Origin of the sequence: uncultured Aggregatibacter sp. (assembly GCF_938046485.1) — a bacterium.
Classification (GTDB): domain Bacteria; phylum Pseudomonadota; class Gammaproteobacteria; order Enterobacterales; family Pasteurellaceae; genus Aggregatibacter.
Window position 1 is genome coordinate 1 of sequence record NZ_CALIWN010000021.1, and the last position, 93,214, is coordinate 93,214.

Sequence of the window (93,214 nt, forward strand, 5' to 3'; positions counted from 1 at the left end):
CTCCATACGCATAGCGTATGGTTTTTATAGCCAGACTTTGGCTGGCTATAATAAAAAACCCTATTGAGGCATCAATAGGGTTTTTATTTTTTTACAATATTAATGTAAGGCAGTGACAACCACCATAAAGACTTTCAACAATGCCGCATTCACCAAGTCAATAAAGAAAGCACCGACCATCGGAACGATTAAGAAGGCTTTGTGAGAAGGTCCGAAACGGCTCGTTATCGCTTGCATATTAGCAACCGCGGTTGGCGTTGCGCCTAAACCAAAACCACAGTGACCGGCACTTAACACCACCGCATCGTAGTCTTTGCCCATCATGCGGTAGGTCACATAAATAGCAAAGGCTGCCATGAGTATCACTTGTAATGCCAAAATAATCATCACCGGTAATGCTAATCCGGCTAATTGCCATAATTTTAGAGACATTAACGCAATGGCGAGGAATAGAGATAAGCCGACGTTACCCAAGACATCCACGGCGGAATCCGCCACGTTAAATTTAAACACATGGGTAAGGGTGTTGCGAATGATTACACCGGTAAATAAACACCATACGAAGGTTGGCAGGGCTAACGCTGTGCCTTTGGTTTGCGCATCTAAAAATTGTCCCACCAACAAGCAACAAACAAGCATGGTGATGGTTTCAATTAATGAGCGGGTAGTAATTTTACGTTGGAATGTCGGATGCTCAAAAGCTTCTTGAATATCGCTATGTTCATCATTTTCAGGGCTTTCATCACGACGCATTTTCTTTAATAAATGGCGCGCGACCGGGCCACCAATCACGCCGCCGCAAACCAAGCCAAAGGTGGCACAAGCCATGGCTAATTCAGTGGCGCCTTGTAATCCGAAAGTTTCTGTAAAGGTTTTCGCCCAAGCCGCACCGGTACCATGCCCCCCGGTGAGGGTAACGGAACCGGCGATTAAACCATAGGCCGGATCAATATTCAGCAATAAAGAACCTGCGATGCCTAAGATGTTTTGTAAAGCGATTAAAATTGCGGCTGCAATAACAAAAATAATTAACGGCTTGCCGCCTTTTACTAAGCGAGCAAAGTTTGCACTTAACCCGATAGAAGAGAAAAAGACAAGCATCATGGCAGTTTGTAAGTTGGTGTCAAACGTAAAAGAAATGCCCCAACCTTGGTATAACACGGTCAATGCGATTGCGACTAAAAAACCACCGACAACGGGTTCAGGAATATTATAGTTTTTTAAAATGGAAATACGTTTTACAAGGAAATACCCAAGCAACAGCACAAAGCCGGCTAATGCGAGGGTTTCATAAGTATTAAAATTCATAGACTGTCCTCTTTTTTTGACGGTGATTTGCCTCAATCCCTATTGAAAGCTTCAGAATAAGAAAACTTATGCGATAAATAAATTTTTCTTATCAATCACGAAGGGACTTTCAATTTAACAGAAAAAATTCATCACTTCTATAGGCAATCCGTTGTTTTTCAGGGGAAATTCAAGGAATTTAACAAAAATGTGACGAATGTTGCATTTATTTTACAATTAGTTAATTAGGCGATTTTCATTGGCATAAATCTTTTTAATCTGTTGCAGTCGGGCTAGAATACGCCCAATTTGGGCTAAAGAATGGAAACTTCATCATGAATGTATTAGTGATTAGAAACGATAAATTGGGCGATTTTATGTTGGCGTGGCCGGCGTTTGCGATGTTAAAAGCATCGGATCCATCACTAAAACTGACTGCACTTGTGCCGCCTTACACCGCTGAACTGGCGCGCGCTTGCCCTTATCTGGATGATGTGATCATTGATGCGCCCAAAAACGACAAAATGGCATTTCAGCGTGTTGTAAGCGAGATCAAAGCACAGCAATTTGATGCGATGATCAGCTTTTTTTCCAATACACATAACGCCAAATTGGCGTGGAAATGCCGTATTCCTTATCGCTTGGCGCCGGCCACCAAATGGGTGCAGTTTTTCTATAATCATCGTTTAACACAACGCCGTTCCCAATCTGCCAAGCCGGAATTTGAATATAACTTGGATTTGGCCCGTGCATTTTTACGCGATCACAAGATCCCTGTGGTTGAACCGCACACACCGTATCTTTCCTTTGAGCAAAGTGCGGTGGATTTTCAGCGTAAATTTTTGTGCGACCAACTCAAAATCGACACCTCGAAAAAATGGATTTTTCTACACAGCGGTTCCGGCGGCTCCGCCAATAATTTATCGCTTACGCAATACGCACAATTAATCCAAGGTCTCTTGCGTCATTTGGATGTCTATGTGATTTTAACCGCCGGCCCAAATGAAAGTGAAAAAGCCCGTGAATTGGCAGGACGGGTACAGGATCCTCGGGTGGTGATTTATGACAAAAATAATGGATTAGTGGATTTTGCGCTTTCTTTAGCCTGTGCCGATGTCTTTATCGCCGGTTCAACCGGACCGTTGCACTTAAGTGGCGCGTTAAACGTGCCGACCATCGGATTTTACCCAAGTCGTCGTTCTGCCACCCCTTTGCGTTGGCAGCCGATTAATGATGCCCATAAGCATTTAGCGTTCTGTCCGCCGAATGATAAAGCCAGTCAAACGGATTTAACGCAAATTAAGATTGAGGAAAAGTTAGATGACATTATCCATTTTATGACGAAAGTATGGCACGCGGCTGATAAAAAATAGCGTATATTGCACTACCCAGCCTATGCCGAAGGCAAACATAAGCGTGCCAATGCCTAATACGCCGCCAAGCAGGAAACCGAAGACACAGACCAACACTTCAATAGACGTGCGCACGATGCCGATTTTCCAATGAAAATGTTGGCATAAGCCGACCATTAAGCCGTCACGCGGGCCGGGACCTTGGTGACAGGTTAAATAAAAGGCGGTGCCGATGCCGAACAGCAAGATGCCGACAATAGCATAAGCAAAACGGGCATAAAGTGCGGTGGGTTTTTGCAGCAAATACGTGGTTAAGCCCAAAACAAATGCAATCACAAAAATATTTATGACGGTGGCAAGCCCGGGTTTGAGCCTTAATGGAAACCATGCCAACATGACAATCATGCTGATCATCCAAGAGGCCCAACCTACGCTAAATTGTCCTTGTGTTGCTACACCTTGGGACAACACCGTCCAAGGTGCAGAGCCTAAATCCGACAATAATAGCAATCCCTCGCCGAATCCAATGACCGTCAGGGCGCATAACAAAACGCTAAGGGATTTAAATTCAATCGACCATAGCGATTTGGCGGCCCAAGCCGTATGTGGAAAAACGTGCGGTTTCTTCATGGCGTAATATTACTCGCGATTATTCGGGGATGGATTAAGGCATCCTATTCGACAATGCCTTAAGAAAGAAGATATGTTACAACAAACTACGCGGAAAGTACGCTAAAACGCAAGAGAAAACCCAAAATGCCTCTATGTTGGTGAATTCCTTTTCTGTCTCAGGTTGTTATATAATCGACTGCATTCAACCCTCTCTAAGGATCTTATATGCTTCCCATGCTTGGTATTACCGGTTACAGCGGTAGCGGCAAAACCACATTATTAGAAAAACTGTTATCGGCATTGCAACAGCGCAATTTACGCCCGGCCGTCATTAAACATAGTCACCACAATGCGCAAATTGACAAAGAAGGCAAAGACAGCTGGCGCATGAAAGAAGCGGGCGCGGCACAAGTCATTATGGCCTGTGATCAACGTTGGGCATTAATGACGGAAACACAACAAAGCGTCTCTCTGCCTTATTTAGCACAACAATTTGATCGTGCATTAACCGATTTTGTGTTGGTGGAAGGCTTTAAACAGGAACCGATTGAAAAAATTCTGCTTCACCGCCAAGGGATGACAAAGCCATTGCCGGCGCTTGACGACTATGTTCTTGCCGTGGCGACCGATTATTCGCTAGCCTGCGAAAAACCGGTTTTAGACATCAATCACATCGAGCAAATTGCCGACTTTATTGTGGCGTGGTATCAACACAAGTGCGGTGAAATTTAAGCGTATTTTTATGAGTCAGCATCAACATTACCGACACCTTGCCCTTATCGCCGCCATGGCATTGTTTATGCAATCCCTTGACGCAACGATTCTCAATACCGCGTTGCCGGCGATTTCCGCCAGCCTGAATGAATCGCCGTTAGAAATGCAAATGACGATCATCAGCTATTCACTCACGGTTGCCCTGTTCATTCCGCTCACCGGTTGGATAGCGGATAAATACGGCACGTTAAATGTTTTTCGTGCTGCCGTGGGTATTTTTGTGTTGGGATCGGTGGCTTGTGCCATGGCAAATTCGCTAAACGCCTTGATTTGGTCGCGGATTTTGCAAGGCATGGGAGGCGCGTTGATGATGCCTGTCGCACGTTTAACGATCATTCGGAATGTCCCTAAAACCCAGTTGGTTGCGGCGTGGAACGCCATGGCGATGGCGGGGCTTATCGGCCCCGTATTAGGGCCTATTGTGGGTGGCTGGTTGGTAACGCACGCCACATGGCATTGGATTTTCTTAATTAACATTCCCATTGGCGTACTCGGCATATTGTTTGCAGGCCGTTATATGCCAAATAGCACAGGAAAAATAAATAAGTTAGACTGGCGCGGCTTCATCTTATTCGCCGGCGGCTTGGCAGGCGTTACCCTCGGTTTAGATTTGCTGTCGGAAGAGCGTGTCAATCCGGGGATAACCACCGCAATTTTAGGCACCGGTTTCATTAGTTTTTTGCTTTATTATTACTACGCAAAACGTGCCAAAAATCCCTTATTACCGCTGAATGTCTTTCAGGTTCGCACGTTCCGCATCGGCATGATTGCCAACATCTTTATCCGTTTAACCGCCTCGGGCATTCCTTTCCTCATGCCTCTGATGTTACAGCTCGTCTTCCATTACAGCGCCGATATTGCCGGCTGGTTACTTGCTCCCATCGCACTTAGTTCCATTATCACGAAATCCTTTGCCGGCAAAGTGTTAGCGCGTTTCGGCTACAAAACAACGCTCATTTCCACCGCACTTTCTATGACGCTAGCAGTTGTTGCTATGAGCCTACTTCATCAATACACCGGATTATGGCTGCTTGTTTGCGTCTTGGCATGGTATGGTTGTTGTATGTCCATTATCTTCACTGCCATCAACACCCTCACCGTTTGTGAACTCAGCGACCACAATGCCAGCACAGGCGCCACGTACCTCAGCGTCATCCAACAAGTCGGCATCAGCATCGGCATCGCCGTCTCTGCCGTTATTTTAGATCGTTACCGCCATGTTATCGGCGAACAAGGCGAGCAACTACAACAGGCTTTCAGCTACACGTTCCTCACTTCCGCCCTCTTCGGCATAGCTTTGCTATGGACATTGCTTTACCTCAAAAAAAGCGATGGCGCAGGAAATTTTCACCACAAATAGACGATATTAACGACACTATCCCCCGTAGCGTGCAACTTGTTGCACGAATAAAAACACGCTCATGAGATAGATAGGTCGTGCATCAAGATGCACGCTACAGGGATAAATGAAAATACGCGCATGAGGAAAATCTATCGTGCATTAAAATGCACGCGACCAAGTGGACTATGCCTTTTCGCGTTATTCTTTTGCCACAAGATGTGGAAATCCACCGAGGGCTTTTAGGTGATTTACCATATAACAAAACAGCTCGGCAGTGCGTTCTGTGTCGTAAAGGGCGGAATGTGCTTGTCGGCTGTCGAAAGGAATATTTGCCGCTTGGCAGGCTTTGATCAGCACCGTTTGACCGAACATAAAACCGCTTAACGTGGCGGTGTCGAAGGTGGAAAACGGATGAAATGGGTTGCGTTTAGCATTGGTGCGCTGTGCGGCTGCCATAATAAATCCCTGATCAAAGGCGGCATTATGCGCCACAATAATAGAACGTTGGCAGTCCGCCTCTTTTTGCGCACGTCGCACCATTTTAAACATCTCGCTGATGGCAATATTTTCACTCACGGCGCCACGCAATGGGTTATCAACATCAATGCCGTTAAACTTAATCGCTTCCGGGTTGATATTGGCGCCTTCAAAAGGTTGAATATGAAAATGGCATTTTTGATCAGGTAAGAGATTGCCCTGTTCATCCATTTTGACCGTAATCGCTGCCAATTCTAATAGCGCATCGGTTTTTGCATTCAAGCCGGCGGTTTCCACATCAATAATGACCGGTAAATACCCACGGAAGCGGTGTTTTAATAAATGATAGTTGATGGTTTCTTGCGTGTCAGACATACCTATTCCTAAAAATAAAACGTGGATTATCGTTCATAATCCACGTTAAAAAACAGTTGAAATTTTCACCGCACTTTTCGCTTAGTTGCCTAAACCGGCTTGTGCGCTTTTATTTTCAATAAATTCAATTTTGTAACCGTCCGGATCTTCGACGAAAGCAATCACGGTGGTTCCGCCTTTTACCGGGCCCGGTTCGCGAGTAACATTGCCGCCCGCTTGACGCACAGCTTCGCAGGTGGCGTAAATATCATCAACCCCAATGGCGATATGGCCGTAGGCATTGCCCAAGTCGTATTTCTCGACACCCCAGTTATACGTTAATTCCAAGACGGACGCCTTGTCTTCATCATCGTAGCCTAAAAATGCTAAAGAATATTTATATTCAGGATTCTCGCTAGTACGCAATAAACGCATCCCCAACACGTCTTGATAAAATTGAATGGAACGTTGTAAATCACCGACACGTAACATTGTGTGTAAAATTCGCATTTGGTTTCCTCACTGTGAATAAATCTTGTCAATTATGCCACAGAATGAATGGATTTGCCTGATGAAATTCGTGCTAAAGGTTATCGTAGTTTGTCGTAGGAATACGCAAGGGGGCGCACTAAAAGCACAAAGTGCGGTGAAAATTCACCGCACTTTTAGCCCCGCTTTTTTATCGACTTACAACAAAATCTCTGCACACAAACCGATGCGTTCGCCGGCAGCATTTTTACGGTTAGAAAGGTTGAGTTGGTAATGATGCAATTCGGCAATGCGGCGAACAATGGACAATCCCAAGCCGCTGCCTTTTTCGTTTTGGCCGGCTGGGCGATAGAACCGTTGACCGAGTTTAGCCAGATCGGCTTCATCCACACCGCCACCGTTGTCTTCCACCAAAATCTTGTTTTTTTCCAACCGCACTTTGACCTGACTGCCCGCCGGGCAATAACGAATGGCGTTGTCTATCAGATTACGCAACATAAGCGCCAGCAACAACGGCTGCCCCATTTTTACCGGAGGCGCAGCAATTGGCTCAAATGCTAACGTGATTTGGTGTTTTTCCGCATGAAAATACAATTCCCCCATCAGCGACGGAATCAACTGTTCCCAATGAATTTCCTGTAAATTCTCCAGTTCTTTCAAATTATCCAAGCGAGAAAGAGTTAATAATTGCTCGATCAGCTGGGTTGCGCGATCGATACCTTTGGTCAGATTTTCCAATGCCTGTTCACGCAAGTGAGCGTCATCACCGGCAAGTTGCGCCACTTCCGTTTGAATACGCAAAGCGGCAAGCGGGCTGCGCAATTCATGAGCCGCATCGGAAGTAAAACGACGTTCACGCAATAAGGTGGCAGAAGTGCGGTCAAAAAATTGATTTAAATTTTGAATTAACGGCAAAATTTCCATCGGCAAATTGTCGGTCGGTAACAACGACGTGTCATCCGGCGGGCGTTTCGCCACTTGTTCGCCCACTTCTTTTAGGCTGCGCAATTCTCGGCGAATAATCAATCCCAGTGCCGCCAATAAAAACGGCAAACCGGCAAACCAAATCCACATTTGCCCGAATACCATTTGATTGATGAGATCATCGCGATATTCCAGCTCTTGTCCCACGGCGACCATTAAACGACCACCGGCAACAGGTAACCAGAAAATACGCCAGTCATCATCGTCCTCACGAATTTTACTGAGTGAAAAACCTTTTTTAGGCGCATAAATAAAGTTTTCGCCATTTTCGCCATCACTGAGCACGATGTTGCCGTCTGTGGTAAAAATCGCAAAGGCTAACGCGTCATCGTCAAAACGATGCTTTTTAAAAGGGTGGCGCGGTTGTGGGTTGTGACGATCGATTAAAAGATGGCGTAAATCAGAGGAAGCTAGCCGTTCGGCAAAGAGAATTTGTTGTGCATCAAAAACTTGATTCACTTCTTTACGGACTTGAAACCACGCTACCGCCGTAGAGATCAACCACACCAAAACAGACACCAAGGACAAGGTGGCAATTAATCGAAAACGGAGGCTACGCTTGTGCCAATTCAGTTTCTTCATCATTTTTTCCTAAGGCATAGCCCACGCCATGCACGGTGCGAATAAACTGTTTGCCGAGTTTTTGGCGCAAGTTGTAAATATGCACTTCCAAGGCATTGCTGTTGACTTCGTCATCCCAGTTGTAAAGTTTTTCTTCTATAAAATCACGGGTGAGGACGCGTTCTTTATTCAGCATAAACAGCTCAAGCAGTTTGTATTCGCGCGTGGTTAATGCAATTTCCTGCTCATTCAACAACACTTTACGTTGATTCGGATCGAATTTGACGCAGCTATGCTGAATAATCGGGCTGGCGTGTCCATAACGACGACGAATCAAGGCTTGCAATCGCGCCACCACTTCCGCCAGTGCAAACGGCTTGCATAAATAATCGTCCGCGCCTCGTTGTAAGCCTGTGATACGCTCATCTAAAGTATCTCGCGCCGTTAAAATCAACACAGGCACATCCTGCCCGTTTTTACGCCATGCCTGCAGCACGTCTAAGCCATCCATTTTCGGCAAGGTTAAATCTAACACCACCGCATCATAAGGCGCGCCTTGCGCTGCCGCCAATCCGCTTTTGCCGTCAGTAAACCAATCCACCGCAAAGCCCGACTTGGTCAAACCGATTTGAATGCCGTTGCCAATCAGCGCATCGTCTTCGATTAATAAAATTCGCATAGAAAAATCACCGCACTTTTCACTTGAGAGATCGCTATCATCAAAACAAACAAAAAGTGGCTCATCACCACTTTCTGTTTTTTGTCAGATTATTTTACAATTTTTTCGACACGATCAATATCCACTTCCGTTTTATTCCAAGATTTATCCACTTCGCCGTAAAGTTTCACTTCATCGCTTGGGGAAATATCCTGACCACGCCATGCTTTGCGGTCGATTTCTACTTGGAGTTCACCGCTGGCATCTTTGAAAATATAGTCATCTTTACCCACTTGTTTAACGATATTGCCTTGTAAAATCACATATTGATCGTCAACCCACGAAGTGGCGTCTGCTGCTTTGCTTAGTGTTTGTTCGCCATTAACAAACCCACCACGTTTAAAATCCCCTTTTTGATGGTGTTGTACTTGTGACGCATTAGGATCTTGGAAACCACCTTTGGCAAAAGCGCCGCTTGCGGCAACGGTTGCTAATACGAAAATTGTTGCTAAACTACGTTTCTTCATTTGAAATCTCCTTCATAAAGTTCATTATCACAAAGCCCCTTGCTTTGTTGAGAGCGATTAAATCAAGTAAAAATTAAGAAAAGATTAAGAAGCTTAAAATTTTCTAAAAAAAGAGAAAAAGGAAACATTATGCGTTACGACAACATGTCCGCTTTTATTGTGATGGATATTGTACGAGAAGCGGCAAGATACCCGAACGCCATTCATTTTGAAATCGGTCAGCCGGATTTACCGCCTTCCGATAAGGTCAAAGCCGCACTGCAAAATGCCGTGCAGCACAATCAATTTAGTTACACAGAAAGCCTTGGGCTTCTGGCATTGCGAGAAAAAATCGCCGCGTATTATCACCGCACTTATCAGGTGAAAATCAATCCTAATCGGATTTTGCTTACGCCCGGTACCAGCGGTGCATTCCTAGTAGCTTATGCCCTTACCTTAAATCACGGTGACAAATTGGGCTTAACGGATCCGTCTTACCCTTGCTATAAAAATTTTGCTTATATGATGGATATTCAACCGGAATTCATGCCGGTGGATAAACAGGATTGTTATCAATTAAGTGTAGAACAATTAAAACGCCATCAAATTAAAGCGTTACAAATTTCCTCGCCGGCAAACCCGACAGGCAATATTTACACCACCGAACGCTTGAAAGCGCTTAATGAATATTGCCGTGAACACGACATTGCGTTTATTTCCGATGAGTTGTATCACGGTTTGGTGTATGACGAAACTGCTGCAACCGCCTTGCAATTTAACGACAAGGCGTATGTCATTAACGGTTTTTCTAAATATTTCTGCATGCCGGGGTTACGCTTGGGTTGGGTCATCGTGCCGGAAGATAAAGTGCGTGAAGCGGAAATCATTGCGCAAAATATCTTTATTTCCGCACCGACATTAAGCCAATATGCGGCATTAGAAGCCTTCGATGACGTGCATTTAGCGCAGGTAAAACAGCAATTCCAAGCCCGTCGCGATTTTTTATATAACGCCTTAAAAGACATTTTTACCATTGAATTTAAACCGCAAGGCGCTTTTTATTTGTGGGCGGATGTGTCGAAATACACTAATGACAGCTATGAATTTGCCAAACAAATGCTCCATGAAATTCAGGTCGCCACGACACCGGGCATTGATTTTGGGCAAAACGGCACGAAACATTATTTGCGTTTTGCTTACACTCGCAACATCGATCATTTGCAAGAAGGGGTAAACCGCATTAAACGCTGGCTGGCAAATAAATAAAAATTACCCATTCCAGTCATTGAACCACAAAATTATGCGCCTATAATAGGCGCGAATTTTTACTTTCTATTAACAATAAACCCTAAAATTATGAGTATTCGAATTCTACCTGAAAATGAAATTAAACAAGCAGCCGCCTCTTATACTGCGCCACCGTTATTGTTTTCTAGCCCGAAAAATTTATATCAACGTCGCGCTGCGCGTTTAAGAGAGTTAGCCCAAGATCACCCGCTTGCTGATTATCTGCTATTCGCTGCAGCGATTGCTGATGCACAATTAGAACTGCTTGAAAATATGCCGATTCCGCAAGATCCGAGACTGGAAAAACTGTCCGGCGAACAATTGGCGCATCAACCGTTAAACGCACAACATTGGCAGCGTGATCCAATTTGGCGCAAATTATTGACCGCACTTTTAGAGAAATTAAAACCTTCTGCCAACGACCAGATTCTCACCACCATCGAATGGTTAGAAAAAGCGGCGGACAGTGAATTGGAAGAGCTTGCCGATAACGTCTTGGCACAAGAATTTGCCACCATTTCCAGTGACAAAGCCGTCTTTGTGTGGGCGGCATTATCCTTGTATTGGCTTCAATTAGTGCAACAAATTCCTCATAATGCGAAACAAGAAAGCACGGAAAACCTTCATTGTTGTCCGGTGTGTAACACCGCGCCAACGGCAAGTTTAGTGCATTTCGGCAGCCAACAAGGTTTGCGTTATTTGCACTGTGCGCTTTGTGAAAGCGAATGGAATATGGTGCGTAGCCAATGTTCTAATTGTGGACAAAACAAAGAATTAGATTATTGGTCAATTGATGATTATATGGCAGCCATTCGAAGCGAAAGCTGCGGCAGTTGTAAAAGTTATTTAAAAATTATGTTCCAAGAAAAAGAACCGAAAGTGGAAGTGATTGCCGATGATTTGGCTTCTCTTTTCTTAGACATGGAAATGGAAGAAAAAGGCTTTATGAAAAGTGGCTTAAATCCGTTTATTTTTCCGTCGGAATAAGCACGAATTTCTACCATGCGCCGTGCAGGATTTCGTTTTAAGCAATTTCATGTCAATCATGATCATTGCGCCATGAAAGTAGGTACTGACGGTGTTTTATTAGGTGCTTGGGCGGATGTAAATTCCGCCCAACAGATGTTAGATTTAGGTACCGGCAGCGGATTGATTGCGTTAATGTTAGCGCAACGCAGTGCCGCAGAAAGTCAAATTCATGCAGTTGAATTGGATCCTGCCGCTGCACAACAGGCACAGGAAAATGTCGCCGCCTCGCCTTGGGCGGAAAAGGTTCGTGTGTATCAACAAGACATTTTTACGTTTTGTCAGCAAACCCCATTGAAGTTTGATTTAATTGTGGCAAATCCGCCCTATTTTGAAAGCGGCATTGCTTGTCGAAATACACAGCGCAACACCGCACGCTACGTGACTCAATCTCATGTTGCCTGGCTGGAGGCGGCACATTCTTGCCTCACGCCACAGGGTAAAATCAGCTTTGTCTTACCCTTTGAAGCGGCCGAAACGTTGCTAAAATCCACCGCACTTTCTTGCATTGCCCGTTGCGATGTGGTGACGAAAGCCGGAAAAACACCTCAGCGCGTGTTATTGACTTTTTCTGCGCAAGCACAACAAACGGCATATCAACAACTGACGATTTATGATGCGCAGAATCAGTACCATGCCGATTTCATCGCATTAACGAAAGACTTCTATTTGGCGTGGTAAGTCATGGCAGGGTAAGCATCATGCGTTTTGCTTTGCCCGCGCCTCTTATTCAAACTCCAATTCCACCGCACTTTCACCAAGCAACGTCACAAGTTCTGTCAGCAATTCATCGGTTGGATTGACCGACCATTGCACGCCCATTTTGACTAAGGCTCTGCCTTGTGGGCTTTGGTAATAAATATGCACCGGCAGGGAATTGCCACTGTAAGGCTGTAAAATCCGTTTAAATTGCTTAATGAATTGCGGTGTGATTTGTTCTTGAGACAGGCAAATCGCAAGGCTTTTCGCATAACGTGCACGCGCTTCATCAATCGTCATCAAATCCCGCACAGACATACGCAAGCCTTGCGAGAAATCGTCAAAACTGACCTGTCCCGACACCACGATCACCTTGTCTTTTTGCAGTTTCTCACCAAATTTATCCAACGTTTCGCCGAACAAAGTCAAATCCAAACGACCGGAGCGATCATCAATGGTGGCAATGCCGATGTGGTTGCCTTTTTTGGTCACGGCAATACGCGTATTCACCACCAAACCGCTGGCGGTGCTCATTTGTCCGCGATAATTCGGCGTTAATTCTTTTAGACGCATTGGGCTATAATGGGACAATTCTTTCAAATAGCGACTCACAGGATGGCTGCTGAGATACAGACCGAGAGTTTCCCGTTCACCGTCTAAAATGGTCTTTTCCGACCAAGGCGCAATGTTGGCATAAGAATGTTCCACTTCCTCGTTGGTTTCTGTCAACACGCCAAACATATCCGTTTGCCCCAAGGCTTCGTCTTTGGCATGTTGATCGGAGGCACGTAGTGCATCTTCCAGATTTTGTTGTAACGCCGCACGATGTGGCCCAAGTTTATCGAAAGCACCGGATTTAATCAGGCTTTCAAAGGTGCGTCGATTGATTTTCTTTAAATCCACGCGGGCACATAAATCAAACAGATTTTTGAAAATACCGTCTTTCTCACGGGCTTCCACCAACGCCGCAATCGGCCCTTCACCCACGCCTTTAATGGCACCGATACCGTACACAATTTCGCCGTTTTCATTGACACTAAAATGATGTTTTCCGGTGTTAATATCCGGCGGAACGACCTTCAAGCCCATGCGCATACATTCGTCATACAAGCCAACGATTTTGTCGGTGTTATCCATTTCCGACGTCATGACTGCCGCCATGAATTCGGCAGGATAGTGTGCTTTCAACCACAGGGTTTGATAAGACACCAAGGCATAGGCGGCAGAGTGCGATTTGTTAAAGCCATAGCCCGCAAATTTTTCCACCAAATCGAAGATTTTCATAGCAAGATCGCCGTCCACACCATTTTTGATGGCGCCTTCTTTAAATACGGAACGCTGCTTCGCCATTTCTTCCGGCTTTTTCTTACCCATCGCACGACGCAATAAGTCCGCACCGCCTAGCGTGTATCCTGCCAACACTTGCGCAATTTGCATAACCTGTTCTTGATACAAAATAATGCCGTAGGTCGGTTCCAAAATCGGTTTGAGGGATTCATGTTGATAGTTCGCATCAGGGTAAGACACTTCTTCGCGCCCGTGTTTACGGTCGATAAAGTTGTCCACCATGCCCGATTGTAACGGGCCGGGACGGAATAACGCCACCAACGCGATAATATCTTCAAAACAGTCCGGCTTAAGGCGCTTAATCAAATCTTTCATGCCGCGCGATTCCAACTGGAACACTGCCGTGGTTTCGGCATTGAGCAACACTTCAAAAGATTGATGATCATCCAATGGAATGGCATTGATATCCACCAACGGTTTGCCTTCTTTTTCCATGCGCGCGTTAATCATATCCAGCGCCCATTTGATGATGGTTAAAGTACGCAGACCTAAGAAGTCAAACTTCACCAAACCGGCGTATTCCACGTCATTTTTATCAAAGTGGGTGACCGGATGTTTACCTTCCGAATCACAATACAGCGGCGAGAAATCCGTGATTAGCGTCGGCGAAATTACCACTCCTCCGGCATGCTTACCGGCATTTCGAGTGACCCCTTCCAACTTGCGTGCCATGTCAATAATGGCACGAACTTCTTCGTCGGCATCGTAAATTTCTTGCAGTTTTGGCTCGGCTTCAAACGCTTTGGCAAGTGTCATACCGGGATCAGGCGGTACTAGTTTAGAAATACGATCCACAAAACCATAAGGTTGTCCCAGCACCCGCCCTACATCGCGAATCGCCGCTTTTGCCGCCATGCTACCGAAGGTAATAATTTGCGACACCGCACCGCGTCCATACATTTCGGCGACGTGTTCAATCACGCGGTCACGCCCGTCCATACAGAAGTCCACGTCAAAGTCAGGCATGGAAACCCGTTCCGGATTAAGGAAACGCTCAAAAAGCAAATCGAATTCTAACGGATCCAAATCGGTAATTTTTAGCGCATAAGCCACTAAAGATCCTGCCCCGGAACCTCGTCCCGGCCCCACAGGGATATCGTTATCTTTTGACCATTGAATAAACTCCATCACGATCAAAAAGTAACCCGGAAAACCCATTTGGTTGATGACATCCAGTTCCACCTGCAAGCGTTCATCATATTCTGGGCGGCGTGCTGCACGCTCGTTTTCATCAGGGAATAACACCTTGAGACGCGCTTCCAAGCCTTCTTTGGCGCGTTTCACAAGGTAATCTTCGGTGCTTAAATCACCGGTTGGAAATTTCGGTAAGAAATATTCACCCAATCGAATGGTGACATTACAGCGTTGTGCAATCAGTAGCGTATTCTCCAATGCGCTAGGCACATCGGCAAAAAGCTCGCACATTTCTTGCTCGGAGCGAAAATATTGTTGATGGGTATAAAGTTTTGGGCGTTTCGGATCGTCTAACGTGAAACCGTTATGAATCGCTACACGAATTTCATGGGCTTCAAAATCTTCTGCCTGTAAAAAGCATACATCATTGGTCGCCACCACGGGCAACTGTTCCCGTTCAGCCAGCTCTAACGCGGCTTGAATATAACGTTCTTCATCGGGACGACCGGTGCGGGTAAGCGTCAGATAAAAATGATCAGGGAAAAGTTCGTGGTAAAAATCCACCGCACTTTTAAGTTCATCAGTATTGCTACGCAGTAATTTTTTACCTACATCGCCATTGACACCGCCAGATAAAACAATCACCCCGGCACGATGTTCTACTAGCCACTGCTGATCAATATACGGCACATCCGAATAACCGCGCTCATAGGCTTTGGAAAGCAACAAGGTGATATTTTTGTAGCCTTCGTTATTTTTTGCCAATAAGGTTAAACGGAATCTTTCCTCGCCACACAGATCGCTTTGCACCAGCACATCGGCACCGATAATCGGCTTCACGCCGGAAGACAATGCTTCACCGTAAAACCGCACCAAACCGCAGAAATTCGTGAAGTCCGTTAACCCCATCGCCACCATGTTATTTTCCACGCAAGCTTTTACCAACGGTTTCACTTTGGCGATACCGTCAATCATGGAAAAATCACTGTGAACCTGCAAATGAACAAAACGTGGCGGTGACATAAATATCCTTAAAATAACAAAAAGTGCGGTCAAAAAATCCAATGGATCTTGCGCGTTGGCTTGAGCAACGGTGGCAAAGCCATAGTGGGTAATTTTAGCGGTATTTTGGAAAATTGTAGAGAAAAAATACGTGGCTTATGACGTTCTTTCTCGGTATCAAAGGGAGACGGTATGGCATGGTTGAGATAAAAATACGGCGAAAAATACTGAGATTTTTCACCGCACTTTGCTTTTAGGTAAGGTAATTTAATGCAACGTGGTTACTTGACTTCGCGGAACATAATTTCGCTCGGAATCACCGATCCTTGCCAGTAAAGTTCGCTTGCCACTTTTTCGGCCAATTGCATGAAGGATTTGGCAATGTCGTCTTCAGGCGCAGCGATAACTGTCGGTTCGCCGCGATCCAAATCTTGACGCAGGCGAATGTGTAACGGTTGTTGACCTAATACTTTGATGTTGTATTTATCTGCAATGCGCTCTGCACCACCGGTACCGAAAATGGCTTCTTGGTGACCGCAGTTGCTGCAAATGTGCATGGACATGTTTTCCACAATACCTAATACCGGCACGGAAACGCGCTCAAACATGGAAATCCCTTTTACGGCATCCAATAGGGCGATGTCTTGTGGGGTTGTGACAACCACCGCACCTGTCACCGGAATTTGTTGGGATAGGGTAAGTTGAATGTCACCGGTGCCCGGAGGCATGTCGATCACAAGATAATCCAAGTCAGGCCATAGGGTTTCTTGCAAGAGTTGGCTTAATGCGCTACTTGCCATTGGACCGCGCCAAATAGTGGCGTTGTCTTCGTCCATTAAGAAACCAATGGAGTTAGCATACAAGCCGTGCGCTTCGATCGGGGTGATGTGTTGGTTATCCGGTGAGGTTGGGCGTTGATGCGGTGCACCGAGCATGTGTGGAATGGAAGGACCGTAAATATCCGCATCTAAAATCCCTACGCGCGCACCTTGTTGTTGTAATGCAATGGCAAGGTTCACAGAAACGGTAGATTTACCCACGCCGCCTTTACCGGAGCTCACCGCAATAATATTTTTAACGCCTTTCACCGCAGGATGGTTGTTGGCGCGTTTAAGAGTGGCAATTTGATAGTTAAGCTGCCATTTGACATTTTCTACTTCTGCCGCGGCTTTTAATGGTGCGGTTAACGCATCTTTTAATTCGGTAAATGCGGTGTTCCAGGCAAAAGGCATGGACAATTCCACGCGTAAAGTGTTTCCGCCTTTTTCGACTTTTTTCAGCGCGTTGAGTGAAACAAGATCTTTTTGCAGAGTAGCATGTTGAAAGTGTTTAAATAGCTGAACAATCTGTTCCTTTTGCTGTTCCGTTAAATTGTCGGAAAATAATGTCGCCATAATGCTTCCTTTTTTATGTCATAAATTCGTCGGGCGCTATTTAATCATGCACGCCTTTATCTGTTAAGTTAAAAATGCGTAAACTGTGATTAAACTAGAAAAAATACCCTCAATAAGGTAACATAAACGCCAATTTTTTTCTGTATTTTTAAGGATTTTGAAGGTCAATATTATGTCGAATTCCAAGCGTAAAATTTTAGTCACTTGTGCCTTGCCGTATGCCAATGGCCCTATTCATTTAGGTCATATGTTGGAACATATTCAGGCAGACATTTGGGTGCGTTTTCAACGGATGCGTGGCAATGAAATTTATTTTGTATGCGCCGATGACGCACACGGCACACCAATCATGCTAAAAGCCGACCAAATGGGCATTACGCCGGAGCAACTCATTGACGATGTACGCCACAAACATATGGCGGATTTTGCCGGTTTTAACATCAGCTTTGATAACTACCATTCCACCCATAGCGAAGAAAATCGCGAGTTTTCAGAATTTATTTACAACCGTTTAAAAGAAAACGGTTTTATTAAAAGTCGCACCATTTCCCAACTCTATGATCCGGAAAAAGGCATGTTCTTACCCGATCGTTTTGTGAAAGGTACCTGCCCGAAATGTAAATCGCCGGATCAATATGGTGACAACTGCGAAGTGTGCGCGGCAACCTATAGCCCGACAGAGCTCATTAACCCGCGCTCTGTGGTGTCAGGCGCAACGCCGGTCATGAAAGATTCCGAACACTTCTTCTTTGATTTGCCAAGTTTTGAAGCTATGTTGAAAAACTGGTTGGGCTCCGGATCTTTGCAGCCGGAAGTGGTGAATAAAATGCAGGAGTGGTTTGAAGCGGGGCTTCAGCAATGGGATATTTCCCGTGATGCACCCTATTTTGGTTTCCAAATTCCGAATACGGAAGGCAAATATTTCTACGTTTGGTTGGATGCGCCTATCGGTTACATGGCGTCTTTCAAAAATCTGTGCAAACGCGAAAATCATATTGATTTCGACAGTTTCTGGCGCAAAGACAGTGATGCAGAGCTTTATCACTTCATCGGCAAAGACATCATGTATTTCCACAGTCTATTCTGGCCTGCCATGTTAGAAGGTGCCGGTTTCCGTAAACCGAGCAATATTTTTGTGCACGGCTATGTGACGGTGAACGGTGAGAAAATGTCAAAATCCCGCGGTACATTTATTCAAGCAGCAACCTATTTGAAACATTTGGATCCGGAATGTTTACGTTATTACTACGCAGCTAAATTAAGTAATCGCATTGACGATTTGGATTTGAACTTGGAAGATTTTGTTCAGCGTGTGAATACGGATTTGGTGAATAAACTGGTGAATTTGGCTTCCCGCAACGCCGGTTTTATCCAAAAACGTTTTGACGGTAAGCTGGCGGCAGCATTAGATGATCAGGCTTTATTTAATGAGTTTATTGCACAATCAGAGCAAATCGCCGCTTATTATGAAAATCGCGAATTCGGCAAAGCCATTCGTGAAATCATGGCATTAACCGATAAAGCCAATAAATATATTGACGATAAAGCCCCTTGGGTGATTGCGAAAGAAGAGGGCAAAGACGCGGAGTTGCAAGCGGTGTGTTCCATGGGTCTTCAATTATTCCGCGTGCTGATGGGCTATTTGAAACCAGTGTTGCCGAAACTTGCGGAACGTGCAGAGGCCTTCTTGCAAGCAGAATTAACCTGGGCAAATTTAGCGCAGCCTTTATTAAATCACAAAATTGCACCGTTTAAAGCCTTGTTCTCTCGCTTGGATGGTAAACAAATTGAAGCAATGATTGAGGCATCTAAAGCGGAAAATGCGCAAGTGAATGCCGCGCCTGCTGCAAAAAGTGCGGTCAAAAATGCCAATGAATCTGCGGGAGCTATCGAACCAATTGCAGAGACGATCACGATTGATGATTTTGCTAAGTTAGATATGCGCGTGGCGAAAGTATTGAAATGCGAAGCAGTGCCGGAATCTAATAAATTATTGCGTTTTGAACTGGATTTGGGTGATCATAAACGCCAAGTTTTTTCCGGTATTAAAGCCGCTTATGATAAACCGGAAGAGCTGGAAGGACGCTTTGTGATTATGGTGGCAAACCTTGCACCACGCAAAATGAAATTTGGTGTGTCCGAAGGCATGATTTTAAGTGCGGGCACCGGCGGCGCGGATTTATTCCTGTTGTCTGCTGATGCAGGCGTGAAAGCGGGAATGCAGGTGAAGTAAGCATCATTCCACATTGTAGGGACAGACTTGATGTCTGTCCGACAATCTGATGATACGAATAGGACAGGCATAAAGCCTGTCCCCTACGGTTAAAGTTTGCGATTAAAGTGCGGTTGTTTTTCTGAGAGAATTTCTACTCGTACTCTTCTAACCACTTCAGCAAAATAGCTTCTAAAATCCCTTCGTTTGATTTTTGCGGATCATCGTCAAAATCGTCTAACTCACAAATCCAGCGGTGCAAATCGGTAAAACGCACGGTTTTCGGATCCAGCTCCGGATTGTTGTCATACAATGCTTCGGCAATGAGTTGAGCGTCCGTCCATTTCATTAGTGCGCCGCCTCGTTTGCATGGTTAATGTTGTATTTGGGAATTTCGACCACTAAGTCTTCACCCCCAACAATACATTGGCAAGACAAGCGGCTATCCATTTCTAAGCCCCAGGCTTTATCTAACATATCTTCTTCTTGATCGCTTGGTTCATTTAAAGAATCGCCTCCTTCACGCACCACCACATGGCATGTGGTGCAAGCGCAAGAGCCATCGCAAGCGTGGTGAATTTCTACGCCGGCGTTGTGGGCCACTTCAAGCAAATTGTCACCGGCAGCGGCATCAACTACCATGCCTTCCGGGCAAAATTCTTCATTGGGTAAAAAAATCACTTTTGGCATTTGAACATCCTTACTTTCCTACAATATCATCAACGGAGTGACCTGCTAGCGCGGTACGAATGGATTTATCCATACGACGCGCCGCAAATTCCTGCGTTGCTAAATCCAGCGCTTTGATACCTTGTTTGATAGCAAGGGAATCATCCTGCTGTTTTAATTGTTCCAACGAAATAATCGCGTTTTTGACCGCACTTAATTCGTCGTCATCTAATAAATCATAATCCTGTGCCAGAGCCGAGCGCACACTTTCCAGTACACGTTCCGCCTCTACGCGTTGTTCTGCCAATAAACGCGCTTGAATATCCTCTTTGGCATTTTCCATGGAGGCTTTCAGCATGTTGGCAATTTCATCATCTGTTAAACCGTAAGACGGCTTCACCTGAATCGAGGATTGCACGCCAGTGGTTTTTTCCATGGCGGTGACGCTGAGTAATCCATCGGCATCCACTTGGTAGGTGACGCGAATATGTGCTGCGCCCGCCGCCATCGGAGGAATGCCGCGCAACGTGAAGCGTGCAAGAGAACGGCAATCGTTAACTAGTTCCCGTTCACCTTGTACGATATGCACCGACATTGCGGTTTGCCCATCTTTGAAGGTGGTGAATTCTTGCGCACGCGCCACGGGAATAGTGGTGTTGCGTGGAATGATTTTTTCCACTAAACCGCCCATGGTTTCGATGCCAAGGGAAAGCGGAATAACGTCCAATAACAATAGCTCGGAATCCGGTTTATTGCCGGCGAGAATATCCGCTTGAATCGCCGCGCCAAGGGCGACCACTTTATCGGGATCGATAGAGGTCAGTGGTTGTTTTTGGAAAAATTCTCCCACTTGTTCGCGCACATAAGGCACGCGGGTAGAACCGCCTACCATCACCACTTCATTCACGTCTTCCACTTCCACGCCGGCATCTTTTAAGGCACGGCGACAAGCAAGTAGAGAACGTTTAACTAACGGTTGAATCAGTTCGTTAAACTGCTCTCGGCTGATGTTGCCAAGCCAATTACGATACTGAATTTTAGTTTCCGTTACGTTAGTTAATTTCACTTTAACGTGATTGGCTAATTCGATCAGTTCACGATATTGGCTGTCATTTTCCGGTTTTACGGCAGATTGTTCGATAATCCAATCGGCTAAGACCAAATCAAAATCATCACCACCTAGCGCCGTGTCGCCACCGGTCGCCAACACTTCAAACACGCCACGGGAGAGGCGCAAAATGGAAATATCAAAGGTGCCGCCGCCTAAATCATACACGGCAATCACGCCTTCTTGTTCGCTATCCAAGCCGTACGCAATGGCAGCCGCAGTCGGTTCGTTTAATAAACGTAGCACATTAAGTCCCGCTAATTTTGCGGCGTCTTTGGTACTTTGGCGTTGTGCATCATCAAAATAAGCCGGCACGGTGATCACTGCACCTACAAGGTCACCGCCTAAGCGTTGCTCACCAAGTGCGGTCAGTTTTTTCAGTATTTCTGCGGAAATTTCAATCGGACTACGTACACCCTGACGTGTGGCTAATAAAGGCAAACCGTTTTCACTAGCGACAAATTGATAAGGCAAATTCGGATAACGTTGTTGAATATCCGCAAGACTGCGACCGATTAAACGTTTGACGGAAATCACGGTGTTTTGCGGATCCTGCGCCGCAAGTTCGGCGGCTTCGTAACCAACAATCACTTTTTCATCTTTGCCAAAATGCACAACAGAAGGCAATAACGGACGATTTTGTTCGTCTAATAAAATGTCGCTGTGGCCGTTGCGTACGGTGGCAATTAGGGAGTTGGTGGTACCGAGATCGATACCCACGGCAAGTTTTTGTTGATGGGGTGCGGCACTTTGTCCCGGCTCTGCAATTTGAAGTAACGCCATGTTGTTTCTCGATATGCTTTACATTAAAAATCTAAAAGAGTCTCTTCAACTCGCTCAATTTCTGTTTGAAGTTTTTTGATAAAACGTAATTTGTCTGTGATTGCCCGTGCGATATCCCATTGTTGTGCATCAAGTGCGGTGGATAATTCGCTTAAAATGGCATGACGGATTTGGTTAATTTCTTGGGCAAATGCGGTTAATTCATCCGTGTCTTTACGGTTTTCAATATTTTCTAGGGTTTCACGCCATTCCATTTGCTGCATCAGAAAACCAATGTCTTTGTTGCTTTTTTCTTCCGGGTTTTCTTGTTCGCCGGTATTGAGGGCAATGATGCTGTCGGCGCGTGCAATGGGATCTTTTAAAATGCGCAGCGCATCATTAATTTCCGCTGATTTTTGTATCGCAAGACGTTGTTCTTGTGCAGAGGCTGCAGAAAAATTATCCGGATGAAGTGACTTCTGTAGGGCTAAATAACGCTCATTTAATAACGCGCTGTCCACCTGAAAAGCTACGGGCAAATCAAATAAAGCAAAAGGATTATTCATCATCGTCTCAATTACACGTTAAAACTTTCACCGCAACCGCATTCGTCTTTGACGTTCGGGTTGGTAAATTTGAAGCCTTCATTTAGGCCTTCTTTGACAAAGTCTAATTGGGTGCCATCTAAATACACGAGACTTTTGGTGTCCACGATCACTTTTACGCCGTGTTGCTCAAATACCTGATCGTCTTCGTTTAATGTATCCACGAATTCCAGCATATAAGACAAGCCGGAGCAGCCGGAGGTTTTGATCCCCAAACGTAAACCAATCCCTTTCCCGCGTTTTTCTAAAAATGTTCTGGCGCGATTTGCTGCGCTTTCGGTTAATGTGACTGACATATTTTATTTCTCCAAAATCAAATGCTACTTAATGGGGGCGCGGTGTTATAAGTAGACGGAAGTAACACTCAGGATATCAAAATACTCTATTCGTCATTATCGTCTTTCCTGATTAAGGAAAAGACAAAGTGCGGTTCGTTTTCTCAGCATTTAAAAAATGCGTTGAAAACTGACCGCACTTTTATTGTCTTAAGAGCCTTTTTTTGCTTTGTAATCAGCAATCGCCGCTTTGATGGCATCTTCTGCCAAAATGGAGCAGTGCACTTTCACCGGTGGTAATTCGAGTTCTTCAGCAATTTGGCTGTTTTTGATCGCGCCTGCTTCTTCTAAGGATTTACCTTTCACCCATTCAGTGATTAAAGAGCTGGAGGCAATGGCGGAGCCACAGCCGTAGGTTTTGAATTTGGCGTCTTCAATAATGCCTTCATCGTTCACACGGATTTGTAATTGCATCACGTCGCCGCACGCCGGTGCGCCGACCATACCGGTGCCGACGGCGCTGTCTTTTTTGTCCATAGAACCCACGTTACGTGGATTTTCGTAATGATCGATCACTTTTTCGCTGTATGCCATTTTTTGTTCCTTTCCTAAAATAATGTATTTATTGGGCGATTTTCACCGCCCGTCAAATTAGTGGGCAGCCCACTCAATGGTGTTTAAGTCGATGCCTTCTTTGAACATGTCCCAAAGCGGAGACAATGCGCGTAATTTTTCTACCGCACCTTTCATTAGGCTGATGGTGTAGTCGATTTCTTCTTCCGTGGTGAAGCGGCCTAAGGTGAAACGAATCGAGCTGTGCGCCAATTCATCATTGCGCCCTAACGCACGTAACACATAAGACGGTTCAAGGCTTGCTGAAGTACAAGCGGAGCCGGAAGATACCGCGATGTCGCGTAATGCCATCATTAAAGACTCACCTTCCACATAATTGAAACTGATGTTGAGGTTGTTGGCAACACGGTGTTCCATGGATCCGTTAACGTAGGTTTCTTCGATGTCTTTTAAACCGTTGTATAAACGATCACGAAGGGCTTTAATGCGTGGAATTTCTGTTGCCATTTCTTCTTTTGCGATGCGATAGGCTTCACCCATACCCACAATTTGGTGGACAGGTAATGTGCCGGAACGCATACCGCGCTCATGGCCACCACCGTGAATAATCGCTTCTAAGCGAATGCGTGGTTTGCGGCGAACGTACAATGCACCGATGCCTTTTGGTCCGTATAATTTATGGCTGGACATCGACATTAAATCCACTGGTAATTCGGCAAGGTTGATCTCCACTTTGCCTACACTTTGAGTCGCGTCCACATGGAAAATGGTTTTGTTGGCGCGGCATAATTCACCGATAGCTTGAATATCTTGAATCACACCGATTTCGTTATTCACGTGCATGATAGAAACTAAAATCGTATCTGGACGAAGTGCTGCTTTGAATTTTTCTAAATCGATTAAGCCGTCAGATTCCGGATCCAAATAGGTGACTTCAAATCCTTCACGTTCTAATTGGCGGCACGTATCCAACACTGCTTTGTGCTCGGTTTTGCAAGTGATAATGTGCTTGCCTTTGGTTTGATAAAAATGCGCTGCACCTTTGATTGCCAAGTTGTCTGATTCTGTTGCACCGGAAGTGAACACAATTTCACGGGAATCCGCACCAATGAGATCAGCAATTTGATTACGCGCAATATCAACGGCTTCTTCTGCTTGCCAGCCAAATTTATGGGAACGCGATGCCGGGTTGCCGAAAACGCCATCGATGGTTAGGTATTCCATCATTTTTTTCGCGACGCGTTCGTCCACCGGACAAGTCGCCGCATAATCCAAATAAATAGGTAATTTCATTATTCACTCCTAAATAGTTTTATTTTAAACCGCACTTCTAGCTATGTTGTGGGGTATTTGTAATCACGAGTAGATTTTCAAAATCCTCGTGTTTATGATGACGAACATTTTGTTTCTCTTTATGTTGAGACACCAATTCCGCCAAAGTAATTTCATTGAGAAAATCGGCAATGCGTTGGCTAAGTTTGTCCCATAATTTGTGTGTGAGACATTCGCTTCCATTTTGGCAATTACCTTTCCCTAGGCATTTGGTGGTATCGATATTTTCATTAACAGCAGCGATGATCATGCCGATGGAAATTTCATCAGGCGCATAACCCAATTTATAACCACCGCCCGGGCCGCGTACGCTTTTAACTAAATGATTGCGACGTAGCTTAGCGAATAATTGTTCTAAGTAAGAAAGAGAAATGTTTTGGCGCTCGGAAATATCAGATAAACTTACGGGCCCATCATTGGCATGAATGGCAATATCGAGAATTGCGGTGACTGCATAACGACCTTTTGAGGTTAATTTCATCTTTTATGTTCCTAAATAATAAACTAAACAAAGAAATCTTACATTGTTGACTTCTACAGTCAACTATTATTCTTTTACGATTTAAGCTTTTTTCTCACCGCACTTAGCATTCCGAGCAGAATATTGAGCTCTGTTTTTTCCAACTCGGCACGACCGTATAAACGACGGAGTTTTTGCATAACCCCTTGATTTTGAATAAAGCCAAGGGATTGATAAAGCTGTTCCGTATGATGATAAAAATATTCCAGCTCCTGCATCGATGGATAAATATCGGCATTGACGGATGTGGCTTTCGTTTCTGTCGTGGTGGCTAAATAAGCCATGCGTATTTCATAACTGATCAATTGCACTGCCATAGCAAGATTAAGCGACGCATAATCAGGATTGGCAGGGATAGTGACGTGATAGTGGCATTTGAGCAATTCTTCATTGGTCAACCCCACACGTTCACGCCCAAAGACAATCGCAACTTTTCCGTTTATTGCATGGTAAATGGCTTTTTCACCACATTCGCGCGGCTCAATGAGCGAGTTTTGCAAATGACGCAATCTTGCGCTGGTACCAATCACTAAAGAACAATCGGCAACCGCTTCGGAAAAAGTGTTGACGACAACCGCACTTTTCACGACATCTTCCGCACCGGCAGCCAGCGCAATCGCTTGATCGTCTATGCCTTGTTTCGGTGCCACCAACACCAAATCGGTTAATCCCATTGTTTTCATTGCCCGCGCTGCAGAGCCGATATTGCCACTGTGCGAGGTTTCAATTAAAACAATTCGAATATTTTCCAACATGATCATTTTTATCTTATTCAATAGCGGGGCGTATTCTACCATAAATACCCCTTGTTTTTAGTCAACAATTCTAAAAATTTTTCTGATAGCTATTTTCTTTTAAATCTCTTATAATTTCGCACCTAAATTGTTCTTTAAAATCCGGTGGAATCTATGAATCCTATGTTAAATATCGCGATTCGTGCAGCACGAAAAGCAGGCAATATTATTGCAAAAAATTATGAGCGTCGTGACGACATTATCACGATGGAAAAAGGTAAAAACGATTATGTGACTAATGTCGATAAAGCTTCGGAAGAAGCGATTATTGAGGTCATCAAAAAATCTTACCCTAACCACACCATCATCACTGAAGAAAGCGGTGCATTAGAAGGCAGTGATAACGATGTTCAATGGGTGATTGATCCGCTGGATGGCACCACAAACTTTGTAAAAGGTTTGCCTCATTTCTCCGTTTCTATTGCTATTCGTGTTAAAGGCCGCACCGAAGTTGGCGTGGTTTACGATCCTATCCGTAATGAATTATTCACTGCCGTACGCGGTGAAGGCGCAAAATTAAATGACCTGCGTTTACGCGTGGAAAATAAGCGTGATTTATCCGGCGCTGTACTTGCCACAGGTTTTCCGTTTAAACAAGCTAAATATATGCCAATGCAATTTCGCATGATGGAAAGTCTTATTCAAGAGGTGGCGGATTTTCGTCGTACCGGTTCTGCAGCGTTAGATCTTTGCTATGTGGCAGCCGGTCGTGTTGACGGCTATTTTGAATATGGCATTAAAGCCTGGGATGTGGCTGCGGGCGATTTAATCGTTCGTGAGGCAGGCGGTATCGTGACTGACTACAATGCCGGTCATAGTTACTTAAAAGCCGGCCATATTGTTGCCGCAGCACCACGCGTGTTAAAAGAAATGTTGAATAAAATTCAGCCTTGCTTAGCCGAAGATTTAAAATAAGACGAAAATCGACCGCACTTTCCACCGCAAAGTGCGGTCGTTTTTTTACGTTCCGTACGTGGTTTGTTCGTGCATCAAGATGCACGCTACGCACGAAATCGCGAATTACGCATCGAGGTTAATTATTCGTGCAACAAGTTGCACGCTACGCACAAAATCGTGAATTACGCATCGAGGTTAATAATTATTCGTGCAACAAGTTGCACGCTACGAGGAAGGACTCCATACGCATAGCGTATGGTTTTTATAGCCAGACTTTGGCTGGCTATAATAAAAAACGTGACAGCCATCACATTTCAAAAAGATATTTCCCGCCGATAGATTGCTGTCTGTTTACATCATTCGCCCACCACCCTACAATAGCGCCGCCTTACTCACTTTTGAGTAAATCGTTTAAATATCAATCTGAACCTGTTGTGTTGTAACCGGTTCTTCATATAGGAACTCTCATATGTTATGGTTTTTCTTCTGTATTTTGATGCTGCTTTTAGGCTACTTTGTTTATGGCAAAATCATTGAAAAGATTTTTGTCATTAATCCTAAGCGCCAAACACCTGCCTACCAAGTCAATGACGGCGTGGACTATATGCCCATGTCTAAAACCAAAATTTGGTTAATTCAATTATTAAACATTGCCGGTACCGGTCCGATCTTTGGTCCGATTCTCGGTGCGTTATACGGACCTGTCGCTATGTTGTGGATCGTTATCGGATGTATTTTTGCCGGTGCCGTGCATGACTATTTCTGCGGTATGTTAAGTATTCGTCATGGTGGTGCAACCATGCCTTACTTAGCCGGTAAATTCTTAGGCCGTCCGGTAAAAGTTTTTATCAACGTTTTAGCCCTTGTTCTTCTTTTATTAGTTGGCGTTGTCTTCGTTGCCAGCCCGGCACAATTAATGGGTACGATCACCATGGACATCATGGGCGCATCTCAAGGCGCATTGCAATTAGGCGATGCCGAAGCGGTTCACAAGGCTGTTGAAGCCGGTGGTTTGACAGTTTGGGGAATGGATAAAGCCACCATCGTTGCTGTATGGACTGCCATTATCTTCGCTTACTACATTCTTGCTACCTTGTTACCTATTGACAAAATTATCGGTCGAATTTACCCACTCTTTGGTGCGTTATTGCTCTTCATGTCCGTGGGTATGGTGTACGGTTTAGTGTCTGCCCATTTCAGTGCAGTAGATCCTATCGAATTCTTCCGTACGATTGATGCAGATGGTCAAGGTTTAACCTTAGAGAAATTCACACAAAACTTCCAAGTGAAAGGTGATGTACCGATTTGGCCATTATTGTTCTTAACCATTTCTTGTGGTGCATTATCCGGTTTCCACGCAACACAAACGCCATTAATGGCACGTTGTGCTGAAAATGAAAAAGAAGGTCGTTTCATTTTCTATGGTGCGATGATTGCTGAAGGTATTATTGCATTAGTATGGTGTATGGTGGGTCTTGCATTCTATGAAAACCCGCAAGCGTTACAAGATGCGATCGCCGCAGGTTCACCATCTAAAGTAGTATATGACAGCTCATTACACTTCTTAGGTTTCGTTGGTGGTATCTTTGCAGTGTTAGGTGTCGTTGTACTTCCAATTACTTCCGGTGATACGGCATTCCGTGCAGCGCGTTTACAATTAGCGGAAATTTTCAAAATTGATCAACGTTCATTGACAAAACGTTTGTTCATTGCCGTGCCATTGTTCGTATTAGGTTATTTTGTTTCAACCATTGACTTCAGCGTGTTATGGCGTTACTTCACTTGGGCAAACCAAATGACGGCAATGGTGATGTTATGGACAGCGGCAGCTTATTTATACCGCTATCATAAATTTCACTGGGTGGCATCTATCCCTGCATGGTTTATTACCACTGTCTGTGCAACCTATTTGTATTACAACAAAATCGGTTTCGGGTTAGACTATCAATTGTCCGTTTACCTCGGCTTTGCGACAACGATTGTTTGTGTTGTGTTGTTCTTCGCGTTGGTTAAACGCTCCGGCGAAGTGGATCCGGAAGCCTTAGTTAATACATAGGCGAAATAAACAAGCGCTTCCGCCAAATCGTAACGAACAAGTTGCACACAATTCTGACGGAAGCCAAATAACCGATAAAAAAATAGCACCATTTTAGGTGCTATTTTTTATTTAACGAGGAGATTAACAGATTAACGCGATAAAAATAACGCTGCCGCGCCACGTACGCCGCCGGAATCACCGTATTTGGCTTTTTTAATCACCGGTACTTTGGCGCTACGCATCAAATGCGGTGGTAACGCTTTTGGCAACGCTTCGTATAAATAATCGAAATTGGATAATCCCCCACCAAGCACCACAAGATGCGGATCGAAAGCCGTAATAATGTTGCCGATAGAAATCGCCGCAAGCTCCACAAAAACGCCGACAAAATCCACCGCACTTTTATCACCGGCATAGAAACGTTGAATGATTTCTTTTGCCGCTAACGCTTCGCCTTTCAAATCACGGTATAGCATTTCAAAACCACGGCCGGATAAATAAGTATCCAAACAAGCTTTATTGCCGCAACCGCAATCATAAATCGGTGCCTTATCCCAACCGAGCAGTTTTAACGCGTGGTAGTTCAGTTGTAAATGCCCTAATTCGCCTGCCATACCGGTTTGACCTGAGTAAACTTTTCCGTTAATCACAAAACCGCCACCAAATCCGGTTCCCAAGATTAGGCCTAACACAGAAGGATACTGCGCATTTTCTGCATCCCATGCTTCCGATAAGGCAAAGCAGTTTGCATCATTTTCAGCCCGCACTTCACGCTCTAACAATGCGGATAAATCACGCAAAATCGGTTTATTGTCCGCCACGCGAATATTGGTAATTTCCGCAATACCGGTGGATTGATTCACAAACCCCGGAATGCCTAATCCCACCGACCCTTTACAGCCAAATTTTTCATCGGCTTTTTTCACTAAATGAACAATGGTATTTAACCAATCTTCATAACTGCTTTTCGGTGTTTCCACACGTTCGGAATATTGTTTTTCCAACTGAGAATTGAACACTGCCAATTCAATTTTGGTTCCGCCGATATCTAATCCGTACAGCATTTGATGCTCCTTTAAAAATACCTAAAAAAACAACCGCACTTTTGGCTAAAAATTAGTGCTCCACCGGCTTAAAATAATTTTTCTTAGCCAAAAATTGAAAAATCCCTAAATGAATGAGCCAAGCAATCATAATAGAAATCAACAAATCAATTGGGTAATGCATACCGAAACGTAAGCGGCTGATGAGCATAAAAATCGCCCAAAGGCTCATAAAACCGACCAATACTTTTGCACGGCGGCTTTTGTTACCGATTAATTGCATGAAGCCCACCGCCAACATGAGCCAACTGGCAGCAAAAATGGTATGACCGGAAGGAAAAGAATACCCGACTTCTGCAGCATAATGCCCCTTGATCCATTCCGGCACATTACGTTGTGTTTGATAGAATTGGTCAACAATTTGCGCTCGTGCTTGACGATCTTGTGCATAAAACGCATCGGCACTGCTGCCGGTTTGTTCGGTGACATACGTCACGAAAGGACGCGGTTCGGAAAAGGCATTTTTTAAGCCGGATTTCACACCTTGGGTGATGACCATGGAAAAAGCCATAACAGCAACAGCTAAAATCCATTGTTTACGATTGGAAAATAATGGTAAAAATAGCAACGCAAAGACGCCGCAAGTAATGATGGCGTAAGGCACACTGCCGCTTTCCGTTAACCAATATAAAGGATGTTCGTAGCTCTCGAAGACGATATTGCCATTCCACTGCCAAGCGGACAGCCAGACAAAAAGAGGGACAAGGCAAAGCAATAATGTATATAATGACAATCTTTTTAACATATTTATAACCATAAATGATAATCGGACTGCCATTTTATCATCAGAACTCACTAAAAGAAAAAGAATCAGGACAAAAGGACAAGTTATGGCAAAAATTGAACTGGTCGCCCAAGCCAATTTACCGACAGAATTCGGTTTATTTAAAATCGTGGGCTTTGAATTTCCGGACACTAAAAAAGAACACGTTGCTCTCGTTTTAGGCGATATTCGCAACAGTGATGAGCCTGTATTGGCACGCATTCATTCCGAATGTTTAACCGGCGATGCATTGCACAGTTTGAAATGCGATTGCGGTTTCCAACTGGCTGCCGCGTTGCGTCAAATTAATCAAGAAGGACGAGGCGTATTAATTTATCATCGTGAAGAAGGACGCGGCATTGGGCTAATTAACAAAATCCGCGCGTATTCCCTGCAAGATCAAGGCATGGACACAATCGAAGCCAATCTTGCTTTAGGGTTTGCCGCTGATGAACGAAATTTCAGCGTGTGTGCCGATATTTTTGATTTACTTGGCGTAAAAAAAATTCGCTTGCTAACCAATAATCCGGAAAAAATCGACACCATGAAACAAGCCGGTATTAATGTCGTGGAACGCGTACCGCTAAACGTAGGTGAAAATCGTTACAACACCGCTTATCTGGATACCAAAGCTAAAAAAATGGGCCATTTTATTGTGCATAACGGTGAACAGCATTTAATGGAATGCCCGTATTGCCAAGAAGAAGTCCCGAAAAAATAAGCGAAAAAACGACCGTACTTCTCTGATAGATCAGATAGAAAATAGCTCGTTTCTCCCGAGCTATTTTTTTGACACAAGGCAATGCGCATTTATTTTATGCATTGATTAACTTCGTTCTAAAAAATCCATGAAAAACCTTTGTATTCCCCGTCAAATTTCTGTTATTTTTAACCTCTTTTTACTACTCGGTATGTTTATTTAAGGAAAATTTATGCCATATTTGCTCAAATTAACCCAATTTGTGAGTAAAACCTTTGCACTTTGGGTACTACTCTTTGCGTTCCTCGCGTTTGTTTCACCGGAAGCCTTCCTCGAAATCCGCGGATATATCCCTTACTTACTGGGCATTGTCATGTTTGGTATGGGCATTACGCTCACCTTTAACGATTTCAGCGAAGTCGTTAAGCACCCGAAATCCGTCATTGTTGGTGTGGTTGGACAGTTTGTGATCATGCCGGCTATCGCGTTTGCATTAGCAAAAGTCTTTGCGCTCCCAACGGATTTAGCCATCGGTGTGATTCTGGTAGGCGCTTGCCCGGGCGGCACCTCCTCCAACGTGATGACCTATTTAGCGAAAGGCAACACTGCACTTTCTGTCGCTTGCACCACCATTTCCACCTTGCTGGCACCGTTATTAACGCCGGTCATTTTCTATGTACTAGCCAGCCAATGGATTGATATTGATGCCTCCGCTATGTTTGCCTCGGTATTAAAAATGGTGCTCTTCCCAATTTTCTTAGGTTTAGTCATTCGCGCCTTATTAAAAAAACAAATGGCCCAAATCAGTCAAACCATGCCGTTGGTTTCAGTGATTGCCATTGTATTAATCCTTGCCGCCGTCGTCGCCGGTAGCAAAGACAAAATCATTGATTCCGGTCTATTAATTTTCGGTGTTGTTGTCTTGCACAACTGCCTTGGTTATCTCGTTGGGTTTCTCGCTGCCAAAGCCTTACGACTCAATAACTACGATAGCAAAGCGATTGCCATTGAAGTGGGGATGCAAAACTCCGGTCTAGGTGCTGCCTTAGCCACCGCGCACTTTAATCCGATTGCCGCAGTGCCAAGTGCCGTTTTCAGTTTTTGGCACAATGTTTCCGGCCCGATATTAGCCAACTATTTCTCCACGCTGAAAAATCAGCATGACGAAGATCCGTCATCATAATCCAAAGTTCTGCTAATACGACCGCACTTACCTCTCCCTCCTTTCGACAAAACCGGTAAGTGCGGTTAAAAACCCCGTTGTTTTTTGCTATAATCTCGCGCAATTTTGCTTCCAAGATTTTATGAATAAATGACTATGACAACGAATTATTCCGCCAACGAAATCACCGTTTTAAAAGACCTTGAACCGGTACAACTCCGCCCGGGCATGTACACCGATACCACACGCCCAAATCATCTCGCACAAGAAGTTATCGACAACAGCGTGGACGAAGCCCTTGCCGGTTTTGCCACAAAAATCGAAGTGATTTTGCATAAAGATCAATCCATTGAAGTGATCGATAACGGACGCGGTATGCCGGTGGATATTCACCCGGTGGAGAAAGTATCCGGCGTAGAAGTCATTCTGAGTAAACTGCACGCCGGCGGTAAATTCTCCAATAAAAATTACACCTTCTCCGGTGGTTTGCATGGGGTGGGAATTTCTGTGGTGAACGCCTTATCCGAGCGGGTTGATGTCACCGTTAAACGTAACGGCGAAGTGTATAAAATCGCCTTTGAAAATGGCAAAAAAGTGGAAGACCTCACCATTATTGGCACTTGCGGTCGCCGCACGACCGGCACTACAGTGCATTTCAAACCGAATCCGAAGTATTTCGACAGCGAAAAATTCTCCGTCAGCCGTTTGCGTCATTTACTCCGCGCCAAAGCCGTGTTGTGCTCGGGGCTTGAAATTAAATTTATCGATAAAGTGAATGACACCGAAGACACTTGGCTTTATCAAGACGGCTTGAACGACTATTTAATGGAAGCGGTAAACGGTTTAATCACCTTACCGGAACAACCGTTCATCGGTGAATTTAAGGGCGAAAAAGAAGCGGTGTCTTGGGCGTTATTATGGTTGCCGGAAGGTGGAGAACTCATCGGCGAAAGCTATGTAAACCTGATTCCGACCGCACTTGGCGGCACACACGTCAACGGTTTGCGTCAAGGGTTATTGGATGCCATGCGTGAGTTCTGCGAATTCCGCAATTTATTGCCGCGCGGCGTGAAACTCACCGCTGACGACTTATGGGATCGTTGTGCTTATGTGCTGTCCCTTAAAATGCAAGATCCACAATTCGCCGGACAAACCAAAGAACGCCTTTCCTCTCGTCAAAGTGCGGTGTTTATTGGCGGCGTTGTGAAAGATGCTTTCAGTTTGTGGCTCAATCAAAACGTTCAAACTGCCGAATTATTGGCGGATATGGCGATCAGTTCCGCCCAACGCCGTTTGCGTGCAGCGAAGAAAGTGGTGCGTAAAAAACTGGTGAGCGGCCCTGCGCTACCGGGCAAACTCGCCGACTGTAGCTCACAAGATCTCAATTTAACCGAATTATTCCTCGTAGAAGGGGATTCTGCCGGCGGTTCTGCCAAGCAAGCACGGGAACGTGAATACCAAGCGATTCTGCCATTGCGCGGTAAAATCTTGAACACGTGGGAAGTCTCACCGGAGCAAGTGTTAGCCTCACAAGAAGTGCATGACATTGCCGTGGCACTCGGTATTGACCCCGACAATGATGATTTATCCCAATTGCGCTACGGGAAAGTCTGTATTCTCGCCGATGCGGATTCGGATGGTTTACACATTGCCACCCTACTTTGCGCCCTCTTCCTACGCCATTTCCCGAAACTGGTAGAACAAGGCCATGTGTATGTGGCGATGCCACCGCTCTATCGAATCGACTTAGGCAAAGAAGTCTTCTATGCCCTAGATGAAAGCGAAAAAGACGCTATTTTGGATCGTCTCAAAGGAAAAAAAGGCAAGCCAAACGTACAGCGTTTTAAAGGACTGGGTGAAATGAACCCAATGCAATTACGCGAAACCACGATGGATCCGAATACCCGTCGTTTAGTGCAACTCACCTTTGAAGCGCAAGGCGAAGAAAGCCAAGAAACAATGGAAACTATGGATATGCTACTGGCCAAAAAACGCGCTGAAGACCGTAAAAATTGGTTGCAAGCGAAAGGGGATCAAGTGGATTTATCCGTATAATTAGGAGCAAAATATGGATTCTATTATTTCTTATTTTTTAATTTGCTGGCAAAAAATATTTGATTATAAAGGAAGAGCTAGACGGTTAGAGCTGGGTTCATTTATTCTTCTAACTATCATTATGGCTGCCGGATTCCAAATTACTGAACAATTCATCAAAGAATATATATATTCTTATTCTGATTTATTGCATTTCGATATTTTTAATATAACGACTAAAGATGATTATGTAACTAAACAACATATTTTTACTTTACATACAACAAGTTACGTTTATTTACTTCTAAGTATCATCCCATTGCTATCAACCACCGCGAGAAGACTGCAAGATCTCAATAAATCTAAATACTGGATTCTATATCTACTCTTTCCATTCTGGATGATTTTAATTGCCTTTATTGGATTATTTATCAAACTAAAATTTGGCACAGATATTTTAAATATACCATGGCTAGAAAAATACTGGCTTTACATCATAGTACCTTTCTTACTTTATGAAATTTTATTAATCTTAAAACTATTATTTCAAGAAGGTGAATCTGAGGAAAACCAATATGGTCAATCTCCAAAATAATTAAAAACAACCAAAGAAAAATAGGTTTCCCATCAGGCAAAAACCGATAGAAATTAATACAAAATTTAGTAAACAAGAAAATCAAATGACAACAGACTCCATCAACTACGAAGGCATTGAACAAATGCCACTACGCCACTTCACCGAAAGAGCGTACCTCAACTACTCCATGTACGTCATCATGGATCGCGCCTTGCCGTTTATCGGCGATGGTTTGAAACCGGTACAGCGACGCATTATTTATGCCATGTCCGAGCTTGGGCTGAATGCAGCGGCAAAATATAAAAAATCTGCCCGTACTGTGGGGGATGTGTTGGGTAAATTCCACCCGCACGGTGATAGCGCTTGCTATGAAGCCATGGTGTTGATGGCGCAGCCCTTCTCTTACCGTTACCCATTGGTTGACGGGCAAGGCAACTGGGGTGCGGTGGACGATCCGAAATCTTTCGCGGCAATGCGTTATACGGAATCCCGTTTATCTAAAATTTCAGAAGTTCTATTGGCGGAGCTCGGTCAAGGCACCGTGGATTACCAACCGAACTTTGACGGCACCTTAGAAGAACCGCAATATTTGCCGGCACGTTTACCACATATTTTACTCAACGGCACAACAGGGATCGCGGTAGGGATGGCAACGGATATTCCTCCGCACAACATTAATGAAATCGCCGATGCTGCAGTGATGTTGTTGGATAATCCGAAAACGACCTTGGATGATTTGTTGACTGTGGTACAAGGTCCGGATTTCCCGACAGAGGCGGAAATCATTTCGCCGAAAGAAGAAATTTGCAAAATATATCAACAAGGTCGCGGCTCTATCAAAATGCGCGCCGCATGGAAGAAAGAAGACGGGGAAATCATTATCAGTGCCCTGCCGCACCAAGCCTCGCCATCCAAAGTGATTGCGCAAATTGCCGAGCAAATGACCGCGAAAAAATTGCCGATGGTAGAAGATATTCGTGATGAAGCAGATCATGAAAATCCGGTACGCATTGTGATCGTGCCGCGTTCGAATCGAGTAGATACCGATGCCATGATGGCGCATTTATTTGCCACCACCGATTTAGAAAAAAGCTATCGTGTCAACATGAACATGATTGGTTTGGATTACAAACCAGCAGTGAAAAATTTGTTGGAAATCCTCACTGAGTGGCTGACTTTCCGTCGCACCACCGTGACCCGACGTTTGCAATATCGCTTAGACAAAGTGCTTGCCCGCCTGCATATCTTGCAAGGTTTGATGATTGCTTTTTTAAATATTGATGAAGTCATCGAGATCATCCGCCACGAAGATGAACCGAAAGCCGAATTAATGGCTCGTTTCAACTTAAGTGATGAACAAGCGGAAGCTATTCTGAACTTGCGTTTGCGTCATTTGGCGAAACTGGAAGAACATCAGTTGCAAGCGGAACAAGCTGAACTGGAAAAAGAGCGGTCATCTTTGGAAGAGATTTTAGGCTCCGAACGTCGTTTAAATACGCTGTTGAAAAAAGAAATTCAACAAGATGCCAAAACATACGCCAGCCCTCGTCGTTCGCCGTTAGTTGAACGAGCGGAAGCCAAAGCCATTGCAGAAAACGAAATGCTGCCGACAGAACCGGTGACGGTGATTTTATCGGAAATGGGTTGGGTGCGTTGCGCGAAAGGGCATGACATTGATCCGCAAGGCTTAAGCTACAAAGCCGGCGACAAATATTTGGCGCATGCCTACGGTAAAAGCAATCAACCGGCGGTGTTTATCGACAGCACAGGGCGCAGTTATGCACTGGATCCGCTAAGTCTGCCGTCTGCCCGCTCCCAAGGCGAGCCGCTCACCGGTAAACTTACCCTGCCGGCAGGCGCAACCGTTGATCAGCTACTCATTGAAAATGAAGATCAACCGTTGCTCATGGCATCAGATGCCGGCTATGGCTTTATTTGTAAATTCGCCGATTTAGTCGCTCGTAACAAAGCCGGTAAAGCGCTTATTTCCTTACCGGAAAATGCCAAAGTGTTACCGCCATTAACACTGAAAAATCCGACCGCACTTTTGGTGGCGCTTACCTCCGCCGGTCGAATGCTGATTTTCCCGGTGCAAGATTTACCGGAACTGTCCAAAGGCAAAGGCAACAAAATCGTCACCATTCCATCCGCCAACGCAAAAGCGCGTTCTGAATTGCTGGTGCGGTTATTGTTGATTGAGGAAAATTCCAGCCTGGTCTTCCATTCCGGGAAACGTAAAGTGACCTTAAAACCGGAAGATTTACAGAAATTCCGCGCCGAACGGGGTCGCAAAGGGACGCAGTTACCGCGCGGCTTGCACAGCAACGTGGAAATTGAAGTGGTGACACCGCAGGAATAAAATTCAATACACACGGGGCGCTCATGGCGCCCTTTTCTATCTCAAAGTGCGGTGTTTTTTTCGGTTCACGAAATCGTGAATATACGAAAGGGTTAAATAACATTCCGTGCGTAATTTTCGTGCATCAAGATGCACGCTACGTGAATTGTGCATCGAGGTTAATCACTCGTGCTGCAATCTCGCTAACCCCTGACTAATCAGCAAACATCCTTTCCAGCCCCAATAGATTCTATGTTGTTGAATGAGCCCGTTTTCGATTTCCATCAATTCTAGAATATCAATTTGCTCACCCTCATCCGTTTGCCTTGGATATTCCCAAACTAATAAACGCCCATTTGTGAGATAATCACCACGTCGAAACCATTTAACCAATTCGTTAGGACGACGCTTTGTTCCTTCCTGTAAGAAAAATTTGATGTCATCCTTGCCATTCAGTACGCCATTTGTCCTATCTAAGATAGCCGGAACCAAAGGACTTTCAAATACCGCATGATCCGCGTATAACGCAATTAACGCTTCAACATCCCGCGCTTTCGCATACTCATGCCATTTTTCGTATATGTATCGAATCTCATCCATTTATTGTATCCACTTAACCTTCTAATAACGCCAGACGCTCTTTTGCTTCTTCAGAAAAACGGCTTTTTTGTGCGATTAAATCTTTATAAATAGAAATCGCCATCGGTCGGTTACGTTTTGTGCCTTCGCCTCGTTCATACATTAACGCTAAACGGAAAATGGCTTCCTCATTGCCACGTTTCGCGCCTTTTTCTAACCACCGAAAAGCTTTGCTCAGGCTTTTAATCTTGTCCTCGTTGTAATACAACATGCCTAAAACTAACATGGCATGGGAATCATTGGCTGAGGCGGCTTTTTCCAATAAAGAGATGGCATGCGGAAGATTTTTTTTAATACCATAACCGCCGGCATATAAAATCCCTAAATTTGTTAACGCCATGGCGCTACCTTTTTCGGCCGCTTCACTAAACCACCAATAGGCTTTACCGTAATCTTGTGCCACACCATCACCACGGAAATAAAACCGCCCGAGATCAAGCTGCGCACGACGATCATCTTTCAGCGCCAAAATATGCATGGTATTAAATGCGGTACGTAAATCGCCGGCTTGTAAAAAGCGTTGCGCCAATTCCCTCAACTGGTCGTTCGTTAATTGATTACGTAACAACTTATCCATCTCTTGGACGGTATTTCCAACGGAAATTGGAAGTCCAAGATTGGCGTGGGTGAAACCGCTCAATAACCCGAATACGAGGGCAATATATTTCAATTGTTTTTTCATCATCTGTCTATCTTTTCATCATCTCTCTATTTTTCGCCCTTTATCTACAACGTGGCATAAAGTAAATTGGCAAAAAACAATAGGGAAATCCCCATTTCGGTGAAACCCACTTGTTTGACCGACATTTTTTTCTTCGGCAACCAAATGGCACGAATGAATGGCGGCACAAATGCTAACGCCATGAGATATTGTTCTACACAAATAAATCCAAGAATACAAAGCGCGTGAAAACCAATGGATAATTTTAAATACAACGGATTTTTACGCTCGCGCATAACGGATTTCACATATAAAGTGGTCCCAATAAAAAATAAGCTCGGATACAGTGCCACCAGCCAAATTTTGTCATCAAAAGTGCGGTCAGGAAAATAATAGGATCCCATACCGGCAATCGCAAAAATCACAATGCCTGCTAAATCATTTAAAAAAGCACGTTCATCTTTTTGCTTAATGTAATAAATACTGATCAACACGAACGGCAACATAGCCGCCACAAATAGCACCGTATGCCAGTTATAAATCAATACCGGAATGGCAAAAATGGCACAGGCGAAGAAATAAATCCACGACCATTTGATATATAGTTCCAAATTTCTGCCTTTAAATAAATTCAGAAACGGATAAGTCATTAAATACAAGGAAAACCACGCCAACAAAAAGAAAATATGTTGCCAAATCGGATGACTGAGCAACATTCCGTATAAAAATGGCATAAGCGCCATCACAATGGCACCGTGTTGATTCGAAATTAATAGCTTCATAAATCAGATGAATTATTGAATGGAAGGTTCAAGAATTTTAGAGGTTTTTTGTGAGAATTGGTATAATCTCTGAGAATTATTTTTATTCAGAGGAAGATGGTATGACACAAATTCAACGCATTGACACCAACGCTCGTCTTGCAGAAGCCGTAATTTATCAGGGTGTTGCTTATTTTGCAGGGCAAGTGCCGGAAACCAGCGTAGAACAGAATACCTACGAGCAAACGAAAGAAGTCTTGACGCTTATCGACAAGTTGCTGGAAAAAATACATTCCCATAAACACCGTATTCTAAACGCACAAATTTTTTTGGCGAACATGCAGGACTATGCGTTAATGAATCAAGCTTGGGATGAATGGGTTGATGTGCAAAATCCCCCAGCACGTGCTACCGTGGAAGCTAAACTTGCGGATCCTCGCTGGAAAGTAGAAATTGTGATCACGGCGGCGGTTTAATCTGCTAATTCCACCTCTAACAGCAACGGTGCATGATCAGAGCTTTCCGTGGGTTCTGTTGTGGCGTTCAACACATTCAATCCACGCACAAAAATATGATCGAGCGGATTGCCTAAAAAACGTAAGCGGTGATCTTGTTCAAAAGACACTTCCTCTAAACCAAATTCGTTGATCACTTTTCGGATGATTTGCGCGCGATAACCATTCCAAGAATTAAAATCACCGGATAACACAAGTGGGCCTTGATGTTGTGAAACTAACTGCATCAGTGTGCGAAGTTGTTCTTCATAAGTCGTGGGATTTATTTCAAAATTGATCAAATGCACGTTGACCAATAACAGCGCTTGCCCGTTGGACAGAGGCAAGCTCATCGCTGCGCCCACTTTGGGAATACGAATCCAAGGTTCGGATTTTGCGCCGGCACAGTAAAAGTGCGGTGCAAATTGAGAGAGAATTTCCACGCCGGATTGTTGTTGTAAATAAGCAAAGGCGCTGGCATAAAGTGCGGTAGGAAATCGCGATGAATATTGTGTTGCCAATTCTTGTGTGTTTAACACTTCCTGTAATAGCAACAGATCACGCCCCTGTGCCAAACGATTCAGTGCCTGTTGCCAACCGGCATCTTGTCCTTTATGCAAATTCCAAACCAACAAGCGAAATGTCTTCTGTGTGATTTCGCGTGGTGCCTGGTCTGCTTGATAACAAATTAACTCATCCTGTTTTTTTATCGGATGATAGGTGAGATTTGGCGTCGTGCTAAAGTGAATATTGACAGGTGAAAAAATAGTGATGCTATAAAGAAGATAGCCGCCAATCGCTGCCACCAGTAAAACGAAAAAAGCGATGAATTTAAGGGGGGGATTTTTCAACATCATTACACCGGACGAATACTTTTCACATCAACGCTACAATCAAATTCGCGTTCTAATAATTGCAATTTTTGATCCTGCAATAAATCTTGCTTCGCCTGCTCCCGTAATTGAGCATAAATTTTGCGGCGATAATCCGTTGGCGTTACATACTGTTCGTCATCATTGATTTCAACGGTCAATGTAATGGCTTTCCCTAACACCTGTGAAAGCGCCTGCTGCAATAATTTGCAATGCTTATCTTGATTCAAATGTGCATGGCTGGAACGCACACCCAATTTAAGCGAATCTTCGCTTTCCGTCCAAATAAAGGTATTTAAGGCAAATTCTTTGGTGAGATTTTCCACACCGCTTTGTTCAATTAACTGTGCCCAGCGATCTTGTTCTTCCGTTAAATGGACAATTTTTTGCTGTAGTTCAGGAGTGATGTCTTGCAGAATGGCAGCCTTAATATCCGAAGGTTTCGGGCCCTGCTCAACCTGTGCTAGCTCCGGGTTGCTCCACTCCCAACGGTAATCTTCGCCTAGCCCATCTGAATCGTTTTCTTCACTCTCCGATTCATTCGGATTTTCCACCGCACTTTTAGCACCCAAGGTGTCAGAAGCCTGAGAAAGTGCGGTCAGTTTTTCAGAGGAATGTTGTGCTAGGCGCTCAGACTTTTTTTTTTCTTGAGAAGGGCTACTCGGCATCGCATCCAGTTGGTCTAATCCGTTTAATGCGCCAAGTACAGGCGAACTCACCAAGGGTTCTGCCGATTGCGTGGATTGAGGTTGCGCTGTTTTTGCAACGGTTTCATTCGTAGTGGATTTTTTACGATCTTGATAATGGGCTTTTATCGCCTGAGAAACCACCGGCATTTCTATCGCCGCTGAAGCAGTTTGCCCTGAAGATTTAACATGATTTTCCACCGCACTTGATGGATTTTTTGGTGAACTTTCTTGCGTGCTGTTTTCAAGGTTTAGCGGTTGACCAATGAATTTCGGATGAAACGCCAACGCACGCAATAACACCATTTCTGCGCCCATGCGCGCTGTTGGTGCCAAACTTAATTCTTTCCGGCCGCTCACCACTACTTGATAGAAAAATTGCACGTCCTGTGGTGCGATATGTTTCGCTAAAAAACCTATGTGATCCGCTTCTGTTAACGAGGCTTGTGGTAATAATTGCTGCATTGCGATCTTGTGCAGATTTTCTGCGACTTCACGCAACAGCTCATCCCAATCACCTGCTTTATTCGCCACCTCACTCACAACCTGCATGAGTTTTTCACCATTACCTTGTTGCAAGGCATAAATCATCTCAATGGCTTGGGTTTCATCCAATAAACCCAACATTTCATTGACAATATTGAGCGTTATATTGCCGTTACTCATTGCAATGGCTTGATCTGTCAAACTGAGGCTATCGCGGATACTGCCTTGTGCCGCACTGGCGAGTTTATCTAATGCTAAAGACTCAAAGGGAATCTGTTCCTGATTTAGGATGTATCCCAAATGCTCGGCAATTTGTGATTGCTCCAAGGCTTTCAAATGGAACTGCATGCAACGAGATAAAATCGTCACCGGCAGTTTATGAGGATCGGTAGTCGCCAACAGGAATTTCACATATTCCGGCGGCTCTTCTAAGGTTTTTAAGAGCGCATTGAAAGAATGGCGGGAAAGCATGTGCACTTCATCGATAAGATACACTTTATAACGCCCCAACACCGGCTTGTATTGCACGTTATCCAACAGCTCGCGTGTATCTTCCACTTTGGTGCGGGAGGCAGCATCGATTTCAATTAAATCGATAAAATTGCCTTCTTCAATGGCTTTACAGTGTTCACATACACCACAAGGCTCAGCGGTCACACCATTAACACAATTCAGCCCTTTGGCAAATAAACGGGCAATGGAGGTTTTTCCCACGCCGCGCGTGCCGGAAAATAAATAAGCATGATGCAGGCGATTTTCACGCAAGCCGTTAGCAAGTGCGGTCAAAATATGTTGCTGACCGACAACATCAGCAAAGGTTTTTGGTCGCCATTTTCTTGCTAATACTTGATAACTCATGCTTTATCCCTGCCCGTTTAGAAAATTAATGACCGGCAAAATTAACTAAAGTATAAGGTTCTACGCCTAAATCGCGTAAGCGTTGTTCGCCGCCGAGATCCGGTAAATTGATCACGAATGCCGCATGCTTCACTTCGCCGCCCAAACGTTGTACTAATTTAACCGTGGCTTCAACAGTTCCGCCTGTTGCCAATAAGTCATCAATAATCAATACGTTATCACCTTTTTGAATGGAATCCACATGAATTTCCAAGGTGTCTTGTCCGTATTCCAATTCATAAGATTGCGCAATGGTTTCACGTGGTAACTTACCCGGTTTACGTACCAACACAAAAGGCACATTTAATGCCAATGCCACCGGTGCGCCAAAAATAAAGCCACGGGATTCCGTCCCAATGACTTTATTAATGCCTTTATCTTTGCAATGTTGCACCATCAAATCGATCGCAGCGCGAAACGCCGCCGGTTCTTCTACTAAGCTGGTAATATCACGAAAAATGATCCCCGGTTTCGGATGATCAGGAATGGATTTAATTGAGGAGGCAATGAGTGCAAGTTGTTTTTCCATTTTTTTACCTAAAAGTGCGGTTGTTTTTTCACACAAATTAAAATTATAAGTCGGCGCGCATATTATCATAAATCGACAGATTGCCGAACATTAATCATAAAGATCTTCGCCATTTTTTCGGGTGCGCAGAAGCTGCAAAATCCATACATATTGTTCCGGTGTTTCGGTGACAAAACTTTCGATTTCTGCGTTCATGGCGCGAGCAGATTGCTGCGGATCATCACTCAGTGTCATTGCCGGATGAATTTCCATTTGGTATTTACCCAGCTGCGCGTTATAACGCGGAAACATCGGGATCACAACGGCTTTTGCCAACTTCGCCATTTTATTAATCCCCGGCAAGGTTGCTTTGTAGGTCGCAAAGAAATCCACATACACGCTTTGTTCTTCACCAAAATCTTCGTCCGGCAAATAATAACCCATTTGTCCTTGTCGAATGTGGCTCAAAAACGGTTTGATACCATTTTGGCGCGCATGCATTTTGCCACCGAAACGTTGGCGTGCCAGCGTCCAAAGCCAATCCACCAGAGGATTGCGATGCGGGTTATACATGGATGTCATCGGAATGCCATGAGTGTGCAAAATAATCCCTGACGCATCAATTGCCCAACCGTGCGGTACTAGCAAAATCACATTTTTACCCTGCTCTTTTGCCTGTTTAATATGTTCAATGCCAATAAATTCACTGCGCTGTTGCAAATGTTTTTTTGAACGCACCGCAATTTCGCCGATTCCTAACATCACTTGCGCCAATACAACAAACATATCATCAATCACCTGTTCACGCTGTTGTTCAGACCATTGCGGAAAACAATATTGCAAATTAATTTGCGCGCGTTTGCGTTGTTTTTTCGCTTTATGTCCAACCAACAGACCAATCTTGGCGGCGAATTTATCGCGCAAACGAAAAGGAATAAACGCCAGTAACAGCAAAACCAAAATACCGAGCCAAATGCCCCAGTATTTAGGCTTTAAATAGGACCACGAGAAATGCGGCTCATAGCCGACACGTGCCGTTAAACGAATATTTTGTTGAGAATCTGTCATAAAAACGTTGCGGAAATTCACCGCACTTTATCCCGTTAGAAATTAAACCAGCCTTGATCAAAGGCCATTTTTATCGTCATGATAAAAGACATAACTACCACCATTGGGCGAATCAACGTTTTGCCTTTGGTCATCACCATTTTAGCGCCTAAATTGGCGCCAATAAATTGTCCCGCCATCATGGCCAAACCGACCGTCCATAAAATTTGCCCCCCAATAAGGAAAAAAATTAATGAAGCTAAGTTAGAGGTAAAATTCATGACTTTGGCATGGGCGGTGGCCTTGGCTAAATTAAAACCCAGTAATGTCACGCAAGCCAAGCTCATAATCGAACCGGTGCCCGGCCCGAAAAATCCGTCATAAAAACCCATCCATGTGCCGATACAAAAAGCGAAAATCGGATAAGACAGACGTTGTTTACGATCTTCATCGCCCAATTTAGGCGTCACTAAAAAATAAACACCGATGGCTAAAATTAAAAATGGCAGAATTTTTTTAATGACGGAGGCATCAATCAGCTGAATTAAAATCGTTCCGGCGACAGAGCCAAAGAAAATCATCAGCAAAATTAGCCAAACTTCCGAAAAATTGACCGCTCTTTTACGCAAAAAATAAAGACTCGCAGAAAAAGAGCCACCACAGGCTTGTAGCTTGTTAGTCCCCAACGCGAGCGCAGGCGGAATGCCTGTCATCAGCAACGCCGGAATCGTAATTAATCCGCCACCGCCGGCAATGGCATCAATAAAACCGGCAACAAAAGCGACCACAAATAAAATGGCTAAAATATCAAGACCGAATTCCATCCCTTACTCCAACCATTCACTCCGATTTGGTGAGTTCAAGATTTGTTGACACAAAAAAGGTTCTAGCGGTGTGACTTTGGGCTTACTTGGTGTTGCCCCGGGTTTTGGCGGTTCAAACCAAGAATAAAGTTCGCTATCGCAGCCATCTCCGGCCGGCACCGGTGCCTGATTTTCGCAGTGTTGTGCGCCTTGCGGGCAGGTGAGCCGCACATGAAAATGGGAGTCATGCCCAAACCACGGACGGATTTTGTGTAACCAAGCACGATCTGAACCTGCCGTTTCACAGAGTTTCAATTTAATCGCCGGATTCACAAAAATACGCGTTACTTTCGGATCTTCCGCGGCTAACTTAATCAATTTTGCGTGATTGGATGTCCAGATGCTCTCATCCACCCGTTGTGCTTTGCGGTTCACCACCAACAAACCTTTTCCATCTGAATTCAAGGCATCCGTGTCAGACATACTGCCCATGCGCAACCAAATGTCAGCATCTAACCCCATTTGATGACTGGCGTGCCCCGTCAAAAAACGTCCGCCCCCCGGCATGGCAATATCGCCTACTAACATCGTTGGTAAGCCAGCCGCCTTGACGCGTTGTCCAAGACGTTGCAAATAACGAATCATGTCAGGATGACCATAATAACGGTTTTTATTCATACGAATGACTTGATAGCCTTCGCCTTTATAAGGCAAGGGTTCCGCACCAATAATACAGCCGTTGGAATAGCTGCCAATCGCCTCGGCTTTACCGTTTTCTGCCGGGATCGGACGTTTGATTTGTTGCCAATCTTGTGGTGCGGCAAAAGTAGATAGCGCAAAAAAAACGCTGCTAAAAATGACCGCACTTTTGATGGCGTGATGAAGAATCTTACTCACTATGTATTCCCCTGTTGCAAATTATCGACACTGCGCTTGAAATCGTAACAAATGATCTAACAACACAATCGCCATCATCGCTTCGGCAATCGGCACGGCGCGAATACCCACACAAGGGTCATGACGACCTTTGGTCACAACCTCTACGGGTTCGTTATTAAGATTGACGGAACGCCCCGGAAGGGTGATGCTGGAGGTGGGTTTTAACGCAATGGTCGCAATAATCGGTTGTCCGGAGCTGATACCGCCTAAAATGCCACCCGCATGATTGGAAAGAAATCCCTCCGGCGTCATTTCGTCACGATGTTCACTACCACGTTGTTCGACGACGGCAAAACCATCGCCGATTTCTACGCCTTTTACCGCATTAATGCTCATGAGAGCATGGGCTAAATCTGCATCTAAACGGTCAAATACCGGTTCGCCTAAGCCCACCGGCACATTTTCAGCAATGACGGTTAATTTTGCGCCGATGGAATCGCCCTGCTTTTTCAATTCACGAATTAATTCATCGAATTTTTCCACCGCACTTTTATCCGGACAGAAAAACGGATTACTATTCACTTCCGTCCAATCGATGTTTGCAAGGGATTGGGGCGAGATTTTTACCTTGCCGATTTGGCTTAAAAAACCGCGAACTTCAATGCCGTATTGTTCACGTAAATATTTTTTTGCGATAGCGCCTGCCGCCACACGCATAGCTGTTTCACGGGCAGAAGACCGGCCACCACCGCGATAATCTCGAATACCGTATTTTTGCTGATAAGTAAAATCGGCATGGCCCGGGCGAAAACGATCTTTGATTTCGCTGTAATCTTGCGAACGTTGATCGCCATTTTTGATGATCATACCAATGCTGGTACCGGTAGTTTTGCCCTCAAAGACGCCGGACAAAATTTGCACTTCATCGTCCTCACGACGTGGCGTGGTATAACGAGAGGTACCCGGTTTACGGCGATCTAAATCCGGCTGAATATCGGCCTCCGAGAGCGCCATATTCGGTGGCACACCATCAACAATACAACCTAATGCGATGCCATGAGATTCACCAAAGGTGGTGACGCGAAACAATTGCCCAATCGTATTTCCTGCCATAATCTTCTCTCTTCCATTCGATTTATGATTTCACTTCCACCAACGGCATAATCGCGCCGGTATCTTGATTTTTGATAAAGACATCGAGCTGATTGAAAGCGATCTCAATGTTATTTTCCGCAAACAATTCGTTAATACGGCGGTTTAACGCATCAATGGTATTTGTACGCTCGGAGACTTGAGAAACATAAACCCGCAATTCATGATCTAAGGTGCTGGCACCAAAACTGATGAATAAAGCACTTGGCTCAGGTTCTTTCATTACATTAGCTTGCTCAGCCGCCGCTTGTAACAATAAGCGTTTAACCAAGTCTAAATCGGAACCATATGCCACACCGACCGAAATCACTAAGCGGGTAATGGTATTGGATAACGCCCAGTTAGTGACTTGTCCGGTCACAAAAGATTTATTCGGCACAATCACTTCTTTGCGATCAGGATCGATAATCGTAATTGCACGAATACGAATTTTTGCGACCGTGCCGGTCACATCGTTAATGGTCACGGTATCACCGACTCGAATCGGACGTTCAAATAAGAGAATAATACCCGACACGAAGTTAGCAAAGATTTCCTGCATACCGAAACCGAGACCCACAGAAAGTGCGGCGAATAACCACTGCAATTTAGACCATGACATCCCTAAGGTGGCAAACGCCCATGCGCCTCCAATAGCCACTAAGAGATAGGTTAATAAGGTATTAATCGTATAAGGCGTGCCTTGCGACAACTTCACACGGGAGAAGATCAACACTTCTAAAATCCCCGGCAGGTTGCGCACCAAAATGTAAGTAATACCGATAATTACTAAAGCAACAATTAAGTTAAATAGCGAAATACTTTCGGTTACCACACCGGCTTCCGTTGTGGTCGTTTGTTGCCATAAGGTAATGTCGCGTAAGTAACTGGCTACAGTAACTAAATCCGACCACACATAATAGAAAATCGCAAACAATGCCGTCCAAATGAATAAATCGCCAAAACGTAACAACTGACTGCGCACTTGGTTGACCGCCATGCCCTCTTCTTGTTCGCTCACCACCACGACATCCTCTGCAGAGGATCCATCATTGGCTTTCGTAGCTTTTTGCTGACGTTTTTCTTGCACGCGACGGTATGCTAAACGACGGGAGGAAACCGTAATCGCACGGTATATCGTATGGCGCGCCAACGACCAAACCACCCAAGCGATGTAGGTGTTAATCATATGGTTAATCAAGTTAAGTGCGGTGTAGTAATAACCGAGCGCAACCAATACAATCAATCCGACCGGCACTAATTGCAATAAAATGCGGACAATTTTTAAAATCAGTTCATCTCGGTGATCACGATTTGTCTGGCCTAATGTTTTTGAAGCTCTACGAAAACGTGGCGCAATAATGGCGATACAAAAAATCAAGGCGACCATGGTATTCAATTCGCCAAGCACATCATTGGCTAAACCGCTATCCATAACATTACTGAAAACCGAGGTATTCAATAATAATACTACCGCGACAATGATTCGTTTCGTCACCGCTCTCAGTTTTTCCGCTTCATCCTGAGAGAATCCAAAATGACGAACGGAGATACCATTCGGTCGTAAAAGTGCAAGCACAAAGCTAAAGAACCACCAATATGCCGCCATACTCAACGACCATTGCCAAAATTCCGCCGGATTTCGAACAAAGAAAAAGCCCAACAGTTGGCACACGGCTAAAAACCATAATGTGGATGGCAAAGCGATAATCGCCGTCAATAAAAGTGCCATTGGCGTATGCCACTGACTGTCGGAACGAAGTGTATTAATTTCACTGTTAATGGTGGCTAAACGTTGTTTAATCAGTGTTTTAAATCTGAAAATAATACCGCCAATCAGTACCAAAATTGCCACAAACATGAGCAAATAAGGCAAGTTATCAAAATTTTTCGGAAAACCTAATTTTTTACTAATTCCCTCAAATTGCTCACCAAGTGACATCGGTAACTGCTTAAACCACGCTAAATTAATCGGGTTATTGCTTTTGACCCAAAAGCTTTGCTGATCCAACTTCGCCTGAATTTGATCGCTAAGCTGTGTAATTTGCTGTTGTGTCAATTCTAAAGAAATCGCCAAATTTAATTGGTTATTTAAAGACTTGATCACATCGGAGGCAATTTTACGGCGCTCCGTCAACAAATTGATGAGTTGTGCTTTTTCCGCCTCAGTAAAGGTTTGATTCTGATCGGCTTGAACCTTCGCCAAATAAGCCTCCAAATCGTAAAGCTCATTGCGGCGTTGAGTCATATCAAAAATCTGCACACGCAAATCGGCAATTTGTTTTGATAATCCTTGGATATTCAAGTTTGTCGGCAATTTTTGTTTTTGCTGTTGAATAATCCGTGACAACACCAATGTGCCTTGCAACGCACTAATTTGTTCATCAATGGTGCGCTGCGTTTGCGTTAAGCTTTCTAGAACACTGCGCATACGCAATTCATCTTGCGTTAACGTGTTGGTTTTTTCCGTTTGTTCCAATAAAAATTGGCTCAGCTGGGCATTACGCTCTAATTCTTTCTGAATATAATTATTTTTGACCGCACTTTGACTTTGTTGCTGTACTTGCTCAACCTGATTTTGTGTTTGTGCCAAATGCTGTTGATTAATCGCCTCTTGAATGGCTGCAATCTGTTGTTGTAGCACTTGCGCACGAGCGTTTAATAAGTCATAACGGCTTTGATACAACACCGTCAGCTGATCGCTGTTTTTCAACAAAATTTGATTGTAATTATTTTTCAGATCAATCAGTTGTAACTCTAACTGAGCCTGCTGTTTCAATGCTGCTGAAGTCGTGCTATCGCCAAGCTTTTGATTAAGCTCTTGCGCACGCTTCAAATTGGCGGTTAATGTGGCTTGCGCCCGCTCAGATACGGAGCTTTGCCCCGCCAATTGGCTGTTCACAGTCCCTAACGCCGATTGTGTTTCCTGTTGTTGTTCGGTTAATTTTTCAAGCTGAGCCTGTAGATCCGCTAAGCGACGAGATTGATAATCTGCCGCTTTTACCGTATCCAATTGCTTTTTCAGCGTTTGTAACTCAGCACTATTTTTTTGAATTTCAGCATCTGCGCCATTCAAGGTAGCTTGTAGCGCCTCATTGGTCTTTTGCTGCGCTTGAATTTGTTGCAATAAATCCAAAGAGGTTTGAATGTCTGTGACCAACGTTTGCTTTTCATCGCCATCCGGCATTTTTTGTGCTGCGGCGAGATCTGCCTTGAGACTTTTTTCGGTTGGCAAAGACAGGGTATTTTGATCGGCAAAGGCGCTGTGTGAGACCGCCATGTTCAAAAATAAGGCAGCACAAAGTGTGGTTAAAAACGCGTTTATTTTCATATTTATCCTAATTGTTTCGCTAGCCAGCCTGCTAACGTTTTCCGAGAAACTTTGATTGCGCCGTCGCTTAAATTTAACGGCAATTCATAATAGGCAACGGGTTGTTTAAAACGTTCCAATCGCCCCTGTAAAAATACCTTCAGATTTTCCACCGCACTTTTTGTCGGCTCCCGCCATTCCACAATGGCTACCGGTCGTTGACCAAACTCCGGATCGGTGACAGGCAACACAAAAACCTGTTTGACTAAATCAGACTGTAAAATCAGTTTTTCAATTTCTTCCGGCTGAATGTTTTCCCCACCGGAAATAAACATATTATCAATTCGCCCTGAAATCACAAGTTCGCCGTCGTGCCACGCACCTTTATCTTTGGTGGCAAACCAACCTTGTTCGTTAAGAAGAGAAACGATTCTGCCCTGTTGCCAATAACCTAACGCCAAGCCTGCACCGCGCAACCAAATTTCCTCATTGTGCAAACAGTATTCACGTCCGGCTAAGGGCTGCCCTACCCCGTTTTTTTCATCGCTTTGTTTAGCAAACACCGTAGAAGCCATTTCTGTCATGCCATAACCGGAGTAACTTTTCACGCCAAGACGCTGCAAAGCTTGCGTCAGTGCTAACGGAATATGTGCCCCGCCAAGCAATACGGCGCGTGTTTGTCTCGTTGTAGGTTTTTCCTGCAAATACTGTAACCAGCGTTGCACTTGCGTTGGCACCAAAGAAACGTGGGTCACCTGATTGACTGCTGCATAAAAATCCTCACCGGGTAACACTAAAGTTGCCCCTGTTGTCAACCAACGCCACACAATGCCTTGTCCGGAGACGTGATACAACGGCAATGAAAGTAACCAGGAATCTGTCGCACCAAATTGCATCAAATCACATACGCCTTGTGCATTGGCCAAATGTGCTTGCACATTATGTACAACGGCTTTGGGTAAGCCCGTAGATCCTGATGTCAGCGTCATGGTAGCCGGTTGCGTCAAATTAACGGGAAAATCGCCAAAAGAGTCTATTTTCTCTGCCTGCTTTATGGCATCCGAAAAAGTAAAAAAACACCTGAAAATCTCACCGCACTTTTGGGATTCTGCAACACATTCTGCGTGGTCTGAGGTAAAGAAAAAATCCGCATTATAGGCTTGGCAAAGTGCAATACGTTTTTCCAGTGGAAACATGGGGTTGAGCATTAAAACACGGGCTCCGATTTGAATGGCCGCTAAATAAAACAGCACCAGTTCTAGGCTATTTTTCCCGCACAATACGACACCATTTTGTGGCTTCACACCGAGGTGTTGCAAATAAGTGGAGATTTGCTGTGTTTTTTCGAGGAGTTGATGCCATGTAAAGGCGTCGCCTTGCAAAACTTGCAAGGCGATTCGCTTGGAAAATAGAGGAGATTGTGCAAATTGCCGACCAAGTGCCATAAGCATTAATTTGCCGTAAAAAATGACCGCACTTGATCAATTAAGTATTCCGGCAAATGCATGGACTGCATCGCGCCTTCCAACATAAGCATTTTACGACCGCTGTTGGTATTTGTGATCACCCAATACGGCGTATCAGGAATTTGTTTTGGTTTCGTGTGATTCCCCGCCATCAGCAAGGTGCCTTCATCACGGGCAAAATAAACTCGAGTGCGTCCTTGCAATGACTCGGTGGCGAGGGCAAAGCCTTCAGGATTGGTGCGATATAAAATTGTCAGAATACTTAAGAAACGAATAACCGCTTTATTTTCTTGTTTAAATGCTTCTGAGTTGAGTAACGCTTCTAATTTCTCAATGGTTTTTTGCGTTACGGCATCAGGCTGCTTTTTCACAGCAGGCTTTATTGCATCGCTTGATTCCGGCGCTGCATTGACTTTTTTGGCGTCCTGTTTCGTGTTAGCGGAAGAAGAATGTTCAACTGGGGAAGATAAACTCTCGGCAAAAGGAACATAGCTGTTTTTCGTGGAAAGATTGAGCAAACGACGTAAAATATCCGAAGCGCTTTCACCAATTGATTGCGTATTACCGGCAATGTATTGATAAAGCTCTTCATCCACTTCGATAATTTTCATTTTCTCTCTCCACTTGCTTGATCTCTTTAACCTTTTGACACATTATAACGAGCTGTAAGCAAATTCTCCAGCCCCAAATTTAACTGATGAAAAAATTACTCAACTTCCAATTTAATGAATTAAAACAAGTAATTAATAAACCGGTTTTGGTGTTCATTCACGGTTTATTCGGCGATATGAATAACTTGGGCGTCATCGCTCGTGCATTCAGTGATGATTATTCCATTCTACGGGTGGATTTACGTAATCACGGCTTGAGTTTTCATTGCGAAGAGATGAATTACGATGCCATGGCAGAAGATGTCTTTGACGTGATTCATTCTTTGGGCATTCGTGAAGTGATTTTAATCGGGCACTCCATGGGGGGAAAAACCGCTATGGTTTGTGCGGCAAATTACCCTGAATTAGTAAAACGCTTAGTGGTGATTGATATTGCGCCTGTCGCGTATGGCGAACATGGGCACGATGATGTATTCAACGGTTTATTTGCTGTAAAAAATGCACAACCCCATACCCGTCAAGAGGCTAAGCCCATTTTAGCGCAATATATTCAGGATGAACGCGTACAACAGTTTATGTTGAAATCCTTTGATGCCTCAAGTGCCGATTATTTTCGCTTTAATTTGACCGCACTTAAACACAATTACCCTCACTTAATGGGCTGGGAATCACGCCACATCACACAACCTTGCTTGTTTATCAAAGGTGGCAATTCCTCCTACATTTTACCCGAATACACCGATCGGATTTTATCCCAATGCCCACACGCTGCCTCCTTTACCATTAACGGTAGCGGACATTGGGTTCATGCGGAAAAACCGCAATTTGTTATCCGTGCAATCACACATTTTTTAAATAGAATTGATAGTCACGGGGAATCTAAATAGAATTTCATTTGCTTGTTAATTATGATATAGTTTTCTCCCAAATTTGGTTGTGGCTTATCATTATCACTTCTGAAATAATTCTCTTTAGTTAGAATGGCAGAAGTCGACTTACAGGCCAGTGGTTAACAAAATGGCAAAACAAGATTCTGACTGTATTACTTTAGATTTATTTAGCGAAATTCGTAGAGTTGGACGTCCGAAAACCAATCCACTGAGTCGGGAACAACAAATCCGTATTAATAAGCGCAATCAATTAAAACGTGATAAATCCTGTGGATTAAAGCGTGTCGAATTAAAATTGCATGCGGACTTGGTTCAACAATTAGAAGATTTAGCATCCCTACGAAATGTGAATCGTGCCGAGCTTATTGGCGCAATTTTACGAGATTATTTTAACATTAATAAATAGGTAACAAGATGGCTATTGTCGGCTTATTTTATGGTAGTGATACTGGCAATACAGAAAACATTGCCAAAATGATTCAAAAACAATTAGGCAGCGAATTAGTTGATATTCGCGATATTGCCAAAAGTAGCAAAGAAGATATCGAGGCTTACGATTTTCTCTTATTCGGTATCCCGACGTGGTACTACGGCGAAGCGCAATGTGACTGGGATGACTTTTTCCCAACATTAGAGCAAATTGATTTTACGGATAAACTTGTCGCCATCTTTGGCTGTGGCGATCAGGAAGATTATGCAGATTATTTCTGTGACGCCATGGGAACCGTGCGTAATATTATCGAGCCGCACGGTGCGATTATTGTCGGACATTGGCCGACAGAAGGTTACAACTTTGAATCTTCACAAGCATTAGTTGACGATGATACGTTTGTTGGATTATGCATTGATGAAGATCGTCAACCGGAATTAACGTCTGAACGTGTCAACAAATGGGTTAAACAAGTTTATGACGAAATGTGTTTGGCTGAGTTAGCTTAATAGCAAAAAAGGAGCTGTTATGTCTGAAGAAAACATCAAATTATTAAAAAAAGCAGGATTGAAAATTACGGAACCCCGTTTGACGATTCTTGCTTTAATGCAAAAACACAGTGAACAGCATTTTTCCGCAGAAGATGTTTACAAAATGCTATTGGAGAATGGTTCAGACATTGGTTTAGCAACGGTATATCGTGTTTTAAATCAATTCGATGAAGCCAAAATCTTAATTCGCCATAACTTTGAAGGAAATAAATCGGTTTTTGAGTTGGCGCCAACCCAACATCACGACCATATTATCTGCACCGATTGCGGTAAAGTGTTTGAATTTAATGATGAATTAATTGAAAATCGCCAAAAAGAAATCAGTAAACAGCACGGCATTGAACTCTCCAGCCACAGTCTATATCTCTATGGCAAATGTAGTGACATTAATCAATGCCCAGAAAACAACAAAAAATAATGCCATAAAAAGAACCGAATGTACGATGCATTCGGTTCTTTTCATTTTAATCATCTTCTTTTGCTAAACTCGCCTTATTTCAACGTCACCAGCCAACAATTATGAATTTGCTTATTGCGTTCAAAATCCAACGGCAAGGTTTTGTGAGAAATTTCCACCGCACTTAAGCCGAATTCTTCCAACTTAGCAAAATCCATTTTGAAACCGCGTTTATTGTTAGAGAACACAATGGTGCCGTTCGGGCGCAGAATGCGTTTTAAATTCGTCATTAACTTAATATGATCCCGTTGTACGTCCCAACTGTCTTCCATACGTTTGGAGTTAGAGAATGTCGGCGGATCAACAAAAATCAAATCAAACTGACGGTCGCATTTTTCTAACCATTGTAGGCAATCCGCTTGAATCAGTTTGTGTTGTTTACCTTCAATGTCGTTCAACAACAAATTCTGTTCCGCCCAGTTGAGATAAGTATTTGACATATCCACGGTCGTGGTAGATTTTGCCTTACCCAACGCTGCATGTACCGTTGCCGAACCGGTGTAAGCAAACAAATTGAGGAAATCCTTACCTTGCGCCATTTCACCCAACATTTTACGGGTCAGGCGGTGATCCAAAAACAAGCCGGTATCCAAATAATCCGTTAAGTTCACCCACAACTTCGCGCCGTATTCGTTCACATAAAAATACTCGCCTTTGTTCGCCAATTTTTCATATTGATTAGTGCCTTTTTGTTTTTGCCGCACTTTTAAAATCAACTTATTGGTTTCAATGCCTGTAACGCTCAAGGTAGCATTCACCGCATCCAACAACCGTTGGCGGGCTTTATTTTCATCAATATTTTTCGGCGCGGCATATTCCTGTACCACAATGTGATCAGCATAGCGATCCACCGCCAAATTATATTCCGGCAAATCCGCGTCATATAAGCGATACGCGTCTAGCCCTTGCTGCTTCGCCCATTTTTCAATTTTCTTAATATTCTTTTGCAGGCGATTAGCGAAATCCACTGCCACCTCAGGTGTCACCGAAGAAGTGCGGTCAAATTCTAGGGCATTTTCTACCGCACTTTGCTCTGTGCGCTCGGCAATTTGATAATTTTTCTGGACACAATCCAACGGACCATTTTTCGCTTTAAACTGACGATGAGAACGTAAACGCAAACAATCCAATAGACTTGGTTCACCACTGAAAATAGAGGCGTTCCAGCCGGCAAATTGTTGTTTCAAGCGTTGCCCAAACACAGAATACAAGGCAATCAGCGCCGGCGTTGTACCTAAACGTTCGCCGTACGGCGGATTACAAATCACTGTGCCTGCTACGTTCGGACTTGGATTTTTTATCGCTGCCACATCGCCCTGTTGCCACTGCATCAAATGCGCCACGCCGGCATTTTTGGCATTTTGTTTAGCTTTTTGCAACACACGATGATCCAAATCGAAGCCATAAAAGTGCGGTGAGTTTTCACGTTGTTTTTCGGCTTCCGCCAAGGCTAAGGCCTCTCCCTTCACCTTTTCCCACGCTGCCTGATTATGCCCCTGCCAAAAATCAAAGCCCCAATGCAGACGATATAATTGCGGTGCGATTTGCGCTTCCATCTGTGCGGCTTCAATCAATAGCGTACCGGAGCCACACATCGGATCCACTAATGGCGTGCCTTTTTGCCAACCGGAACGCAGTACAATCGCAGCAGCCAAGGTTTCGCGCAACGGCGCTTTGCCGGTGTCTTCGCGATAACCGCGCATGTGCAGCGCATCACCACTTAAATCAAGCGACAGCACCACGTCATCATGATTTAAATACGCATGAATACGAATATCCGGTTGTTCTTTATCCACGTTTGGACGGGCCCGACCGTGGCGCTCAAAATAATCCACAATGCCGTCTTTCACACGCATCGCGCCGAATTGGGTGTGGCGAATTTCTTGGTTCGTACCGTTAAAATCCACGAAAAAATGCACTTTTTCATCAAAATAATCCAACCAATTCACGCCCACCACAGCAGAATATAAATCCAAATCGCTAAAGACTTTGGCTTGCACGATAGGCAATAAAATGCGTGAACTCAAACGGCTCCAAAGCAAAGTGCGATACAGGGTTTCATCATCCGCCCAATAATGCACGCCGCCTTGCGCGACTTTGGCATCCTGTGCGCCTAACTCGGCCAATTCGGATTTTAAAAGCTCTTCAAACCCACGGGCTGTGGTGGCAAAAAGTTGTTTCATAAGGTCTCAATGGTTGGAAAAAATTGGCGGGGATTATAGCAGTTTTAAGCGACGCAGTGTGTTGAAGTGCTGTGGATTTTACGGATATTTTAGATTCATCGCGAAAACTGACCGCACTTTTTTGCTGTTTTCTGTCTATTTTATAAAACCTACTAATTTGCTTTGTTATTATTTTTTGGTATTATCCTGCCCGTCGTAAATGACGATAAATGACTACCACTCTCTTTACTATATTGTAAATAAGGAGCACTAATGAATAAATTCAATTTATTTATTCTCGCTATTGTTACTGCATTAAGTTTATCCGCGTGCTCATCCAGCGGTAATGATTCAAATCATACGGATAACACCAACAACACCATCACTCAACCGGGAACTCCGAGCCAACCAAACAACCAAACAAATCAGCCGACAACACCAAGTCAACCAAGTAATCAAGTTACCCAACCAACAGCACCAAACCAGCCGAATAATCAGGTAACACAACCGACGACGCCAAATCAGCCTAATAATCAAGTGGCGCAACCAACTGAGCCAAACCAACCAAATAATCAAATTAAACAACCGACAACACCGACCCAACCATCAGATCCAAGCACACCGGTATCGATTGTGGGCATTCCAACCAGTGGAAAATATAATGGTGTCGCTTATGAATATAAAAGCGGTGATGTAAATGACAAAATTGTGAATCCCAAAGTACATCGTTTAAGTTCAAACAATATCGATGTATTAAACGTTGACGGGAAACGAATTGATATTGCACCCGAAGGTGTGAATCCAGGATACACTTATTTGGATAAGGACGGAGAAACTCGTTTAAGTACCGGTGCTTTTGTTAATGGATTAATCTTCATGTCCAGCACAAGAAACGGCATCTATCAAAACCAAAAAGACGGCAAAACCTATGTTTATGTACAAGGTGAATTAACCCCGGTAAATGAAATTCCACGTACAGGTGAAGTACGTTATCTTGGATTAAGTAGCTACCATGTCAACAACGAAACCCTAAATGAGGGAGCTTCCGACGTCAACCCGCCAAGATGGGGAATTGTCGGTATTGATATGACCGCTAACTTTGATGAGAAAAAAGTTAATGGCCAATTACTGGCAACCGGTTATCCGGATAACGTTGTTTCTAAACTGGAAGGTAAAATCTCCGGTAACCAATTCAGCGGAACAAAAGACGGCACAACCATGCAAGGAGCCTTCTTTGGGAAGGATGCTAATGAAATGGGCGGTATTTATACTAACCAAGAAAAAGGCTTCAGCGGTGCATTTTCAGCCAAAGCTAACTGGTCAAAATAAATCTTTCTATATCACCACATACCCACGCTCAACCGTGGGTATTTTTTATTTAAAACAGAAAAAGTACAGTTGATTTTTTCGTCGGTTTTAACTTTTTCGTGCCTGCAAATACGCGTTCAACCCACGCTCTCTCAAGACACAACTCGGGCATTCGCCGCAGCCGCCTTCGACGCCGTTGTAGCAGGTGCGGGTGTGTCGGCGGATGTAATCAAAGGCGCCGAGTTGATCCGCCAGCGCCCGTGGCGTTCAAAATAATCCACAATGCCTTCTTTCACACGCATCGCGCCGAATTGGGTGTGGCGAATTTCCTGGTTTGTACCGTTAAAATCCACGAAAAAATGGACTTTTTCATCAAAATAATCCAACCAATTCACGCCCACTACAGCGGAATATAAATCCAAATCGCTAAAGACTTTCGCTTGCACGATAGGCAATAAAATGTGTGAACTCAAACGACTCCAAAGCAAAGTGCGATACAGGGTTTCATCATCCGCCCAATAATGCACGCCGCCTTGCGCGACTTTGGCATCCTGTGCGCCTAACTCGGCCAATTCGGATTTTAAAAGCTCTTCAAACCCACGGGCTGTGGTGGCAAAAAGTTGTTTCATAAGGTCTCGATGATTGGAAAAAATTGGCGGGGATTACAGCAGTTTTAAGCGACTCAGTGCGTTGAAGTGCGGTGGATTTTTTAAGAGATTTTGAATCGATGATAAAATCTCACCACACCTAAGCGGACACCATAAAGGCACGTTCACTGTATTTTATTCAATGCCATTAGACCAAAATGTACTCTAATTTAATCTTCGTTAAACTTCCCAGCAAATCCTCTGCCATTCTTTTATAACTGAGCGTCTGTGGTTTTTCTACCATCACCGCACGGGTAATGTTTTCTACAGCTTCGCCACTTAATATCAGATAATTCAATGCCACCTGCATTGCCGGTAGGCTAGGGTTAAATGCCGCATTTTCCGCATAACTGCCGTGATAAATCTGTTGATCTTGCGTTTGTAATGCAATGCCATGGAAAGAGTTTGAATAAGGCGCATGTGCTTGGTTAGCCATCGCAAGAGCTTGTGAAATCACTGGGTCGTTGCTGTTCAAGGATAATTGATTATCATGTTGATCCAGCAAATGTAGCTGAATGTTTAAGTTTTTTGGCCCGAATGCATCGGGTAAATATTGGTGCAATGGATTATTCTGGCGATGCGGTAAATGAATTTGTAATTTTTCTGCGCTATTTAATTCATTCATAAACTGGCGACAATGGCCACATGGCGTGTAGTTGACGCTAATGTCGGTGATCTGTTTTTCTCCGCGCATCCAAGCATGACTAATCGCACTTTGTTCGGCATGGATGGTTTGTTGAATATCCGTTTGGCAAAATTCTTGATTCGCCCCAAAATAAAAACTGCCGCTCACTCCTATGACGATAGCACCAACATTAAAATGTGAGATAGGCGTGGTGGCATAACAAGCGGCAATAGGAAGCAACTGAAGGGAGAGTTGTTGAGGAGTGATTTGATGTTTGTTGCACAAGTGCCGTATAGCAAAGTGCGGTAGGAATCCCACAAATTTTTGCTCTTGTAAAATAAGCCAAATATCCTGAGCTAACAGTGCATTATCAATTTGGGACAACGCATAGTGAATTTTGTCTGAAATTGGTGTTGTCATAGTCCTCTCCTTTTTCGCTTTTTATTTCCTTATCTTAGCATTAGATAAAAAAAGTGCGGTGGAAAATGAATATAAATTTCGACCGCACTTTTGTGATGGCTATGAGAACAAATTATTTCGCTGCTTTCAGCTCTTGATAATATTGTTCGTAGTATTGAATCGCATCACCCACATCATCTTGCCAGTGGCTATTTTTCAATATTTCAGCCGTTGGATAGATTGACGGATCTTCCGTGATTTCTTTCGGTAAGGCTTTTTTCGCTTCAAGGTTAGCAGTTGGGTAACCTATTGCCAGCGTTAATTTTTCTGCCGCTTTCGCACCTAACATATAGTTGATAAGTTTGTGTGCACCGTCCGGATTTTTAGAGGTAACCGGAATGGCTAAAGTATCCACCCAGAGTACCGGCCCTTCTTTTGGGAACACCATGTCTAAAGGTGCTTGTTCTTTTTTCGCAATACGCACAGAACCGTTCCATAATTGACCCACTTCTACTTCACCGGAAATAAAAGAGTTCGCAGGGTTATCAGAGTTGAAGGAAAGCACATTCGGACGTAATTTCAACAATTCCTCATAAGCCTGTTTGATAATTGCCGGATCTTGTGTGTTCGGATCCTGACCGATTTTTAATAACGCGATGTTGAACACTTCGCGGGCATCGTCTAGTAATTGCACTTTATTGGCAAATTCAGGTTTCCATAAATCACCCCAGGAGGTGAAATCACTGCCTTTGTAAGTGTTGGTGTTAAAGGCAATGCCCGGCGCGCCTAATAATTGCGGAAGGGAATATTTGTTGCCTTTGTCGTAAGGTTTATCGAGCCAATCAGGGTCTAATTCTTTAATGACGGGTAATTTGCTGTGATCCAGTTCTTTTAACATGCCTTCGCGCGCCATTTTGGAGACGAAGTAGTTAGAAGGGGCAATCACGTCATAGCCGCCGGCAGCGCCCTGCGTTTTTAATTTCGCATACATTGTCTCGTTTGATTCAAGACTTGACACAATCACTTTAATACCGGTTTCTTTGGTGAAATCGTCTAAAAGACCATCGGGTACATATTCAGTCCATGTATAAAGATACACGGTATCATTTGCAGGCGCTTCAGCTTTAGGGGCTTCCGGCGCGGTTTGCGCTTGTTTGTTGTCTTTCTCGTTACAACCTGTCAGGGCAACAGCGATCATACTTGCGGTGAATAAACCAGCAAATTTTTTCATTTTTGTTTGTTCTCCGTAAAAGAGGTGAAAAAAAACCACCTGCATAAAATGCAGGTATAAAAAAACGCCTTGATTGTGCGTCAAGGCGTATTGTATGTGATATTAAATTATTTGTGAAACATTATTACGACTAGATGTCTTTGTGTTTTCTGCCGATAAATTGGCTGGCAACTACGAGTAATAATGAAAGCACAATCATGATGGTTGCAAGGGCGTTTACTTCCGGTGTCACCCCGGTTTTCACCAAGGAGAAAATACGCAACGGCAGGATTTCATAGCTTACACCGCTCACGAAAGAAGACACCACAACATCATCGAGCGAGATGGTAAAGCTTAACAACCAACCGGATACCACCGCTGGTAATGCAAGTGGCAGAATGATTTTGCGTAAAATCGTTACTTCACTGGCACCCAAATCTTTCGCAGCTTCTAACATTCTTGCATCGAAGCCGTTTAAGCGAGAGAAAATGGTGACGGTGACATAAGGCAAACAGAAGGTCACGTGTGCTAACAATAAGGACCAGAAACCTAAAGAAATCCCCACAACCATAAACAACGCAAGCAATGATACCGCCATCACGATATCCGGCGACATCATCACGATAAACAACATACCACTTACGGCTTGTTTGCCACGGAAACGATAACGATAAAGCGCAATCGCAGTTAAACCGCCTACAATGGTAGCGAGGGTTGCTGCAAAGAAAGCAATCGTTACAGAATGAATCGCTGCTTGAATTAAAGTATCATTGTTAAACAGACGATCGTACCAGTTCCAGCTAAAGCCTTTCCAACTTAAACCATAACGGTCTTCGTTGAAGGAGTTAGTCACCAAAATAATAATTGGGATATACAAATAAGCGTATACCACAAACATAAAGATATTACGTAGTAAACGGCTCATTATTCTAACTCCACTTTCTTATTCAATAGTTTATTGGCACGGTAGTACACAAAAATTAACAAGGCCATGAGAATCGTTAAGCCGATACTGATTGCCGAACCGAATGGCCAGTTGCGGGAAATTAAGAATTCACTCTTAATCACGTTACCCACAAGTAAGACTTTCGCACCACCAAGTAAGTCCGCGACATAGAACATGCCCATTGCCGGCAATAATACCAACAGGCAACCTGCCACAATGCCCGGCATGGTGAGTGGTAAAATCACACGGAAGAAACGTTGAAACGCATTAGCGCCTAAGTCTTTTGCGGCTTCCAATAAACGTCCGTCTAATTTTTCAATCGCGGAGTAAAGTGGCAAAATCATAAATGGCAGAAGCAAATAGACTAAACCAATGATCACCGCCACCTCTGTGTTTAGAATGCGAATCGGTTCACTCAAAATGCCCATATCCATCAACATGGTATTCAACACGCCTTTCACACCAAGGAACACTTTCATACCGTAAATACGAATCAGCGAGTTTGTCCAGAATGGCAATACCACAAGGAACAATAAGAGCGGTCGATATTTCGGATGAATTTTGCTGACCATAAAGGCGAATGGATAGCCGATCAGTAAGCAAATAATGGTGGCAATGCCCGACATATACAATGAATTCCACACCACCTGCGCATAAAGCGGATTAAACAGATTGATGTAGTTATCCAAGTTAAATGGCAAGGCATAAAAGTTACTACCATCTCGGGTTAAGAAACTTACGACTAATACCAATAAGTTTGGAATTAGCACAAAGAAAATGAGCCAACCGAAGATAATCGCAACAGTAATTTTCTGAAATTTATTATTGATTATCTTCATCGTTGAGTACAACCTCCCAACCTTCGTGCCAAGTAATCCCTACACGTTGACCAATACTGTGATCCATATGAGGATCGTCTTCATTGAAAAACTCGCTCACTAACACACGTTTGCCGTTGTGCTCGAATTCTACGGTAGATTCAAGAGTCATACCTTTGTAAGTGCGGTCGATAATGTGACCGATAATCGCATTAGAATGTTCGTGTTCATCCAGCTCTTCAATCACAATATCTTCAGGACGAAGCAACACTTGAAGTTGCTGATCTTTTTCGACCGGAATATCCGTATAAATATCGCAAATACGGCCTTCCACATTGGCAAGTACTACATCGTCTGATTTGCGTTCAATGACGGTTGCATCAAAAACATTAATTTCGCCGATGAAACGTGCCACAAACAAGTTTGCCGGGTCTTCATAAATCTCACGTGGAGATCCGTCTTGTGCAATTTTACCTTTACGCAATAAGACAATACGATCAGACATCGTAATGGCTTCTTCTTGGTCATGTGTAACGAAAATAAAGGTAATGCCTAATTGGCGTTGTAATTGCTTTAATTCATATTGCATTTTTTTACGCAATTTGTAGTCCAACGCAGAAAGAGACTCGTCAAGCAATAAGACTTTAGGTTTATTGACCACCGCACGAGCAATCGCGATACGCTGTTGTTGTCCTCCTGAAAGCTGGGTTGGTTTACGTTCCGCCATTTCTTCCAACTGCACCATACGCAATGCCTCTAACACACGAGGTTTGATCTCGCTTTCCGGCACTTTTTGCATGCGCAAACCGAAAGCCACGTTTTCAAAAATCGTCATATGCGGGAACAAGGCATAGCTTTGGAATACGGTGTTGATGTGACGTTTTTCTGCCGGCACATTGGTAATGTCTTCACCGTCCAAAATAATGTTGCCTGAATCTAATTCCTCCAATCCGGCCAATAAACGCAACACGGTAGTTTTACCACAACCGGATGGGCCAAGAATGGTGACAAATTCACCGTTATTAATGGTTAAATTAAAATCGTTAATAATGGTATTGGAACCGTAGGATTTTTTGATTGAACGAAGCTCAATAATTGGCTTGTTTTGAACCGAGTTTTCCACTAGCTTTGGTTTTCTCCCTAACGTACCGAAGTTTTTCGATAAAAATTAGAAACAAATACTTATCATAAAAGATAAGCGGCGATGATAAAGATGAGCTGCTAATGATATAGTGATTAGCCCCCAATGAAAAGACATTAATCACAAATTTAGCGCCTCTTTTTACACAGACAAATTAACCGCTTTTACATTTAAACTTGCTACGTAGAATACAAAAAATGTTCAGGTTAAATCTCCGTCAATGCAAGGCGTAATAGGCCCCATTAAGGGGCATGAATAATCACAAAAGAGGCGTCATCGCCTTTGGTAACCCAAAGCACACTCGTCTTGCCGGAATTTTCTTTCGGCAATTCAATGGTGGTTTCCCCTTTCTCATTGGTTGCTTGTGCTTCTCTTTCTTCTGCCGTTGCCGTCACGAGACGAATGGTTGCGCCCTCAATCGGTTCGCCGGTGGCTAAGGATTTTACCTTAACGACATACTTACCACTATCCTCCATCTCCGTTGTCACGTCAAAATCGGTTAAAACAAGCAAGCGATAGTCCGTCAATTTGTCTGTCACCTGATCGATGTCATTTTTGACCGCACTTTTCACTTCCGTTTTCTCTGCCGGTACAGGAACTTCAGCTTTTAACCAAAAAATGCCCTTAGAAGGTAGCCCTTTTTCAGCTAAATCCATGGAAAGAAAATCAAAGTAACGTGGATTTTCACCTTCGGTATGTAACGTCTCTGTTTTGAAAAGCGTTGCTTTTTCCGGCTTAAAGACAGCCAAATCTGATGGTTGAAGAGATGGCGCGCTCCAATTAATCATTGAAAGTACTTGTGTTTTCGATAATGGTGCAACATCTAATGTTACAGTTTGCGCATTACGTATTTTTAAATTAATTTTGCTATTCCAGTATTGCGGAAGAAGATCATCTTGACCGACAAACTCCACATGATGCGGATAATGAGGTAAGCAAGCTAAACTGCCTAATGGATCTTTAAAACGATAGCCCCCTTTTGTGGTGAACTCATTATTTAAAATAAAATACACGCAACGTCCTTCCGGTACGCTCAGACGAAAAGCCGTTTTTGTCGTATAAGATTGCCCCTCACCAAGAAGCTCTGGCTTAATCACCTCGCCCTGCAACAGGGCAGATTCATTTAATTTTTCATAAGACCACGTTTCACCTTTCGGCAAAGCCGGCAGTAACACCGCAACCAAACTATCCGCAATATCCTCTTCATTCACTTCGTTGTTAAAATGCAGTGTTAGCACCTGATCAAGGACATCTTCCCCATCATTTACAAAAGAAAATGTGCTTTGTGTATTTTTCAAACTAAATTCATTCGGAATGGCAATTAGGGGAATGCCAACATCTTTATCCAATGTATTTCCGCCTAATTTCGATTGTAGTGACTTCAAGAGGCTAATTTGCACAAACTCATCCTCTTGTGTCGCAAGTGCTAACGGCTCAGAACGAATCCACGCTTCAAGCTGATTATCAGAATAGGTGACGTTAAAAGGCAACGTTTTTATTAGCGTAGCCTCTTTTCCCTTCGGTTGTTGAACTAACTTAAATTCAATGGCGTGTTCCAGCACTTTCGGATCGATCGGATGAGAGAAAACAATATGACCCACTGCATAATGCTGTCCTGAAATAGCATCTTGAGAAAATTCCCCTTCCGCACGGACGACACTAAAAGGTGCTGTTTTGACCGTTTGAGGTTGGGTAACTTCCGGTGCATAGGATAAGCTTGCGTTAAGTAGTTGTCTATCTAGTGTCACCTGATATTCTTGCCCCGCCGCCCAATCTTGCGCCGGCAAAAAAGCCAGTGCGTGTTCATTTTCCCATGTCCACTGCCCTTTCACTGATGGAAGAAGCTTAATGCCCTGCGCAATAGGTGCTTTTACTTGATTCGGTGTAACAATATTTGCGCTAAAATCAATCACTAACGGTGCAATTATTTCTCCCCCTTCAACCTGATACTGTGTTGGTTGAATCGGGTTTAATGTGATTTTAACCCCATTAGGATCGTTGAATTTTTGCTCTTGATGCCAGTAATATCCACCACCGGCAACCCCGCATACAAGAAGTCCCAAAAACAAATATGTCGATTTTTTCATTTATTGATGATCTCCGCTATTTAACAATGCGATATTGCGTACGTATTAATTTGTCCCACCTACGGTAATTTGATCGATTTTCAATGCCGGTTGCCCTACGCCCACCGGCACACTTTGTCCTTCTTTACCACAAGTGCCAACACCATGATCCAATTCCACTTCATCCGCAACCATGGACACATTTTGCATCACTTCAATACCGCTGCCGATTAAGGTTGCGCCCTTCACCGGCTTGGTGATTTTGCCTTTTTCAATCAAATAAGCCTCTGAAGTAGAAAACACGAATTTGCCGGAGGTAATATCCACCTGACCGCCACCAAAGTGCGGTGCAAAAATGCCGTGTTCTACGGACGCCACTAAATCCTCAAATTTATCTTTGCCTGCTAACATGTAGGTATTGGTCATGCGTGGCATTGGCAAATGGGCATAGGATTCACGACGTCCATTGCCTGTCGGCTGCACGCCCATCAAACGGGCATTCATTTTATCTTGCATGTATTTCTGCAAAATACCGTCTTTAATTAGCACGTTATGTTGGCTCGGCACACCTTCATCGTCAACAGTGACTGATCCTCGGCGATCCATTAAAGTGCCATCATCCACAATTGTGCATAACGGCGATGTGACTAATTCGCCGATTTTGCCGGTAAACAATGAACTTTCTTTACGATTAAAATCACCTTCCAAGCCATGCCCTACCGCTTCGTGTAATAACACGCCCGGCCAACCTGCGCCCAACACCACCGGCATTAATCCTGCCGGTGCCGCCACCGCACCTAAATTCACCAATGCTTGACGCACCGATTCTTTCGCAAAATAGACCGCTCTTTGCTCACCTTGATAGCTCTCAAAGAACCATTCCAAGCCGAAACGACCGCCTGCGCCCGCACTACCACGTTCGCGCTTACCGTCTTGTTCTACCAATACGGAAACCGATAAACGAATGAGTGGGCGAATATCAGCTGCCAAGGTGCCGTCAGTGGCCGCCACCAACATTTCTTCATACACCATGCTCAAACCGGCATTCACCTGCACCACTCGCGGGTCTTCCGCGCGAGCAGTTTTGTCCACTAAGCGCAATAATTCAATTTTTTGCTCTTGGCTTAAGCTGTATAACGGATTAATAGGTTGATAACGCAACGGTGCGTCTACCGGATTAAATCTCACCGGCAGAATAAAATTACCTTGGGAAGGTTGCGCAATGCCACGCACCGCTTGAGCGCATTGTTGCAAATTGGCTAAATTAATTTGATCCGAATAGGCAAAACCGGTTTTCTCACCACTGACTGCACGCACGCCCACGCCGCGATCAATATGAAATCCGCCTTCTTTAATAATTCCGTCTTCCAATACCCAGTTTTCATCCTGACTTAGCTGAAAATATAAATCGCCATAATCCACGTTGCGTTGCGCTAAGGTATCGAACAGATTAGACAAATCTGATAATGCTAAATTATTGCGAACTAATAGGGAGTCGGTCACTTGCTTTAACATGAAATCACACTCAAAAATAAATCAAAAACATAAAAAAATTGCTTAGAATTATAGCGAATTTCTACCTAAAGCAAAAAGAAAAGTTAGCAAAATAAAGAGGATAAATTCATTCTCATGAAAAACGGGCTTAAACTTTTTGAGGTATTCTCTTTGCGTGAGATCAAGTTTTTTATGATTACCCACAGGATTACCATGTTTGTAGTATGGCTCATTTCATTTCACGTTTTATACTCCTCCCCACCTTTATTACAGCAACGTATAAAAAATCATGGAAAATCCATTTACTGCCAACTGGACATCAAAAGGTCATACGCTTTGTTTAGGTCATTGGGAAATCAGTTATAACGGACTGCCTCTTACACTTCCTGCTGAACGACGGGATAAAGATATGGGAACACAAAATATTTATAATTTCATGGATCCCGAAGATGAACTTTATTTAGAAGGCTTAGATGAAAATGATTGGATACTCGCTAACATGGATTGGTTATCTGATTTATTTATTCAATATAATATTCCATTAGAAGAAGAGTATATGCGGGCATTTTACCAAGCCGTAAATCCAGAGGATTGGCGTTGTGGTAGCTGTGGTGGGTGTATTTAGATAATCAATAAATAAAAAATCAATTAGCGCACCAAACGTCTGATATCATAATCAGGCTTCTGGCGGCTAATTGATGTTTATTATTTTAGTTAATTCTCATCCTGTTCTTTTTCTTCCACTTTCGCCACCGCACCGTTAATCGTTAGGCAAATCTCAGTAGAAATTAAATGCGTTAAGATCGTGGCTAATTCCTGTAGTTTTTCCGTATTGGCTGTGCCACTTTCATTGAAATAGCCCTGTTCTTTTAAGCTATTCGTAAAAGCAGAGAAAACCGCTTTATCAAAAAATTCTGGTGCATTAATGCCATGCAGAACAGACAAGCGTTGCGCTACAGACTGACTTTCTTTTTCCAAATTCGCACGAGAAATCAATGGATTATTTTGCAACAAATTCACGGTGATGTAGTAACGTTGCAAAATTTCACGCACACCGGCAGACCACAATTGTAGCATCCGAATATTCGGCTTATTGATAGTCAACACATTTTCACTATGTTTAATAATATTTTGCCGTTGAAATTCTTGAATAATATGCTCTACCCGCTCAGCAATTTGCTCCTCTTCATTAAAATGCAGGAATAATTCGCTACGCAAGAACGGATAAATTTTCAATACACTATCCAGCACTAACGTTTTTTGAATCGCCTCATAATGCAACACAATGCTGGCAACCAATGATGGCAAGACAAAAAGGTGCTGGATATTATTGCGGTAGTAGGTCATTAATACAGCAGAAGAACGTTCCAAGCGAACAATTTCACCAAAATTGTCTTTTTCCACCAAAATACCAATGCGATCCAAACTTAACACATGATCCAGCATAATTTCCGGTTTTTCCGTTGGAATCACCACATCATCGGAATATGGCACGTTTTGCAAGAATTGTTGATAACTGGCAAGTTGCTCTAACAATTGCTCGCGAGATAGCGCACGTTGTCGGGAGGATAACAACGCTGTACCGGTTAAGTTCATGGCATTCACTGCAGCCGCTTTGTTGATATTCACCATTACTTGATGAGAGACTGCGTCAACCGCTTTGTTAAACCATTGTGGGCGATCTTCCAATGGAGCTTTCCATTCCGGGAAATACTGGTTCAAATAATTGCTTAAAGTAATCGGCTCACCAAAATTCACATAACCTTTGCCCAAATTGCGTAACTTTTTGATCACACGTAACACTAAACCGGCATTTTCTTTTTCTTTTGCCGCCCCACGCAGCTCTTTTGCGTATGTGTCCACTTCTAAAACGTGTTCATACCCCACATACACCGGCACGACAGATATCGGTCGGGTTTGTTGCTGCTGTAAGGCTTGCAAAGTCATCGACATCATGCCGGTTTTTGGCGCTAACAAGCGACCAGTACGGGAACGCCCGCCTTCAATAAAGTATTCCACAGAATAACCACGATGGAACAATTCCGCCAAATATTCACGGAAAATGGTGGAATACAAGCGATTGCCTTTAAAGGTACGACGAATAAAGAATGCCCCACCACGACGGAACATGCCCCCAACTGGCCAGAAATTTAGGTTAATTCCGGCGGCGATATGTGGCGGTACCAAACCTTGGTGATATAACACATAGGAAAGCAAGAGATAGTCAATATGACTACGATGGCAAGGCACATACACAATTTCATGCCCCTCTAACGCTAATTTCCGCACGCGATCAGCATTTTCTACATCGATACCTTGATAAAGTTTATTCCATAGCCAACGCAAGAAACGATCTGCCATGCGTAAGCCTTCATAACTCACATTAGCAGCAATTTCATCTAAAATTTTTTCGGCTTCTTTGTAGGCTTTTTCTTTACTGATATTTTTGCTTTTCGCTTCATCCTCAATGGCCGCCAATATCACCGGTTGTTGCAATAGTTTATTAAACATCGCTTGGCGATTAGGCAAACGCGGGCCAGTCGCAGAAATCCGCTGCTTGGCAAAGTGTATTTTTGCCACGCGGGCGAGTTTTTGTGCGATTTTCTGATCAAAGCCATGCTCACGCGTCATATAACGCAAAGATACCGCTTGAGAAAAACGTACAAAAGTATCCCGTCCAAACCAGAGTGCTGCGATGGTTTTTTGTAGTCCGTTTAACAAACGTAAATTCGGTAAACCGGTTTTGTCTTCGCGTCCCGGAGCTCTTCCCCACAAAACCGAAACCGGAATGAGTTGAACATCTAATTCTGGCAAAGTGCGGTGCAATTCCAAATAGTTATTGAAGATCGTGATAGTTTCTTTCTTCGCACCTTTGGATTTAAAAAAGCGCCGTCCTTCATCTAAAAAGACAAAACGTGGCAAAACACGCCCATTAATTTCATTTTGCTCCAAGGGATCCGGTAAACCGACGCTCAAACAGTTTTTGCGGAAAATCACAAAGTCAGTTTCAGAGGTGTAAGGCAACACATAAACGACAGGTTGCGCAACATTCAGTGCTAATTCTTCAATAGGGTGATGTGGAATCGGATTATTTTTTACTAAAATCGACAATGGCAACTCGAGCAATTTTCGATAAGCATTAAGAAAACTCGCCATAATAAATGTCCTTGTTATAACGTCATATCACTAAAAGGTTGTCAAACTTGCGCTAGTTTAGCATAAAAATTTTACTGAATTAGTGACCTACGACACAATTCTCAGATAACGTCATCATTTGCGTTATCTTTTACCAAAGAAAAGATTGCACTGCTTATTTTTCTGTATATAATACCAGTTATTTATGTATATATGAACAGGATTGATATTATGAAACCACTCACAGCCCGCCAGCAAGAAGTCTATGATTTTCTTAAACATCATCTGGAAACCACAGGTATGCCACCAACGCGAGCGGAGATTTCAAAAGAGTTAGGGTTTCGCTCTCCTAATGCAGCAGAAGAACATTTGAAGGCTTTGGCAAAAAAAGGTGTCATTGAAATTGTTTCCGGTGCATCACGTGGCATTCGTCTTTTATTGGAAGATAATCATGCAGAAGAAGAGCCCGGCCTCCCCCTCATTGGTCGCGTTGCCGCCGGTGAACCGATTTTAGCCGAACAGCATATCGAAGGCACATATCATGTTGATCCTGCAATGTTTAAACCACAAGCAGATTTTCTGCTCAAGGTGTATGGGCAGTCCATGAAAGACATTGGTATTTTAGATGGCGACTTACTAGCAGTGCACAGCACAAAAGATGTGCGCAATGGTCAAGTTGTGGTTGCTCGTATTGAAGATGAAGTGACAGTAAAACGCTTGGAGCGTAAAGGTTCGATGATTTACTTGCACGCTGAAAACGAAGAATTTGCCCCAATTGTCGTAGATTTAACCCAACGTCCGCATTTTGAAATCGAAGGTATCGCAGTCGGCATTATTCGTAATAATGCTTGGATGTAAAAACGCCCAAGGGGAAAAACACTGAAAAAATGACCGCACTTTTATTGCAAAAACTCGGATTACGTGTATAATTTGCGCCCTCAGTCACGTCCGAATAAGTTCCTTGCTTCCACAAGATTGGTGACTGGTCTTAACGTTGGAGGCTGATTAACCCGTAAGGAGCAGTAATGCGTCACTACGAAATCGTGTTTATGGTCCACCCGGATCAAAGCGAGCAAGTACCAGGGATGATTGAACGTTATACCGGTTCTGTAAAAGAAGCCGGCGGTCAAATTCATCGCCTAGAAGATTGGGGTCGCCGTCAATTAGCATACCCAATTAACAAATTACATAAAGCACACTATGTGCTTATGAATGTAGAAGCGCCTCAACAAGTCATCGACGAGCTAGAAACGACTTTCCGTTATAACGATGCTGTATTGCGCAGCCTTGTTATTCACACTAAGCACGCCGTAACCGAAGCGTCCCCAATGGTTAAAGCAAAAGACGATCGTAAAGCTTTAACTGAAGTTGAATCCAACGATTTTGAGGATGCTGAAGAGTAATTTGAATATTGATAATCGTTTATCCATTATTGGTGTTGTCGCCAATAATCCTAAACAACGCAAAAGCCCGAACGGAATCGAACATTGCCAATTTTTATTGGAACATCGTTCGAGCCAGCAAGAAGCAAATTTAATGCGACAAGCCTGGTGTAAAGTGCCCGTTCAAATCAGTGGCAATCAATTAGTAGAAAAAACTCAAGGCATTACGGTCGGCAGTAAAGTATTAATTCTAGGTTTCTTAACCACCCATCAATTAAATAATGGGTCAACACAATTAGTCCTACATGCCGAGCAAATCGAATTTATAGATTAGGAGACTAGCCAAATGGCACGTTATTTCCGTCGTCGTAAGTTCTGCCGTTTCACAGCGGAAAATGTTGTTGAAATCGATTACAAAGATATCGCTACATTAAAGAACTACATTTCTGAAAGCGGCAAAATTGTACCAAGCCGCATTACCGGTACTCGTGCGAAGTACCAACGCCAATTAGCTCGCGCAATCAAACGCGCACGTTATTTAGCGTTATTACCTTACTCTGATACACATCATCACTAAGAAGGGGAAGGTCAAATGCAAGTAATTCTTTTAGATAAAATTGCACACTTAGGTAAAGTGGGCGATCAAGTCAATGTGAAATCCGGTTTCGCACGTAACTACTTAATCCCACAAGGTAAAGCAGTTATGGCAACCAAAGCAAACATTGAACATTTCGAAGCACGCCGTGCAGAATTAGAAGAAAAAGCAGCTCAAGCATTAGCTGCAGCTGTTGACCGCGCAGCACGCTTAGAGGCATTAGGTTCTGTAACCATTGCGTCTAAAGCAGGTGACGAAGGTCGTTTATTCGGTTCTATCGGTACTCGTGACATCGCTGATGCGATCACTGCAAAAGGTGTTGAAGTGGCGAAAAGTGAAGTGCGTTTACCAAATGGTTTAATCCGTACACTTGGTGAACATGAAGTGACTTTCCAATTCCATGGTGAAGTCTTCTCTCACTTAAACGTTGTTATCGTTGCTGAATAATTCAGTTTTACGAAAAAAGCCCGGTTTAATGCCGGGCTTTTTATATTGGCGTTATCACAAGTTTGATTCCGGCCATATTTAAAAACGATGAATCATCCAAAATGAAATTTAAGCAAAGCGGATTGTCCGGAGAAAAACTTCCTTGTTTCCAATAAAAACGGTATAATTCGCACCGAATTTTCATATGAGATCCCGCCAACAGATGCCGGCGGGAAAACCGATTAATTATTTCTAGAGGATCAAATGGCAAAAGAAGATTGCATTGAAATGCAAGGTACAATTCTGGAAACCTTACCAAACACCATGTTTCGCGTTGAGTTAGAAAACGGTCATGTGGTAACTGCACATATTTCGGGCAAGATGCGTAAGAACTACATTCGCATTTTAACCGGTGATAAAGTCACCGTAGAAATGACACCCTACGATTTAAGCAAAGGCCGCATTATTTTCCGTAGCCGTTAATGTTCGCCTCACCGAATCAACAAAAACACCGGATATTCTCCGGTGTTTTTGTTTTTTAAGTTGTTGGATATTGCATCTTTTTCAAAATACGACGTTGAATAAATCCACCCAAGAAATGTAGCAAGAAAAAGACCGCACTTAGAATAAATAAAGGAGTATCACCTAATACGGCATAAGGCGTTTTGCCTTCTGTCGGCGCGATCTTGTGCGTAAGTACGGTTTCCACAAATTGTGGTGCTTGCGCCACGATTTCCCCTTGTGCATTAATAAATGCGGTAACACCTGTGTTCGTGGCACGAATGACAGGCTTACCAAACTCTAATGCTCGCATTTGTGCCATTTGCAAATGTTGCCATGGGCCAATGGAATTGCCGAACCACGCATCATTAGAAATGGTTAAAATGAAATCGGAATCCGCTACCCTATTTTTCTGTAACTGCGCGCCCAAAATAATTTCATAACAAATCGCCGCTGTGAAATTAACATTTTTTGCTGAGAGTGGTTTTTGAATAAAATCACCACTTTGAAAAGCTGACATCGGCAAATTAAACACCGTTCCAAGCGGGCGTAAAAGGCTTTCTAACGGGACATACTCACCAAACGGCACTAAATGATGTTTATTATAGCGGTTAGGCGTTTTTAGCTCATAAGGCATCGCTTTATTACCAACTACCGCAATAGAATTGAATAATTTACCCACAGACTCATCACGATAAATCGTTCCAATCATCACTTCTGTATTCGTTTTTTCCGCCATGGATTGGAGTATTTGGAAAAATGGTTGGATATTATTTTCATAAGTAGGAAATGCAGCTTCCGGCAAAATAATTAAATCTGTTTTCCCCAAATTATCGCCAATCAATCGCCCATAATTTTCCATGGTTTGAGACAAATAATTCGGATCCCATTTTAAATTTTGCTCAATATTGCCTTGAACTAAGGTGATATTCACGGCTTTTTCAGGGATGTCTTGCACATATTTTGCTTTGGACGTATAACCGGCAAGCAAAGCAACAACGGCTAGAATCAAGACATTCGCCACCGCCATCGTGATCTTGCGTGGTGCGCTTAGCCATGCAAAAACGCCGTTAAAAATGACCGCACTCACAAACATCGTAAAAAATGTTAATCCGGTAACACCAAAAATCGGTGCAATGTCTGCAAAAGGACTCTCAATCTGCGTATAGCCAAACTGCAACCAAGGAAAACCGGTGAAGACCCAACCGCGCAGGAATTCCGTAAACGTCCACAGTACCGGATACATCACCGCTCGTTGCACTTGCAGACGACGTACCAAATAGGCAAATAGGAGCGGATATAAAGATAAATAGGCTGCCAACACAACCACTAAGAAATAGCTCACCACCAGAGGTGCATCGCCGAATTGATGAATACTGACGTGCAACCAATTGACGCCAAATGTGAAAAAACCTAAGCCCCATAAAAAGGCAGAAAAAAGTGCGGTGGATTTTTGTGGCGTTTTTATTGCCCAAATTAATCCTAACAAGGAAACATAAGATAGCGGCCAGTAATTGAAAGGTGCGAAGGCAAATACGCCAATAACACCGGAAAACAGTGCGATAAGGTAAGTTAAGTATTTATTCATCACGCAAACGGTGTACGCCTCCCAGCACACACCCCTAATATGTTGTTATTGAATGAAATAAACGGCACGCGTTAGAAAAGCGCGTGCCATCGTTAAAGATATAATGAAAAATCAAGTTAAAATGAAAACTATTCGATAATCTCTTCTGTTTTTTCCTTCTCCGGCAGGTGTTCATCCGGCACGGTAACACGCAACTGGATAATGCGTCGGCTGTCGGCAGACGTCACTTTAAAGTGGAGATTTTCCAACGTAATTTCTTCACCTCGTTTCGGTAAATAACCAAAGGCCTGCATAATCAATCCACCGATAGTATCTACTTCTTCGTCAACAAATTGCGTGTTAAATTGCTGATTAAAATCATCAATATCCGTCAACGCGCGCACAGCATAAGTGTGACGGGAAAGCTGACGAATATCTGCCACATCTTCTTCATCAAATTCGTCTTCAATGTCTCCGACAATTTGCTCTAATACGTCTTCAATGGTGACCAACCCTGAGACGCCACCAAATTCATTCACTACAATCGCCATATGAAAACGTTCGGCGCGGAAATCTTTTAGCATTCTGTCCACACGTTTACTTTCCGGCACAATCATTGTCGGGCGAATAACATCAAGCAAATTAAATTCTTCTGCACTGGCACGCAAATATTTCAACAAATCTTTGGCGTGTAAAATGCCGACAATATTGTCGCGATCATCTGCGTCTTTAATCACCGGAAAACGGGAATGCGCTGATGCAATAATGACATCCAAACAGGAGTCTAAATCCTGCTCCGCTTCAATAAAGACAATTTGAGAGCGCGGGATCATGATATCACGCACGCGCAATTCGGCGATTTCCATTACGCCCTCAATCATTTCGCGGGTATCTTGATCGATTAAATCGTTTTGTTCGGAATCACGAATGACTTCCACTAAGTCTTCACGATTTTTCAGTTCGCCTTGGAAAAAACGCCCGAAAAGAGATTGGAAAAAGGATTTTTTACTGGCTTCGGATTGATTGGTCGAGTGTTCTTCGTTCATAAAAAATTTAATCATTACCGTCGGATTGACGAATAAAAAGTACCATATTTACATTCAAAGCGCAAAAATAAGCATAAAGTGCGGTGATTTTTTATAAGAAATTTGTCCTAGGTCACAAATTCATTTAAACATTCCGCATGCCCTCTTTACGCTTACCTTGCTTGTTTAATTTGCCATTTAATCCACACACAAATTTAGCGTAACGCGCGTTCAACTTCTGCCGCTTTAATTAAAAACGCCTTACGTTCTGCTGTGGTCATACTGCTGCTCGTGCCGGGAAGTTTTACCGTAATCGGATTGACCGGACGCCCGTTAATATGAAATTCATAGTGCAAGTGCGGTCCCGTTGATCCGCCGGTATTCCCCGATAGCGCAATTCTTTCCCCTTTTTTGACCGTTTGTCCTGCTGTCACTAAAGGACGGCTCAAATGCATATAAACGGTTTGGTATTCACGCGAATGTCGAATCACCACATAACGGCCGGCACCACGGGCTTGATAAGCAATTTTTTCTACTGTGCCATCCGCCGGCGCAATCACCGGTGTACCTGTCGGCATGGCGAAATCTACCCCTTTATGCGGAGCAATTCGGCCGGTAATCGGGTGGCGGCGAACAGGGTTAAACGGCGAGGAAATCCGCGCTTGACGTTGCAATGGGTAACGCGCAAAACCTCTGCCTAAGGTTTCACCTTGGCGATTATAATAACGCCCGTTATCAGCTTGGATCGCATAATAGCTCTTACCGTTACTGATAATGTGAATCGCCTCCACATTTCCCTGACCGGTGAGCTTGCCATCTAAATATTCACGAGAGACCAAAATGGAAATTTTTGTGCCTTTACTTAACTGTTTTAGGCTCACTTGCCACTGCAAGGCGGAGAACAACTGATAAATTTGGCGACTTTCCAGTCCCATGCTCTTCAAACTATTCACAAAAGACGTTTCCATGCTACCGCGTAAAACATCCCGCTTCCATGTGCTTTTCTTTTCGATAATTTGTCGTTTAAATTGTCCGCTTGCTTGCAATTCGTAAGTATGCTCTTTCTTTTGAGAAACAAGCCAGTTCAAATATTCTAATTTTCCATCATTATCCAAAATCCAGTAAAACTGTTGCCCTGCCTGTAAATGCTTTAATTCGGGATAGGCTTCGGTCAACTGCTTGCCGGTCTCATCATCTAATCCGGAAAGCTCCAAGACATCCTTTAATGTTTCCCCTTTCACAACGGTGTGGCTGAATTGTTCTTTAATCCGAATAGCCTGATCGGCTACATCTAAAATATTCGCCACCACATCTTTAGCATCATTCGGCAACCCCTCTAATCCATCAAATTCATCATGGGTTGTGACTTCTTCCGCTTCGTCATCTTGCCCAAGGTCGTCCTCATAAGAGGTTGCATTATTATCTTCGGTATTCAACCCACGAGTATCCGCAAGAATTTGTGAGGATTGCAAGGTTTCATTCGCAAATGAGGTCGTATAGGCAGATGCGGGATAGAGTGCATCCGCGAGAATGTCTTGAAATTGATTCGTGCTTGAAGTGAGATCATTCGTCATGGAAGAATCAAGATGAAGAGGATAAGCCATGGTTTCCGCTTTATCGGAAGCGCTGTCGTTTAAGCGTAAAAAAACACCAAGCGCAATTGAGCAAATCGCAATAAAAAAAATAACGGCTTTTATACGAGATTTTCTTTTACGGCGATCTCTAGCCAACATAATATACTGCACAGCACCAACTTCCTTTACAACAAACCCTTCATCAGAATAGTAGTTACGACCACATGAATAAAAAAAAATTCATCAAAACATAAATTAAAATGAATCTCGTCATTATACACAGAAATTTGCGTTCAACTTGTTAAACTTCAAAAAATAAGTTATTTTTAGCGCAATTTTTCCTCAAAACAAAATGCCAAAATTCATATGCAAATCAATGCAATTAAATTGCCTTTAGTTGAATTAAAAAATATTAATGTGAAATACGGGCAACACGTAGCGTTAAGCAACATTAACTTGACGGTTTATCCCAACTCCATTATTACCATTGTCGGTCCAAACGGTGGAGGTAAATCGACCTTATTGAAAGTCTTGCTAAAATTGCAACAGCCCACGTCAGGTCAAGTCATTTATAACAAACACATTCGCATTGGTTATGTACCGCAGAAAATCCATTTGGATCACAATCTTCCCATCACTGTGGAGAAATTTTTATCCCTAAAAAAAGGCATTGGACAACAAGACATTCAAGACGCTATGACGCGCTTGTCTATTACCCATTTAATGCACAACAGTATGCAAAAGCTCTCCGGTGGCGAAATGCAACGGGTGCTATTGGCGCGAGCGATGTTAAATAAACCGAATTTATTGGTCTTGGATGAACCGACTCAAGGGGTGGATATGACCGGTCAGGCAGAACTCTACCAGCTGATCAATCAAACCCAAAAGCAACTTAATTGCGCCATTTTAATGGTATCCCATGACTTACATATTGTGATGGCAGACACCAATGAAGTGCTTTGTGTCAATCAGCATATTTGCTGTGCCGGCACGCCGGAAACCGTGTCTAATGACCCAACATTTATTCACTTTTTTGGCGATCAATTTTCTAAAAACATTGCAGTTTATACCCATCATCACAATCATCGTCATGATATGCATGGAGATATCTGCAACATGGAACCGAAACACTCCAACGCAAGGTAATATGATGTTTGATATTCTTTTTCCCGCTTGGCTTACAGGCATGATACTTTCGCTAATCACCGCACCCCTTGGTGCTTTTGTCGTTTGGCGTAAAATGGCTTACTTTGGTGATACGCTATCCCACTCCGCCCTCCTTGGCGTGGCGCTGGGTATTTTTCTGCAAATCAATCCGTATATCGCCATTCTCATACTGACCCTATTGCTTTCCGTTGCGATGGTTTGGTTGGAAAACAACACGCAATTTTCCGTCGATACGTTACTTGGCATTATCGCCCACAGTTGTCTTTCAATCGGCGTGGTAACCGTCGGCTTACTGCAAAATGTGCGGGTAGATTTAATGTCCTATTTATTCGGCGATCTGCTTTCCATTAACTACGAAGACTTAATCTATATCGGCATAGGTGCTGTCATCGTGCTTGCCACATTATGCTATTTTTGGAAAGCTCTCATTTCCACCACCATCAGTCCTGAACTGGCACAAGTGGAAGGCATTAACGTGAAAAGAATGCGCTTTATTCTAATGATCCTCACCGCATTAACCATTGCGTTAAGTATGAAATTTGTCGGCGCTTTGATTATCACCTCGTTGCTCATTATTCCTGCCGCCACCGCCAAACGCTTTGCCCGCACACCGGAAAGCATGGTTGTCATCGCCAGTATCATCAGCATGATCGCTGTCTCCATGGGCTTAACCTTATCCGCCTATTACGACACCGCCGCCGGCCCCTCAGTGGTAATCTGTTCTACTTTCTTATTTTTATGTGCGTTACTGAAAAAAGAGCAAAACTAAAAATCGCCCCAAAAATGACCGCACTTTGATCGGTAACCTATTCTTATTTTCTCTGCGCATGATGCTTCTCATGCGCGAAAGATACGGTTTTGCGATTGGGATCGCAAAATCACATCGCAAGCTTTCCTTTTGATGATTTCACTGGCTAAAGTGCGGTCAAAAAAAGGAACGTTTATGCAAAAGGGATTCACCTTATTGGAAAGCTTGATTGCACTGCTTGTGATAAGTGTTCTGTTAACATTGGCACTGCCTACATGGCAACACTATCGCCAACAGTCGATTTTGCAGAAAGAGCAACAAAAGCTGTATATCTTTTTACGCCAAATTCAAGCGCGGGTAGAAAATTCATCGGACATTTGGTTGTTAATTGCCAATCGTCATCAAACGACAGGACGTTGGTGCCTCACGGCGCAAGTGAAGCATGACAAATTATGTGATTGCTTAAACCCACAACATTGTCCCCCTGAAGTTTCCGCCTATTTTTATTTTCCTGCCTTTGAAGGCACCCTGTTAATCAGCAAACGCTACTACCCTTTTGAAATTACAAGGTTAAGCGGCATTCGTAACACCGCGTCCACCGCCTGTTTTGTGTTACAAGCCAACCATCAACGAACCCTCTTTTCGTTTTTTAATGTGGGCAGCCTTAAATTAAAAGATAACCAATCCTTAAGTGCTTGTGTAAATGATGAAGAATAGCATGACGTTAAAACAAAAATGCCTTTCAGGGCAAAGCTTGGTGAGTTTAATGCTTTCAATATCCCTTTCTTCGTTTTTATTCTTGGTGATTTTGCAGTTTTATAGCCAACACCAACAACAAAATCAGGAAATGCTTTTGCGCCTGCAGTTACAAACAGAGCTACAACGTGTAATTCAGCTCATCGGAAAAGATTTGGCGCGTGCTGGGTTTCGCGCGGTGAGTGAAAAATTAGCCCAAAACAATTTGTCCTTATTTGAACAACCGAATCCGCCTTCGGCAATCACTATCGCACAAATGGAGACAGAAAATAGCAATAGTTGTGTTCTCTTTTTCTATGATCTGAATGTGAACGGCTGCATAGGCGGACAATACAAAGGCAATACCTGTCTTGCAAACGAGAAAAATGCCACCAAAGAAATTGAACGTGAATTATTCGGTTATCGACTCAATAAGAAAATGGTAGAAACCCGTTTAACCTATAAAAGTGCGGTCAAACAAAATTGCAATTTTGAAGATTGCCAACGTTATACTCAACAATCTGCCTGTAATCACGGCGGTTGGGTAGATTTGTTAGATGAAAAAGAATATGAAATCACTCATTTAACCTTTGATTGGTTAGCAGAACAAAAAGGCGTTGAAGTGCGTTTAATGGGAAATTTAAAACAGAATAAAAAAATTACCTACGAAACCGCCATCGTTGTGCCGTTATTAAACCGAGAAGAACCATGACAACACCCCAACACGGCATCATGACACTCACCTTACTGATATTACTCAGCGGATTTTTGCTGGTGGCTATGCTGTTTAACGATGATCTCCTGCGTTTATATTCCGCCATTGCGGCTCAGCGGCATCGGTATGTGGAACAACAGCTCACCTTGCAACAACTTAGCATGAATGAGAAAAAAACGCGCTGCGAACAGCTTTCTACACAAGAAAACGGGGATGCCTTTCTAGTGACCTTTCGTTTGGAGAATAATCGATTAGCGGATGGTTTGAGCCATTATGTGTGGTGCCGGCGCGATAAATTATTTCAAAAACAGCCGGTGCGAAACCAACATGAAAAATTGTTTAACCAGTTCATTTCCGAAGAAGGGCTTGCGCTTTTTCGTCAGCAATTACAGTCTCCACCGCTAATTTTAAGCAAGTCGTCGCCTGCGGCATTGTATTGGTTCAAGGCAGAAGAAACCGAATGGGAGATTGATAAAAACGTGAATGCGGTGATTGTCGCCGAAGGCGATTTACACATTCGAGGGCAGGGTAAAATTAGCGGTTCGATCATTACCAAAGGGCGATTAACGTTAGATGAAAATATTAAAGTGACTTATTCCAAAAGTACGGTTACTCAGATCGTGCAACAATACAGCCGTTGGCGATTAGCAGAGAAGAGTTGGTATGATTTTGTCGTTCCCAAAAATTAATCAGAAAGGCATGAGCTTGCTGTCCTTGTTGGTGACTTTATCTGTATTTAGCGGGCTTTTCCTCACGTTTAACCAATGGGGAAATTTACAACGCAAAAGTGCGGTGGAAATTTATCAACGTTTTCAAGCTATTCAAATTGTTGAGAATCAACATCAACGGCGTTTTCTTGGGTTGCCTTGTGAATCGAACGTGCTGCAGAATCAAATTCGTTTTCGCATTACGTGCACGCAAAATCAGGTCACGGTGAAATATCCTCGCGGTGAAATTAGTTTATAATAGCGCAAATTATAGTTGAGCTCATTTCCGGAGGCAGCGTGTTTACTGTTTATCATTCGAATCAACTTGAGGTGCAAAAGAACATTCTCGTTGAATTAATTCAACGTCAACCGCTGAGCAATCCATTACAGCCGGAAACGGTACTGGTGCAAAGTCCGGGCATGGCACAATGGTTACAGTTACAAATCGCTGAGCAAAAAGGCATTGCGGCGAATTTTGCGTTTCCGATGCCCGCCAGTTTTATTTGGCAGCTTTATGCAGAAAATTTGCCCGATGTGGCGCAAAGCAATCAATTTAATAAAAATGCCATGATGTGGCGTTTGATGCGCTTAATTCCTCAATATTTAGAGCAAGAGGCTTTTTACCCTTTACGCCATTATCTGACGCACTCTGTTCAATCGGAGCAATTTAAACTCTACCAACTTGCCGGGAAAATCGCCGATTTATTCGACCAATATTTGGTTTACCGCCCGGACTGGATTGCCGCTTGGGAAGCGCACCAAGAGGCAGATATTCATCATCAAATTGAAGCTCAATCAAATTTCAATAATGATCGTTTATCGGCACAGATTGAACAAAATATCGCCTGGCAGGCGAGTTTGTGGCGGGCTTTAGTGCAGGCGGTCAAGACGGAAACAGGATTAGATTTGGTGCAACACCGAGCGCATTTACACCAACTATTGTTAGAAAAACTCCGTGAAAATCGACCGCTCTTTCTGCCTGAACGCCTTTTTATTTTCGGTATTCCGGCGTTGCCAAAAGCCTATTTAGAAATTTTTCAAGCCATTAGCCAATATTGTGATGTGCATTTGTTCTTCAATAATCCTTGTCAGGAATATTGGGGCGACATTGTGGATCCCACATTTGTCGAAAAATTAGCGCTACGCACTCGTACCGATTATTTCAACCAGGTTAATAAACCTTTGTTGTCCGCAGACCAAATGGCGCAGGTAGAGAAGCAATGGGAAGTGACCTATGCACAAGAAAAATTGCAAGTCGGCAACCCATTGTTGGCTTCATGGGGAAAATTGGGACGCGATTTTTCTTATTTATTAACGCAGTTAGAACCGAATGAGATTTCTGCCTATGCGGAGATTGAACCGCAGAATTTATTGAGTCAAATTCAGCATCAGATTTTGCATCTTATGCCGAGTGGCAGCGAGCCGTTAAACTATCAAGAAAATGACCGCACTTTAACCTTCCATGCTTGTCACAGCACGATGCGGGAAGTGGAAGTCTTGCAGGATTATCTGCTGCATTTATTACAAGAAAATCCCCATTTGACCCCAAAAGACATCATCGTGATGGTGGCGGATATTGATAAATACACGCCTTATATTCGCGCGGTTTTCGGGCAACATGCTACGCCGCAAACTGCCATTCCATTTTCTATTTCAGATAACAAATTATCGGAAAATGATGTGGTTATTGCCGGTTTCCTCTCTTTATTGCAGCTCAAAGAAAGTCTTTTCAGTGCAGAAGACGTGTTGGCGCTGTTAGATGTGCCGGCAATACGCCAACGCTTTAATATTGAATTGCAGGATTTGGCGCAAATTCGAGATTGGGTGAAAAATGCCGGCGTGCGTTTTGGTTTAGAGAAACAAAGTGAAGAACCTCATGGTAAGGTGCAAAGCAACTACAATTCCTGGCAAGCCGGTTTGGAACGTATGTTGTTGGGGTATGCCTTACGGGAAGAAAATGGTATTTGGCAAGACAGCCTTGGATTGGACAACAGTTTCGGCTTAAAAGGTCAGCTGGCAGGGCAACTGGCTGAGTTTATCGCCGCATTATCAGATTGGTTCCAAACGTTGCAACAACGCTATTCCGTAGCGCAATGGCAACAACATTTGTTGACCTTAACGGATCGTTTCTTTGCGGCGACAACAGAAACCGAGGAAACCTTATTTTATATTAAAGACGTGATTCAGCAATTTGCAGAACAGTTACAGGACGTGCATTTTGATGAACTCTTGGGCGTTGATGTTGTGACTGATGTCATGAGCGGTGCGTTAGAAGAAAACCCAAATCACTACCGTTTCTTGGCCGGCAAAGTGAATTTCTGCACGTTGCTGCCGATGCGTTCTATTCCATTTAAAGTGGTCTGCCTGCTCGGTATGAATGACGGTGAATACCCACGTCAACAGCCGCCAAATAGTTTTGACTTAATGCAGTATCACCGTATTAAAGGCGACCGTGCGCGCCGTGATGATGATCGTTACTTGTTCCTTGAGGCTTTGTTATCTGCGCAGGAATATTTGTATATCAGCTACATCGGACGTTCTATTTCAGATAATCAAGAACGTGAGCCCTCCGTATTGGTGAGCCAGTTGTTGGATTACATCGTGGAAAATCTGCCGGATGAAGGAAAGGATTGGCGGGCATTGCTGGTGCAGCAACACGGCATGACGGCATTCAGTCGAAAAAACTTTAAAAAAAACGACCGCACTTTCAGCCAATCTTTTGCGCAACAATGGTTGCCTTTGGTGAATTCGCAATCCAATCAGGCATTGTCGGATTTCATTCAACCGACAATAGCGCAGGAGGATTTCGAACAAGAAACGGAGATTGAATTTTCTCGTTTGGTGGCGTTTGTGAAAAATCCGGTGAAATTTTTCTTTGAGCGCCGCCTCGGTGTGAATTTTTCCGAGCAGGAAGAAAGTATCGCCGACAGTGAAAATTTCGTTTTGAATAATGGCTTAGAGAAATATCTGATTCATGCGGACTTGGTCGATGTCGATGAACACCAAATCGACGCGTTTTTTGATCATTTGAAGGTGAAAGGCGTCTTGCCAAGAGGTGAATTTGCGACACTCTACGCCAATAAATTATTGGATGAAGTGGCGGAATTTAAACACTATATTGCTGATTACGTGAAACAAACACCACAAAACCGTTTTGTACAAATGACCTTGCCAACGGTATTCGGTAATATCACCTTATCAGGCAATATCTCCCACTTATATGGCGACCCGTTACAGCGTGTGACTTGGCGCATGGCAACCGTCAAAGACAAAGATCGTATTGAAGCTTGGTTATATCATTTATTGTTGTGTGCCACGCAGTCGCAGCCGACGGAATCCCTTTTCCAAGGCAAGGACAAACGCGAGATCTTTAAAGTGGTGTCTCAACAGGATGCCCTTGCGCAACTGCAAATTTATGTCGAAAGCTATTTAGCCGGGCAGTCGCAATTACAGCTGATTCCAACACAGGGCATTGAGGCATATCTAAAACAGATTGCTAACGAAGAGGCGGTTGATGGTGAGAAGTGCTTTGCTCAGTTAACAAAAATTGCCGAAGGGGATGATTATTCCCGTGGCGATTTATATTGGCAACGTGTGTTGGTACAAACGCAGGAATTAGACTTGGCGTGGATAAATCAGCAGGTGAAGGCGTGGTTTGCACCGATGTTGCAAGCGATTAAGAGGGAAAAATAGTCTTATAAATAGGCCGCCATGACCACGGCATTCTCCCGTTTGCCATCGGGAGTCGGGTAATAGTTTTTGCGGATATCCACTTGATTAAAGCCCAGCGAATCATAAAGCGCTTGGGCTTTTTTATTGGATTCGCGCACTTCTAGCCACAATGTCAAAATGCCTTTTTGTCTGAGTTGGGTGATGAGCTCGTTTAAGAGCTGTCGTCCAAGTCCCAAGCCTTGTTTTTGCGGATCGATAGCAATATTAAACAGGGTGGCTTCATCTAATACTGTCTGACAAATAGCAAATCCATAAATCTGATGTCCTTCGACGATCTTTAAATTGAGATAACGCTCGCCTTGGTTATTTTTCAGCGTACCTAAACTCCAAGGCACGGCGTGAGCAGCCTGCTCAATGGCATAAAGTGCGTCAAAATCTTGTGCTTCAATGGGCGAAATGGTTATCACGATAAATCCTTGTTATTCGGCATTGATGGAAGGGGATTGTTGAATGGTTTGCCAAAATTGACGTTTTGCCTGCGGATTTTGTTTAAATTCCTCAAGATCACCTGACTGCCACACATTTAATGGTTGTGGGAGAGATAAAGTGCGGTCATTTTCCGAGGTGTTTTGAGAAAGCAACCAATAACTGACTTTATGGTTAACTTGCAAATAAGCAAGCTGTTCAAAGGTGATGTTTAATACTTGCTCGCTATCCAGGTTCAGGCCGCGTAACACATCCTGCACAACAGGTTGTTGCAATAGATTTTGCTGACTGATGATAATCAAACGAATATGCTCGGCGACAGTGATATTCATTGCGCCTTTCAACGCTTCCGGGCGCACTAACTGCCATTGGCTGATGCCCATTTGTTGCAGTAATACATCTCGACGGGAGTAAGGTTGGCGCGTTTCTTGCATATCTAAAATCAATTCAATCCAGTATAATGGGCGCCCATTTTAACCAATAAGGCAGAGGATTAATAGCGTGATTTGTGCAGAAAGTGAAGTGCTGGAACGTCATCTGGATTTTTTAACGGGGAAGTCGTTATTGCTTACGGGAGCCGTGAACGATGAGTTTCTTTCCGATTTACGATGCCAAGGTTTTAACGCCCGTGCTTGGAGTTGGTATTTTGATTACGCCAACCGAGAAAATCAAAAGCAACAAAGTGCGGTGGATTTTTCCCTCGAATTTCAACGCCAAGCCGATTTGATCCTGTTTTATTGGACGAAGAACAAGCAGGAATGTCATTTTCAATTAATGCAAATGCTTGCCAAAAGCCCGGTGGGACAAGAAATACTCATTGTCGGCGAAAATCGTAGCGGCGTACGTTCTGCCGAAAATAGGCTTGCGGACTTCGGCGATATTCACAAAATCGACTCTGCCCGCCGTTGTAGTCTTTATCATTTTCAGCTAAAAAATCCACCGCACTTTGATCTGAATTCCTTCTGGAAATCCTACCAACATCCACAACTTGCTGATGTCACCGTGTATGCGTTGCCGGGCGTATTCAGCGCAGCCGAACTGGATGGCGGCACCGCATTGTTGTTGTCCACGTTAAAAAATGTGTCGGGCGATGTACTGGATATCGGTTGTGGCGCAGGCGTGATTGGCAGTTACATTCAAAAATATCATCCGAAAACCAAGCTGGTGATGACGGATATTCACGCCATGGCGCTTGAATCGGCACAGCGAACCTTGCGAGAAAATCAGTTGCAAGGCACGGTGCAGGCAAGCGATGTGTTTTCTCATGTGGAAGGTAAATTTGACCTGATCATTTCCAACCCGCCGTTTCATGACGGCATTGATACCGCCTATATCGCCGTTAATGAGTTGATTAAACAAGCCAAATGGCATCTTAAAGCCGGTGGTGAATTGCGTATTGTAGCGAATGCCTTTTTGCCTTATGCCGACTGGCTGGATCAACATTTCGGTAGCCATGAGGTATTGGCGAAAAATAATAAATTTAAGGTGTATTCAGTGCGCGGATGAGTGAATCCTGCACTAAATTTTGCTGGCTCGGCAAAAACCTTTTAGCTAGAATTCTACCTATTATTTACTACTTCGGGAGAAGACTATGAACTTTCCTAACATCGCCCAACAAGTGATTGAAAAACTTGGTGGCAAAGAAAATATTGTCACTGCGGCTCACTGTGCTACCCGTTTGCGTATTGTGCTAAATGATGAAAGCAAAGTGGACAAGGAAGGCATCGACAATATTGAAGGGGTAAAAGGGCAGTTTGCGGTTGCAGGGCAATATCAAATTATTTTTGGTTCCGGTACCGTGAATAAAGTCCACGCTGAATTAACCAAATTGCTGGGCATCGGCGATGTGAGTAAAGCGGAAGTGGCAGAAACGGCAGGCGGTAATCAAAGTTTGTTGCAACGTTTGGTAAAAGGTTTAGCGGATATTTTTGTACCGATTATTCCGGCCATCGTAGCAGGCGGTTTGTTGATGGGTATTTACAGCATGCTCACCGCCAAAGGGTTCTTTGTAGATGAACTCAGCGTCATCGACATGCATCCCGAACTCAAAGATTTTGTGGATTTCATTAATACCATTGCTAATGCACCGTTTGTGTTCTTGCCGGTATTGCTTGGTTTCTCTGCCACCCGTAAGTTTGGCGGTAACCCATTCCTTGGGGCCGCATTAGGGATGTTATTGGTTCACCCGGCACTGGCTGACGGTTGGAACTATGCTTTAACGCTAGCAGAAGGCAAAATCCAATATTGGAATGTGTTTGGTTTGCAAATTGAACGCGTAGGTTACCAAGGCACCGTGATCCCAACCTTAATTTCCGCTTGGGTGTTGGCAACGTTAGAAAAAACATTCCGTAAATTTGTACCGTCTTATCTAGATAACCTGATTACCCCGTTATTTTCCTTATTTATCGCCGGTTTCTTGGCGTTTACCCTCATTGGCCCAATCGGACGTGAAGCAGGTTCATTAATCGCGGCAGGGTTGACCTGGTTATATGACACATTAGGTTTCATCGGCGGTGCGATTTTCGGTACTTTCTACGCACCCATCGTGATTACCGGTATGCACCAAACCTTCATTGCGGTGGAAACCCAATTATTGGCGGAAATGGCACAAACCGGCGGTACCTTTATTTTCCCAATTGCGGCAATGTCTAACATTGCACAAGGCGCCGCCTGTTTGGGCGTGGCATTTGCCTTAAAAGATCCGAAAGTTCGTGGCTTGGCCATTCCTTCTGGCATTTCTGCGCTGCTGGGTATTACCGAGCCTGCCATGTTCGGGGTGAACTTGCGTTACCGTCAAGCCTTTATCGCGGCGATGATTGGCTCCGGTCTGGCGAGTGCGTTCATTGCCTTCTTTAACGTCAAAGCCATTGCCCTTGGTGCGGCAGGTTTCTTAGGTATTCCGTCGATTAAACCGGAAAGCCTTGCCATGTACAGCATCGGTATGGCCATTTCCTTTATTGTGGCGTTCAGCCTTTCCACGATTTTAGTGAAACGGGCGCAAGCCAAAGCTTAACCACAAAAAATAGGCAACACCTCAAAGATGTTGCCTATTTTTTTAGATCCAATTCTCCATAAAAACCACCGCACTTTTCATGATATTACCGATGAGAATCTGCCCTTGAGGGTATTTCAGGCTGGCTTTTTAACGAACAGACTCAAGTGCGGTGGTTTTATGTCGATTTTCTAAATTGCGTATGGGTTATTTACCAATCACCTCTAATCCGCCCATGTAAGGACGTAAAACCTCCGGTACGGTAATCGAACCGTCAGCATTTTGATAGTTTTCCAAAACTGCCACTAAGGTGCGACCCACGGCTAAACCGGAACCATTGAGGGTGTGCACCAAACGAGGTTTCTTGTCACCTTTCGAACGACAGCGTGCTTGCATACGACGCGCTTGGAAATCCCACATGTTAGAGCAAGAAGAAATTTCACGGTACGTATTTTGCGCCGGTACCCAAACTTCTAAGTCGTAAGTTTTGCAAGAACCAAAGCCCATATCACCAGTGCAAAGCAGCACTTTACGATATGGCAAGCCAAGTAATTGTAAGACTTTTTCCGCGTGGCCGGTAAGCTCTTCCAACGCTTCCATAGATTTTTCCGGCTCTACGATTTGTACCAATTCCACTTTATCAAATTGGTGCATACGAATTAAACCGCGCGTATCACGTCCGTAAGAGCCTGCTTCAGAACGGAAACATGGCGTATGTGCGGTCATTTTTAACGGTAAATTTTCCGCTTCTAAAATGTCTCCACGTACCAAGTTAGTGACCGGAACTTCCGCTGTCGGAATCAATGCATAAGTGCGTTGCACTTCATTTGGGTCTTGCCCTTCTAGCGGTTTAGTATGGAATAGATCTTCACTGAATTTAGGTAATTGACCTGTGCCATAAAGCGTATCATGGTTCACTAAATAAGGCACATAAGCTTCCGTGTAGCCATGTTGTTCCGTGTGTAAATCCAACATAAATTGCGCGATAGCACGATGTAATTTGGCAATTTGGCCTTTCATCACCACAAATCGGGAACCGGTTAATTTCACCGCAGAAGCGAAATCCAAACCTTCTAAATTTTCGCCTAACGCAACATGGTCTTTTACCTCAAAATCAAATTTGCGTGGTTCGCCCCAACGGGATACTTCCAAATTTTCACTGTCATCTTTCCCCAAAGGTACTTCATCGGCAGGAATATTCGGGATGTTCAAGGCAATGTCATTTAAGGCGTTTTGTACTTTGTCTAACTCCACTTTACCTTGCTCTAATTCTGCCGCCATGTGGTCCACTTCCGCCAACAACGGCGCAATGTCTTCTCCACGGGCTTTTGCCGCACCGATCGCTTTAGAACGGGCATTACGTTCTGCTTGTAGCGTTTCGGTTTTTACCTGTAAGGCTTTGCGTTGTTCTTCTAATTGCGTGATATTTGCCACATCAAGCGTAAAGCCACGTTTAATTTTTAATTTTTCTGCAACTTCTGCCAAATTATTACGAAGTAAATTCGGATCGATCATACTGTAACCTTTCTTCTTCTGTTTATTAATACTGCGTTAAAAACTGTGTTTATTCTATATCGTATTGAACCAATAAACTAGCAAAAACATGGACTAAAGTGCGGTTGAAAATCACCGTGTTTTTTCTCATTGCCCGCTTTTTTACAGGTTAGGCGAGAAGTGAATCGTCGCTATACGTTGAAAAATACGCCGATAAAAGTTTGATGTAACGCAAAAATTTTCCTAATTCTACTACTTAATAAGTAGCCTTAATGCTAGACTGGCGTTGATTTTCTCACCACCAAATGAAATTATTTCTGGAGTCTCTATGGAATTTCTCATGAACTTAAGTGAAGGCACGCAATTTGCTATTCAACTTGCGATCGTCTTAATCTGTTTATTCTACGGTGCCAAAAAAGGCGGTATCGCTCTCGGTTTATTAGGCGGTATCGGTCTTATTGTGTTGGTGTTCGGCTTCGGCATTGAACCGGGTAAACCGGCAATCGATGTCATGTTAACCATCCTTGCGGTGGTAGTAACATCTGCAACGTTACAAGCCAGTGGCGGTTTAGATGTGATGTTGCAAATTGCAGAAAAATTACTGCGTAAAAATCCGAAATACGTCAGTATTCTCGCCCCGTTCGTTACTTGCACCCTGACGATTCTTTGCGGTACCGGACACGTGGTTTATACCATGTTACCGATTATTTACGATATCGCGATTAAAAACGACATTCGTCCGGAACGCCCAATGGCAGCCAGTTCTATCGCCTCACAAATGGGTATCATCGCTTCCCCGGTTTCCGTTGCGGTCGTCACCTTAACAGCTTTCTTGGTGAATGCACAAAACCATTTAGCCGGTTTTGACGGTTACTTAGATTTATTAAAAATCACTGTGCCATCCACCCTTTGTGGTGTTTTAGCTATCGGTATCTTCAGCTGGTTCCGTGGTAAAGATTTAGATAAAGACCAAGAATTCCAAGAAAAATTAAAAGATCCTGAATTCAAAAAATATGTGTATGGCGACAGCGCTTCCCTACTCGATAAAAAATTACCACAATCCAGTTGGAACGCAATGTGGATTTTCTTCGGTGCCATTTTAGTGGTTGCCTTATTAGGTTATTTCAAAGAATTGCGTCCATCTTTTGAGAAAAGCACACCGGCTCAAGTGGTTGAAGTGCTTTCAGGCGATAAAGCAGTCAAGAGCTTTAACGTGAAAGACGGCAAAATTCTTGCCGTAGCCAAAGACGGTAAAGTTGCGCTTGATGTTAAAGACAACAAAACCAAAGCAAAAACCGCTTATGACAGCGTTGAAATTTACGACGACAAAGGTACATTAACCCAAACTGTTGTTTTACAAGATAACAATGTGATTATTACTGCCGGCGACAAAACAGAAACCATTGAAAACGCGATAATCGGCTTAAAAGACACGGTGAAGAAAAAAGTCACTTTAGGCATGGTTCACGTTATCCAAATCTTCATGTTATTGGCCGGTTCATTAATAATCATCTTTACAAAAACCGATGCCGGCAAAATCAGTAAAAATGAAATCTTCCGTTCCGGTATGATTGCATTAGTTGCCGTATTCGGTATTTCTTGGATGGCAGAAACCATGTTTACCGTCCATACACCGATGATGAAAGCGGCATTAGGGGACGTCGTCAAAGCGCACCCTTGGACTTATGCTGTGATGCTATTGTTAATCTCTAAATTCGTTAACTCCCAAGCGGCGGCATTGGTGGCATTCGTACCGCTTGCCTTAGGTATCGGTGTTGACCCGGCAATTATTCTTGCCTTCGCAGCGGCTTGTTACGGTTACTACATTTTACCAACCTACCCAAGCGACTTGGCAGCGATTCAATTTGACCGTTCCGGTACCACTCACATCGGTAAATTTGTCATTAACCACAGCTTTATTTTACCGGGCTTAATCGGTGTAATTACCTCCTGTATCTTCGGTTATATCTTCACAACCCTGTTTGGATACTTGTAATTTAGAGTAGATTGAATCCCAAATAACAATCCGCACGTAAAACGTGCGGTTTTTAGGCTCCCCTATTCCCATATAAGGGCCTATACTTCACAAGCCCTAAAAGGGGCTTGTGAAAACCGGTCACCGTGTTTATTTTCATATCACTATTTTAGTGA

General features: G+C 43.7%; 85 protein-coding genes and 2 pseudogenes. 37 read left to right on the plus strand and 50 right to left on the minus strand.

Going from position 1 to position 93,214, the window contains the following annotated elements; translation table 11 throughout:
- Positions 1-99 precede the first annotated feature (99 nt).
- Positions 100-1,308, minus strand: coding sequence for a sodium/glutamate symporter (gltS, locus tag Q0203_RS02355; RefSeq protein ID WP_021616868.1), 1,209 nt, complete (start codon positions 1,306-1,308; stop codon positions 100-102).
- A gap of 311 nt (positions 1,309-1,619) precedes the next feature.
- Here gltS and Q0203_RS02360 point away from each other — a divergent pair, with 311 nt between their 5' ends.
- A complete protein-coding gene (locus Q0203_RS02360; protein WP_297929352.1) occupies positions 1,620-2,660 on the plus strand; it encodes a glycosyltransferase family 9 protein in 1,041 nt (346 codons plus the stop codon).
- On the opposite strand, the gene Q0203_RS02365 is transcribed toward Q0203_RS02360, so the two are convergent.
- A complete protein-coding gene (locus Q0203_RS02365) occupies positions 2,604-3,269 on the minus strand; it encodes a YitT family protein (RefSeq protein WP_297929227.1) in 666 nt (221 codons plus the stop codon). The two genes, Q0203_RS02360 and Q0203_RS02365, sit on opposite strands and share 57 nt — an antisense overlap.
- A 207-nt stretch (positions 3,270-3,476) precedes the next feature.
- On the opposite strand from Q0203_RS02365, the gene mobB reads away from it, so the two are divergent.
- Positions 3,477-3,983: a molybdopterin-guanine dinucleotide biosynthesis protein MobB gene (mobB, locus tag Q0203_RS02370; protein ID WP_297929229.1), complete on the plus strand. Its 507-nt coding sequence runs from the start codon at positions 3,477-3,479 to the stop codon at positions 3,981-3,983.
- Between the two features lie 10 nt (positions 3,984-3,993).
- Positions 3,994-5,385: a DHA2 family efflux MFS transporter permease subunit gene (locus Q0203_RS02375; protein ID WP_297929231.1), complete on the plus strand. Its 1,392-nt coding sequence runs from the start codon at positions 3,994-3,996 to the stop codon at positions 5,383-5,385.
- A 180-nt stretch (positions 5,386-5,565) separates the two neighbouring features.
- Here Q0203_RS02375 and rnt read toward each other — a convergent pair whose 3' ends face one another.
- The 5 genes from rnt to Q0203_RS02400 all read right to left on the minus strand — a co-directional run bounded on the left by rnt (position 5,566) and on the right by Q0203_RS02400 (position 9,417).
- Positions 5,566-6,219, minus strand: coding sequence for a ribonuclease T (gene rnt / locus Q0203_RS02380; RefSeq protein WP_297929233.1), 654 nt, complete (start codon positions 6,217-6,219; stop codon positions 5,566-5,568).
- A gap of 81 nt (positions 6,220-6,300) precedes the next feature.
- Positions 6,301-6,708 (minus strand): lactoylglutathione lyase, encoded by a 408-nt coding sequence (gloA, locus tag Q0203_RS02385; protein WP_033002744.1) that lies wholly within the window; start codon positions 6,706-6,708, stop codon positions 6,301-6,303.
- Positions 6,709-6,885: 177 nt separating this feature from the next.
- Positions 6,886-8,256 (minus strand): quorum sensing histidine kinase QseC, encoded by a 1,371-nt coding sequence (qseC, locus tag Q0203_RS02390; RefSeq protein ID WP_297929235.1) that lies wholly within the window; start codon positions 8,254-8,256, stop codon positions 6,886-6,888.
- Positions 8,225-8,911: a response regulator gene (locus Q0203_RS02395; protein WP_111294932.1), complete on the minus strand. Its 687-nt coding sequence runs from the start codon at positions 8,909-8,911 to the stop codon at positions 8,225-8,227. The genes qseC and Q0203_RS02395 overlap by 32 nt, the downstream gene beginning before the upstream one ends.
- Positions 8,912-9,000: 89 nt before the next feature.
- Positions 9,001-9,417 carry a NirD/YgiW/YdeI family stress tolerance protein gene (locus Q0203_RS02400; RefSeq protein ID WP_295976662.1) on the minus strand — a complete coding sequence of 139 codons (417 nt, stop codon included), beginning with the start codon at positions 9,415-9,417 and terminating at the stop codon, positions 9,001-9,003.
- Between the two features lie 129 nt (positions 9,418-9,546).
- Here Q0203_RS02400 and Q0203_RS02405 point away from each other — a divergent pair, with 129 nt between their 5' ends.
- The 3 genes from Q0203_RS02405 (at position 9,547) to Q0203_RS02415 (ending at position 12,390) form a co-directional block, all read left to right on the plus strand.
- Positions 9,547-10,662: an aminotransferase class I/II-fold pyridoxal phosphate-dependent enzyme gene (locus Q0203_RS02405; RefSeq protein ID WP_297929240.1), complete on the plus strand. Its 1,116-nt coding sequence runs from the start codon at positions 9,547-9,549 to the stop codon at positions 10,660-10,662.
- A gap of 90 nt (positions 10,663-10,752) precedes the next feature.
- Positions 10,753-11,670: a formate dehydrogenase accessory protein FdhE gene (gene fdhE, locus Q0203_RS02410; protein WP_297929242.1), complete on the plus strand. Its 918-nt coding sequence runs from the start codon at positions 10,753-10,755 to the stop codon at positions 11,668-11,670.
- A 15-nt stretch (positions 11,671-11,685) separates the two neighbouring features.
- Positions 11,686-12,390 (plus strand): tRNA1(Val) (adenine(37)-N6)-methyltransferase, encoded by a 705-nt coding sequence (locus Q0203_RS02415; protein ID WP_297929244.1) that lies wholly within the window; start codon positions 11,686-11,688, stop codon positions 12,388-12,390.
- Positions 12,391-12,435: 45 nt separating this feature from the next.
- Here the strand turns inward: Q0203_RS02415 and dnaE are convergent, their stop codons facing one another.
- Positions 12,436-15,912, minus strand: a complete 3,477-nt coding sequence (gene dnaE, locus Q0203_RS02420) for a DNA polymerase III subunit alpha (protein ID WP_297929246.1) — start codon at positions 15,910-15,912, stop codon at positions 12,436-12,438.
- Between the two features lie 260 nt (positions 15,913-16,172).
- A complete protein-coding gene (gene apbC / locus Q0203_RS02425) occupies positions 16,173-17,285 on the minus strand; it encodes an iron-sulfur cluster carrier protein ApbC (RefSeq protein WP_297929248.1) in 1,113 nt (370 codons plus the stop codon).
- A 172-nt stretch (positions 17,286-17,457) separates the two neighbouring features.
- Here apbC and metG point away from each other — a divergent pair, with 172 nt between their 5' ends.
- Positions 17,458-19,518, plus strand: coding sequence for a methionine--tRNA ligase (gene metG, locus Q0203_RS02430; RefSeq protein ID WP_297929250.1), 2,061 nt, complete (start codon positions 17,458-17,460; stop codon positions 19,516-19,518).
- 133 nt (positions 19,519-19,651) lie between these two features.
- Here metG and iscX read toward each other — a convergent pair whose 3' ends face one another.
- The 9 genes from iscX to trmJ form a co-directional block, all read right to left on the minus strand.
- Positions 19,652-19,846 carry a Fe-S cluster assembly protein IscX gene (iscX, locus tag Q0203_RS02435; protein WP_109063603.1) on the minus strand — a complete coding sequence of 65 codons (195 nt, stop codon included), beginning with the start codon at positions 19,844-19,846 and terminating at the stop codon, positions 19,652-19,654.
- On the minus strand, positions 19,846-20,187 hold the full coding sequence (gene fdx, locus Q0203_RS02440) for an ISC system 2Fe-2S type ferredoxin (RefSeq protein WP_297929253.1): 342 nt from the start codon (positions 20,185-20,187) through the stop codon (positions 19,846-19,848). The genes iscX and fdx overlap by 1 nt, the downstream gene beginning before the upstream one ends.
- A 10-nt stretch (positions 20,188-20,197) precedes the next feature.
- Positions 20,198-22,057, minus strand: a complete 1,860-nt coding sequence (gene hscA, locus Q0203_RS02445) for a Fe-S protein assembly chaperone HscA (protein WP_297929255.1) — start codon at positions 22,055-22,057, stop codon at positions 20,198-20,200.
- A gap of 23 nt (positions 22,058-22,080) precedes the next feature.
- Entirely contained in the window at positions 22,081-22,602 is a 522-nt protein-coding gene (gene hscB, locus Q0203_RS02450; protein ID WP_297929257.1) for a Fe-S protein assembly co-chaperone HscB, read from the minus strand.
- 11 nt (positions 22,603-22,613) lie between these two features.
- Positions 22,614-22,937: an iron-sulfur cluster assembly protein IscA gene (iscA, locus tag Q0203_RS02455; protein ID WP_021616853.1), complete on the minus strand. Its 324-nt coding sequence runs from the start codon at positions 22,935-22,937 to the stop codon at positions 22,614-22,616.
- A gap of 189 nt (positions 22,938-23,126) precedes the next feature.
- Positions 23,127-23,510: a Fe-S cluster assembly scaffold IscU gene (iscU, locus tag Q0203_RS02460; RefSeq protein WP_021616852.1), complete on the minus strand. Its 384-nt coding sequence runs from the start codon at positions 23,508-23,510 to the stop codon at positions 23,127-23,129.
- Positions 23,511-23,567: 57 nt separating this feature from the next.
- Positions 23,568-24,782: an IscS subfamily cysteine desulfurase gene (locus tag Q0203_RS02465; RefSeq protein ID WP_297929260.1), complete on the minus strand. Its 1,215-nt coding sequence runs from the start codon at positions 24,780-24,782 to the stop codon at positions 23,568-23,570.
- Positions 24,783-24,819: 37 nt separating this feature from the next.
- On the minus strand, positions 24,820-25,302 hold the full coding sequence (gene iscR, locus Q0203_RS02470; protein ID WP_021616850.1) for a Fe-S cluster assembly transcriptional regulator IscR: 483 nt from the start codon (positions 25,300-25,302) through the stop codon (positions 24,820-24,822).
- A gap of 74 nt (positions 25,303-25,376) precedes the next feature.
- Positions 25,377-26,096 carry a tRNA (cytosine(32)/uridine(32)-2'-O)-methyltransferase TrmJ gene (gene trmJ / locus Q0203_RS02475; RefSeq protein ID WP_297929354.1) on the minus strand — a complete coding sequence of 240 codons (720 nt, stop codon included), beginning with the start codon at positions 26,094-26,096 and terminating at the stop codon, positions 25,377-25,379.
- Between the two features lie 153 nt (positions 26,097-26,249).
- Here trmJ and suhB point away from each other — a divergent pair, with 153 nt between their 5' ends.
- Both suhB and Q0203_RS02485 read left to right on the plus strand, forming a co-directional pair.
- Positions 26,250-27,050, plus strand: coding sequence for an inositol-1-monophosphatase (gene suhB, locus Q0203_RS02480; protein WP_297929262.1), 801 nt, complete (start codon positions 26,250-26,252; stop codon positions 27,048-27,050).
- 451 nt (positions 27,051-27,501) lie between these two features.
- Positions 27,502-29,088, plus strand: coding sequence for a carbon starvation protein A (locus Q0203_RS02485; RefSeq protein ID WP_297929264.1), 1,587 nt, complete (start codon positions 27,502-27,504; stop codon positions 29,086-29,088).
- Between the two features lie 131 nt (positions 29,089-29,219).
- Here the strand turns inward: Q0203_RS02485 and nagK are convergent, their stop codons facing one another.
- Complete coding sequence (gene nagK / locus Q0203_RS02490) at positions 29,220-30,134, minus strand: N-acetylglucosamine kinase (protein WP_297929266.1); 915 nt, start codon at positions 30,132-30,134, stop codon at positions 29,220-29,222.
- A 52-nt stretch (positions 30,135-30,186) separates the two neighbouring features.
- On the minus strand, positions 30,187-30,930 hold the full coding sequence (locus Q0203_RS02495; protein WP_297929356.1) for a phosphatase PAP2 family protein: 744 nt from the start codon (positions 30,928-30,930) through the stop codon (positions 30,187-30,189).
- A gap of 73 nt (positions 30,931-31,003) precedes the next feature.
- Between Q0203_RS02495 and ribA the strand changes: the two genes are divergently transcribed.
- The 5 genes from ribA to parC all read left to right on the plus strand — a co-directional run bounded on the left by ribA (position 31,004) and on the right by parC (position 37,768).
- The gene (ribA, locus tag Q0203_RS02500; protein ID WP_295976339.1) at positions 31,004-31,657 is read left to right on the plus strand and encodes a GTP cyclohydrolase II; all 654 of its coding nucleotides are present in this window, start codon (positions 31,004-31,006) and stop codon (positions 31,655-31,657) included.
- A 211-nt stretch (positions 31,658-31,868) separates the two neighbouring features.
- Positions 31,869-32,819, plus strand: a complete 951-nt coding sequence (locus Q0203_RS02505; RefSeq protein ID WP_297929268.1) for a bile acid:sodium symporter family protein — start codon at positions 31,869-31,871, stop codon at positions 32,817-32,819.
- A gap of 135 nt (positions 32,820-32,954) precedes the next feature.
- Positions 32,955-34,853, plus strand: a complete 1,899-nt coding sequence (gene parE / locus Q0203_RS02510; protein ID WP_297929270.1) for a DNA topoisomerase IV subunit B — start codon at positions 32,955-32,957, stop codon at positions 34,851-34,853.
- A gap of 13 nt (positions 34,854-34,866) precedes the next feature.
- Positions 34,867-35,427 (plus strand): DUF805 domain-containing protein, encoded by a 561-nt coding sequence (locus Q0203_RS02515; RefSeq protein WP_297929272.1) that lies wholly within the window; start codon positions 34,867-34,869, stop codon positions 35,425-35,427.
- Between the two features lie 85 nt (positions 35,428-35,512).
- Positions 35,513-37,768, plus strand: a complete 2,256-nt coding sequence (gene parC / locus Q0203_RS02520; RefSeq protein WP_297929274.1) for a DNA topoisomerase IV subunit A — start codon at positions 35,513-35,515, stop codon at positions 37,766-37,768.
- Positions 37,769-37,930: 162 nt separating this feature from the next.
- Here parC and Q0203_RS02525 read toward each other — a convergent pair whose 3' ends face one another.
- Genes Q0203_RS02525 through Q0203_RS02535 form a run of 3 tightly spaced genes read right to left on the minus strand, consistent with a single transcriptional unit; the run spans position 37,931 to position 39,829 of the window.
- Positions 37,931-38,347: a nuclear transport factor 2 family protein gene (locus Q0203_RS02525; RefSeq protein WP_021617006.1), complete on the minus strand. Its 417-nt coding sequence runs from the start codon at positions 38,345-38,347 to the stop codon at positions 37,931-37,933.
- A gap of 13 nt (positions 38,348-38,360) precedes the next feature.
- Positions 38,361-39,071: a tetratricopeptide repeat protein gene (locus Q0203_RS02530; RefSeq protein WP_297929276.1), complete on the minus strand. Its 711-nt coding sequence runs from the start codon at positions 39,069-39,071 to the stop codon at positions 38,361-38,363.
- A 41-nt stretch (positions 39,072-39,112) separates the two neighbouring features.
- Entirely contained in the window at positions 39,113-39,829 is a 717-nt protein-coding gene (locus Q0203_RS02535) for a YwiC-like family protein (protein WP_297929278.1), read from the minus strand.
- 101 nt (positions 39,830-39,930) lie between these two features.
- On the opposite strand from Q0203_RS02535, the gene Q0203_RS02540 reads away from it, so the two are divergent.
- Positions 39,931-40,284 (plus strand): RidA family protein, encoded by a 354-nt coding sequence (locus Q0203_RS02540; protein WP_297929280.1) that lies wholly within the window; start codon positions 39,931-39,933, stop codon positions 40,282-40,284.
- On the opposite strand, the gene Q0203_RS02545 is transcribed toward Q0203_RS02540, so the two are convergent.
- Genes Q0203_RS02545 through seqA form a run of 10 tightly spaced genes read right to left on the minus strand, consistent with a single transcriptional unit; the run spans position 40,281 to position 52,998 of the window.
- On the minus strand, positions 40,281-41,156 hold the full coding sequence (locus Q0203_RS02545) for an endonuclease/exonuclease/phosphatase family protein (RefSeq protein WP_297929282.1): 876 nt from the start codon (positions 41,154-41,156) through the stop codon (positions 40,281-40,283). The genes Q0203_RS02540 and Q0203_RS02545 overlap by 4 nt on opposite strands.
- 2 nt (positions 41,157-41,158) lie before the next feature.
- On the minus strand, positions 41,159-43,204 hold the full coding sequence (gene dnaX / locus Q0203_RS02550; RefSeq protein ID WP_297929284.1) for a DNA polymerase III subunit gamma/tau: 2,046 nt from the start codon (positions 43,202-43,204) through the stop codon (positions 41,159-41,161).
- A gap of 25 nt (positions 43,205-43,229) precedes the next feature.
- Complete coding sequence (gene apt / locus Q0203_RS02555) at positions 43,230-43,841, minus strand: adenine phosphoribosyltransferase (protein WP_297929286.1); 612 nt, start codon at positions 43,839-43,841, stop codon at positions 43,230-43,232.
- 21 nt (positions 43,842-43,862) lie between these two features.
- Complete coding sequence (gene lpxM, locus Q0203_RS02560; protein ID WP_297929288.1) at positions 43,863-44,819, minus strand: lauroyl-Kdo(2)-lipid IV(A) myristoyltransferase; 957 nt, start codon at positions 44,817-44,819, stop codon at positions 43,863-43,865.
- A gap of 35 nt (positions 44,820-44,854) precedes the next feature.
- Positions 44,855-45,622 (minus strand): TSUP family transporter, encoded by a 768-nt coding sequence (locus Q0203_RS02565; protein WP_297929290.1) that lies wholly within the window; start codon positions 45,620-45,622, stop codon positions 44,855-44,857.
- Between the two features lie 3 nt (positions 45,623-45,625).
- Positions 45,626-46,498 carry a penicillin-insensitive murein endopeptidase gene (mepA, locus tag Q0203_RS02570; protein WP_297929292.1) on the minus strand — a complete coding sequence of 291 codons (873 nt, stop codon included), beginning with the start codon at positions 46,496-46,498 and terminating at the stop codon, positions 45,626-45,628.
- Between the two features lie 21 nt (positions 46,499-46,519).
- Complete coding sequence (gene aroC, locus Q0203_RS02575) at positions 46,520-47,593, minus strand: chorismate synthase (protein WP_297929294.1); 1,074 nt, start codon at positions 47,591-47,593, stop codon at positions 46,520-46,522.
- A 22-nt stretch (positions 47,594-47,615) separates the two neighbouring features.
- The gene (gene mscK, locus Q0203_RS02580) at positions 47,616-50,942 is read right to left on the minus strand and encodes a mechanosensitive channel MscK (RefSeq protein ID WP_297929295.1); all 3,327 of its coding nucleotides are present in this window, start codon (positions 50,940-50,942) and stop codon (positions 47,616-47,618) included.
- Positions 50,943-50,944: 2 nt separating this feature from the next.
- Positions 50,945-52,366, minus strand: coding sequence for an o-succinylbenzoate--CoA ligase (gene menE, locus Q0203_RS02585; protein WP_297929357.1), 1,422 nt, complete (start codon positions 52,364-52,366; stop codon positions 50,945-50,947).
- A 5-nt stretch (positions 52,367-52,371) separates the two neighbouring features.
- Positions 52,372-52,998, minus strand: a complete 627-nt coding sequence (gene seqA / locus Q0203_RS02590) for a replication initiation negative regulator SeqA (RefSeq protein WP_297929297.1) — start codon at positions 52,996-52,998, stop codon at positions 52,372-52,374.
- 86 nt (positions 52,999-53,084) lie between these two features.
- Here seqA and Q0203_RS02595 point away from each other — a divergent pair, with 86 nt between their 5' ends.
- The 4 genes from Q0203_RS02595 (at position 53,085) to fur (ending at position 55,287) form a co-directional block, all read left to right on the plus strand.
- Entirely contained in the window at positions 53,085-53,885 is an 801-nt protein-coding gene (locus Q0203_RS02595) for an alpha/beta fold hydrolase (RefSeq protein ID WP_297929299.1), read from the plus strand.
- A gap of 130 nt (positions 53,886-54,015) precedes the next feature.
- Positions 54,016-54,294, plus strand: a complete 279-nt coding sequence (gene ybfE / locus Q0203_RS02600; protein ID WP_297929301.1) for a LexA regulated protein — start codon at positions 54,016-54,018, stop codon at positions 54,292-54,294.
- Between the two features lie 8 nt (positions 54,295-54,302).
- Complete coding sequence (gene fldA, locus Q0203_RS02605) at positions 54,303-54,827, plus strand: flavodoxin FldA (RefSeq protein WP_297929303.1); 525 nt, start codon at positions 54,303-54,305, stop codon at positions 54,825-54,827.
- Between the two features lie 19 nt (positions 54,828-54,846).
- Entirely contained in the window at positions 54,847-55,287 is a 441-nt protein-coding gene (fur, locus tag Q0203_RS02610; protein WP_295976370.1) for a ferric iron uptake transcriptional regulator, read from the plus strand.
- A gap of 74 nt (positions 55,288-55,361) precedes the next feature.
- Here the strand turns inward: fur and rlmKL are convergent, their stop codons facing one another.
- The gene (gene rlmKL, locus Q0203_RS02615; RefSeq protein WP_297929305.1) at positions 55,362-57,509 is read right to left on the minus strand and encodes a bifunctional 23S rRNA (guanine(2069)-N(7))-methyltransferase RlmK/23S rRNA (guanine(2445)-N(2))-methyltransferase RlmL; all 2,148 of its coding nucleotides are present in this window, start codon (positions 57,507-57,509) and stop codon (positions 55,362-55,364) included.
- A gap of 252 nt (positions 57,510-57,761) precedes the next feature.
- Here rlmKL and Q0203_RS02620 point away from each other — a divergent pair, with 252 nt between their 5' ends.
- Positions 57,762-58,817, plus strand: coding sequence for a transferrin-binding protein-like solute binding protein (locus Q0203_RS02620; protein ID WP_297929307.1), 1,056 nt, complete (start codon positions 57,762-57,764; stop codon positions 58,815-58,817).
- 87 nt (positions 58,818-58,904) lie between these two features.
- Here Q0203_RS02620 and Q0203_RS02625 read toward each other — a convergent pair.
- The 9 genes and pseudogenes from Q0203_RS02625 to tldD form a co-directional block, all read right to left on the minus strand.
- Positions 58,905-59,054 (minus strand): annotated as a pseudogene (locus Q0203_RS02625) (7-cyano-7-deazaguanine synthase); the annotation flags it as partial.
- A pseudogene (locus tag Q0203_RS02630) lies at positions 59,051-59,425 on the minus strand (THUMP domain-containing protein); the annotation flags it as partial. The pseudogenes Q0203_RS02630 and Q0203_RS02625, both read right to left, overlap by 4 nt.
- A gap of 166 nt (positions 59,426-59,591) precedes the next feature.
- Positions 59,592-60,488 (minus strand): cytidine deaminase, encoded by an 897-nt coding sequence (gene cdd, locus Q0203_RS02635; RefSeq protein ID WP_297929309.1) that lies wholly within the window; start codon positions 60,486-60,488, stop codon positions 59,592-59,594.
- A 112-nt stretch (positions 60,489-60,600) separates the two neighbouring features.
- Positions 60,601-61,698: an extracellular solute-binding protein gene (locus tag Q0203_RS02640; RefSeq protein ID WP_297929310.1), complete on the minus strand. Its 1,098-nt coding sequence runs from the start codon at positions 61,696-61,698 to the stop codon at positions 60,601-60,603.
- 130 nt (positions 61,699-61,828) lie between these two features.
- The gene (gene potC / locus Q0203_RS02645) at positions 61,829-62,602 is read right to left on the minus strand and encodes a spermidine/putrescine ABC transporter permease PotC (protein WP_297929312.1); all 774 of its coding nucleotides are present in this window, start codon (positions 62,600-62,602) and stop codon (positions 61,829-61,831) included.
- Positions 62,602-63,462, minus strand: coding sequence for a spermidine/putrescine ABC transporter permease PotB (potB, locus tag Q0203_RS02650; protein WP_021617029.1), 861 nt, complete (start codon positions 63,460-63,462; stop codon positions 62,602-62,604). Before potB ends, potC begins: the two co-directional genes overlap by 1 nt.
- Complete coding sequence (gene potA / locus Q0203_RS02655; RefSeq protein WP_297929314.1) at positions 63,446-64,564, minus strand: spermidine/putrescine ABC transporter ATP-binding protein PotA; 1,119 nt, start codon at positions 64,562-64,564, stop codon at positions 63,446-63,448. Before potA ends, potB begins: the two co-directional genes overlap by 17 nt.
- Before the next feature lie 260 nt (positions 64,565-64,824).
- A complete protein-coding gene (locus tag Q0203_RS02660) occupies positions 64,825-66,669 on the minus strand; it encodes a hypothetical protein (RefSeq protein ID WP_297929315.1) in 1,845 nt (614 codons plus the stop codon).
- Between the two features lie 45 nt (positions 66,670-66,714).
- Entirely contained in the window at positions 66,715-68,163 is a 1,449-nt protein-coding gene (gene tldD, locus Q0203_RS02665) for a metalloprotease TldD (protein WP_297929316.1), read from the minus strand.
- Between the two features lie 268 nt (positions 68,164-68,431).
- Between tldD and Q0203_RS02670 the strand changes: the two genes are divergently transcribed.
- Positions 68,432-68,767 (plus strand): hypothetical protein, encoded by a 336-nt coding sequence (locus Q0203_RS02670; protein WP_033002806.1) that lies wholly within the window; start codon positions 68,432-68,434, stop codon positions 68,765-68,767.
- A gap of 89 nt (positions 68,768-68,856) precedes the next feature.
- On the opposite strand, the gene plsB is transcribed toward Q0203_RS02670, so the two are convergent.
- Positions 68,857-71,298 carry a glycerol-3-phosphate 1-O-acyltransferase PlsB gene (plsB, locus tag Q0203_RS02675; protein ID WP_297929319.1) on the minus strand — a complete coding sequence of 814 codons (2,442 nt, stop codon included), beginning with the start codon at positions 71,296-71,298 and terminating at the stop codon, positions 68,857-68,859.
- Between the two features lie 210 nt (positions 71,299-71,508).
- On the opposite strand from plsB, the gene lexA reads away from it, so the two are divergent.
- From lexA to infA, 6 genes are all read left to right on the plus strand, one after another.
- A complete protein-coding gene (lexA, locus tag Q0203_RS02680) occupies positions 71,509-72,135 on the plus strand; it encodes a transcriptional repressor LexA (protein WP_290521087.1) in 627 nt (208 codons plus the stop codon).
- Positions 72,136-72,302: 167 nt separating this feature from the next.
- Positions 72,303-72,680, plus strand: a complete 378-nt coding sequence (gene rpsF, locus Q0203_RS02685) for a 30S ribosomal protein S6 (protein ID WP_005555822.1) — start codon at positions 72,303-72,305, stop codon at positions 72,678-72,680.
- On the plus strand, positions 72,667-72,993 hold the full coding sequence (gene priB, locus Q0203_RS02690) for a primosomal replication protein N (protein ID WP_297929321.1): 327 nt from the start codon (positions 72,667-72,669) through the stop codon (positions 72,991-72,993). Before rpsF ends, priB begins: the two co-directional genes overlap by 14 nt.
- Before the next feature lie 12 nt (positions 72,994-73,005).
- The gene (rpsR, locus tag Q0203_RS02695) at positions 73,006-73,236 is read left to right on the plus strand and encodes a 30S ribosomal protein S18 (protein WP_005541294.1); all 231 of its coding nucleotides are present in this window, start codon (positions 73,006-73,008) and stop codon (positions 73,234-73,236) included.
- A 15-nt stretch (positions 73,237-73,251) separates the two neighbouring features.
- On the plus strand, positions 73,252-73,701 hold the full coding sequence (rplI, locus tag Q0203_RS02700) for a 50S ribosomal protein L9 (protein WP_021617038.1): 450 nt from the start codon (positions 73,252-73,254) through the stop codon (positions 73,699-73,701).
- 243 nt (positions 73,702-73,944) lie between these two features.
- Complete coding sequence (infA, locus tag Q0203_RS02705; protein WP_005627617.1) at positions 73,945-74,163, plus strand: translation initiation factor IF-1; 219 nt, start codon at positions 73,945-73,947, stop codon at positions 74,161-74,163.
- A gap of 55 nt (positions 74,164-74,218) precedes the next feature.
- Here the strand turns inward: infA and lnt are convergent, their stop codons facing one another.
- From lnt to mepM, 3 genes are all read right to left on the minus strand, one after another.
- A complete protein-coding gene (gene lnt, locus Q0203_RS02710; protein ID WP_297929324.1) occupies positions 74,219-75,769 on the minus strand; it encodes an apolipoprotein N-acyltransferase in 1,551 nt (516 codons plus the stop codon).
- Positions 75,770-75,897: 128 nt separating this feature from the next.
- Positions 75,898-76,794 (minus strand): CNNM family magnesium/cobalt transport protein CorC, encoded by an 897-nt coding sequence (gene corC / locus Q0203_RS02715; protein WP_297929326.1) that lies wholly within the window; start codon positions 76,792-76,794, stop codon positions 75,898-75,900.
- 194 nt (positions 76,795-76,988) lie between these two features.
- Complete coding sequence (gene mepM, locus Q0203_RS02720) at positions 76,989-78,518, minus strand: murein DD-endopeptidase MepM (protein WP_297929328.1); 1,530 nt, start codon at positions 78,516-78,518, stop codon at positions 76,989-76,991.
- Positions 78,519-78,713: 195 nt separating this feature from the next.
- Here mepM and znuC point away from each other — a divergent pair, with 195 nt between their 5' ends.
- The 7 genes from znuC (at position 78,714) to recC (ending at position 86,112) form a co-directional block, all read left to right on the plus strand.
- Positions 78,714-79,493 (plus strand): zinc ABC transporter ATP-binding protein ZnuC, encoded by a 780-nt coding sequence (gene znuC / locus Q0203_RS02725; protein WP_297929330.1) that lies wholly within the window; start codon positions 78,714-78,716, stop codon positions 79,491-79,493.
- 4 nt (positions 79,494-79,497) lie between these two features.
- Positions 79,498-80,283, plus strand: coding sequence for a zinc ABC transporter permease subunit ZnuB (gene znuB, locus Q0203_RS02730; RefSeq protein WP_297929331.1), 786 nt, complete (start codon positions 79,498-79,500; stop codon positions 80,281-80,283).
- 174 nt (positions 80,284-80,457) lie between these two features.
- Entirely contained in the window at positions 80,458-80,979 is a 522-nt protein-coding gene (locus tag Q0203_RS02735; RefSeq protein WP_297929333.1) for a type II secretion system protein, read from the plus strand.
- Position 80,980: 1 nt separating this feature from the next.
- Positions 80,981-81,709 carry a type II secretion system protein J gene (locus Q0203_RS02740; RefSeq protein WP_297929335.1) on the plus strand — a complete coding sequence of 243 codons (729 nt, stop codon included), beginning with the start codon at positions 80,981-80,983 and terminating at the stop codon, positions 81,707-81,709.
- On the plus strand, positions 81,706-82,401 hold the full coding sequence (locus Q0203_RS02745; protein ID WP_297929337.1) for a DUF2572 family protein: 696 nt from the start codon (positions 81,706-81,708) through the stop codon (positions 82,399-82,401). The genes Q0203_RS02740 and Q0203_RS02745 overlap by 4 nt, the downstream gene beginning before the upstream one ends.
- Positions 82,376-82,678, plus strand: coding sequence for a DUF5374 domain-containing protein (locus tag Q0203_RS02750; protein ID WP_297929339.1), 303 nt, complete (start codon positions 82,376-82,378; stop codon positions 82,676-82,678). The genes Q0203_RS02745 and Q0203_RS02750 overlap by 26 nt, the downstream gene beginning before the upstream one ends.
- A 38-nt stretch (positions 82,679-82,716) precedes the next feature.
- Positions 82,717-86,112 (plus strand): exodeoxyribonuclease V subunit gamma, encoded by a 3,396-nt coding sequence (recC, locus tag Q0203_RS02755; RefSeq protein ID WP_297929341.1) that lies wholly within the window; start codon positions 82,717-82,719, stop codon positions 86,110-86,112.
- A gap of 2 nt (positions 86,113-86,114) precedes the next feature.
- Here recC and rimI read toward each other — a convergent pair whose 3' ends face one another.
- The gene (gene rimI, locus Q0203_RS02760; protein ID WP_296027782.1) at positions 86,115-86,558 is read right to left on the minus strand and encodes a ribosomal protein S18-alanine N-acetyltransferase; all 444 of its coding nucleotides are present in this window, start codon (positions 86,556-86,558) and stop codon (positions 86,115-86,117) included.
- 12 nt (positions 86,559-86,570) lie between these two features.
- A complete protein-coding gene (locus tag Q0203_RS02765; protein ID WP_297929343.1) occupies positions 86,571-87,011 on the minus strand; it encodes a DNA polymerase III subunit psi in 441 nt (146 codons plus the stop codon).
- Between the two features lie 67 nt (positions 87,012-87,078).
- On the opposite strand from Q0203_RS02765, the gene rsmC reads away from it, so the two are divergent.
- Together rsmC and Q0203_RS02775 are read left to right on the plus strand one after the other, a co-directional pair.
- Positions 87,079-88,083 (plus strand): 16S rRNA (guanine(1207)-N(2))-methyltransferase RsmC, encoded by a 1,005-nt coding sequence (gene rsmC, locus Q0203_RS02770; RefSeq protein ID WP_297929345.1) that lies wholly within the window; start codon positions 87,079-87,081, stop codon positions 88,081-88,083.
- An 85-nt stretch (positions 88,084-88,168) separates the two neighbouring features.
- Positions 88,169-89,590 carry a sucrose-specific PTS transporter subunit IIBC gene (locus Q0203_RS02775; protein ID WP_297929346.1) on the plus strand — a complete coding sequence of 474 codons (1,422 nt, stop codon included), beginning with the start codon at positions 88,169-88,171 and terminating at the stop codon, positions 89,588-89,590.
- A gap of 186 nt (positions 89,591-89,776) precedes the next feature.
- Here the strand turns inward: Q0203_RS02775 and serS are convergent, their stop codons facing one another.
- Positions 89,777-91,084, minus strand: coding sequence for a serine--tRNA ligase (gene serS / locus Q0203_RS02780; protein WP_297929348.1), 1,308 nt, complete (start codon positions 91,082-91,084; stop codon positions 89,777-89,779).
- 307 nt (positions 91,085-91,391) lie between these two features.
- On the opposite strand from serS, the gene Q0203_RS02785 reads away from it, so the two are divergent.
- Positions 91,392-93,059, plus strand: coding sequence for an anaerobic C4-dicarboxylate transporter (locus Q0203_RS02785; protein ID WP_297929350.1), 1,668 nt, complete (start codon positions 91,392-91,394; stop codon positions 93,057-93,059).
- Positions 93,060-93,214 lie beyond the last annotated feature (155 nt).

Excerpts from the sequence above, each read along its gene's own strand:
- gltS (WP_021616868.1), bottom strand. The coding sequence starts at position 1,308 with ATGAATTTTAATACTTATGAAACCCTCGCATTAGCCGGCTTTGTGCTG.
- Q0203_RS02365 (WP_297929227.1), bottom strand. The coding sequence starts at position 3,269 with ATGAAGAAACCGCACGTTTTTCCACATACGGCTTGGGCCGCCAAATCG.
- mobB (WP_297929229.1), top strand. The coding sequence starts at position 3,477 with ATGCTTCCCATGCTTGGTATTACCGGTTACAGCGGTAGCGGCAAAACC.
- Q0203_RS02375 (WP_297929231.1), top strand. The coding sequence starts at position 3,994 with ATGAGTCAGCATCAACATTACCGACACCTTGCCCTTATCGCCGCCATG.
- rnt (WP_297929233.1), bottom strand. The coding sequence starts at position 6,219 with ATGTCTGACACGCAAGAAACCATCAACTATCATTTATTAAAACACCGC.
- gloA (WP_033002744.1), bottom strand. The coding sequence starts at position 6,708 with ATGCGAATTTTACACACAATGTTACGTGTCGGTGATTTACAACGTTCC.
- qseC (WP_297929235.1), bottom strand. The coding sequence starts at position 8,256 with ATGATGAAGAAACTGAATTGGCACAAGCGTAGCCTCCGTTTTCGATTA.
- Q0203_RS02395 (WP_111294932.1), bottom strand. The coding sequence starts at position 8,911 with ATGCGAATTTTATTAATCGAAGACGATGCGCTGATTGGCAACGGCATT.
- Q0203_RS02400 (WP_295976662.1), bottom strand. The coding sequence starts at position 9,417 with ATGAAGAAACGTAGTTTAGCAACAATTTTCGTATTAGCAACCGTTGCC.
- Q0203_RS02405 (WP_297929240.1), top strand. The coding sequence starts at position 9,547 with ATGCGTTACGACAACATGTCCGCTTTTATTGTGATGGATATTGTACGA.
- fdhE (WP_297929242.1), top strand. The coding sequence starts at position 10,753 with ATGAGTATTCGAATTCTACCTGAAAATGAAATTAAACAAGCAGCCGCC.
- Q0203_RS02415 (WP_297929244.1), top strand. The coding sequence starts at position 11,686 with ATGCGCCGTGCAGGATTTCGTTTTAAGCAATTTCATGTCAATCATGAT.
- dnaE (WP_297929246.1), bottom strand. The coding sequence starts at position 15,912 with ATGTCACCGCCACGTTTTGTTCATTTGCAGGTTCACAGTGATTTTTCC.
- apbC (WP_297929248.1), bottom strand. The coding sequence starts at position 17,285 with ATGGCGACATTATTTTCCGACAATTTAACGGAACAGCAAAAGGAACAG.
- metG (WP_297929250.1), top strand. The coding sequence starts at position 17,458 with ATGTCGAATTCCAAGCGTAAAATTTTAGTCACTTGTGCCTTGCCGTAT.
- iscX (WP_109063603.1), bottom strand. The coding sequence starts at position 19,846 with ATGAAATGGACGGACGCTCAACTCATTGCCGAAGCATTGTATGACAAC.
- fdx (WP_297929253.1), bottom strand. The coding sequence starts at position 20,187 with ATGCCAAAAGTGATTTTTTTACCCAATGAAGAATTTTGCCCGGAAGGC.
- hscA (WP_297929255.1), bottom strand. The coding sequence starts at position 22,057 with ATGGCGTTACTTCAAATTGCAGAGCCGGGACAAAGTGCCGCACCCCAT.
- hscB (WP_297929257.1), bottom strand. The coding sequence starts at position 22,602 with ATGAATAATCCTTTTGCTTTATTTGATTTGCCCGTAGCTTTTCAGGTG.
- iscA (WP_021616853.1), bottom strand. The coding sequence starts at position 22,937 with ATGTCAGTCACATTAACCGAAAGCGCAGCAAATCGCGCCAGAACATTT.
- iscU (WP_021616852.1), bottom strand. The coding sequence starts at position 23,510 with ATGGCATACAGCGAAAAAGTGATCGATCATTACGAAAATCCACGTAAC.
- Q0203_RS02465 (WP_297929260.1), bottom strand. The coding sequence starts at position 24,782 with ATGAAATTACCTATTTATTTGGATTATGCGGCGACTTGTCCGGTGGAC.
- iscR (WP_021616850.1), bottom strand. The coding sequence starts at position 25,302 with ATGAAATTAACCTCAAAAGGTCGTTATGCAGTCACCGCAATTCTCGAT.
- trmJ (WP_297929354.1), bottom strand. The coding sequence starts at position 26,096 with ATGTTGGAAAATATTCGAATTGTTTTAATTGAAACCTCGCACAGTGGC.
- suhB (WP_297929262.1), top strand. The coding sequence starts at position 26,250 with ATGAATCCTATGTTAAATATCGCGATTCGTGCAGCACGAAAAGCAGGC.
- Q0203_RS02485 (WP_297929264.1), top strand. The coding sequence starts at position 27,502 with ATGTTATGGTTTTTCTTCTGTATTTTGATGCTGCTTTTAGGCTACTTT.
- nagK (WP_297929266.1), bottom strand. The coding sequence starts at position 30,134 with ATGCTGTACGGATTAGATATCGGCGGAACCAAAATTGAATTGGCAGTG.
- Q0203_RS02495 (WP_297929356.1), bottom strand. The coding sequence starts at position 30,930 with ATGGTTATAAATATGTTAAAAAGATTGTCATTATATACATTATTGCTT.
- ribA (WP_295976339.1), top strand. The coding sequence starts at position 31,004 with ATGGCAAAAATTGAACTGGTCGCCCAAGCCAATTTACCGACAGAATTC.
- Q0203_RS02505 (WP_297929268.1), top strand. The coding sequence starts at position 31,869 with ATGCCATATTTGCTCAAATTAACCCAATTTGTGAGTAAAACCTTTGCA.
- parE (WP_297929270.1), top strand. The coding sequence starts at position 32,955 with ATGACAACGAATTATTCCGCCAACGAAATCACCGTTTTAAAAGACCTT.
- Q0203_RS02515 (WP_297929272.1), top strand. The coding sequence starts at position 34,867 with ATGGATTCTATTATTTCTTATTTTTTAATTTGCTGGCAAAAAATATTT.
- parC (WP_297929274.1), top strand. The coding sequence starts at position 35,513 with ATGACAACAGACTCCATCAACTACGAAGGCATTGAACAAATGCCACTA.
- Q0203_RS02525 (WP_021617006.1), bottom strand. The coding sequence starts at position 38,347 with ATGGATGAGATTCGATACATATACGAAAAATGGCATGAGTATGCGAAA.
- Q0203_RS02530 (WP_297929276.1), bottom strand. The coding sequence starts at position 39,071 with ATGATGAAAAAACAATTGAAATATATTGCCCTCGTATTCGGGTTATTG.
- Q0203_RS02535 (WP_297929278.1), bottom strand. The coding sequence starts at position 39,829 with ATGAAGCTATTAATTTCGAATCAACACGGTGCCATTGTGATGGCGCTT.
- Q0203_RS02540 (WP_297929280.1), top strand. The coding sequence starts at position 39,931 with ATGACACAAATTCAACGCATTGACACCAACGCTCGTCTTGCAGAAGCC.
- Q0203_RS02545 (WP_297929282.1), bottom strand. The coding sequence starts at position 41,156 with ATGTTGAAAAATCCCCCCCTTAAATTCATCGCTTTTTTCGTTTTACTG.
- dnaX (WP_297929284.1), bottom strand. The coding sequence starts at position 43,204 with ATGAGTTATCAAGTATTAGCAAGAAAATGGCGACCAAAAACCTTTGCT.
- apt (WP_297929286.1), bottom strand. The coding sequence starts at position 43,841 with ATGATAATATGCGCGCCGACTTATAATTTTAATTTGTGTGAAAAAACA.
- lpxM (WP_297929288.1), bottom strand. The coding sequence starts at position 44,819 with ATGACAGATTCTCAACAAAATATTCGTTTAACGGCACGTGTCGGCTAT.
- Q0203_RS02565 (WP_297929290.1), bottom strand. The coding sequence starts at position 45,622 with ATGGAATTCGGTCTTGATATTTTAGCCATTTTATTTGTGGTCGCTTTT.
- aroC (WP_297929294.1), bottom strand. The coding sequence starts at position 47,593 with ATGGCAGGAAATACGATTGGGCAATTGTTTCGCGTCACCACCTTTGGT.
- mscK (WP_297929295.1), bottom strand. The coding sequence starts at position 50,942 with ATGAAAATAAACGCGTTTTTAACCACACTTTGTGCTGCCTTATTTTTG.
- menE (WP_297929357.1), bottom strand. The coding sequence starts at position 52,366 with ATGGCACTTGGTCGGCAATTTGCACAATCTCCTCTATTTTCCAAGCGA.
- seqA (WP_297929297.1), bottom strand. The coding sequence starts at position 52,998 with ATGAAAATTATCGAAGTGGATGAAGAGCTTTATCAATACATTGCCGGT.
- Q0203_RS02595 (WP_297929299.1), top strand. The coding sequence starts at position 53,085 with ATGAAAAAATTACTCAACTTCCAATTTAATGAATTAAAACAAGTAATT.
- ybfE (WP_297929301.1), top strand. The coding sequence starts at position 54,016 with ATGGCAAAACAAGATTCTGACTGTATTACTTTAGATTTATTTAGCGAA.
- fldA (WP_297929303.1), top strand. The coding sequence starts at position 54,303 with ATGGCTATTGTCGGCTTATTTTATGGTAGTGATACTGGCAATACAGAA.
- fur (WP_295976370.1), top strand. The coding sequence starts at position 54,847 with ATGTCTGAAGAAAACATCAAATTATTAAAAAAAGCAGGATTGAAAATT.
- rlmKL (WP_297929305.1), bottom strand. The coding sequence starts at position 57,509 with ATGAAACAACTTTTTGCCACCACAGCCCGTGGGTTTGAAGAGCTTTTA.
- Q0203_RS02620 (WP_297929307.1), top strand. The coding sequence starts at position 57,762 with ATGAATAAATTCAATTTATTTATTCTCGCTATTGTTACTGCATTAAGT.
- cdd (WP_297929309.1), bottom strand. The coding sequence starts at position 60,488 with ATGACAACACCAATTTCAGACAAAATTCACTATGCGTTGTCCCAAATT.
- Q0203_RS02640 (WP_297929310.1), bottom strand. The coding sequence starts at position 61,698 with ATGAAAAAATTTGCTGGTTTATTCACCGCAAGTATGATCGCTGTTGCC.
- potC (WP_297929312.1), bottom strand. The coding sequence starts at position 62,602 with ATGAGCCGTTTACTACGTAATATCTTTATGTTTGTGGTATACGCTTAT.
- potB (WP_021617029.1), bottom strand. The coding sequence starts at position 63,462 with ATGAAGATAATCAATAATAAATTTCAGAAAATTACTGTTGCGATTATC.
- Q0203_RS02660 (WP_297929315.1), bottom strand. The coding sequence starts at position 66,669 with ATGAAAAAATCGACATATTTGTTTTTGGGACTTCTTGTATGCGGGGTT.
- tldD (WP_297929316.1), bottom strand. The coding sequence starts at position 68,163 with ATGTTAAAGCAAGTGACCGACTCCCTATTAGTTCGCAATAATTTAGCA.
- Q0203_RS02670 (WP_033002806.1), top strand. The coding sequence starts at position 68,432 with ATGGAAAATCCATTTACTGCCAACTGGACATCAAAAGGTCATACGCTT.
- plsB (WP_297929319.1), bottom strand. The coding sequence starts at position 71,298 with ATGGCGAGTTTTCTTAATGCTTATCGAAAATTGCTCGAGTTGCCATTG.
- lexA (WP_290521087.1), top strand. The coding sequence starts at position 71,509 with ATGAAACCACTCACAGCCCGCCAGCAAGAAGTCTATGATTTTCTTAAA.
- rpsF (WP_005555822.1), top strand. The coding sequence starts at position 72,303 with ATGCGTCACTACGAAATCGTGTTTATGGTCCACCCGGATCAAAGCGAG.
- priB (WP_297929321.1), top strand. The coding sequence starts at position 72,667 with ATGCTGAAGAGTAATTTGAATATTGATAATCGTTTATCCATTATTGGT.
- rpsR (WP_005541294.1), top strand. The coding sequence starts at position 73,006 with ATGGCACGTTATTTCCGTCGTCGTAAGTTCTGCCGTTTCACAGCGGAA.
- rplI (WP_021617038.1), top strand. The coding sequence starts at position 73,252 with ATGCAAGTAATTCTTTTAGATAAAATTGCACACTTAGGTAAAGTGGGC.
- infA (WP_005627617.1), top strand. The coding sequence starts at position 73,945 with ATGGCAAAAGAAGATTGCATTGAAATGCAAGGTACAATTCTGGAAACC.
- lnt (WP_297929324.1), bottom strand. The coding sequence starts at position 75,769 with ATGAATAAATACTTAACTTACCTTATCGCACTGTTTTCCGGTGTTATT.
- corC (WP_297929326.1), bottom strand. The coding sequence starts at position 76,794 with ATGAACGAAGAACACTCGACCAATCAATCCGAAGCCAGTAAAAAATCC.
- znuC (WP_297929330.1), top strand. The coding sequence starts at position 78,714 with ATGCAAATCAATGCAATTAAATTGCCTTTAGTTGAATTAAAAAATATT.
- znuB (WP_297929331.1), top strand. The coding sequence starts at position 79,498 with ATGTTTGATATTCTTTTTCCCGCTTGGCTTACAGGCATGATACTTTCG.
- Q0203_RS02735 (WP_297929333.1), top strand. The coding sequence starts at position 80,458 with ATGCAAAAGGGATTCACCTTATTGGAAAGCTTGATTGCACTGCTTGTG.
- Q0203_RS02740 (WP_297929335.1), top strand. The coding sequence starts at position 80,981 with ATGACGTTAAAACAAAAATGCCTTTCAGGGCAAAGCTTGGTGAGTTTA.
- Q0203_RS02745 (WP_297929337.1), top strand. The coding sequence starts at position 81,706 with ATGACAACACCCCAACACGGCATCATGACACTCACCTTACTGATATTA.
- Q0203_RS02750 (WP_297929339.1), top strand. The coding sequence starts at position 82,376 with ATGATTTTGTCGTTCCCAAAAATTAATCAGAAAGGCATGAGCTTGCTG.
- Q0203_RS02765 (WP_297929343.1), bottom strand. The coding sequence starts at position 87,011 with ATGCAAGAAACGCGCCAACCTTACTCCCGTCGAGATGTATTACTGCAA.
- Q0203_RS02775 (WP_297929346.1), top strand. The coding sequence starts at position 88,169 with ATGAACTTTCCTAACATCGCCCAACAAGTGATTGAAAAACTTGGTGGC.
- serS (WP_297929348.1), bottom strand. The coding sequence starts at position 91,084 with ATGATCGATCCGAATTTACTTCGTAATAATTTGGCAGAAGTTGCAGAA.
- Q0203_RS02785 (WP_297929350.1), top strand. The coding sequence starts at position 91,392 with ATGGAATTTCTCATGAACTTAAGTGAAGGCACGCAATTTGCTATTCAA.